Annotated in this window: 104 protein-coding genes (2 of these 104 only partly in view); 79 read left to right on the top strand and 25 right to left on the bottom strand. The window is 54.4% G+C overall.

The window, feature by feature from the left end; all coding sequences use genetic code 11:
• Positions 1 to 1,130, bottom strand: the 5' end (the start) of a protein-coding gene (locus tag BMX00_RS03775; protein ID WP_090827266.1) for a 3-keto-alpha-glucoside-1,2-lyase-like domain-containing protein. The gene continues 1,597 nt to the left of window position 1, outside the view; 1,130 of the gene's 2,727 nt are visible here — the first part of the coding sequence; it begins with the start codon at positions 1,128 to 1,130; its stop codon lies beyond the left edge, outside the window.
• A 641-nt stretch (positions 1,131 to 1,771) separates the two neighbouring features.
• Here BMX00_RS03775 and BMX00_RS03780 point away from each other — a divergent pair.
• The 9 genes from BMX00_RS03780 to BMX00_RS03820 all read left to right on the top strand — a co-directional run bounded on the left by BMX00_RS03780 (position 1,772) and on the right by BMX00_RS03820 (position 9,833).
• Positions 1,772 to 2,101 (top strand): BON domain-containing protein, encoded by a 330-nt coding sequence (locus BMX00_RS03780; protein ID WP_090827713.1) that lies wholly within the window; start codon positions 1,772 to 1,774, stop codon positions 2,099 to 2,101.
• A 43-nt stretch (positions 2,102 to 2,144) separates the two neighbouring features.
• Complete coding sequence (locus tag BMX00_RS03785; protein ID WP_245727664.1) at positions 2,145 to 2,885, top strand: NADPH-dependent FMN reductase; 741 nt, start codon at positions 2,145 to 2,147, stop codon at positions 2,883 to 2,885.
• Between the two features lie 140 nt (positions 2,886 to 3,025).
• Complete coding sequence (locus BMX00_RS03790; RefSeq protein WP_090827268.1) at positions 3,026 to 3,442, top strand: hypothetical protein; 417 nt, start codon at positions 3,026 to 3,028, stop codon at positions 3,440 to 3,442.
• Positions 3,443 to 3,486: 44 nt separating this feature from the next.
• Complete coding sequence (locus tag BMX00_RS03795) at positions 3,487 to 4,098, top strand: hypothetical protein (protein ID WP_090827270.1); 612 nt, start codon at positions 3,487 to 3,489, stop codon at positions 4,096 to 4,098.
• 783 nt (positions 4,099 to 4,881) lie between these two features.
• Positions 4,882 to 5,997 (top strand): Tat pathway signal protein, encoded by a 1,116-nt coding sequence (locus BMX00_RS03800; RefSeq protein WP_143053038.1) that lies wholly within the window; start codon positions 4,882 to 4,884, stop codon positions 5,995 to 5,997.
• A 98-nt stretch (positions 5,998 to 6,095) separates the two neighbouring features.
• Positions 6,096 to 6,833 carry a hypothetical protein gene (locus BMX00_RS03805; protein WP_090827274.1) on the top strand — a complete coding sequence of 246 codons (738 nt, stop codon included), beginning with the start codon at positions 6,096 to 6,098 and terminating at the stop codon, positions 6,831 to 6,833.
• 62 nt (positions 6,834 to 6,895) lie between these two features.
• Positions 6,896 to 7,825, top strand: a complete 930-nt coding sequence (locus BMX00_RS03810) for a hypothetical protein (protein ID WP_090827277.1) — start codon at positions 6,896 to 6,898, stop codon at positions 7,823 to 7,825.
• Positions 7,826 to 7,899: 74 nt separating this feature from the next.
• A complete protein-coding gene (locus BMX00_RS03815) occupies positions 7,900 to 9,225 on the top strand; it encodes a chymotrypsin family serine protease (protein ID WP_090827279.1) in 1,326 nt (441 codons plus the stop codon).
• 158 nt (positions 9,226 to 9,383) lie between these two features.
• Positions 9,384 to 9,833 (top strand): hypothetical protein, encoded by a 450-nt coding sequence (locus BMX00_RS03820; RefSeq protein WP_218141477.1) that lies wholly within the window; start codon positions 9,384 to 9,386, stop codon positions 9,831 to 9,833.
• Positions 9,834 to 9,909: 76 nt separating this feature from the next.
• On the opposite strand, the gene BMX00_RS03825 is transcribed toward BMX00_RS03820, so the two are convergent.
• Entirely contained in the window at positions 9,910 to 10,092 is a 183-nt protein-coding gene (locus BMX00_RS03825; RefSeq protein ID WP_143053039.1) for a hypothetical protein, read from the bottom strand.
• A 1,594-nt stretch (positions 10,093 to 11,686) separates the two neighbouring features.
• On the opposite strand from BMX00_RS03825, the gene BMX00_RS03840 reads away from it, so the two are divergent.
• The 29 genes from BMX00_RS03840 to BMX00_RS03970 all read left to right on the top strand — a co-directional run bounded on the left by BMX00_RS03840 (position 11,687) and on the right by BMX00_RS03970 (position 33,905).
• Positions 11,687 to 12,073: a hypothetical protein gene (locus BMX00_RS03840; RefSeq protein WP_090827287.1), complete on the top strand. Its 387-nt coding sequence runs from the start codon at positions 11,687 to 11,689 to the stop codon at positions 12,071 to 12,073.
• 16 nt (positions 12,074 to 12,089) lie between these two features.
• On the top strand, positions 12,090 to 12,356 hold the full coding sequence (locus BMX00_RS03845; protein ID WP_143053040.1) for a hypothetical protein: 267 nt from the start codon (positions 12,090 to 12,092) through the stop codon (positions 12,354 to 12,356).
• Positions 12,357 to 12,478: 122 nt separating this feature from the next.
• Entirely contained in the window at positions 12,479 to 12,970 is a 492-nt protein-coding gene (locus BMX00_RS03850; protein ID WP_090827291.1) for a terminase small subunit-like protein, read from the top strand.
• Between the two features lie 35 nt (positions 12,971 to 13,005).
• Complete coding sequence (locus tag BMX00_RS03855) at positions 13,006 to 14,259, top strand: PBSX family phage terminase large subunit (protein WP_090827294.1); 1,254 nt, start codon at positions 13,006 to 13,008, stop codon at positions 14,257 to 14,259.
• Positions 14,259 to 16,085 carry a portal protein gene (locus BMX00_RS03860; protein WP_245727666.1) on the top strand — a complete coding sequence of 609 codons (1,827 nt, stop codon included), beginning with the start codon at positions 14,259 to 14,261 and terminating at the stop codon, positions 16,083 to 16,085. Before BMX00_RS03855 ends, BMX00_RS03860 begins: the two co-directional genes overlap by 1 nt.
• Before the next feature lie 230 nt (positions 16,086 to 16,315).
• Positions 16,316 to 16,897 carry a hypothetical protein gene (locus BMX00_RS03865; protein ID WP_090827296.1) on the top strand — a complete coding sequence of 194 codons (582 nt, stop codon included), beginning with the start codon at positions 16,316 to 16,318 and terminating at the stop codon, positions 16,895 to 16,897.
• Entirely contained in the window at positions 16,894 to 18,111 is a 1,218-nt protein-coding gene (locus tag BMX00_RS03870) for a cellulase family glycosylhydrolase (protein ID WP_090827298.1), read from the top strand. Before BMX00_RS03865 ends, BMX00_RS03870 begins: the two co-directional genes overlap by 4 nt.
• Positions 18,112 to 18,259: 148 nt before the next feature.
• A complete protein-coding gene (locus BMX00_RS03875; protein ID WP_090827300.1) occupies positions 18,260 to 19,231 on the top strand; it encodes a hypothetical protein in 972 nt (323 codons plus the stop codon).
• A gap of 9 nt (positions 19,232 to 19,240) precedes the next feature.
• On the top strand, positions 19,241 to 20,512 hold the full coding sequence (locus BMX00_RS03880; RefSeq protein ID WP_090827302.1) for a N4-gp56 family major capsid protein: 1,272 nt from the start codon (positions 19,241 to 19,243) through the stop codon (positions 20,510 to 20,512).
• Between the two features lie 195 nt (positions 20,513 to 20,707).
• Positions 20,708 to 21,151, top strand: coding sequence for a hypothetical protein (locus BMX00_RS03885; protein WP_090827304.1), 444 nt, complete (start codon positions 20,708 to 20,710; stop codon positions 21,149 to 21,151).
• Positions 21,152 to 21,215: 64 nt separating this feature from the next.
• Positions 21,216 to 21,587 (top strand): hypothetical protein, encoded by a 372-nt coding sequence (locus BMX00_RS03890; RefSeq protein ID WP_090827306.1) that lies wholly within the window; start codon positions 21,216 to 21,218, stop codon positions 21,585 to 21,587.
• Entirely contained in the window at positions 21,587 to 21,919 is a 333-nt protein-coding gene (locus BMX00_RS03895; RefSeq protein ID WP_090827308.1) for a DUF6682 family protein, read from the top strand. Before BMX00_RS03890 ends, BMX00_RS03895 begins: the two co-directional genes overlap by 1 nt.
• Complete coding sequence (locus tag BMX00_RS03900; RefSeq protein ID WP_090827310.1) at positions 21,916 to 22,539, top strand: phage adaptor protein; 624 nt, start codon at positions 21,916 to 21,918, stop codon at positions 22,537 to 22,539. The genes BMX00_RS03895 and BMX00_RS03900 overlap by 4 nt, the downstream gene beginning before the upstream one ends.
• Positions 22,540 to 22,654: 115 nt before the next feature.
• Positions 22,655 to 23,554 carry a hypothetical protein gene (locus BMX00_RS03905; RefSeq protein ID WP_090827312.1) on the top strand — a complete coding sequence of 300 codons (900 nt, stop codon included), beginning with the start codon at positions 22,655 to 22,657 and terminating at the stop codon, positions 23,552 to 23,554.
• Positions 23,554 to 23,880, top strand: a complete 327-nt coding sequence (locus BMX00_RS03910) for a hypothetical protein (RefSeq protein WP_090827316.1) — start codon at positions 23,554 to 23,556, stop codon at positions 23,878 to 23,880. Before BMX00_RS03905 ends, BMX00_RS03910 begins: the two co-directional genes overlap by 1 nt.
• Entirely contained in the window at positions 23,871 to 24,458 is a 588-nt protein-coding gene (locus tag BMX00_RS14705) for a hypothetical protein (RefSeq protein WP_218141478.1), read from the top strand. The genes BMX00_RS03910 and BMX00_RS14705 overlap by 10 nt, the downstream gene beginning before the upstream one ends.
• A gap of 424 nt (positions 24,459 to 24,882) precedes the next feature.
• Entirely contained in the window at positions 24,883 to 25,098 is a 216-nt protein-coding gene (locus tag BMX00_RS03920; RefSeq protein WP_090827318.1) for a hypothetical protein, read from the top strand.
• A 2-nt stretch (positions 25,099 to 25,100) separates the two neighbouring features.
• Positions 25,101 to 25,397 carry a hypothetical protein gene (locus BMX00_RS03925; RefSeq protein ID WP_090827320.1) on the top strand — a complete coding sequence of 99 codons (297 nt, stop codon included), beginning with the start codon at positions 25,101 to 25,103 and terminating at the stop codon, positions 25,395 to 25,397.
• Positions 25,397 to 25,657 (top strand): hypothetical protein, encoded by a 261-nt coding sequence (locus BMX00_RS03930; RefSeq protein ID WP_090827324.1) that lies wholly within the window; start codon positions 25,397 to 25,399, stop codon positions 25,655 to 25,657. The genes BMX00_RS03925 and BMX00_RS03930 overlap by 1 nt, the downstream gene beginning before the upstream one ends.
• Positions 25,654 to 25,824: a hypothetical protein gene (locus BMX00_RS14535; RefSeq protein ID WP_177171752.1), complete on the top strand. Its 171-nt coding sequence runs from the start codon at positions 25,654 to 25,656 to the stop codon at positions 25,822 to 25,824. The genes BMX00_RS03930 and BMX00_RS14535 overlap by 4 nt, the downstream gene beginning before the upstream one ends.
• Entirely contained in the window at positions 25,821 to 25,976 is a 156-nt protein-coding gene (locus BMX00_RS14540; RefSeq protein ID WP_177171753.1) for a hypothetical protein, read from the top strand. Before BMX00_RS14535 ends, BMX00_RS14540 begins: the two co-directional genes overlap by 4 nt.
• Before the next feature lie 86 nt (positions 25,977 to 26,062).
• Positions 26,063 to 26,536 (top strand): lysozyme, encoded by a 474-nt coding sequence (locus BMX00_RS03935; protein ID WP_090827326.1) that lies wholly within the window; start codon positions 26,063 to 26,065, stop codon positions 26,534 to 26,536.
• Positions 26,537 to 26,710: 174 nt separating this feature from the next.
• Entirely contained in the window at positions 26,711 to 28,744 is a 2,034-nt protein-coding gene (locus BMX00_RS03940; RefSeq protein ID WP_090827328.1) for a hypothetical protein, read from the top strand.
• Between the two features lie 144 nt (positions 28,745 to 28,888).
• A complete protein-coding gene (locus tag BMX00_RS03945; RefSeq protein WP_090827329.1) occupies positions 28,889 to 29,272 on the top strand; it encodes a hypothetical protein in 384 nt (127 codons plus the stop codon).
• A gap of 34 nt (positions 29,273 to 29,306) precedes the next feature.
• Entirely contained in the window at positions 29,307 to 29,744 is a 438-nt protein-coding gene (locus tag BMX00_RS03950; RefSeq protein WP_090827331.1) for a hypothetical protein, read from the top strand.
• Entirely contained in the window at positions 29,745 to 31,274 is a 1,530-nt protein-coding gene (locus tag BMX00_RS03955; RefSeq protein ID WP_090827333.1) for a LamG-like jellyroll fold domain-containing protein, read from the top strand.
• On the top strand, positions 31,274 to 31,876 hold the full coding sequence (locus tag BMX00_RS03960; RefSeq protein ID WP_090827335.1) for a GNAT family N-acetyltransferase: 603 nt from the start codon (positions 31,274 to 31,276) through the stop codon (positions 31,874 to 31,876). The genes BMX00_RS03955 and BMX00_RS03960 overlap by 1 nt, the downstream gene beginning before the upstream one ends.
• A gap of 2 nt (positions 31,877 to 31,878) precedes the next feature.
• Complete coding sequence (locus BMX00_RS03965; RefSeq protein ID WP_090827338.1) at positions 31,879 to 33,081, top strand: hypothetical protein; 1,203 nt, start codon at positions 31,879 to 31,881, stop codon at positions 33,079 to 33,081.
• A gap of 5 nt (positions 33,082 to 33,086) precedes the next feature.
• Positions 33,087 to 33,905 carry a hypothetical protein gene (locus BMX00_RS03970; protein WP_090827340.1) on the top strand — a complete coding sequence of 273 codons (819 nt, stop codon included), beginning with the start codon at positions 33,087 to 33,089 and terminating at the stop codon, positions 33,903 to 33,905.
• A 185-nt stretch (positions 33,906 to 34,090) separates the two neighbouring features.
• On the opposite strand, the gene BMX00_RS03975 is transcribed toward BMX00_RS03970, so the two are convergent.
• Positions 34,091 to 35,215 carry a glycosyltransferase family 4 protein gene (locus tag BMX00_RS03975; protein ID WP_245727668.1) on the bottom strand — a complete coding sequence of 375 codons (1,125 nt, stop codon included), beginning with the start codon at positions 35,213 to 35,215 and terminating at the stop codon, positions 34,091 to 34,093.
• Between the two features lie 461 nt (positions 35,216 to 35,676).
• On the opposite strand from BMX00_RS03975, the gene BMX00_RS03985 reads away from it, so the two are divergent.
• The 6 genes from BMX00_RS03985 (at position 35,677) to BMX00_RS04010 (ending at position 43,839) form a co-directional block, all read left to right on the top strand.
• Positions 35,677 to 36,081 (top strand): hypothetical protein, encoded by a 405-nt coding sequence (locus BMX00_RS03985; protein ID WP_177171754.1) that lies wholly within the window; start codon positions 35,677 to 35,679, stop codon positions 36,079 to 36,081.
• Positions 36,082 to 36,484: 403 nt separating this feature from the next.
• Positions 36,485 to 38,662: a TonB-dependent receptor family protein gene (locus BMX00_RS03990; protein ID WP_090827346.1), complete on the top strand. Its 2,178-nt coding sequence runs from the start codon at positions 36,485 to 36,487 to the stop codon at positions 38,660 to 38,662.
• Positions 38,663 to 38,990: 328 nt separating this feature from the next.
• Positions 38,991 to 40,073: an alpha-pore-forming cytotoxin subunit MakB gene (gene makB / locus BMX00_RS03995; RefSeq protein WP_090827348.1), complete on the top strand. Its 1,083-nt coding sequence runs from the start codon at positions 38,991 to 38,993 to the stop codon at positions 40,071 to 40,073.
• Positions 40,070 to 41,167: an alpha-pore-forming cytotoxin MakA gene (makA, locus tag BMX00_RS04000; protein ID WP_090827350.1), complete on the top strand. Its 1,098-nt coding sequence runs from the start codon at positions 40,070 to 40,072 to the stop codon at positions 41,165 to 41,167. The genes makB and makA overlap by 4 nt, the downstream gene beginning before the upstream one ends.
• 128 nt (positions 41,168 to 41,295) lie before the next feature.
• Entirely contained in the window at positions 41,296 to 42,801 is a 1,506-nt protein-coding gene (makE, locus tag BMX00_RS04005; RefSeq protein WP_090827351.1) for an alpha-pore-forming cytotoxin subunit MakE, read from the top strand.
• Positions 42,802 to 42,975: 174 nt separating this feature from the next.
• Positions 42,976 to 43,839 (top strand): OBAP family protein, encoded by an 864-nt coding sequence (locus BMX00_RS04010; RefSeq protein ID WP_245727670.1) that lies wholly within the window; start codon positions 42,976 to 42,978, stop codon positions 43,837 to 43,839.
• Between the two features lie 57 nt (positions 43,840 to 43,896).
• Here BMX00_RS04010 and BMX00_RS04015 read toward each other — a convergent pair whose 3' ends face one another.
• Complete coding sequence (locus tag BMX00_RS04015) at positions 43,897 to 45,087, bottom strand: esterase-like activity of phytase family protein (protein ID WP_090827353.1); 1,191 nt, start codon at positions 45,085 to 45,087, stop codon at positions 43,897 to 43,899.
• A gap of 229 nt (positions 45,088 to 45,316) precedes the next feature.
• Between BMX00_RS04015 and BMX00_RS04020 the strand changes: the two genes are divergently transcribed.
• The 6 genes from BMX00_RS04020 (at position 45,317) to BMX00_RS04045 (ending at position 51,844) form a co-directional block, all read left to right on the top strand.
• The gene (locus tag BMX00_RS04020) at positions 45,317 to 46,171 is read left to right on the top strand and encodes a hypothetical protein (RefSeq protein WP_090827355.1); all 855 of its coding nucleotides are present in this window, start codon (positions 45,317 to 45,319) and stop codon (positions 46,169 to 46,171) included.
• A 26-nt stretch (positions 46,172 to 46,197) separates the two neighbouring features.
• The gene (locus BMX00_RS04025) at positions 46,198 to 46,620 is read left to right on the top strand and encodes a hypothetical protein (RefSeq protein WP_090827357.1); all 423 of its coding nucleotides are present in this window, start codon (positions 46,198 to 46,200) and stop codon (positions 46,618 to 46,620) included.
• Positions 46,621 to 46,731: 111 nt separating this feature from the next.
• Positions 46,732 to 47,760 (top strand): HlyD family secretion protein, encoded by a 1,029-nt coding sequence (locus tag BMX00_RS04030; RefSeq protein ID WP_090827359.1) that lies wholly within the window; start codon positions 46,732 to 46,734, stop codon positions 47,758 to 47,760.
• Positions 47,753 to 49,552 carry an ATP-binding cassette domain-containing protein gene (locus tag BMX00_RS04035; RefSeq protein WP_090827361.1) on the top strand — a complete coding sequence of 600 codons (1,800 nt, stop codon included), beginning with the start codon at positions 47,753 to 47,755 and terminating at the stop codon, positions 49,550 to 49,552. Before BMX00_RS04030 ends, BMX00_RS04035 begins: the two co-directional genes overlap by 8 nt.
• Entirely contained in the window at positions 49,549 to 50,721 is a 1,173-nt protein-coding gene (locus tag BMX00_RS04040; RefSeq protein WP_090827363.1) for an ABC transporter permease, read from the top strand. Before BMX00_RS04035 ends, BMX00_RS04040 begins: the two co-directional genes overlap by 4 nt.
• Before the next feature lie 13 nt (positions 50,722 to 50,734).
• Positions 50,735 to 51,844 carry an ABC transporter permease gene (locus BMX00_RS04045; protein WP_090827366.1) on the top strand — a complete coding sequence of 370 codons (1,110 nt, stop codon included), beginning with the start codon at positions 50,735 to 50,737 and terminating at the stop codon, positions 51,842 to 51,844.
• A 42-nt stretch (positions 51,845 to 51,886) separates the two neighbouring features.
• Here BMX00_RS04045 and BMX00_RS04050 read toward each other — a convergent pair whose 3' ends face one another.
• Entirely contained in the window at positions 51,887 to 54,919 is a 3,033-nt protein-coding gene (locus BMX00_RS04050) for a galactose oxidase-like domain-containing protein (protein ID WP_177171755.1), read from the bottom strand.
• Between the two features lie 133 nt (positions 54,920 to 55,052).
• Between BMX00_RS04050 and BMX00_RS04055 the strand changes: the two genes are divergently transcribed.
• Positions 55,053 to 55,256, top strand: coding sequence for an AMP-binding protein (locus tag BMX00_RS04055; protein WP_090827369.1), 204 nt, complete (start codon positions 55,053 to 55,055; stop codon positions 55,254 to 55,256).
• A 236-nt stretch (positions 55,257 to 55,492) separates the two neighbouring features.
• Positions 55,493 to 56,449 carry a hypothetical protein gene (locus tag BMX00_RS04060; protein ID WP_090827371.1) on the top strand — a complete coding sequence of 319 codons (957 nt, stop codon included), beginning with the start codon at positions 55,493 to 55,495 and terminating at the stop codon, positions 56,447 to 56,449.
• A gap of 21 nt (positions 56,450 to 56,470) precedes the next feature.
• Here the strand turns inward: BMX00_RS04060 and BMX00_RS04065 are convergent, their stop codons facing one another.
• On the bottom strand, positions 56,471 to 59,671 hold the full coding sequence (locus BMX00_RS04065; protein ID WP_090827373.1) for a tetratricopeptide repeat protein: 3,201 nt from the start codon (positions 59,669 to 59,671) through the stop codon (positions 56,471 to 56,473).
• Between the two features lie 221 nt (positions 59,672 to 59,892).
• Between BMX00_RS04065 and BMX00_RS04070 the strand changes: the two genes are divergently transcribed.
• The 4 genes from BMX00_RS04070 to BMX00_RS04085 all read left to right on the top strand — a co-directional run bounded on the left by BMX00_RS04070 (position 59,893) and on the right by BMX00_RS04085 (position 64,422).
• Positions 59,893 to 60,627, top strand: a complete 735-nt coding sequence (locus tag BMX00_RS04070; RefSeq protein WP_090827376.1) for a hypothetical protein — start codon at positions 59,893 to 59,895, stop codon at positions 60,625 to 60,627.
• 218 nt (positions 60,628 to 60,845) lie between these two features.
• Positions 60,846 to 62,777 (top strand): AMP-dependent synthetase/ligase, encoded by a 1,932-nt coding sequence (locus BMX00_RS04075; RefSeq protein WP_090827378.1) that lies wholly within the window; start codon positions 60,846 to 60,848, stop codon positions 62,775 to 62,777.
• 239 nt (positions 62,778 to 63,016) lie between these two features.
• The gene (locus BMX00_RS04080) at positions 63,017 to 64,066 is read left to right on the top strand and encodes a DUF2278 family protein (RefSeq protein ID WP_090827380.1); all 1,050 of its coding nucleotides are present in this window, start codon (positions 63,017 to 63,019) and stop codon (positions 64,064 to 64,066) included.
• Between the two features lie 122 nt (positions 64,067 to 64,188).
• Positions 64,189 to 64,422: a hypothetical protein gene (locus BMX00_RS04085; protein ID WP_090827382.1), complete on the top strand. Its 234-nt coding sequence runs from the start codon at positions 64,189 to 64,191 to the stop codon at positions 64,420 to 64,422.
• Between the two features lie 25 nt (positions 64,423 to 64,447).
• Here the strand turns inward: BMX00_RS04085 and yoaA are convergent, their stop codons facing one another.
• Positions 64,448 to 66,394, bottom strand: coding sequence for a DNA repair helicase YoaA (gene yoaA / locus BMX00_RS04090; protein WP_090827384.1), 1,947 nt, complete (start codon positions 66,392 to 66,394; stop codon positions 64,448 to 64,450).
• A gap of 850 nt (positions 66,395 to 67,244) precedes the next feature.
• Positions 67,245 to 67,673, bottom strand: coding sequence for a hypothetical protein (locus BMX00_RS04100; protein WP_090827387.1), 429 nt, complete (start codon positions 67,671 to 67,673; stop codon positions 67,245 to 67,247).
• A 512-nt stretch (positions 67,674 to 68,185) separates the two neighbouring features.
• Between BMX00_RS04100 and BMX00_RS04105 the strand changes: the two genes are divergently transcribed.
• Positions 68,186 to 68,656, top strand: coding sequence for an HNH endonuclease (locus tag BMX00_RS04105; RefSeq protein ID WP_090827389.1), 471 nt, complete (start codon positions 68,186 to 68,188; stop codon positions 68,654 to 68,656).
• An 80-nt stretch (positions 68,657 to 68,736) separates the two neighbouring features.
• Here BMX00_RS04105 and ppk2 read toward each other — a convergent pair whose 3' ends face one another.
• The 4 genes from ppk2 to BMX00_RS04125 form a co-directional block, all read right to left on the bottom strand.
• On the bottom strand, positions 68,737 to 69,543 hold the full coding sequence (gene ppk2, locus BMX00_RS04110; protein WP_090827391.1) for a polyphosphate kinase 2: 807 nt from the start codon (positions 69,541 to 69,543) through the stop codon (positions 68,737 to 68,739).
• Positions 69,544 to 69,736: 193 nt separating this feature from the next.
• Positions 69,737 to 70,360: a DUF3299 domain-containing protein gene (locus tag BMX00_RS04115; RefSeq protein ID WP_090827394.1), complete on the bottom strand. Its 624-nt coding sequence runs from the start codon at positions 70,358 to 70,360 to the stop codon at positions 69,737 to 69,739.
• A gap of 19 nt (positions 70,361 to 70,379) precedes the next feature.
• A complete protein-coding gene (locus BMX00_RS04120) occupies positions 70,380 to 71,579 on the bottom strand; it encodes an ABC transporter permease (protein ID WP_245727674.1) in 1,200 nt (399 codons plus the stop codon).
• 100 nt (positions 71,580 to 71,679) lie between these two features.
• Complete coding sequence (locus BMX00_RS04125) at positions 71,680 to 72,711, bottom strand: PstS family phosphate ABC transporter substrate-binding protein (RefSeq protein ID WP_090827398.1); 1,032 nt, start codon at positions 72,709 to 72,711, stop codon at positions 71,680 to 71,682.
• 570 nt (positions 72,712 to 73,281) lie between these two features.
• On the opposite strand from BMX00_RS04125, the gene BMX00_RS04130 reads away from it, so the two are divergent.
• The 4 genes from BMX00_RS04130 to BMX00_RS04145 all read left to right on the top strand — a co-directional run bounded on the left by BMX00_RS04130 (position 73,282) and on the right by BMX00_RS04145 (position 78,150).
• The gene (locus BMX00_RS04130; RefSeq protein WP_090827400.1) at positions 73,282 to 74,418 is read left to right on the top strand and encodes an ABC transporter permease; all 1,137 of its coding nucleotides are present in this window, start codon (positions 73,282 to 73,284) and stop codon (positions 74,416 to 74,418) included.
• Between the two features lie 176 nt (positions 74,419 to 74,594).
• A complete protein-coding gene (locus tag BMX00_RS04135; protein ID WP_090827725.1) occupies positions 74,595 to 75,290 on the top strand; it encodes an ABC transporter ATP-binding protein in 696 nt (231 codons plus the stop codon).
• An 11-nt stretch (positions 75,291 to 75,301) separates the two neighbouring features.
• Entirely contained in the window at positions 75,302 to 76,387 is a 1,086-nt protein-coding gene (locus tag BMX00_RS04140) for an HlyD family secretion protein (protein WP_218141479.1), read from the top strand.
• A 257-nt stretch (positions 76,388 to 76,644) separates the two neighbouring features.
• Entirely contained in the window at positions 76,645 to 78,150 is a 1,506-nt protein-coding gene (locus tag BMX00_RS04145; protein WP_090827404.1) for an efflux transporter outer membrane subunit, read from the top strand.
• 272 nt (positions 78,151 to 78,422) lie between these two features.
• Here BMX00_RS04145 and BMX00_RS04150 read toward each other — a convergent pair whose 3' ends face one another.
• From BMX00_RS04150 to dksA, 3 genes are all read right to left on the bottom strand, one after another.
• A complete protein-coding gene (locus BMX00_RS04150; RefSeq protein ID WP_245727714.1) occupies positions 78,423 to 79,157 on the bottom strand; it encodes an ATP-binding cassette domain-containing protein in 735 nt (244 codons plus the stop codon).
• A 34-nt stretch (positions 79,158 to 79,191) separates the two neighbouring features.
• Complete coding sequence (locus tag BMX00_RS04155; protein WP_090827408.1) at positions 79,192 to 79,956, bottom strand: DUF2796 domain-containing protein; 765 nt, start codon at positions 79,954 to 79,956, stop codon at positions 79,192 to 79,194.
• Between the two features lie 166 nt (positions 79,957 to 80,122).
• Positions 80,123 to 80,548 carry an RNA polymerase-binding protein DksA gene (gene dksA, locus BMX00_RS04160; RefSeq protein ID WP_090827410.1) on the bottom strand — a complete coding sequence of 142 codons (426 nt, stop codon included), beginning with the start codon at positions 80,546 to 80,548 and terminating at the stop codon, positions 80,123 to 80,125.
• 213 nt (positions 80,549 to 80,761) lie between these two features.
• Here dksA and BMX00_RS04165 point away from each other — a divergent pair, with 213 nt between their 5' ends.
• The 5 genes from BMX00_RS04165 to BMX00_RS04190 all read left to right on the top strand — a co-directional run bounded on the left by BMX00_RS04165 (position 80,762) and on the right by BMX00_RS04190 (position 88,447).
• A complete protein-coding gene (locus tag BMX00_RS04165; RefSeq protein WP_090827412.1) occupies positions 80,762 to 81,160 on the top strand; it encodes a hypothetical protein in 399 nt (132 codons plus the stop codon).
• Between the two features lie 219 nt (positions 81,161 to 81,379).
• Positions 81,380 to 82,777, top strand: coding sequence for a TolC family protein (locus BMX00_RS04175; RefSeq protein ID WP_245727677.1), 1,398 nt, complete (start codon positions 81,380 to 81,382; stop codon positions 82,775 to 82,777).
• Positions 82,774 to 84,393 (top strand): efflux RND transporter periplasmic adaptor subunit, encoded by a 1,620-nt coding sequence (locus BMX00_RS04180; RefSeq protein WP_090827418.1) that lies wholly within the window; start codon positions 82,774 to 82,776, stop codon positions 84,391 to 84,393. The genes BMX00_RS04175 and BMX00_RS04180 overlap by 4 nt, the downstream gene beginning before the upstream one ends.
• Positions 84,393 to 87,518 (top strand): efflux RND transporter permease subunit, encoded by a 3,126-nt coding sequence (locus BMX00_RS04185; protein WP_090827421.1) that lies wholly within the window; start codon positions 84,393 to 84,395, stop codon positions 87,516 to 87,518. Before BMX00_RS04180 ends, BMX00_RS04185 begins: the two co-directional genes overlap by 1 nt.
• A 602-nt stretch (positions 87,519 to 88,120) precedes the next feature.
• On the top strand, positions 88,121 to 88,447 hold the full coding sequence (locus BMX00_RS04190; RefSeq protein ID WP_090827729.1) for a copper-binding protein: 327 nt from the start codon (positions 88,121 to 88,123) through the stop codon (positions 88,445 to 88,447).
• Between the two features lie 408 nt (positions 88,448 to 88,855).
• Here BMX00_RS04190 and BMX00_RS14545 read toward each other — a convergent pair whose 3' ends face one another.
• A complete protein-coding gene (locus tag BMX00_RS14545; protein ID WP_177171756.1) occupies positions 88,856 to 88,996 on the bottom strand; it encodes a hypothetical protein in 141 nt (46 codons plus the stop codon).
• A gap of 210 nt (positions 88,997 to 89,206) precedes the next feature.
• On the opposite strand from BMX00_RS14545, the gene BMX00_RS04200 reads away from it, so the two are divergent.
• Positions 89,207 to 91,360: a copper-transporting P-type ATPase gene (locus tag BMX00_RS04200; RefSeq protein ID WP_090827426.1), complete on the top strand. Its 2,154-nt coding sequence runs from the start codon at positions 89,207 to 89,209 to the stop codon at positions 91,358 to 91,360.
• A 62-nt stretch (positions 91,361 to 91,422) separates the two neighbouring features.
• Positions 91,423 to 91,779 carry a hypothetical protein gene (locus BMX00_RS04205; protein ID WP_090827428.1) on the top strand — a complete coding sequence of 119 codons (357 nt, stop codon included), beginning with the start codon at positions 91,423 to 91,425 and terminating at the stop codon, positions 91,777 to 91,779.
• Positions 91,780 to 92,076: 297 nt separating this feature from the next.
• On the opposite strand, the gene BMX00_RS04210 is transcribed toward BMX00_RS04205, so the two are convergent.
• The 5 genes from BMX00_RS04210 to BMX00_RS04230 form a co-directional block, all read right to left on the bottom strand.
• Positions 92,077 to 93,117 carry a bile acid:sodium symporter family protein gene (locus tag BMX00_RS04210; protein ID WP_090827430.1) on the bottom strand — a complete coding sequence of 347 codons (1,041 nt, stop codon included), beginning with the start codon at positions 93,115 to 93,117 and terminating at the stop codon, positions 92,077 to 92,079.
• Between the two features lie 462 nt (positions 93,118 to 93,579).
• Entirely contained in the window at positions 93,580 to 93,951 is a 372-nt protein-coding gene (locus tag BMX00_RS04215; protein WP_090827432.1) for a VOC family protein, read from the bottom strand.
• Positions 93,952 to 94,191: 240 nt separating this feature from the next.
• The gene (locus BMX00_RS04220) at positions 94,192 to 94,536 is read right to left on the bottom strand and encodes a hypothetical protein (RefSeq protein ID WP_090827434.1); all 345 of its coding nucleotides are present in this window, start codon (positions 94,534 to 94,536) and stop codon (positions 94,192 to 94,194) included.
• A gap of 282 nt (positions 94,537 to 94,818) precedes the next feature.
• Entirely contained in the window at positions 94,819 to 95,520 is a 702-nt protein-coding gene (locus BMX00_RS04225) for a lamin tail domain-containing protein (protein ID WP_090827730.1), read from the bottom strand.
• A gap of 947 nt (positions 95,521 to 96,467) precedes the next feature.
• A complete protein-coding gene (locus BMX00_RS04230; protein ID WP_342707144.1) occupies positions 96,468 to 97,049 on the bottom strand; it encodes a hypothetical protein in 582 nt (193 codons plus the stop codon).
• A gap of 231 nt (positions 97,050 to 97,280) precedes the next feature.
• Between BMX00_RS04230 and BMX00_RS04235 the strand changes: the two genes are divergently transcribed.
• The 5 genes from BMX00_RS04235 to BMX00_RS04265 all read left to right on the top strand — a co-directional run bounded on the left by BMX00_RS04235 (position 97,281) and on the right by BMX00_RS04265 (position 103,143).
• Positions 97,281 to 97,709: a winged helix-turn-helix transcriptional regulator gene (locus BMX00_RS04235; protein ID WP_245727681.1), complete on the top strand. Its 429-nt coding sequence runs from the start codon at positions 97,281 to 97,283 to the stop codon at positions 97,707 to 97,709.
• 517 nt (positions 97,710 to 98,226) lie between these two features.
• Entirely contained in the window at positions 98,227 to 99,570 is a 1,344-nt protein-coding gene (locus BMX00_RS04240) for an NAD(P)/FAD-dependent oxidoreductase (RefSeq protein ID WP_090827437.1), read from the top strand.
• Positions 99,571 to 99,668: 98 nt separating this feature from the next.
• Complete coding sequence (locus tag BMX00_RS04245; RefSeq protein ID WP_090827439.1) at positions 99,669 to 100,106, top strand: DUF3293 domain-containing protein; 438 nt, start codon at positions 99,669 to 99,671, stop codon at positions 100,104 to 100,106.
• Between the two features lie 691 nt (positions 100,107 to 100,797).
• Positions 100,798 to 101,304, top strand: coding sequence for a hemerythrin domain-containing protein (locus BMX00_RS04255; protein ID WP_090827444.1), 507 nt, complete (start codon positions 100,798 to 100,800; stop codon positions 101,302 to 101,304).
• Between the two features lie 666 nt (positions 101,305 to 101,970).
• A complete protein-coding gene (locus BMX00_RS04265) occupies positions 101,971 to 103,143 on the top strand; it encodes an AI-2E family transporter (RefSeq protein ID WP_090827448.1) in 1,173 nt (390 codons plus the stop codon).
• 275 nt (positions 103,144 to 103,418) lie between these two features.
• Here BMX00_RS04265 and BMX00_RS04270 read toward each other — a convergent pair whose 3' ends face one another.
• On the bottom strand, positions 103,419 to 104,666 hold the full coding sequence (locus BMX00_RS04270; RefSeq protein WP_245727683.1) for an NRAMP family divalent metal transporter: 1,248 nt from the start codon (positions 104,664 to 104,666) through the stop codon (positions 103,419 to 103,421).
• A gap of 402 nt (positions 104,667 to 105,068) precedes the next feature.
• On the opposite strand from BMX00_RS04270, the gene BMX00_RS04275 reads away from it, so the two are divergent.
• A complete protein-coding gene (locus tag BMX00_RS04275) occupies positions 105,069 to 105,980 on the top strand; it encodes a D-hexose-6-phosphate mutarotase (RefSeq protein ID WP_090827452.1) in 912 nt (303 codons plus the stop codon).
• 96 nt (positions 105,981 to 106,076) lie between these two features.
• On the opposite strand, the gene hrpA is transcribed toward BMX00_RS04275, so the two are convergent.
• A complete protein-coding gene (gene hrpA / locus BMX00_RS04280) occupies positions 106,077 to 110,042 on the bottom strand; it encodes an ATP-dependent RNA helicase HrpA (protein WP_090827454.1) in 3,966 nt (1,321 codons plus the stop codon).
• Positions 110,043 to 110,253: 211 nt separating this feature from the next.
• On the opposite strand from hrpA, the gene BMX00_RS04285 reads away from it, so the two are divergent.
• Positions 110,254 to 110,439: a hypothetical protein gene (locus BMX00_RS04285; RefSeq protein ID WP_090827456.1), complete on the top strand. Its 186-nt coding sequence runs from the start codon at positions 110,254 to 110,256 to the stop codon at positions 110,437 to 110,439.
• A 241-nt stretch (positions 110,440 to 110,680) separates the two neighbouring features.
• On the opposite strand, the gene BMX00_RS04290 is transcribed toward BMX00_RS04285, so the two are convergent.
• A complete protein-coding gene (locus tag BMX00_RS04290; protein WP_090827458.1) occupies positions 110,681 to 111,838 on the bottom strand; it encodes a TIGR03118 family protein in 1,158 nt (385 codons plus the stop codon).
• 450 nt (positions 111,839 to 112,288) lie between these two features.
• On the opposite strand from BMX00_RS04290, the gene msrB reads away from it, so the two are divergent.
• Entirely contained in the window at positions 112,289 to 112,804 is a 516-nt protein-coding gene (gene msrB / locus BMX00_RS04295) for a peptide-methionine (R)-S-oxide reductase MsrB (protein WP_090827460.1), read from the top strand.
• Positions 112,738 to 113,544: a peptide-methionine (S)-S-oxide reductase MsrA gene (gene msrA, locus BMX00_RS04300; protein WP_245727691.1), complete on the top strand. Its 807-nt coding sequence runs from the start codon at positions 112,738 to 112,740 to the stop codon at positions 113,542 to 113,544. The genes msrB and msrA overlap by 67 nt, the downstream gene beginning before the upstream one ends.
• Positions 113,545 to 113,621: 77 nt before the next feature.
• On the opposite strand, the gene BMX00_RS04305 is transcribed toward msrA, so the two are convergent.
• Positions 113,622 to 114,383 (bottom strand): hypothetical protein, encoded by a 762-nt coding sequence (locus tag BMX00_RS04305; RefSeq protein ID WP_090827462.1) that lies wholly within the window; start codon positions 114,381 to 114,383, stop codon positions 113,622 to 113,624.
• A gap of 217 nt (positions 114,384 to 114,600) precedes the next feature.
• Between BMX00_RS04305 and tmk the strand changes: the two genes are divergently transcribed.
• Together tmk and holB are read left to right on the top strand one after the other, a co-directional pair.
• Entirely contained in the window at positions 114,601 to 115,236 is a 636-nt protein-coding gene (gene tmk, locus BMX00_RS04310) for a dTMP kinase (protein WP_245727693.1), read from the top strand.
• Positions 115,233 to 115,343, top strand: the 5' end (the start) of a protein-coding gene (gene holB, locus BMX00_RS04315) for a DNA polymerase III subunit delta' (protein WP_090827464.1). 1,041 nt of this gene lie beyond the right edge of the window; only the first 111 of its 1,152 coding nucleotides appear in the window; it begins with the start codon at positions 115,233 to 115,235; the stop codon falls past the right edge of the window. The genes tmk and holB overlap by 4 nt, the downstream gene beginning before the upstream one ends.

Raw genomic sequence — 115,343 nt, forward strand, 5'->3', positions numbered from 1 at the left:
GTACCCATGCGCTGCGCGGCGCGTCCCGCGAGCGACTGCTGGAAGGTGGTCAGCGCCATGCGGGTGGTTTCAACCGTTCCCAGCGCGATGATCGCCGCGCTCTGGCGGCCATTTTGCGGCGGTGCAAGCAGGATGTCCTGCGATACACCATTCTGCCAGACGCGCACGCCCGTCACGCGAACCCAATTATCAGGTTGTGTCTCGGTAATGAGTTCCTGTACATGGCAATCCGGCACGACCATGAGCCGCTTGCGCGCATCCGCTACCGGTCCCACTCCGTCCGCCTCTTTATTCGCAAGCCGTGCCGCGCTGATCAGGCCGGGAATCGCGCTGAATTTATTGGTTGGAAAGAATCCGGGCAAGGTGGTCGACTGTACCGCAAGGGGTGCTTCAAGTTTAAAAAGCTCATGCAGGACAGTTTCCGGCGTGGTATCAGTGTCAGGCAAGCCGAGCCAGTTACGAAGCAGGCTGACGGTAAGCGGTGGTTCACCGGGATCGGGATAGCGCACCGCCGGATGCTCAAGGAGCTGGGCGAAGGTAAATCCGGTTTCATTGCCGGGCATGTTGAGTCCAGCATGGAGCTGCTTGCGCAGCGCGATGTGGAGCGGTCCGTAGATGAAGTCGTTAGTCTCCTTCACACTGATCTGCCGGCTCGCCTGGGCGAAGTATCCCTCGCCAGCAGGAGGCCGAAGTGCCGTTTGTACGGATTGCGGCCATGCGGCCATTTCTTCATCCAGCATCTCGGGCGACCATCCACCCCATGTCAGCGAGCGTCCTCCGACGGCGAAGATCAGGCCCAGGTAGCTTAGCGCGGGATGGTTCACCCACGGCACGCGCAAATCGGGGGCGCCACCCATGAATGGCATGTTCTGCACGTGCTCGGGTAGCACGAATGGCCCGGCCTCGAGCACGAGAACGCGGCGGCTGCGGGTTATATCCGTAAGGAACAGGTGCTCCGCCATGACCGCCCCAAATGTGCCGCCGCCAATAATGATGGTATCAAAGTCGCGCTTGTGCCCGGCGACGGTCTGGGCGGCGCTGTCAAGCGCTTCCTGCAATGTATTGCAGAGAAACCGTCCCATATTGTCCAGGGTGAACGAGGTGGATTCCGAACCCAGCAATTGAGCCAATGCGTATTCTCCCGGTTGGTGGTTAGGTCGTTATCCCTCGGACAAACGCCCAAGTTCACTGTAGTACAAAGGCGTGAGGATTTCTTGGAATGAGAGTAAATGGGCAAGAACAAACAAACTGTCCGCGCGATTCAATTTGTCCCGCCCTGGGGCTCGGAATGCGTTTGGAATTTTTCATCAAAGAACAGGCAGGGGTATGGGCAGGGTATGGTTCACATTTACCTATATTGTTTTATCTTTCTTACCCATTCTTGCGCGACCACTACCTCGGCCTTGACCGCCTCCACCGTACTTCTTAATGAAAATCAGTAATTTATAGTCTGATGGCTGCGGCCTCTGCGACATTTCGTGACAATAGCGTGTCAAGCGCAGCTATCGGATATCAAAAGCAACCCTTCTGGGTAACTATAAGAAGTTACAGGTATTTCCTGGCCTGATATTCGAATTGATCTGGTAACAAACCGACGGGGTGGGCCCGTTCCAGACAGCCGCTCAGCCGGCATTACCTGCTTGATGAGCGGTTATCGAGAATCTCAGCTGTACAGAACCTTTTAATTGCCTGAGGTTGTGTATGGAACCGAACAGACGGGGTAGGAGTTGTGTTGCACTATTCGGTTTCCATCAATTCCAAGGATAAAATCATGAAAACAATTAAACTTGTGGCAAGCCTTTTTATGATCGGCACATTGCTGACTCCTGTCATGGGCTATTCCGCCGATAAGGATACAGACCGCTCGAGCGTCGGCGAGTTTGTCGAGGATTCGGTAATAACCAGCAAGATCAAGGCCAAGTTGGCTGCTGAAAAGGATGTCAGCGCGTTACACATTAAGGTCGATACGGACAAGAATGGTGTAGTTGTGCTCAGCGGTACAGCTAAAAGTCAGGCTGAAATAGATAAAGCCCATAAGATTGCCCACTCTGTGGATGGTGTTACCAAAGTGATTAACCATATCAAGATCAAAAAAGACTAAGCATAGACGGGATCGCGCATCCGCGATCTTTACACCTGTTCGAATGTTCGAACGCAGCGGCCGGGCAATAACCGGCCGTTTTTCGCTGTGCCGGCCCATCCCGCTGTCGGAGTTGATCGGCTCGGATTTTGGCTTTCCTCACACGCCTGGCAAGCGGGCCGTTGCTAGAACCGGGCTGAAATTGCCATCAATCGCGAAACTTATGGCTCCCAAACTTCATATCATCATTTGCAGCACACGCCCTGGTCGTATTGGTCCACCCATCGCAACATGGTTTCATGAACTTGCTGTGCAGCACGGAAAGTTCGAAGCAGCGCTGATCGATCTTGCCGACTTCAATCTCCCGGTATATGATGAGCCGGAGCATCCGGCTCGGCAGCACTATCAGCATGCGCACACCCGGAAATGGGCCGCCAGCATCAACGCAGCAGACGCTTATATATTCGTGACTCCCGAGTATAACTATGGGCCGCCGCCTCCGCTTTTGAATGCACTCGATTACGTGTATAAAGAGTGGAACTACAAGCCAGCCGGAATTGTCAGCTATGGAGGGGTCTCGGGTGGCATACGCGCGGCCCAGATGGAAAAGCTTACGTTGACCACATTGAAGATGATGCCGATGGTGGAGGCTGTGACGGTCCAGAACGCTTCCAGTCACTTTGACGACAATGAGAATTTCATGCCGAGCGATCACCACAGAAGCTCGGGTATATTGTTGCTGGACGAGCTGCATAAATGGGCGCAGGCGCTAAAAACCATGAGGCAATCGCAGAGCGTGGGATAAAGTATCTGGACTGCGTTCCTCTTCCCAGGTTCTCAGAGAAGACGATGTGCCTCGATGTGCCTGTCTGTTGCTGATCCTGCAAAGAATAAGACGATGCCCATTGTGATAATCCATCCTGAACAATCTCCCTTCGACTAACTATGCCTCGGATTGGTGTCCTGCTCCTGCTGTCGCGTGAGCATCATCATTCGCTGGTAATGGCCCGTGGCGCACGACGCGCAGCCGATCATAACGATGCGGCTATCGTGGCCGCTGCGATTGCACGTATGGAGAATCATTGGCATGGCCTGATGGCCGCACACGTCGAGCGGGAGGAGCGGTTAATACGGATGGCGGGGGATAAGCTGGAGCCTGAATCGGTGACCCGTATTTTGTCCGAACATTCGGAACTGCGGAGGCTTGCGAGCGGCCCCTGCGAGCTTGAGCCAGCAGCTCGCCTGCGCGCGTTTGCAGACCTCGCGAGCACTCACGTGCGCTACGAGGAACGTGTTTTTTTCCAACAATTGCAGGCGCATCCCTGCGTTGCCGAGGATAATGCCGAGGCCAATGTCAGGTAGCGGCAGCCCCGGCCACATCCCATTATTTCAGTAAGGAGAACGGCGTGAATTTTCCCGACTTTTACGAACATGCTCCGGTAGTTCGCACTCGCGACCCCTTCGCCGAAATGCTTGGCGCTGCGCACGACGGCATGCTCGAATATCGTTACCTCGATGCGGTGCGATTAGCTGGGCATTCCTGCCCTACTGTCGCTGGCGCATTCCTGATGGGGCGTGCGGCACTGGCTGCACTTTATCCTGACGAGCCTGCGGAGCGTGGCGGCATCGCCGTGCATATGCCCGCGCCTGAACACGAGGGCACCACCGGAGTTATGGCACAAGTGCTGACTTTGCTCACCGGGGCGGCCTCCGATAATGGTTTTCATGGCCTCCAGGGACGCTTTAAACGCAAGGGACTGCTCAGCTTTGCCGGCCACCGTGAAGGCGAGGCTATTACATTTACTCGCCTCGACACCGGCGCAACCGTTGCGGTGAGCCTCAATGTATCCCTCGTGCCCGGCGACCCGGCACAAGGGGCCCGTATGGCGGTCATCCTCCAGGATCGTGCCGATGAATCCCAGCGCGTAGCTTTTGCCAATGCTTGGCAAGACCGCGTGCGCCGATTGCTATTGGATTTTGCCGATGATCCGCGGGTGGTTCAACTTACTGTCGTATAGTAATCCGCTCGAAATACTCAACGGAGGATGAAGTCACAGACGCGACGCCAGACCAAGCTGATGTGAGGGATTTTTTGACAGATCTCTTACATGGAAGAATTTGCGCTTGGGGCTTTTTTGCCCAAATACTCCTGCGCGACTCGATAATATAACTGGCGTACGGTGTATTGCATCTTTTGATTACGTAAGATTGTACCGAGCCCAATTGATAAAGCCATTGATCGTGAGGCTTGCCTTCCGCATCATGCTCCAGCTCATCCTTGTTAGCCGCTGCACTATTAAACCCTGCGGGCGCGCACCACTAAACCTATATGTGGTTTGCTGAATACTGCTGGCCTGGAATTATCCCTGAGCTGAAAAGCCTGATTTACCGTACCTGCTAGTAATCAGGCCTGCCATCAATAACGGCTGCCGCCACCCCAACCTCTTAGTTGTTTCACTTCCCCATGCATACGCCTCATCTCAGGCACGGTCGGGCGCAATTTGCGGGTCAAGGTTAACCCGCTTCAGTATTTTTTTACCCACCACTTTAAGTAACTGGTCACGCTGGGTTAGTAACTATCGAGGCAGTTTTTATTGCCCTCGACCAGGAACGCCATGACCCACAAGCTCCGAAATTAGTTTTACCAGCTGTTCTATCAACTTATTGATATTTATAGGTTGACGAGATCCTTGGGAATGGCATGGGTATTGCTAACAAGAAGATAAGGCTGGGGAGAATGGCTGGGGCCATCCGATATTGATGATCAATGATGATACAAACCAGGACTGAGAGGACAGATAGTGAGTGCCGTTGACCCTGAGGCGTACTTGCGGCCAAAGCCGCGCCATGTTGCCGAAGCTGTTCCTGACGCGCAGTTGCACCATATGCCTTCCCCTCATGACCATCCGGACGAGGGTCATCAGCACATAGCGGAATGCCCTGCCTGTGCCGCCGGTCTGCATGATCATCCAATCCCCAGGGAAGTTGTCGAGATGATGGCAAAACGCGAGCACCGGATGCACCACTGGCTTTGGCACGAGGTTCGCAATAATTGGCACCAGTATCCGCGCGATATCCAGCAGAAAATCGACGAGCTTGGCTGGAAACCGCCCCGGCCCGTGCTGGATGAAAGCGGCAATCCAAACCTGGAAAATGATTCGGGCGAAGATTTTTTCTACATGCACCGCCAAATGATAGCGGATGTGAACACAATACTTACCCAAGTGGGTGATCCGAACTATTCCCGAGTCCAGGGTTGGCTGGTTCCACCACCGCCTAGTGATGCACGTTATCCGGTACCTCCGCCCTGGTTTAATCCGAGCGAACAGGCTCAGGCACCATTTGCCAATCTTGAACGGATCAAGTCAGACATCTTTTACCTGAAGCGCTTTTGTTTCTGGCAGAAAACTTTCACTGACACCACGTTTCTTCGCACAGTAACCCTCGGCCAGCTAGGCGTCATGATTGAAATGACGATTCACAACGCCATGCATATGAGATGGGCGGCATTTCCGGGTTCGGTTCGCCCTGAACCCACGGTTGCCACGGGGGACATTGACCCGACGAAGGGTAAGATGATTGAACCTAAGTGGGATGATCCTAAATATGATTATTTAGGAGATACCTACTCAAGTCATGTCAATCCCATATTCTGGAAGCTGCATGGCTGGATCGATGACCGGATAGAGGCCTGGAAAACAGCCAACGGGGTGTTCGGAAACGATTTTTGGAAGGGAAGGTGGACAGGGAAGATGCCAGGTCACGAAGAGGGCGTCACGGTACATGCCCTGCTCGAGGATCCTAACCACGCGGGGCCACATATGGCTGAGATGCATCAAGTTGTGAATCTCATTTCTCAGACTGGGGTCTTCCACAGCAATCCTTTTATGCCACGTTTCTCGATGGAGGCGACATAGGTCGAGAATTTCACCCCAGTATGACCATGCGGGCAAGACATAAAATCGCATCGAATGAAATTTTTGTTAACGGCAACTCATAGATAAAGGAGGTTCTCATGGACGGCATGCCACAGACGCAATACAACCCCCAGGCGCTGCGCGGTTACCCAGGCTACACATCCCTGGAAGCGTTGCGCGGTTACCCGGGCTACACATCTCTTGAGGCGTTGCGCGGTTACCCTGGGTACACCTCCCTGGAGGCGCTGCGCGGTTACCCCGGCTACACATCCTTGGAAGCATTGCGCGGTTACCCTGGGTACACATCTCTTGACGCACTGCGCGGTTACCCCGGCTACACCTCCCTGGAGGCGCTGCGCGGTTACCCCGGCTACACATCCCTGGAAGCGCTGCGCGGTTACCCCGGCTACACATCTCTCGACGCACTGCGTGGTTACCCTGGGTACACATCCCTGGACGCATTGCGCGGTTATCCTGGCTACACATCCCTGGAGGCATTACGTGGCTATCCGGGCTATACCTCGCTGGACGCACTGCGCGGTTACCCCGGTTACACATCCCTGGAGGCATTACGTGGCTATCCGGGCTATACCTCGCTGGAAGCACTGCGCGGTTACCCCGGTTACACATCCCTGGAGGCACTGCGGGGTTACCCTGGCTACACATCGCTGGAGGCACTGCGTGGATACCCGGGCTACACCTCGCTGGAGGCGTTGCGCGGCTATCCGGGCTACACATCGCTGGATGCGTTGCGTGGTTACCCAGGTTACACATCGCTAGAGGCGCAACGGGGTTACCCAGGTTATCCGCCTTTCGATCCAATGGGCTGTCACTAACCGTCGAATCAACCTTCGAATCATCTGTTCCTCATCTAAAACCAGAGATTTCTCAAGCGATAATGAGTGCAAAGAAATATAAGGAGAACGCTCCGGTTCCGGTGCAACTCGTCGATGCAATGGCTGCTCGAGCGCGGCGAATGCACAACTATCTCTGGCATGAGGTGAGGGATAACTGGTTGACCTACCCGAAAGACGTACAGGAGGAACTGCGGAAGGCTGGCTGGGAGCCGCCCCGGCCAGCCTGGGATGCAAGCGGTAATCCTCTGCTAGACAATGATTCGGGCGAAGATTTTCTCTATATGCACCGCCAGGCCATTCGGTATGCGAACAAAATCCTGGCTCAGGCTAATGACCCGGATTATCCGCGGGTTGAAGGATGGCTTGAAATACCGGCCCCTGACAATCCGGATTTTCCGGTGCCACCGCCCTGGTTTGACCCTGCTGAATTTCCGGTGATCATGCGTTTCACCACGCGATCGAAAACAGATCTTACGTTCGAGAAATACCTCAAGCCATGGGAGACCATGTTCACCGATCCCCCGTTTCTGAAAGGTATCAGTCTGGGAACGTTCGGTTCGCTTCTTCACGCAACTGTTCACGATACCGTGAGACACCGGTGGGCAGAGGTTCCGGGTGGAAAACGCCCGGAACCAGGCGCTGATGTGCCGTCAATACCGGTTGATTGGGACGATCCCCGGTATGACTATCTAGGCGATACTTATTCAATGCAGGTGAATCCAATCTATTGGAAATTTAGTGGATGGCTCGACGAAAGGACAGATAACTGGAAGGTGGTACACGGCGTATTCGGGAACAATTTCTGGAAGGGAACGTGGATGGGTAAGTTGCCAGTCGCGCCTGAGGGAGCGCCCGCTGGCCTCCACGAGCGGCTGGAAGATCCTGAGGTCGCCAGTCAACACGCAAAAGAGGCTGAACAACTGCTCGTGATTATCGCGAAGAGCATTGCGCCTGGGGAAGCATCTTCATGAAGCGGAGATTTGCCCATTACCGAAAAGACGTAGTCTGAATATTTAGTTAGCAGAACCGAACTGGAGAAATAGCTATGGCAGAGATTGATCCCAAGCTAAAGCAGGCTAAGGTAGCCGTGGAGAGAAGCCTATTGAACCGGCCGGGAGTCACGGGTGTGGATATAGGTTACAAGGAAGTTGGGGGTCGGCCTACCGATACCTTGGCAATTCGCGTCCTTGTTGAAAAAAAGCGGGACGTTCCTCCCTCGGAACGTGTTCCTCAGGCGATCGAAGGATTTCCTACCGACGTGATCGAGCGCAAATTTGAGTTGCATGCTCTGGCTGTGGATGCGCTTAAACTTGTACCCGCTGCTGACATGAAAGAGTATCCCGTGCTAAAAGGGGGAATCAGCATTGGACCCTGCCGCCTTGTCGAAAGAATGTCATATGGGGGTACGTTGGGAGCGATGGTTGCGGACAAGGCCACCGGGAAGCCCATGATCCTCAGTAATTATCACGTCTTGTGTGTCGATAAGGCATGGTCGGATGGAGATCCTATTGTGCAGCCTTCTCGAATTGATGGCGGCAATTGTCCCACATCTCAGGTCGCTGTTTTGAAGCGTGGGATGGTAGGGGAGCAGGTCGATTGCGCCGTGGCTGAACTCTCGGCTCGCCAGACAGACTGGGAGATCATGGATGTCGGAAAGTTATCGGGGGTTAACAAGGCACTCATCGGTGAAACTGTACGAAAGCGTGGGCGAACCACGGGACTCACCTATGGCGTCGTCGATACGGACGAGCTCAGTGTCAACCTCGATTTTGGCCATGGTATTGGCCAGATCCAGCTCACTAATCAGATAGGGATAAAACCTGACGCGACCCGCAACGCGAAGTTTGGTGACAATGGAGACTCCGGCTCTCTAATAGTCAATGCCGCTGGTGAAGCGGTCGGCCTTTATTTTGCCGGCGATCCGCGAGATCCTTACGGCTTGGCCAACCCCATAGCTGCTGTTCTTGCGGCGCTCGACGTGACGATGCTAGCCCAAACGCCTGGTCAGACACCGGGCCAGGCTCCGGGTCAAGCACCTGGGCAGGCGCCAGGACAACTCCCCGGACAGACGCCTGGGCAGATGCCAGGACAAATCCCCGGACAGACTCCAGGTCAGGCTCCAGGTCAAATACCTGGGCAGGCTCCGGGTCAGGCTCCAGGTCAAATACCTAGGCAGGCTCCGGGTCAAATACCTGGGCAGGCTCCGGGTCAAATTCCCGGGCAGACACCAGGGCAAACGCCAGGTCAGGCGCCGTGTCAACCGTGCCGGCCGGGAGAACCGTTTTTGATTCCTTATCCGCCTTTACCACCGTCGCCACCGTTTCTAATTCCGTATCCACCTGCGCCTCCGCCACCACCTGGCACTCCGTAGTAGGCGATGGAGATCGTTCCCGGATGCGTCCACACGCTCTACTTTGGGTTTCAAAGTGACGCAGAAAGACGCAGGCTCAACGGCGCGATACCTCGATTTCAACTGGACGGAACGAACACGCTCATGAATTTTATTCGTCAATATTAAGAGGTTAGATTATGATGACGCAAAACCCGCAAGGTCTGCAATCCCCTTTTCCTGCGTTTCCTGCTGTGCTGGGGAGCTGGACATACAGAAGCTTCGTCAACAATCCGGACATCTCCAAGGAATTCAATCAACTTGAGTTTGGTAGAGGTGAACTTATTATTGACCAACTTGCTCCAGGGATTTTTGGCGGACGTTTGTCCTTCGGCGACACTTATCAATTCCGGTTGTCGGGTTGGTCGGATTTCACACTTCCTTGTACTGTAAGGTTTCAAGGGGTTGGTGATACGAAGGATTCCTATGGCCAGATTTATGACTATGTGGGTTTTTTTGTGCCGATGTGGTCCAATGGCATCGATCAGCGACCAGCTCTGTTGGGGTCGGTTGTGCGTACGGTTCCCCACAGCGATGGTCAGGCCAAGGCGGGGGTTGTCAGTTCCTGGATTGCTGTAAAGAGAGATTGATGGTTTTCAGCATCTTTCTCTTAGAAGCAGATTTTAAGAGCTGACATTTGACGAGGTGCTGAATCAGTCGGAATTTTTACGGGCAGATGAGCCCAAGCCGGAAAGACGCTCTCAAAGGTTCACGCGTTTCAATCATGAGCCCATGCATGATGCCGGAGGAACCCAAGCTCACCAGTGCCGCACGGAACAGCGCATTGTCCGGTATCGATTGCTTCGCGCCCAGCCAGGCAACATGGGCGAATGCGATTTTCGCTCTCATAAACATGCATATCGGGTCCCGTTAAAAGGCGCAGGGCCGAACCTATTTCATTACCACATCGAGCCAACCTAACCTTATAGGCACTCCCCATCATTCTGGAAATCAGCATTTCCGATCGCTACTTCCATATTTTGTTGTGCAGTCATTGTGGCGAGTTTTGCGTCAACGCGGAGTTCTTGTAGTGTAACTGTTGCTCTTCTGGATCTCGCCGTTGATAGTATAGATAGGGCAGGGTTGTAGATAGCCGGGTGCAGCGAGGGATCGTGTGGTGGTGATCTTGACCAAACGTCGCGCAACCGGTGTTCCCGTTGACTCTGAACTTGCTCCCCCAGTGGCTCCATTAGGCGGGTTTGGAGGATCACAGACGACATATCCATTAAACCGGTGTAGCGGCGTGTCCCGAGGTAAATAACTGCCGGGGTACTGGAATCCATAGGGGTTTCCATAGGTATTGAGACTTCCGTTGGTATTATTTGATCCAGGGGTTCCCCCGGCGGGCAGTGGCATTGGGACCGGCAGCACGACGACCGGCCCGCCAAACGAATAACCACTATTATTCGGGGGGATTGCTGGTTGAGGAATAATCACGCCCTGACCCATCTCCGCTGGGAGAATCGAGATGTTATCCGCTCCCGCGGAGTTCAGTTCCTGGGCGACTGAGTGATCAGGAGAACCTGAACATATCATGCCGAGTACTACGAATAGTGCGAGTCTGCTCATGGAGCCTCATATCTGTATAACAAGACGTCAGAAATAGCCTACTTCAAGGCCGTATGCAGCAATAAAATATTACGGCAATTTGGCTGTGCTTATTGAATATCTCAGTTAAAAAAGCAATTTCCGTTGTGACTGAGGTTATTTAAATGAAGCTAACAGATCAGGCCGGCCGTTGCTCACCTTTTGACGCTGAACGGCATCGCTTCCCATGCCGAACCTGGTGCGTAGCCAGAGAGACGGCAGTAGCATAGCAGGAGATAGCGGCTCAATGTCCGGGCAGAGCGGACAAGCGAAAGCATGGCAGGACAACCTTTCTCAGATCAGGGGCGCAATGCGGCAGGGCAAGGAAGTCAACGAAAGGAGCAGGGCGGCTCTAGTTCAAGCAGCCTGGCTCCTCAGCCTCCGGGGGAGGTGTGCTGGAAGAAGAGAAACAGTGCGATGGGGGAACGCCCGTCGGGCAAGAGGGATGAACGCCCGGACAAAAGCGAGGCCGTTCAGGATATTAAGGGGTAAAACGGCGTTTCCAAATAAAGAAGTTAATTGTACTTGACAATCAACAGTAACGCTGTATAATACGAATTCATATTGTGAATTTTTGTGTCCGTTGTGTCCGTTGTGTCCGTTGTGTCCGTTCACCAAACGATTCACAAGAATGACTAAGCCCGCTTTAGCGGGTTATATATAATGCCCGCACACGCAGGTTTTTTATTGTCCACCCGCTTATGGCGGGTATTTTTTTGCCTGCCCGCTTTAGCCGCGTAGTGCCGTTTAATTTTTAACCAATCGCCCGCTTGCGTTTTGCCTGCCCGCCCCGTGCGGGTTTTTTATTGCCTGCCGTCCAACATTTACTTTACTAACAAGAACTTCAATAACTTTTATGATGATCAGCCCCATGATTTTAGCGGTAGTGATCGCTGTCTTTGCCGGTCTTGCGTTTACTGGCGGGTTCGCGGTGAGCGACTGGCGCTCGGCATTACAAATTCAGCGGCTCGGCTCTGATAACGCCATGCTGTCCGCGGCAAATGACAAATGCGCAACGGATATTCAATCCGTGCATAGTGCAATGGATGCGCTGACTGCGAACTCGGCCAGAAGGGAAAAGAACGCGGCCAAGGCCATGCGAGGCGCAGAGGCAGACGCAGCAAAACACACGAACCGTGCAACAAAAATGCGTTCCCTCCCGTCTGTGAAGCCTGAGCATGAGTACGAGATCCTTATCAAAGAGCAGATAGAGTATGTGCAGAATCGCCACAACAACCAGTAAGTTTGCATCTGTGCTGATGTCGGCGTTTTTTTTGGCCGGTTGTGCTAGCAAACCGGTGATCCAGACACAGGTGATCGAAAAACCTGTTGTGGTGCAGTGTCAAGTGGAGATACCGCACGAATGCAAGTCAGCCTATGCGGTTGACCGTGTTTCCGCTAAAGATGATGCGCTGACTATCAACCGCGCGTTCCGTGCCGAGATTGAGGAGAGATGGGCGTGCGAAATCAAACTACTCGCGGCGGTAAAGGGATGCAATGAGGGGATGCATGAGAGGATGCAATGAGAGGGTGTAATGAGAGAAAGGATGCAATGAGAGAACGCAAAAAGGAGATGCAGCAGGGGAATACGACACGCTGATGCTGAGATGGGATTATGAGTGAATGTGGGCCGCCTTCGAGGCGAAACATGGAAAAGATCCGAGTCGCCACAGCAGTACCGACCCGGAAAAGAGGGGCGCCAACAATAAAAACCCCTGAGTTGCTGGATGCAGTATTTGCCGGAATTTCGCTGGGCAAGTCGGCGCGGGCAATGTGCGTTGAGGTTGGCATCAGCCAGAGGGTTTTATGGAACTGGCTGGCGAGCGATGGAGAACTGATGAGGCAATATCTTCGCGCCAAAGAGCTCTGCGTGGACGCCTATGCCGAAGAGATTATCGAAATTTCGGATGACGGGTCGAGAGATACTTATATCGACGAAAAAGGGCGGGAAGTGACGAACCGAGAGGTCATCGCGCGCGCCCAGTTGCGAATTGATGCACGTAAATGGTACGCGGCAAGGCTCGCGCCAAAAAAATATGGCGACAAATTGCCGGTCACCCATGAGGCGCCCGATGCGAAAAAGTCGGTGGTGCATAGCGTCGAGGTGGCTTTTGTCACGACCGCTGATGACGGAAAATGATTTGCTCAGTGTGATTTTTAAAACCATGGGGTGTCATGACCGCACATAGGGCGGAATTTCCCGAAAGGCTACGTTTCCTCTTCGAACCGGCGCGTTATAAAGTGTTATACGGGGGTCGCGGCGGCGCGAAATCGTGGGGCGTTGCGCGCGCATTACTCATTCAAGCCGCATCTACGCCGCTGCGCATTCTGTGCGCCAGAGAATTCCAGAATTCCATTATTGAATCCGTGCATCACCTGCTGCATGCACAGATTGAAGCAACCGGCCTGCAAGCATTTTACGAGACCCAGAGCAGCTCGATTCGAGGCGCCAACGGCTCGGAATTCGTATTTGCCGGGTTGCGCAATAATGTCACCAGGATCAAGTCGTTCGAAGGCGTAGATCGGGTTTGGGTAGAAGAAGCCCAAACTGTAAGTAAATCGAGCTGGGAGGTCCTTATACCCACCATTCGGAAAGAGGGCTCGGAGATTTGGGTGACATTCAACCCGGAACTGGAAACCGATGAGACATACCGGCGGTTTGTGATCCATCCGCCTTCCGGCGCGAAGGTGGTAAAGATCAACTGGAATGACAACCCCTGGTTTCCGATGACGCTGAGGCGAGAGAAGGATGAGCTTAAGGTGCGCGATCCGGATGCCTATCAGAATGTCTGGGAGGGCAACTGCCGGGTAACGCTTGATGGTGCGATTTACGCCAGGGAACTGAGGCTGGCGCAAGAAGAGGGGCGCATACGGAGTGTCCCCTATGACGCGGCGAAGCCCGTACACACCTTCTTTGATCTGGGCTGGGCAGACAACACGAGTATATGGTTTGCCCAGACGGTGAGCGGAGAACTGAGATTGATCGACTATTACGGCAATAACCAAATGCCGATTCAGCATTATGTCGGCGTGCTGCAAAACAAAGGGTATCTCTACGGCACCGACTGGCTGCCGCACGATGCCAAGGCAAAGGAGCAAGGCAGCGGACGCAGCATCGAGGAAATCATGATTGCTGCGGGGCGCAATGTTCGCATTGTGCCCAAGCTATCCGTCCCGGATGGCATCAACGCTGCAAGAACGATTTTCAATCGCTGCTATTTCGATGAACAGAAATGCGCAGAAGGATTGCAGAGTTTGAGGCATTACCGTTATGACGTCGATCCGGATACCAAACAGTTCAGCAGCCGCCCTCTACATGACTGGTCGTCGCATGCGGCGGATGCGTTCCGGTATTTCGCGGTTGCGATAGAGGAAGACAGACCTACGGTAAGCGCCCGTGGGGTGCGCATGTCCGGATGGAGAGCATAATGAGCGTAGCGGGCATAATTGGCCTAACGGAAGCGAGGATCGCGGCCGATATTTCCGTTGAGGCGTACGACAAGATCTGCCGCGACATTCGCGAGCAGCCGAAATGGCGGCACGGCTCGGATACCGATTGTGATTATTATGATGGCGCTCAGACGAGCGCGGAGGTGATTCAGCGGCTCAAGGACGCTGGTATTCCTCCTCAGGATTCCAATCTGATCAAGCCAATCATCAATGCAGTGCTGGGGCTCGAAGCGCGCAGCCGCACAGATTACAGAATAACTTCGGATGACGAGAGCCAGGCCGAGATAGCGGAAGGGTTATCCGCGAGGATCAAGGAGGTCGAGACCGAGTCGCGCGCGGACCGGGCCATGTCCGACGCCTATTCAAGCATGATACGCGCGGGAATCGGCTGGGTAGAGATATCGCGCGAATTCGATCCGCTGAAATATCCCTACCGCGTGCGGGAAGTGCATCGTAACGATATTTATTGGGACTGGGCTTCCCGGGAGCCCGACTTGTCCGATGCGCGCTACTTGCGCAGGGATAAATGGGTGGATCGGATCCAGGCTGCGCAAATGTTTCCCGAAGATTCTGCCCTGATCGAGAACAGTTGGAGCGGCTGGAACAACGTGGATGTCCATGACGGCTCAAACACCGGCCTGGCGCGCGCCTACGAGGTGGAGCAGGCGTGGGGACACCACCAGGAGGAGTACCTGAACCGTAATTCAGGCATGGTGCGCCTCTCCGAGTTGTGGTACCGGCACTCTGAAGATGGGTATGTGTTGGCTCTTCCCAACGGCGAAGCGATCGAATACCGCGAAGACAATCCGTATCACCAGGCAGCGGTCGCGCAAGAGCTCGTGCAGGTACAGAAATCGCTGCTTTCCAGGATGCGCATTTCGATCTGGCTGGGGCCACACAAACTGATGGATATACCCAGCCCGCTGCCGCACACGGATTTTCCCTATGTTCCATTCTGGTGCTTCCGCAGAGACCGCAGCCGGACGCCTTACGGCCTGATTCGCGACATGCGCGGGCCACAGGATCAGATCATCGATCTCGATATTCTACTTTATGAAGTCCTGAACTCGGTCAAGGTAGAGGTCGATAATGACGCGCTCGATCTCAGCCAGAACACTTACCACGAAGTTGCGCGCAACATCAGCAGTTTGCGCTCAATGACGGTTTTGAATGCTCAGCGCAGGAATGCCAGCGGATTCCGGGTAACGCGCGAGCACCAGCTCGCCGCGCAGGTATTCCAGCTGGTGCAGGAGCGCAAGCGCAGAATCGAAGAGGTAGGCGGAATATACCGTGCGATGCTGGGCGCGGATACCTCGGCAACCAGCGGGGTGGCCATCAACAGTCTGGTAGAGCAGGGCTCAACGGTATTGGCAGAGCCTAACGATAATTTCCGTTATGCGCGTCGCATGGTCGGGCAGCAGCTTCTGGCATTCATAAAGCAGGATATGCTGGCAGGCGAGACGACGGTAGCAGTCAAGCAGGGACCTAGACGGAAAACCATTTATTTCAACCGTCATGTAATGACGGATGCGGGCGCCGTGGTTGAAAATGACATTGCCACGGCACAGGTCAAGGTCGTGCTCGAAGACATACCGGCCACACCCAGTTTCCGGGCGCAGCAATTGCAGGCTTTCACACAGCTTGTAAATGCAGCTCCACCGCAATACCAGGCGGTGCTCTATCCGGCGATGCTTGAGCTATCCGATGTCCCAAACCGCCATGAACTGGCGGATCAGTTGCGCAATGTGGCCGACGGGGATGCTCTGGCCAGCAAATTCAAGCCATACAACAGCAATTCGACGTGACAATGCAATAGCAGCAGCAAGTTATAGCTGGATTGCAAGAGCAATTAGCAAAAGCGCAACAAGGATTGCCTGATAAGTTGCAAGAACTGGACTTAAAGAGCGCTACTTGGAAATCAAGGCAGAGAAAATTGAGATCGATGCAAAACTGAAATCCCAAGAAATCATGTTGGATCAAATAGGTAAAGCACGTAATTCAAGATCATTCTAAGGAAAAAATCAAAGGGCATAATATGATTCAAATGCTGAATACCAAGACTATCGGCGGTCAGATCTATCCTGCCGGGTCCGTTGTCAGCCTCAATTCTGCTATTGAGGCGCAATTGATAGCCTCGGCAGATGCGGCTAGAACCGTGCTGCCGGCGCTGGTAGCGCAGGCATATGCCGGATGGAGCCGTGATTCTACCAATTCCGCGAGTGATACGTCGTGGGTGACGCTTGCAAATGTAACGGTGCCCGCCGGAACAATGGGGCTTAATAGTAAGCTGGTGATTATTTCAGATTATGACTATACGAGCAGTGCTGTTCAGAAATACCCGGGAGTTGATTGGGGTGGGCTTAACTTCGCCGGCCCTACAGTTTCGGCATCGGGGGGCGCAAAATATCTGTATGAGATCGCAAACGCCAACAGTCTAGCCATCCAAAAGATACTTAACAGCACTTCTTACGGGGGAACAAGCGGGGGGCACGATACTTATGCAGTAGATACCACTTATGATGCAGCGATAACTTTCAAGTGCAAGTGGGCCGCACCGGCGGCGTCAGAGAGAATAACTCTGCTCGGCTACTCGATCTGGCACTATCCAGGATCATGACAGATTTTGTTATCGATGGGGCCGGCAAGATTCCAGCCTACCCAACAAAACACTACGGTGCTCACTTTACCGGGTCGCGTGCAACATTTTGCCTGGATGCCGATTTTGCTTGCCTTGATGCCAATGTGCTGGCAATCCCGAATTTGCCTGTTACAGTGCTGTCGGCTTCGCCGGTAAAGGCCGAGGAAACATTTTTCGGGATGAGTGTCCAGAATCGCGCAAACGACTCATTGGTTGGGGTGATGGCGAAAACGACTCGTTCCCACGACCTGAAGAGTGGGACCGCGCAATGGAAATATATTGAAATAAGCAAAGATGTTTTCAATTGGTCAAACGTGGACAGTTGGGTGAATACGCATTACGGAGCCGGACGACATCTGATATTTACGCTGTTTGGCACCCCGACATGGGCATCGGCAAGACCAGCCGAAGTGGGCGCATTTGGCCCTACTTATCGAGGATTGCATGCGGAACCCGCTAACATGGGGGACTGGGACGCATTTTGCGCAGCCGTGGCAACCCGCTATCTTGGCAAGATCAAGTATTACGAGATCTGGAATGAGCCGAACTATGATAACAATGGCACGGTAACAACCGGACCAAACTTCTATTTTTCCGGGAGGTTCACAAAGCTCGCGGAAATGGTGCGTCGGGCGAACCAGGCGATCAAAGCGATTGATCCCACAGCCAAGATAATTTGTCCCGCGACAACTACCTGGTCCGCCACAGCAGGACAAAGTGCCGAGACATATTTTAGCGGCATGATGTCCGCCAGTGACGGCGCTGGTAAAACGATGAAGGATTGGGTGGATATCATCGGAGTTCACCTTTATCTTCCCGGGCGAAATAAAGTACAGGATCTCGCCGGAATAATCGACCGCCTTAATTCTGCAAAGGTAGCGGCCGGGGTATCCGAGATGGAGACATGGGATACTGAGAGTGCGCCAATCGGTGGAGATGTGATCAGCCTTACCGACATGCAAGCCCAACAGATTATCGGACGCATGTTGATCACCATGGCGGCAAAAGGCATAGCACGGACACTCTATTACCAGTATGACCATGGAACCATGGGGATAGCCGACCGACCGCAAATTGCGGCGTATCGGGAACAGATTATTTCATTGTTGAGAAGTGGAATCATTCTGACCGTATCAAGGTTTTCTGATGGTCGGGTTGCGTATTACACGAATTCAGGCCTGACTATCATATAAGTATTTATGAATCAAAAACCAAGCCGCCTCCGGGCGGCTTTTTTATTGGCTTTTTCGCTCGTGCGACGCGCTCACGGCGATACCGCAGTTTTATCAACCCTGCCTCGGCAGGCCCGCTCACTGGGTTAAGCAGTTGGAGAAACGAACAATGGAAGTAGATCAGCTTACGGATGAACAAATTGCAAACCTGACGCCCGAACAAATCGAGATGCTGGAGAACGATCCCGGCAAAATCGGTGAAATTCTGGATGCACAGGAAGCAGCAAACCAGGTGCCAGAAGAAACGACCAGTGACCAGTCCGACCAGAAAGGACACAGCGCAGCCGATTCAGCCCTTAATGATGAGAATGAAGATGAACCGGTTGTTCTGACCAAGAGTGGCAAAGGAATTATTCCTTACGAGAAGCATAAAGCGCTGCGCGTGGAAAATTCAGTACTGCGTGAGCAATTACAAACCGCGCAAAGCAAGCTCGACGGGTTGCTGAAGCACAAGGATAAAGCCGGAAGCAAAACAGACGTAGCCGAGGCGGACGATGCCATCGGCAGTCATCTGGAAACGCTCAGAGACGAGATGCCGGAACTCCACCAGGTGATCAGCGCCGTACTCGAAGGAAGCCGGAAGCAAGGCGAAAAACTGGAACAGACGCTTGAGGAGTTGAAGCGCGAAAAGGAAGAATCCGAACGCGCGAAGCAACTCAGCGTCGCGGAGCAGGTCGCCGAAGCGAAGGACAACAATCCCGATCTGGTGCACTGGGAGGGCAATGATCCAGAAGCCTGGGACGAGGCCTTAAGACAGGATGAAATTCTGAGAACCAATTCCAAATGGACCAACAAGCCGTACGCGGAAAGGTTCGATGAAGTTGTCCGGCGTGTCAGGGCCATCGTGCCCGAAGCGTCGTTACCACGAAGACAATCCGATCCGGGGACAATAAAGGCTGAAGCGAAAGCAAGGCTGGAAAGGGCTCCGGCGAGGAAACCCACAACCCTTTCGGATATTCAGGGAGGTGCGCCCGCCACGGTGAGCGATGAAATCAGCGCGATGAGCCCGCATGAGCTGACTCGGAAACTGATGAGCATGCCCGCCCACAAGGCCGCAGCTTTGAGAGCCGAACTTGATTAAGGATTTTAAATGGCTGAAACCAATGTAGGAAGCGGCAGTTCACTCGCCGTTAAATACTATAGCGCGGCACTCTTCGCCAATACGCTGAAGGGCGCGACCGCAATGGAAAATCTCGTCGGGCAGGTAGAGCCGACTGCCGCGATGGAAAAGATGGCGGGCCAGACCCAACCTGGCATGCCTATCGTGCGTATTGATAATCTGACGAAAAACGCGGGCGATACCGTATCGCTGGATCTGGTCGATACCATAAGCGGCGAGCCGCTCATGGGCGACGTGAACCGCGAAGGTCGCGGCAGCGCACTCTCGTTCTCCTCAATGGATGTCAGGGTCGATCTGTCCAGCAAAGTGGTTGACGCGGGCGGCAGCATGTCGCAGCAACGCACCAAGCATCAGTTGCGCGAGATTGCGCTGGCGCAGTTGTCCGGTTATTTCCCGCGCCTTGCCTCGCAGACTTCGCTGGTGCATCTGGCCGGTGCCCGTGGTTCCCAAACCGGCACGGACTGGACGATTCCGCTTCAAAGTGGCTCGAACTTCGCTTCCATCATGGTTAACCCGGTGAAGGCCCCGACCTACAACCGGCATTTCGTTGTGAATGGTGCGGGTTTGACCGCTGGCGGTCAGCAATTGGGTTCCATCGTATCGACCGATGCGTTGAAGCTCGTTCATCTTGATCTATTGCGGAAAAAGCTGGACGACATGGATCAACCCTTGCAGTCCGTGCAGCTTGCTGGCGACCGGGCGGCGCAGACTTCCAAGATGTGGGTGTTCCTTGCCACGCCGAATCAGTACTCGGTGCTGCTCACGGAAGGGTCGCTGCGCGCATTTCAGCAAAACGCCGTAAACCGCGCGGCCTATCTGGATGTCCGCCATCCGCTGTTTGCGGGCGAAGTGGGCATGTGGAACGGCATCCTCGTGATCAAGAATGAGCGTGCCATCCGCTTTTTGCCGGCCGAGACCACCAAGATAGTCACCGCGGCCAATGCTCCAACCGCTACCGAAACCGATCAGCAGATAAACACAGCGCTGACTGCCGGTTATGCCGTCGAGCGTGGCCTGTTGCTGGGCGCTCAAGCCCTTGGCGTCGCCTATGGCAGAACCAAGGTGAGCGGCATGCAGTATGGATGGAAAGAGCACTGGTACAACTTCGAGAGCAACCTTGAAGTCATGGGCGAAAAGGTTTGCGGCCACGCGAAGATACGGATGTCCATCGATGACGGTACAGGCTCGAAGATCCCCACGGACTTCGGCGTCATTGCCGTCGATTCCGCTGTGCCGCTGTAATTCCGGTAACGGGCAGGGCGGTGCGCAGGTATTAATCTTCAGAGAAAGCGTCCGGGTTTACGCTTTCGCGAGAAAAGATGACGCTACGCGAATAATCCGGTCTCTGCCCCTGTTTTGGCGGGAAAGGCCTTTCTGGACTTTCCGACCTCGCTTCTACAAATCCTGCCTTCAATTCACCCTCTTCAAGGAGTTTTTATGGCAATTTTTAATGCACCAGATTTGAACAGCAAAGCCCGGTACATGGGCGCGTATGGCAATGCGGCGGTTACATGGGGTTCGGTGGCGCCTGCGGCCGGAACGTCGGGCGACGTTTACCGGCCCTTGATTATCCCGGCGGGGGTGGAGGTTACCGATATCGACATCGTTAACGACGATCTCGATTCCAATGCTGCGCCGACCATTGCATGCAAGGTGGGCTATGCGCCGCTCAACCCCGCGGATGGTCCCGCGGTCGATGATTACTTTGCCTCGGCGGGCAAAACCTTCCTCAACGCCGCGGGCCGCAATTCTTTGGCATTCCAGCCTATCAAGTTCGAGAAGCCGGTATATCTGGTCGTCACGCTGACCGCATCGGCCGCGACCTTCACCCCCGGCAAAGTGACGGCAATAGTCAAAGGTGATGCCGCGGGTATCAAATAATTTACCAACGGCCTAGGGCGACGTCCGCCTGGAGGCGGGTCGCCCCTTTTATGGAGTGTTGTGTATGCCGCAAGTCAAATATATCGGCGCCACAGTCAAGACAGACAGCATCAACGGTATCGGATTAAGGTGGCATCCAGGACAGGTTCGTAACGTGACGGCCGAAGTCGCCGAGCGGCTGTTCATTTATACCGATACATGGCTAGGTATGCGGGATGAACAACCGGTTGAGGCCGAACCTATTGGATTGGCGCACATGCAAAAACCGGTTGAAGAACCACTTCCTGTATTCGATTTCCATGGCATGGGTAAAGACGCGCTGGTTACATTTGCCCAGCGCGAATACAACGAACGACTGGACAAGCGCCTGAGTGAAACCACACTGCGGCACAAGGTCATCGCGCTGTTCGGAAAACATCAGGCTGAGGCCGAATAATGGCCTTTACGTACCAATCGGTTATCGATGTGGCGCGCATGCCGCTTAACGACGAGGACAAGGCACGGTATTCGAATGCCGCGCTGCTCATTTACGCCAATCACGGCATGCTGCAAATTCTCAAGCGCAGACCGGACTTGTTCGTCGGGCGGTTTGGCAGCCTGCCGACCGGCGAGGCGGCGCCTGCCGATGCGTTTCCTCTGCCCGCCTGCTATGTCCAGACACTGGCCGATTATGTGACGGCCCGGGCGGAAATGGCCGACGATGAGCATGTGAACTCGGGACGTGCCGCAACGTTTGCGCAATTATTCGAAGCCGAGGCACAACCATGAAACTTTGGAGCGCTTTTTACGACCTGGCAGTGCCTGATACCCCAGGCTGCCCATTTGAAGCGATGGATGCCGCCTTGCGTCAGGCTGCCACTTCTTTCTGCGAACAGTCGTTGGCATGGAAATACGAGCATCCATCGATACCAGTAACGATTGGGATTGCCTCTTATGGCGTTGTCGCGCCTGCCGAGGCCATGATGCACGCCATCATCCATGCGGAATTCGATGGCAAGGAAATCAATTCCCGTATTCGGGAAGCGGATACATGGACGGCCGGTTGGAGCAGAAAGACGGGCATGCCGGAATATATTTTCGGTGCCGCCCCATCGGTAACGCTGGTCCCTGTTCCCGATGTTGCAGGAACGCTTAGCATGACCATCGCCCTCAAGCCATCCCCTACCGCTGCGGGGATTGATGATTTCATATTCAACGAATACCGCGAGGCAATCGTTCACGGCGCGCTGGCGCGGCTGATGCTGTCACCCAGGAAGCCTTATACGAATGCGCAACTGGCGCAGTACCACAGCCAGCAATTCCTGGTCAAGACGGCGGATGCCGGAATGAGAGTGGCGAGAAGCTACACCCGTGCACCATTAAGAACCCGGATTATGGGAAGGACATAAGGGCGTCGCAACGAAAAAGGTATGTAGGGTCGCCCTAAAATGACATTCGAATTTCCCGCCTTTGCGGAAATGGCGAAGCCTGGTTGCAATGGCTGGTTTAACTGAAGGGTAAGACATGGGACTCAAATTCTCCAATTTTGGCAAGGCCATTGTCAGTTCAGCCCCCATCGGGACGAGCGGCCTGAGCTTTACGGTGGAAGCGGGCAAAGGCATCCTTTTTCCATCGCTCGGCACGGGTGATTATTTCTATGGGATCTTCAAGGACGCGTCCGGAAACCGTGAAATCGTAAAGGTCGAGGCGCGCAGTACCGATGCGATGACCATCGCGCCGGGCGGGCGCGGCCTCGACGGGACCGTCCCAAGAACCTGGGCGGCTGGCGACTATTTCGTGGCCGGGTTGACTAATGCCGCCCTGCAGGAGTCTCTTTCCAATACGAACCTGGCGGCTTTCGGTGCGTTATCGAGCTCCGCCGACACCTTGCCCTACTTTACCGGACCGGGCGCTGCAGGGCTGACCGGATTATCCGCCTTCATCCGCGGATTGCTTGGCGCAGCGGATGCGCCAGCGGCGCGCGCAACGCTGGGTGCCGCGCCCTCCGCGCTCATCCCATCCGGGACGGTCATGTCATTCTTCCAGGCTGCCGCCCCTACGGGGTGGACCCAGGTAACCGCACACAACGATAAAGCGCTGAGAATTGTGAGCGGCACAGGCGGAGGCTCCGGCGGATCGGTAGCGTTTACCACCGCGTTCGCTTCACAGGCAGTTACAGGATCTAACAGTGCAACAACTCTAACAGAGGCCCAAATACCTTCTCACAGGCACGGGGTCGTCGTCGGGAATGGATCATCTGGAACCGTGTACCCTGATTACAATCCGACAGATGGAAATCTCGCAGCTGCTACTGCGTACTCAGATTATGTGGGAGGCGGCGGTTCACATACCCACTTTTTTGCCGGCACAGCCATTAACCTGGCGGTCCAGTATGTTGACATGATTCTGGCGAGCAAAGACTAATGGAAATCAAAATTGCCGAGTGCCCGCTCGGGGCGAAGTGCGAAGAAGTTAAAACAGAGGATGGAAAACAGGTGCTATATCGTTGTCCCTGGTATGTTCGGGTGCGCGGAACGGATGTCAATACCGGGAAAGAAGTGGATCAGTGGGGCTGCGCCATTGCCTGGATGCCGGCACTTACCATCAATACCGCCAGCGAGTCGCGCAGGGGCGCGGCTGCTACCGAGGCCTTCCGCAACGAAATGGTAAAACAGGGAGTACAGACGCAACAGGTTCTACTGGCAGCGGCACAGCAGACTCTGGAAGGAGGGAAAAGGACATGCGCATGACCATCATACGGGAAGACGGCATTGTGGGGGTTGACGGGATATTCAGGCGCATTGACCTTTCTGCGCTTCAAACAGATATTCGCGCCGTGCAATGGAATGGCGTCAGCGGGCATATCGAGTACGACACGGCAGCCAACACGCCCCTGGAAAGCATTGCGGACTTTCAGTCATTCATTGACGCCTGGATGGCCGCCGCTCCGCGATCTCCAGCTCCACCTCCGCCTGCGCCCAGTGAACTTAAAGCGGCCGCACTCAGCCGCATCAATGCCGCGTATCAGGCTGCCGCAAATGCGATGACGAACGAATATCCCGAGGAGGAAATCGGAAGCTGGGCAAAACAGGAAGCAGAAGCTCGGGCGTGGCTACGCGACCCCGGCACGGCGACCCCGTGGATGGATGCTGCGGCAGCAGGCCGAGGAATAACGAAGGCCCAATTGGCCGCCAAGATCATCGATAACATAAATCTGTATGCACCGGCGCATGGGGCGCTTACCGGAAAGAGGCAGAAGCTGAGGGACCAGATCGCCGCACTGGGCGATGATCCCACCCAAGCACAACTGGACGCGATCCAATGGTGACCGAATCCAGTTCACTTTTATAACCTTGCAAGTCAACGGGGCGGCATAGTGGGTACTGGTATTGCCCGTAGACAGTCGTTCTTCTGATTTTTTGTACTATTTGTTCGTCGGCTTCGGGTAAACCGATTCTGGTAAACGGACATACGGACGAGAATATCTTTAAGTGCGGAAACCGAGACATGCCGCCCACGGGCGGCTTTTTTATTTTGTAGAGGCGGTAAACAACCCCCCGCTCGAAGGCTCCATCAAACACAGGATGTGATTCGACGATAAAAATCTCGAGCGCAGGCATTGAACGGGCGATCCGGAGAAAGACGGTTGAGCTGTACAAAAACACCGGCAATACAGATACCTGCAACACAGGCAGTTGCGAGAGTTCGGGAGAGTTGAGGTTAATCGTTAACTACAACAAATGGAGATTTGAATGCCGAAATCAGTATGGGAAAAAGCAGGGGACGAAGCCAGAGCCAAAATCGGACAGGCTGCGGACTATGTGGTGGATACATCGAAAAATGTGGATGCCAGGATGGAAGGCGGGGCTGATTCGCTGCTGGACAAGCTGAAGTCATCCAGATGGACGAGCGCAATCTTGATCGCCGCTGCCGTGATTGTGATTGTGGTCTTGGCGAGCCTGTTCTGATCATGGCTGATGACGAGAGCCCCCAAAGGGTGGAAAGACGGCGAGGCCCGTCGACCTACACGCTATCGTTCGGTGGAATCATCGCGGTAGCCGGCCTCGTTGCGTCAGGGGTGGCGACGTACAACGACTTGCAAAACGATATCGCCACGCTGAAAAGGGGTGAACTGTACCAGGAGCAGACGAACCAGCGATTGGGTGACGAGGTAAAGGCCATACGAACCGAGCAGCGCGAAACGATGCGCGAGTTCAATGAAAAGTTGGACAGGATAATTGACCATTGGCCTCAAAGGAGACGGTGATGCGCTACCTTGCTATTTTCTCAGCTGCCGTTCTCGTGGCATGCACGGTAACTCCGGCCGTTATAAAGAATGAAGAATCTGAGTTACCCGCATCACCCCCCGTCGAAAGCCCTGAGCCGAAAGATCAGAAGGAACCGGTCCCCGGTAAAACCGGCGTGAAGGCCAAGCTGCCCAATCCGCCCCCCTGCGCGGATATTAATACGGGTGATTTGAAGGAAGACATCCGGGCAAAACTCGACTGTTTATCGAGGTATAAATGATCAAGCCACCTATGCCTCAGATCCCCTTCATGGTTCAGGACATGGTCTTTTCTCCATCTGTGCGGGCCGATATAGCTGTGCATGACGTCCTCAAGGACGAGGCGTACCTGCTCATCAGGGAAGATGTGCCGACTATCCGCTCCGGTATTGCGAGAGCAGGGAAATGAACTGGTTCAAGGGTTGGCCGATAACGTACCTGGGCATCTCATCACTTTCAGCCGGCTCATGGATAAATGGAGGAGCTGATGCCGGACTGGTGACGTGCGGATTGTGCCTGATCGTTTCAGGTCTGATACAGCTGGCGAAGTCGCGGGATTAAATGTATTTCTAACAATAGAGACGAACGGACCTGATAGGGCATTTGCTGCGGCAGCGCTGTGACGCCCCAACGGTCGAGGTGAAAAAATGATCAGGCAAACGACTAAGCGGTCTGCAATCGCGGCACTTGTTCTATCCGCCTCGGCATTTGTCGGGTTGGCCATGCATGAGAATTATCGCGAAATCGCTTATATGCCGACGCCGGATGATGTGCCGACCATAGGCTTCGGTACGACCGACGGCGTCAGGATGGGGGATACCATCACCCCGCCGAGAGCATTGGCCCGCGCCCTCGCGGATGCCTCAAAGTTTGAGGGAGCCATAAAACAGTGTGTAACCGTGCCACTGCATCAGCATGAGTACGACGCTTTGGTAAGTCTGGCCTACAACATAGGCGCGCAGGCGTTCTGTGGTTCTACCTTGGTGAAAAAGCTGAACGCTGGCGATTACGAGGGTGCCTGCATCGAGATCAAGCGCTGGAACCGGCAGGGCGGGAAAATATTGCAGGGCCTGGTAAAACGGCGGGAAACCGAATACAAGCAGTGCATGGGGACAGCCTGATGGGTTGTCCCCTTGCATTATCCCGTTGTATTATCCCGCGGGCATAACACTACACCCGCTTTGGTGGCAGATAAAACCGGCAATGGTGCGGCCGGGACGGGGAACGCGGTTTAACCGTTTGCCAACACCGATTTTGGACAAACATACACTGGCTTTCAGTCTCACATTTTTATTATGACAGCTTTTCGCATATCGGGTTTTTCCGGGCTTATTCCACGGCTGGCAAAGCAATTGCTCGCGCCGAATCAGGCGCAGACGGCTACCAACTGCAATTTGACGAGCGGCGATCTGCGCCCGCGAAACGGACTGAAGCTGGTATTCGCTCCCGTCGTTAGGGATGACATCGTTTCCATGTTTCGCATGGAGAAGGGCGGCAACGAAAAATGGCTGGCGTGGGATAAAGACGTGGACGTAGCGCGTTCGCCCGTTGCAGACAACGCTTCGGGGCGTTTTTACTATAGCGGAGACGGTGAGCCGCGCGTATCGGATTATGACACCGCGACCGCTGGCGCCGGCCCTTATCCTTCCGGCTGTTACGTGCTGGGGGTCGCGCCTCCTGTCAAAAAGGCAGGCGTGGCGCCTGCAGGAGGAGCAAGCGCGACCATGGTGTCGCGGGCGTATGCCTATACGTTCGTTACGCAATGGGGGGAAGAGTCCGCGCCTTCTCCTGCTTCAACCCTTACAACCGGAAAAGTCGATGCTACCTGGGCGCTTTCCGATATGGATGCCGCGCCACCGAACTTCGGAATCATAACAGCCGTGGTCAGGGATACCCCAGCTGCCGGACAGGTAACCGTTACGCTCGACAGTGTATTTGGGTTACGCGCGAGCGAAGAGCTTAGGTTCACTTCCATCGCCGGAATGACCGATCTGAACGGTAAATTCGCCTTGGTTGCCGTTGATTCATCCGCAAAGAAAGTGATCGTATCGCTGGCTACCGCACAGGCTTACATTGCGGGGGGAACGTGGAGCCGGGTTGCGCCTCACAACACCAGTGGCATGAACAAGCGCGTCTACCGCACGTTGACCACTTCAAACGGGACAGAGTACCAGTACGTAGCGACCATTACGGCAGCCGCCACCCTATACAACGATACCGTCGCGGATGCGAATCTGGGCGAGATGTTGCCATCCACGTCCTGGTCGATGCCTCCGGCTGATATGAAAGGCATCCTTGTCCTCGCGAACGGCATTGCATGCGGATTCCGCGGAAATGAGGTGTATTTCTCAGAGCCATTCAAGCCTTACGCATGGCCAACTGCTTACCGGCAGACGTACGACCAGGACATCATCGCCATCGGCGTAACGGGCACGACGCTCGTGGGCATGACAAAGGGCAACCCCTTCACCATTACCGGCGTTGAACCCGCCACGATGGGTGGGGGAATGGAGAAGCTCGGCGTGGCCTGGCCGTGCCTGGCCAAGCGCGGCGCTGCAAGTTTTGCCTTCGGCGTGGGTTATCCGGCACCTCAAGGCATGGTAATCATTGGGACAAACAGCGATGTCGTGACCAAGGATCTGTTCACGCAACGAGAATGGTCTGAACTCAACCCTGAAACGTTCATCGCCGCCTCCGCCGATAACCGCTATTACTGCGGTTACACAGCGAACGGAAGCTCGCTCATGTTCGTGATCGACAAAGCCGAACCGGCATCCTTTATCAAGGTGAACCAGAAAATCACGGGTATCTGGGCCGATCCGTGGACAGGCGAACTCTACGTTACGCTCGACAAGAAAATTTACCGGTGGGAAGGGGACGCGGGAACAAAGCTTTCGTACGAGTGGAAGAGCAAGAGATTCATAACGGCGTCGCCCATCAATTATGGGGCCGCCAAGATCGACGCTGACTTCGAAATGACGGAAGCGGAATCCGCCGGCGCACAGGCGGCTTACGCCGCGGCGATAGCCACGAATCAGGCATGGATCACAATCGCCGCAATGGACGATGGTTTGGCAGACCCCTCGCTGGGCGTCCGGGAGATAGGTGGAGATGAGATGCCGGAGATCCCGCCTCTCGCTATCGATTCGCTGCAATTCCAGCTTTGGTCGGATGGCGCGATGAAGTTTACCAAGCAGCTCAAAAATGCCCGTGCTTTCCGCTTGCCCGGCGGCTATAAGGCCGATAACGTGGAGGTTGTGCTATCCGGTAATGTAAAGGTTACAGGCGTAGTACTGGCTGAGACGATGGATGGGTTGAAGCAGGCGTGACGACCTGGCAGGCCTAACGACTCACTCATCGATCTGGCACCAAATATCTGAAAGAGACTTCTGTTTTCCGCGTTCCGGGGAGACGATGCAAATCACGAGCCGTTCGCGACCTGCGGGCGGCTTTTTTTTATGGAGGAGAACCGAATGGCGAAATACGCTCACGCCGACGTACTGGATGGCGGACTGAATGCGATCAAGAATAACGCAATTCGCATGCTGTTGCTGAAGGCCTATAGCACCGCGGACGGTTATGCAACCGTTACCGCCAACGCGATTTGCACCGTAGCAATGATTTCCGGCGACTATAGCCTCTCCGGAGCGGACGGCGCAGCGCGCGTCCTCACTGTTGCCGCCAAGAGTGCAACGGCGTCCGCCAGTTCCGGCGCGTCCCCCAACCTGCACATCGCGTTCACCGATAACGTCAGCAAAGTGCTGTGGGTAACGGATGAGACCTCGGATCAGGTGGTGACCAGCGGCAATACGGTCAATTTCCCCAGTTTGACTTATACCAGCAGCCAGCCGACCTGATCATGAATACTGAAGAGATTCGGAGAATGCAATAATGGCGGCCTTCACGCAAGCACAGGGCGCGCGCAGCGCGCCCGTACTCAGCCTTGGAACGCTGGCAAGCGCTACGTATGCAGCCTCGTCCGTTATAGATCTCGGGGCCGCTATTCCCCTGGATGTCACGCTCGAGGTCGAATGCGCTCCAAGCGCTGCCACGACCGGAAACCGACAACTCATCCTTTTTGCCAAGCTATCGCTGGACAATACCAATTTCGGCAGTGGCCCGGAAAGCGGCGCCTCGACCACCAATGAACTCGATCTTCACTGGATTGGTACCTTGCCCTGCAACGACAACACCACGCACAGGAAATTCTTCAGTCTGCAGGGTTTGCCGGTTACACGCTACCTCAAGCTGGTGGTTAAAAACGATATGGGCGTCGCGCTTGCTTTCGGGAATGTTTACAGGGCAGACATTACCGGGGCATCGGCGTAGGTGTCTGCCCTGCTCCTGCCGAACAGGTTCAAGCAGCAGCCGCAGTACGCTGCGGCGCTGAACGACGCGAACCTGCTTACGCGCCACATCGAGCAGGCCTATTTCGCGGCGGGGTGGCAACTAAACGATGCCGGAAATTCAAAACGCTCTTTCTCAAATACGGGCGCAAGCATATCCGTAGGCAGGGACGGCCCGGCATTCAAGACCAGCGGCAGTACCAGCAGCTATTTCACTGCTCCGTCCGCCGCGCTTATAAGGTTTAGTCTTGAGGCGCACTACATCCCGAATGCGGCTGCCAGCCAGTACATTTGTGGGATTCAGGAGGCGCCCAATGCCGTATCGCATGACCGCGAATTGCGAATTGACTCGGCTGGCAGGTTTTTATTCTATATTTATGCAGGTGCACCAAAACAGGCGATATCAATTTCATCCGCGGCGGTAAATATCCCGGTTCATCTGCTGGGTGTCAGTGATGGCACAAATATTTATCTATACGTCAACGGAGTTTTAGAAGCGACTACAGCCGCCGGCGACGCCTACGGTGGGTACGCCAGTCCAGAGTTCGTGATCGGAGCAGGGCAAACGGACGCGGGTGTTTCAATACCCGGCTCGGGCCTGCTGAACTATGCGGTCTACTTCAACAAGGCGCTGAACGCTTCGGAGGCAAGAAGCCGATACGACAATAAATTTTCGTTATTGCGGGCACCGGCCAGACGAATATTCAGCGCCAGCAGCAGCAATCTAATCGCGGCTGCCTGCATCCAGACAAACACTGTGGGTGTGGCTGCGATCGTTCAGGATCACATACTTGCCGGAACGGCTTCCAGCCAGGGGAACACAGGCGGTACCACAGCGGTTAGCGGAAATCATGGCCTGGCGGGGGCGGCAAGCGCGCAAGGCAACGCATCCGGGATAGGCGCTGTCGCGTATGCATTTACCCTTGCCGGGGGGGCAGCCTCCCAGAGCAATACCGCCGGTACCGGTGCGGCTGTCCAGGTTCATGTCCTGCTTATAGCAACGGCAGTGCAAGCGAATGATTCCCGTACGGCGGGGATAGCACAAGCTTATATTCTGCTGCCAAGCAGTTCGGCGCAGATCAATACCGCCAGCACCGGAACTATAACGCTCGGCAACGGCGGCCTGGCCCCCGCGCCATCGGCGCAGGGAAACATTACAGCCGCAGGAGCAATCATCCAGGCACATGTTCTCGCCGTTATGGCATCCGGGCAGGGAAACAGCACCAGCACTGGCGTTATCAGCGACGGCATTGTGGTTGAGTCGCTCCTGGCTACCGGCACGGTGGTTACGCCCCGTACCAAAAAGCCGGGCGTGCCCGCCGGAACACCCGAGTGGCTTAAAACCATGATTGAAATATTGACGGGGCGGCGCGCTAATAAGATCGCGGTCCCCGGATTTCAGCTGTTGACTTTTTCGGCAATACCCACAAAGGCGGAGTGCGAGGCGCTGTACGCCTACACCAACACTGTGCGCCATGCGCTCGAGCAACTTATTTCACGGATGGACGGTTAATGAATTCTGAATTGATTTCCCTGCTCAAGACCCATATCGGCGTTCCTTTATCTGCGGGGCTGGCCGCTGAAATTTGCGTGGCGGCCGGCCGGATTGAAACGCTCGTACCGACTTTGGAGATCTCGCGGGTGAGACCGGAAAGTTATAAAGGCTGTACGTTTTCCCTTGAACGCATCGAAGCGATTGTCAATGAAATAAGACCGCTGCATCAGGCGCATTGGAACGAAACGGAAGCGCACCGCCATGGGTTGCAGTTCAACCCGGACTACCCGGCATTCATCCGGTACGAGCGGGCAGGGCGTTATGTACTCCTGACCTTGAGAATTGACGGTAATTTATCAGGTAACTGCGCAATGTATCTGGACAAAAGCACGCATACACAAACACTCATCGCGACGGAAGACACGCTTTATCTGTCGCCGGAAGCGCGCAAAGGCAGGGTAGCAAGCCATTTCGTAGCCTACATGGAGAGCGTCATGCGTCAACTCGGCGCGCGAGAAATCCATATCACGGTTAAAACCGTCAATAAGGCCGGGCGATTCTTCCAGATGCTCGGTTACCGTCACGTCGAAAATGGATTAACCAAAATACTGGAGGTTTGACAATGTGCAGCCCAAAACCGCCGAAGCCTGATCCGCTCATCGGGCAGGCAGCAAAACAGAATGCAGACATCGCCCAGCAGCAGCTCGATGTTGCCAGGGAACAGCTCGCATGGGAGAAGGATCGCGCCCAAACGCAAGATCCCCTCATCCAGAAGATCGTCGGCCAGCAAATTGCGTCGCAAGACGCCAACGCCGCCAGAGCGGAATCGCAGTGGGAAACCTACCGCAAGCTTTTTGCGCCAGTCGAAGAGCGAATGGTACAGGACGCCAATACGTTCGATTCTCGGGAACGCCAGGACCGAATGGCGGCGGAAGCCGCGGCCGACGTTGCACGCGGCTACCGGGGAATGCTGGAATCCAACCAACGTGCAATGGAACGCATGGGTATCAATCCCAACTCCGGTAAATTCCAGTCAATAACAAAAGACCTTAACCTGGGGCTTGCCAGGGATTCGGCGGGAGCCATGAATAAAGCGCGGCGGGATATTGAATTGCAGGGCATGGCGATGAGGCAGGGCGCGGCCCAATTTGGGCGAAGCATGCCCACGACCGGCATTGCCACGGATGCAGCGGCGCTTAGCGCCGGCAACTCTGCAACCGACAACCTCGCCACCAAAGCTGGGCTTCATAACGCGGGTACGAATACGGCACAGAACTGGTTTGGCGGAGCCACGGGCGCAAACACGGCAGCAGGCAATTTGGCCCTCGGGCAATATCAGGGGCAGCTCAACGCATGGCAGCAGGCCGCCCAGAATTCCGCAACCGGTGCTGCCGGGCTGGGCAACCTGATTGGCCAGCTCGGCAGTGCGTATATCATGAAACCCATCGCGCTGCGCAAGGGCGGCATTATCAATGGCGGCGGCGCTCATGAATCGTCTCATGGCACAAACATCGGCCATGGCGAAGGCGGCTTATCACCCCTGGAGGGAAGCGCCGGTTCCGCTGGTTCTTTGGGTGGGCTGATACGAGGCCGTGGCAACGCTACCAGCGATTCCATTCCTGGCACGATAGAAGGCAGGCAGCCCATTCGGTTATCGAATGGCGAAGCAGTACTGAATGCCAAGGCCGTGAAACTTCTCGGGGAAGATTTCATCCATTGGGTCAACAATATTGCCTTTGCCACGAAAGGTCACCCTGCGCAGGACAGCCGAACAATGAGAAAAAACAATGGACCAGGTAGCGTATCGAATATTGTGGGGGCGTGAAATTCATGTTTAATTTTGGCGCATTTGCAGGCGGCCTCGCCCAAGGCATTCGTAGCGGTCAGGATATGCAAACCAGGCAGAATACGGCTGGCCGGTTGGCAAGGGCAGACGATCGCGAGGCTGAAATACACCAGGCGAAAATGGATAAGGCTGACATCGTTAAAGGCAAGCGAGAGCGGCTCAGCGCTGCGAATGAAGAAATCGTCGCAGGGTGGAGCCAGACCCGGCAACCAAGACCTGGCGCAGCTGTGGATTCGAACAAACCTGGGTTGACAAGATCCGTTGTGAGGCCAGCAAAAACAATGCCCCAGGCCATATCTGAAGCAGGTGGACCTGAGCCACAAGGTTTCACCACGTTGGAAAATACTACCGCTGTCGATGAAGCCACCCCGGGCTTGATGAGTCAATACGGGGTATCCCGGCTATCGAACACTCCAGCGGTGCAAGGGATAACAGCCGATGAAACAATCGGACGGCGCATGTTGACCGGCAATCTGCTGGACGATGCGGATGAGCTTACGCGGATGGCGACTATCTATAAAAAGCATGGACTCCTGGCTGAAATGATGCCTTGGCTGAATAAAGCCTATGATGCGAAGAAAAAGCGCATCCCGGATGCGCTGCATCTTTTGTTGACCGGGGACGCAAAGGGAGCCAGAGATGCTTTACGGAAAGGCGGAATAAACCTGGCGGAGGATCCGGTGCCCGTGGATCAGAGCGATCCGTTAAGCAATAATTGGAGATTTAGATTTGAGAACGGCACGGAAAAGACCATTAACCTGAAGGACTTGGCGGCACAGTTTCTACCGTCAACACTTCGCTAAGCAGAATGAGATTTCCTGAGCATATCGCTCCTGAGTAAAGCGGCCCGCTGCCCAGAGCCGGGCGGCGGCCCAGCTTTAATTTTTCTTCGGGATTCTCATTTGTGCGCTTTAATCAACTGTCTTATAGTTGGTAACTATAGCAACCACGACTCCATCTGGTGGATTAAGTTGAAATAACTAAAGAATTAGGAATAATATTTTCCTTTTTTGCTTTTTTCCATTATCAGTACTTCATTAAAAAGATCAAACACTTCCTTAGCATATCGCTCTTGAGTAAAACGACCGGCTGACCAGATTTGGGCGGCGGTACCTAAGTTTGATCTTTCGTCGGGGTTCTCATATAAATACTGTATCTTAGTCGCAAGCTCATCATAATTTCCAGACTCATACAGTAGGCCTATTTTTCCATCTTGAATCAACTCGGCAGTACCTCCACTATTTGAAGTAGCTATCACAGGCATTCCAGCAAGCATTGCTTCTACTGTTGCTCGACCGAATGCTTCCCATCGCGAACATACCAGCACAACATCTGCCTCTTGAAAGAATCGTGTAGGATTTTTAGCATATCCGACGAAATTTACTCGGTTTCCCAAACCCAAATTATATATTTGCTGCCCGAGTGCCTTGCAAAAACGCTTATTACCATCCCCGATAATAAGCAATTTAGCATCAATTCCTCGTCTCACCACTTCGGCTAGTGCGAGAACTGCTTCATCCTGACCTTTCGCAAAATTTATGGAACCTACAATGACACATGTGAAGACCCGTTTATCCAGATCTCGCTCCGCTTTCTCAATCTGACTTGGTACGGTGACGGCCTGATAGATCATGCGCAACTTTTGCTGGCTGATATATTTAGCGTAATCTATAGCGACCGCATATGAATTAGCGATAAAAGCTACGGAAAGCCGTTCCATCAAGCGAATTGTCCCGTGTATCCCGAGATCAAACATTAGATTGGGGTCGCGATCCGCAAACTCATGCAAATGCCAAACATGCGGGCAGCCCGCTAGCCGCGCCGCCAACGCTCCAATCCCAATAGCTACAGTATTAGAACATACGACGTCACACTGCCATTTTTTAATTGTCCGGGCCATCGGTATCGTCAGTAATAGTGCTTTTACTGTTCGCTGGATACGACCTGGCATCCACGCGTGACGACGACTAGCTATCCAACGAGAGTAGCCGATTATTTTCCACTCAACATTTAGGCGATCGAGCTGTTCCAGTAATGGTCCTCTCTTTGGAATAAGAACCTTGCAGTCTATCCCTTTTGCTATAAGACCCTCTAATAGTTCAAGCAAAGCCAATTCAGCTCCGCCTCTACCCGCTGTATGCGATACAAAACAAACGCGCATCAGGCATGCATGCGGCAATTTATGGCCGCTCCATAGGCTTCAAGTACATTGATACTCATTTGATCATTATTCACAATGACGGGATTAAGGGACAGAACAAAATCGACAGAACAAGAAAGTCTGCCGTTTCATTGCAAAAAATGAAAATCCTCTTCAATAGGGATATCTCAGGCTGGTGTTGTACTCTTCTTGCCAGGAAAGTTCAATATCCCACGGCAGAGTACCATTTTGACAGGCCATCGCCTAACTAGAGGCGGGCACGAACGGCCGATTTACAGATTCCGGTTGTTGAAAACGCGACTGAGAAGGCGGGCCCCGCGACTTGATTGTGGCCTCCAATAACACCGCAAGGGCTTATGTGGGCTGGGCCTAATGGATTAGAATTGCAGTCCGGCATTATGGAGGCCATCACTATGAAAGGGATCAGTTTCGCCGCTATTTTGGGCGCATTCGCCGCATTCACCGCAAATGCGGGTATTTTAAACAATGGGAACTGGTCGCCCAGTGGCTGCGGCGCCCGGCCCGAAGCTCCGGTTATCGACTCGACGAGTGTTGATGCGTTTAACCGGAGCATCAACATGATCAATACCTGGCAGAAACAGATACAGACATATCATGACTGTATGGTGAGGGAAGCAAATGCCGATGCCGCTGCAATTAACCAGGCTGCGGCTGCGGAGCAGGCTAAAATAAACGCAGCGTCTGAAAAACTGAATTCAGACGCGAATATCGCGCGAAATAAATTGGATTCTTCGCCTGCTCGCGGCCCGGTAAACGGGCCCCCGCTGGGGTCGGGGATGGAGCGCCAGGGTTACTGAGGGCGCCACCAATTGCCCGCTATTTAGAGGTTGAGCGGGACAATCGCTCGGCGAAAACCCCGGTTCCGCTGTGTAAAACGAATGAACATCCCTCATTTTTTCGCTCGAGCGATTCCCTGGATGAGCAATGGACCCCCACGGCGCTGTCGCATGGGAGAACGACTCATTCCGGAGCACTTCTGAAGTTTTATAAAGCAGAGGCGGGTATGGCGCCTGACGTCCCGTTGAGCCCCGCTGGGTTTCCGCTTTTCTGGGGGAGTTAGCTTGTTTATCCCACTGCATATGTCTGCTTATCAATAAGCCTTTCCGGGGCAAATTGGAATAGCTGGTTCTGCCTTTCTGCCCTTACCATGTTGTGACATATCGGCATAAAAAAGAACCGTTCCTCCGACGGCCGCATCTGATGCCGGTTGCGGCGCTGTTAACTATTGCAGCCAGCCCTTCCTTCGCCGAAGCGGCCGATCCAGCGGCCAGCATTCTTTCAAAACTCAACCCTGTCGTCATCACTGGCACGCGCATCGAGCAATCGAGCTTTTCTCTGCCGATGTCTGCCGATGTGGTGGAAGCGGGCGTCATTCGGGACGGGCGTCCGCTCGTCAATCTTTCTGAAGCGCTCGCGCGCGTCCCCGGCCTGGTTATTCAGAACCGCCAGAATTATGCGCAGGATCTGCAAATATCCAGCCGGGGTTTTGGCGCGCGCTCTCCTTTCGGCATACGCGGGATACGGATGGTCGTCGATGGCATTCCCGTCAATAATCCCGACGGGCAAGGCCAGGCAGCAAATATCAATCTCGGTTCGGTCAAGCGCATCGAAGTATTACGCGGCCCTTTCTCGGCCATCTACGGCAATGCCGCTGGCGGCGTTATTCAGGCGTTCACGGAAGATGGCCCGGCGGGTACGGTATTGTCAGGCATGCTGCTGGGTGGCAGCTACGGCACGTCGCGTGGGGAAATCAAGCTGGGCGGCACGCTCGGGGGAACAGCCGAGGTAAATGGGGCAACCAATGGGACAAATAAGGCGATAGACGGGACGCCGGGACCGTTCAATTACATGATCGATATTTCCCGCTTCCAGACCCAGGGTTATCGAGAACACAGTGCCGCGACACGCTACCAGTCGAGCGCAAAGCTTGTCTATAAATTTAGTTACGATTCAACGCTCACTCTGGTTGCCAATAATCTGTATCAGGGCGCTACCCAGGATCCGCTCGGGCTGTCTCGCGCTCAGGTCATTGCCGATCCGCGCCAAGCGGATGCGAGCGCGACCACATTCAATACGCGCAAGAGTATCGATAACACGCAGGGTGGGCTGGTCTATGAACATAAGTTTTCCGCGGCACACACCATCAAGCTGATCGGATATGCGGGTACGCGGCAAATTCTGCAATTTCTTGCTGTGCCGGTGGGCGCGCAACTTCCGGCTACCAGCCCCGGGGGAGTGGTGGATCTGGACCGCGAATTCGGCGGACTTGGGTTGCGATGGACATATCGCGGTTCAGGACAGCGTCCGCTGAACCTGACCGCGGGCATTGAGTACGACGGCTCCAGGGAAAGACGCAAGGGGTTCGATAATTTTGCCGGGCTGGTGCTGGGAGTGCGCGGCAATCTGCGCCGCAACGAGAACAATATTGTGACCAGCTTTGCCCAATATATTCAAGGTGAGTGGCAGTTTGCGCGTGCCTGGTCGCTTTCTGCCGGGGTGCGCCATACCGAAGTGAGATTCAAGTCCGAGGATTTTTTTATCCGCGATGGCAACCCCGACGATAGCGGGGGAATTACCTACCGCAGCGTGAATCCCGTGGTGGGGCTGTTATATAAGGCCACCCCCCTGCTCAATCTGTACGCCAGCACGGGCACGGGATTCGAAACGCCAACGTTCGCCGAGCTGGTTTACAGGCCTGACGGGGGGTCGGGTCTCAATTTTGCGCTTCGACCCAGCAGGAGCATCAATGTCGAAGCAGGGTTCAAGTGGCTGCTCACCGATACGACGCGCATCAACCTGGCAATTTTTGAGACCCATGTAACCGGGGAAATTCTGCCCGCCACCAACTCCGGTGGCCGAGCTACGTTTCAGAACGCGGCCGATACCCGCCGGCGGGGCGTGGAACTCTCGGCCGATTCCCGCTTTGGCCCAGACTTGGCCGTCTACGCGTCTTATACTTATCTCGACGCCACATTCCAGGATTCGTACACCTATCGACCCACCGCGTCGCCGCGCATAGTAACCGTGGGCGCGGGCAATTTCCTGCCGGGCGTGCCGCGCAATATCGCTTATGGGGAATTAACCTGGCGGCGGGGCCTGCCGGGATTTTCGGCGGCCCTGGAAGCGATCTATCGCGACCATATCTTTGCCAACGATACCAATACCGAGGCAGCGAAGCAGTATGCCCTGGCGAATATCCGGTTCGCCTATTCGCACCAGATCGGCGGCTGGAAGCTCAGCGAATTCGTTCGGGCGGACAATATCACCAATACCGGATATGTCGGTTCGGTAATTATCAACGAAAGCAACGGCCGGTTTTACGAACCCGCACCGGGGCGGAACTACATGGTGGGGGTGAACGCGAGCTACGCTTTTTAATTTTTGATAACTGCTCACAGATGGGCTCTTGCTCTCCGTATTGCTCTCACGCCCCACGTTGCTCTCACACCCCCGCATTGCTCTCACTCGCCTGCCCGACGCTTTCAGCTTTCCCGTGGCACGCCTGATCTCCTGCAAATCCTTCTCTCAAAGTTGAACAGCGAGGGAAAAGCCTTTTTTTTCCTTCAATTGCCCCTGTCCAGCGGGCATACACTGGCTCAGCCGTTCAACAATTTCTGAACAAATCCTGCGCCCGTCCTTCGTCAAACTCAAAAATTATCCGGAGATTTTTCAACCGGATTTCGGTAATCAAAGGAAAAGGAAGAACATGTTAAATCCCAATGTGAACACCACTACAGACCAGTTAGCCCAGGCGTATTCCACCATCCGCCAGGTTGATGCCTTTGCTTTTGCCAGTATGAACACTTTAGTTGGCAAGCTGAATCCGGACTCGGACTGGTTGCCCACTGTCCGCCAGAGAATCGAACTGCTCAGTGAAGCGGGAGAGCAGTGGCAGCTAAAGAAATCAGACATTTGGGCGCCAATATTAACCCAGTTTAACAACTATGCAACCTTGTTTTCAGGGTTCGCACAGGTTTCATCCAGCGTTGGCAACGATAAAGAGGCCTGGATGGAAATCCTGAATACGATGAACGGGTCACTCGCGACCGGGAAGAACATCACTCGCGCAGCCCAGGGCCAGTTTACCCTGCAAATCAACAATCTCAACAATATACGGCAGGTGCTCGACAGCAGTATCGCCACCGCGTGGAGCAGCCTGGCGAGCGAGGAGCAGGCCATGATCGATCTGGCGGCTCAAATTACGTCGCTGCAAGATCAGCTCAACGGTCTTGAGGGTTCCCTGTCCAGCGCTGAGATCTCGGCTGGCAAGAGCTTCATTCAGTCATCCGTCACCATAAGCTATACCCTGGTCTCGACCGCAGGCGTGGAAGTTCCGTACCTGGCGATTGCCGGTTTGCTGTATACCGTCGGCAAGATGGCTTTCGACCTGATTGTGACTGATAAAGAGATCGATCAGACCATCGGCAAAATCGTGCAATTGCGTATCAATATGTCGCAAGACGCGCAAGCCGCCGCCATGAGCAAAGCCATCATTCAGCTGATCGATAATTTCGATAAGAGCCTGTTGGCGGTGAACAATCAATTGCCGCCCATTGCCGCGATGTGGGAGAACGAGCAAACGAAGGTTCAGCAGATCATCAACGCAATCAACGCAGGGGCCGCACCGAAACAAATCATCGACCTGGTGTCGATGCCATCCGCCGCGGCCAGCTGGACACAATTATCAGATTTTTGCGGCAAGCTCTCACAATTGACCACCGGCGGCAAACCCGTAACCGTCACCACCAGCCAACCCACCACCGCAACCTTAAGGAGATCCCACGGATGATAACGTCTGTATCCACCAATGCCCCTGTGGCAACCGATACCAATTCCAACACCGCATCGGGTTTTGCTTCACTGCAAATCGTGACGGCGGCATGCCATGGCGTGCTCAATACCCAGTTCATCGCCCCTAGCCCGAAGCCCAGCTGGTTTGACGATCTCAATGCCAAGCTCGATGCAGCCAAGGTGCTGGCAAACCAGTGGATCGACGATATGGCGCCGAAATTGACGGCCAGCGTACCCAGCCACGTAATCGACTACGGCACCACGTATGAGGCCCTGACCGACCAGATCATCGATTTGCTGAACAAGAATCCGAATGCACGGGGTAAAGACGACCCGGTGGTGCAACAGGTGTTTGCCCTGATCAGCGCGTTGCACGATGAGGTGGAGACAATCATCACCGATGTGATCGGCACGCAGGAGCAGCTGAAGACCTGGGGCGATGCGATGCAGAAATCCCACGATGATTTGTTCGCGGGCGCGGCCAATATTCAGTCGCTGCAAATCGATCTGCAAGCCGATATCGGCAAGATGAACAGCGCCATTCAGGGGCTCCAGGCCCAGATCGACGCTGAAAACAAGGCGATCGTTGCCGGTGCGCTCGCCATCGGTGTTGGCTTGTTCGCGCTGGTGGTCGGTATTGCGCTGGCGCCGGTTACCGGGGGCGCTTCACTGATCGTATCCGGAATCGGCGGTGCGGCAATTATTGGCGGTGCGGTTACCTGGGGCGTGATGCAAGCCAAGATCAACAGTCAGTTTTCTGAAATTGCGGGCGATCAGAAAAAGATCAGCGACGACAAGCGTCAATTGGTGGCGCTTCAAGGGTTGTCGCTTGCGGCCAATTCGGCCATCAGCTCCATCGCCACCGCGACCAGCGCGCTCTCCGACGTGAAAGTCATGTGGACCATGTTCCAGAACGATCTGCAAGGCACAATGGACAAGCTCGAGAAGACCGATGAGAACCTGTCGGCCATCGTCAATAAGGCCTACGTCATCGCAGCGCAAAAAGAGTGGAACCTGGCGGTTCAGTTCGCCCAGCAACTCTCGGGCATGTCGGTGCCGGTGCAGGAAAAAACCCTGCCCATGGCAGCCTGATATTCGTGAGTTTGAGTTTGAGAGCCTGAGTTTGGGGCCCCAGAGTTCAGGGCCCTGAGTTCAGCCATGTGAGGAAGCAGATTGGGACCTATCCGGAGGTGTTCCAACGCGAACACCTTCTTTTATTGATGAATAGCGATCATGTGGGGAGCCCTCCCGTTTTCGCGGCGAAAGCGGAAATCCAGGGTCTTCTCAAACCGAATGCCAGATATGAGACCAAAGTTACCATGACCCTGAATGCCCAGCAAATTACTCAGCAATTTGGTTCAAGCGCAACTGCCGCCGCCAATCTTTCGGTTTCGTGCCAGGGAATACTCGAGACCCGTATACAGGCGGTCGCGTCTCCCTGGTATGCGAGCCTGAACGGGGAACTGCAGCAAGCACAGGCACTGGCCACCGAGTGGCGCGATCGTTTCGCCAGCGAGTTGCAAACCGACGTACTCACCTGCGTGATCCATTGCGGACAAGCCTTCGCAACCCAGCGCAATATAATTACGAACCTGTTTAACTCTACCGGCGGCGACTTTCCGAGCGTCAAAGCCCAGCTTATCGCGGCATTGTCCGGTTTGCAGGGCAGTACGCGGATGATCGTCGGTACCACCGCCAACTACGAGGCGCAGTTGCGCGACTGGGGCCAGCGGTTGCGCGGTGTGCAGACCAGCATGAGCCAGACGGTGGGACAGATTCAAGCCCAAGCTGGCGACTTGCAGGCACAAATTACCGCGACCAATATTGCCATCGCTTCGATGACGGCCGAAGTTATCCGGGACCGGCAGGCTATCGCAGAAGCGCAGTCCCGAAATACGAGCGGTATTGTCGAAACGATATTTGGAGTGCTCTTCGCGCCATTCACCGGGGGGCTGTCGCTGATTCTGGCAGGTATCGGGGTCGCATCGATTGTTGAGGCGCAAAGCAAAGTCAACGCGCTCGAAAGCACAATCAAAAGCTACCAGGACCGTATCGTCGCCTCGCAACAGGCTCTAAACCAGGATCAGGCCCAGTTGGTAACGCTGAACGGTTTGCTGGTATCCGGCAGCATTGCCTTGAGCGACGTGGATGTTTCCAGCCGAATGCTCGATCAGGTCCGCACAAGCTGGGACGCATTCTTCCAGGAAATGAGCGGCGTCGTCAGCAAGATTTCAAGTGCCCAAAATGCCAGCGTCTGGGTGTTGGAAAAGGCGTGGTTCATCGCGGCCTGCAATGAATGGGACACCATTGTAACCGGGACCCAGGGCATAATCGGCGCGCCGATTACCACGAATACGGTCATGTGTGCCTATTGCGATGTGCCGGTTGTGCAGTCGGTCGCTGCGGCCAGCCATCTACCAGTGCCAGGCGATATGAAGCTTGATGCCTTCTTTTCCGGTTCGAACTTGCAACAAGCACCCAACACTTCTGTATTGCATTGGGGAACCCACACCTACTGGGTTGCCGATTATATGGATAACCGCATGGCCATGTGCATGCTGTGCTACGACCAGAACAACCGTCTGGTAAAACAGGTATCCAAAAGTGGAGCGCGCTACATGTGGCGAATGGTTTACGACACGCAAAACCAAAAGATCGTATGTACCGGGCAATCGGATTTGATGCTCAGTTTTGGCCTGTCCGAGCTTAGGGTCGCGTCAGCTTAACATCGGACTCCCATCCTTCCCGCCCGAGATTTACACAGGGGCGGGTTCAACACAGGGGCGGGTCAACACAGGGCTGGGTTCAAGAGCCCTTTCGGTTGGCTGGCATTCAAACGCAGCACCCTCATTCATGCAGTCCGCTTTCAAAACATGAAGTGGCATCCTGCCAGGCAGTGATTGGAAATCATTGCGTACGCTGCCGCACTGACAAGTACGGCGATTCATTCAATACTGTTCGGCATGACCAAGCTGGGCAAAAACCTTGTCTCCTATGCTGCGGCATTTGTTGTTGGGCTGGTGCTGCCCGCCTTAGCGCTGGAGACACCATCCCAAGTGGTGGAAAAAACGCTGCCTGCAGGTGAAGCAAAAACTCCGCAAACACGGGCGCTGGAAGCGGGCGCAAAACTTCTGCAGAGCCGTACCCCCTTAAAGCCTTTTGATATTTATCTGGTTGGTTTCCACCCGATGAAAGAGTCTCCGGAAGACCAAATGGAGGCTCATCATTATTGTCGCCAGGTTAACGAGGATTTTGCGCAGTGCATGTTATTTGATGGCAATACCAAGGATGCCAATCTTAACGGTATCGAATATATCATTTCGGAAAAGCTCTTTAATGCCTTGCCGGAAGGGGAGAAAAAGTATTGGCATCCCCATAATGGAGAAATCCTTTCCGGCCAGCTTGTTGCACCCCATATCCCGGACGTAGCAGAAAAAACGCTGATGAAAGGAAAAATGAACAGCTACGGCAAGACATGGCACCTGTGGAACACCGGTTATGAAGGAAAACCTGGCGATGAATTGCCTTTGGGCGAACCGATGCTTGGCTGGTCGTTCAACCGCGATGGTGAAGCTATACCTGGACTGATAGAAAAGCGTGACAAAAAACTGAAAATCAACAGTGCCGAGAAGCGCAGGCAACGTACGGATCTCAGGCAATTCGCAAAACCGCAATCCGGCGTGGATGATCTAAAAGATGAATTTGGCCGGCCGGTACAGGCAATCCCCGGCGTGGTCGACCAGAAGCACACCAGTCACGATTGATTACGTGGTTCCAGCATCGGCAAATTGCTGAGACAGAAACGGGTCGTCATCGATTTCTTAAGGGCTGATGAGCCGGCTGATAGGGTCCAGCTCCAGCGCGATGAATTGGGTCAACTGAGTTCTGGCAAAGTTATTGTCGGCCACCAGAATGAGGGTACGTTTACCGTCGAAATCCGGACCGAAGGTGATGCCTTCTATGTTACCCAGGTCCAGCAAAGAACCATCCGTATTTTTCAGTTCCGTCATATCCAGCAGCAAAGTTTTTCTTACCGGTTCTATGCGCCTGCCCGCAATGGATTCAAGGCCGGAAACATCAGTGGCTTTTCGTGCATCGGCATAATACAGGCGGACCGTATAGCCGGTACCATTGCCGGGAATGACCGCATCGGGAGTATAAGAGCGCTCAATCGTTATGAACTGGCGATCGCCGATGGCCAGGAAATCCGTCAAACCATTGGTTGCAAATGGCCCAAACAAGGCTGGAGCGGTGGCCACCGGGTCGACCTCGTATATATATTCCGCACCTGGTCGTCCGCTGGCAATATCAAAGGCGAGAATACGCGCGCGCGAACCGGTATAGGCGTTGGCCGGTGGAGAGTCCTGTATCAAACCGTTTTCGGTGGCAGTGTACAATATTCTGCGGTCATCGGAGATTGCCAGGCTCTCGAATGCCAGATTGTCGTAAATGCCTTTGCTGCCGGGAACTATTCCAATAGAGGCTCCGCGCGGCGAATAGTAGGAGGGCACGGCGAAATCGCGGCTATGGCTGCCGTCGGGATTCATTTCGCTCACGGTAGGATGCTGTAAACCGAAGAAACCTCGCTGGCCTTCGTTGCTCCAATAGATTTTGTTGCGTGCGGCATCAAATCGCATCCCTTCCGGGTCCACCGAATTCTTTTTGAAAGGACCGCCGCTTGGCTGCTGAATCACAGTGACCGCATGAATCACCACGCCGGCCATCCCTGGCATATTGGAACGCTGAAATTTTGAGAGATCCAGAGATAACTCATAAAAGCGCGCGGAATTTTTGCTGCTCCGGTCGTCGCTGACCGCCAGGTATCGGCCGGTGCGTGGATTGTAATCCAGTGACGATAAGCCCCCGACAGCGGTGCCGTTGAAGCGCGTTTCGTTGGGCAGGATTTGCTGGCCAATATAGCTGAGTGCCAAGCCGTGCGGGTCGGCCGCATGTATGGAAGTAACGGACCCTATGTGCAGCGCGGCGAGGGCGGTAATAATTGCTATTCTCATGAGTAAGGCATTTTTGGCGTCACATTCCGGTTTCGTCGCTACCAGTCCTACTGCATCCTTCTGTAGGCCTGAAGAGTTAATACCCTTTTCATGCTTGCTGTTTTCCGTGCTTGTCTTTGGGTATCGGATTGAGCTTCAAAATAGCTAAGCAAAATACGGCAAAGCTGTCATTTCCAGATAAGATTAAAATTATCAGACTTAGCTCAGGTGTTTTCCCAGGAGATGACATATGCTTCGCCATGCAAGCGGACGTTTCTGGCTGACGTTAACCGTGGCCTTGGTGGCGACTGGCCTGCCGGGTTGCGCCAGTTTCAAGGAGATAGCCACTTATGCGTCGCTTTCGGCAAAGGCCGCTGGTTATGATGAGGTGACCAAAGACTATATCGGAGCGATTGACCGGCGCAAGCAATATCAGCCGCAGAAGTTCCAGGGCGAGCTGGAGGCGATCAAAATGCGCAGGGAAGCGCAGAGTACCAGTCTGGATGTGCTCCAGCAAACGATAACGGATTACATGCTGGGGCTCGGCGGTCTCGCTTCCGGCAATATGAGAACCTACGATAAGTCGCTCAAGAATCTTAGCGACAACCTCAGCAAGGCCACGCTGCTCAATAACATAGAAAGGGATTCGGTAGGCGCCCTGTCCACATTGCTTGTACGGAGCGTCACCGTTGTATACCTCCAGCATGAGATCCGGAAATTGATCCAGGATGGCAACCAACCGCTTCAGGAGGTGATCATCGCTACTCGAAAGATTATAAGGAACGGTATTATCGCGGATTTGCAGGCTGAATCCGTGGTGGTTAAACGATATTACGATAATTTCATGCTCGCGCCGGACAATCCCGCCGAACCCGTCGCCATGGCGCTTGCAGAAGAGGCCAAGGTAGAGGCGCTGGGCCGTGTCGATAAGAGGATACAAAGCGCGCAACGCTATAACGCTGTGCTGGAGAACATCGCTCAAGGCCACCAGTACCTCTATGACCATCAGGATACGATAGGCAATGATAAGCTCGGCAGGCAATTCGAGCCTTATATCGAGGCGCTGCGGCTCACATATAGGGATTTACTCGATGTTGCGCGATAAAAATACGGTAAAAACCGGGGGAGAGCGTGAGCAAACTGACGGCTGACGAAACGTTCGAGTTGGGTAATCTGGTTCGCGACGCGGCAATAGCGATGGGGAATTGGCGCGTCGAGAACCGGTCCAGGCTGAGCCGAATCCAATGGGATGAACTCGATGATAAGGAAATTACGCTTCTGAATTTCGCATCCGGCATCTATACCTGCGCCATAGGAATGGTTGTGGATGATAGCCACGCGCCTATTACCCGCCTGCAGTCGGGCGTCAAGCACGCCAAGTCCGCGATGCAGCACATCCAGGGGTTCAAACAGGCGGTTGATCTTGCAGCGGCGCTGATTTTTTTTGCGGGCGCTATTCGATCCGGGAATGTGGCGGCGGTTCCTGCGGCAATCGTCGCCCTGGAAGATGCCGCCAATGCTATTGTCAACCCCAGCAGCCACGATGACAAGTGACTAAGGAAATCGCTCCATTGAGCAGCGCTCCGCTTGTTTCGACTCAAAGGCTATCTAGGTTACCTACACTACCCAGGCCGGCGCCGGCTCAAACTGGCCACCGGCTCATGAATGAATAGGAAACGTGTATTGGCTGCTGCTGGGGTCGTCATCACCGTTGGGGTGGTGGCAGGGTGGTATCTCACCAGGCAACAGAGCGTAGCGGATACGCTGGTGCTGTTTGGCAATGTGGACATCCGCCAGGTTTCGCTGGCTTTCAATGGCAGCGAGCGGGTAGCGGAAATGCGCGTACAGGAAGGGGAGCATGTCAAGGCCGGGCAATTGCTCGCCAAACTGGATACTCGCACGCTGACGCTGCAAATCGCCCAGGCGGAAGCACAGATTGCTGTACAGGAACAGGCATTGTTGCGCCTGAAGCATGGAACTCGTCCTGAAGAAGTAGCACAGGCGAGGGCAGAGGTTGCTTCCGCTCAGGCGGACGCCGATTTTGCCGTGCAACAGTTCCAGCGCCTGCAAAACATTGAGCACGCGTCCGGCCAGGCAATAAGCCAACAGGATCTGGATAACGCGCGCGCACGCCAGAGGGTCGCCCTGGCACAGCTGGAAAACCGGAAAAAAGCGCTGCAACTTGCTTTAATCGGTCCACGAAAAGAAGACATCGCCCAAGCCGAGGCACAGTTGGAAGTTTCCCAGGCTGAACTGGCTTTACTCAAGCACCAGCTCAGCCTGGCAGAGCTTACGTCTCCCATCGATGCCGTCGTTCGCTCGCGCTTGCTGGAACCGGGCGATATGGCATCGCCACAGCGGCCGGTTTACGCGCTGGCAATTACCGACCCGAAATGGGTGCGCGCTTATGTGACGGAGGTCGATCTGGGGCGGATCAAGCCCGGCATGGGCGCGCGAGTAACTATCGACAGTCACCCCGATCAGCCCATCGAGGGCCGCGTCGGCTATATATCGTCGGTGGCGGAGTTCACCCCGAAAACCGTGCAGACCGAAGAATTACGGACCAGCCTGGTTTATGAACTACGGATCTATGTGGATGACCCCGGCGACCACTTGCGTCTGGGCATGCCGGCTACGGTGCATATTCCCCTGCAAGATGGCAAGAGCCCAGCCGGGGCAGTACCTCATGAATGAACCGGCGGCGGCGCTGATCGCGAGAGGAGTTCATAAGCGCTTCCTGGCCAAGGAAACAGGAAAGATCGCTCATGCCGTCGTCGATGTCTCGCTGGCAGTGCAGGCGGGGGCACTGACGGCCTTGGTCGGCCCCGATGGAGCGGGCAAGACGACCCTGCTGCGGATGGCGGCCGGACTCATGAAGGCCGACGAAGGAAAGCTCGAAGTATTGGGAATTGATGTTGCAGCTCATCCGCAGGCGGTTCAAGACCGCATCAGCTATATGCCGCAGCGCTTTGGCCTTTATGAAGACCTCAGTGTTCAGGAAAATCTCAATCTTTATGCGGACTTGCACGGTGTACCGCAAGCATTACGCGAAAAGCGCTTCGCGCAGCTTTTGCGCATGACCGATCTTGCCCGCTTCACCGCCCGCCCCGCTGGCAAATTGTCCGGGGGCATGAAGCAGAAACTCGGCCTGGCCTGTACTTTGGTTCATCCGCCCGAGCTGCTGCTGCTGGACGAGCCGACGGCGGGCGTCGACCCGCTGTCGCGTCGGGAACTATGGGAAATCGTCCGGCAAATGATCCAGGACGAGCAACTGACCGTGCTCGTCACCACGGCTTACCTTGACGAAGCCGAGCACAGCGCCCGGATTTTTGTGCTGCATGAAGGCAAGCTATTGGCTCAGGGCACCCCGGAGGAAATACGCCGCCATGCCCGCAATCTCTGCTTTGTCGCCCTGCCGCCGCAGGGCCAGCCTCCGCGTATTTTACAGGCGCGCCTGCTGGACGACGCGGAGAGCGTTATCGATGCTGTTCCACAGGGCGGCGCCGTGCGTTTCGTCCGTCGTGCCGAGGTAAAATCCAAAAACCTCGATGCCTTACTGGACGGTATTTCTCTTAAGCCGGTCGAGCCGCGTCTGGAAGATGGATTTATGGTACTGCTTCGCAAACGGCGCGATGTGCCTCCGCTCGATACCAAGGCGCTTGACACCGCGGCTTCTGGCGACAACCAAAACCCGCCGGAGAATCTCGATGAAATCGTCATTGAGGTACGCGATCTGGTGCGAAGGTTTGGCGATTTCACGGCTGTAGACCATATTTCCTTCTCAGTACGGCGTGGGGAGATTTTCGGCGTGTTGGGTCCAAATGGCGCGGGCAAGACCACGACTTTCCGCATGCTATGCGGGCTTCTGCCTCCCACCAGCGGTTTTCTTCAGGTAGCAGGCGTCGATCTGCGGCACGCGCGCGCGGCTGCGCGCCGCAAGATAGGTTATATGTCACAAAAATTCGCGCTTTATGGCGACCTGACTGTGATGGAAAACCTCGAATTTTTCGGCAGCGCCTATGGTTTGTACGGCACGCGCTTGCGCGAGCGAATCAGTATTGTCATCCAGCAATTCGATCTCGCAGGCAGCACGGACTCAGCGAGCGGACAGTTGCCAGGCGGGTTCAAGCAGCGCCTGGCAATGGCTGTAGGTTTATTGCATGAGCCCGAGATCCTGTTTCTCGATGAGCCTACCAGCGGCACCGATCCACTGAAACGCCGCGAATTCTGGCGGCGTATTACCGCGCTATCGGAGGTGGGCACAACCATTATTATCACCACCCATTTCATGGAAGAGGCTGAATATTGCGACCGGATCGTGATTCAGGACGCCGGCAGGCTATTGGCGCTCGGCACGCCAAAGGAGGTGCGCGAGCAGGCCGGCGAGAAAGATGCCATCCTGAGTATGGAAGAGGCTTTCATTGGCATTGTTGAGCGGGGCAGGCAAAGGAACGGCATTGCTGCGGTAAAGGAAGCCAGGCCATGAGTAGAGCAAGCGATGCAGGAGACCAGGATGACCAAGCTGGTTTTAGGGCATTCTGGTTCCGTGTAATTTCATTGACCCGCAAAGAGATCCGGCAATTGCTGCGCGATCCGGGAAGTCTTGCCCTCGGTATCGGCCTGCCCATCGCGCTGATCCTTATCTTTGGCTTCGGTTTGTCGCTCGATGTGCGGAACGCCCCGGTGGCCGTGGTGCTGGAAGACCCTTCGCCCATGGCGGCCGATGTGGTCGCGGGACTGGAGCTTTCTGCATACATTTCTCCGGTAATGATGACCTCGATGCATGATGCCCAGCGCCTGATGTTGACGCGCGAGGTGGATGCCATCGTGCGTGTCCCCAGCGATTTTTCCCGCCGCCTCGCTGCCGGCGACGCGAAGGTGCAATTGTTGGTGCATGGGTCTGAAGCCAGCCGTGCCACCATCATCCGCAGCTATGTCAGCAGTGCGCTGACCGAATGGGTGCAACGCCAGGCCGACCGTGGCGAGCCGACAGCCGCCTCTGGTCAAGGCACGATTATGCTAGTAGAACGCATGTGGTTCAATTCCGCCAATACGAGCACCTGGTACCTGGTGCCGGGGCTGATCGTTTTAATCATGACCCTGGTAGGCGCCTTCCTCACGGCTATGGTCATGGCGCGCGAGTGGGAACGCGGTACTCTGGAAGCTCTGTTCGTCACGCCGGTTCGGCCCGGCGAAATTCTGATTGCCAAAATCATCCCCTATTTCATGGTTGGCATGCTTGGGCTGGGCATGTGCGTCCTTGCCGCGCGCTTTCTGTTTGAGGTCCCGATGTTTGGATCGTTGCTGATAATACTCGGCAGCTCGATGCTCTATATGCTCGTCGCGCTGGGTATTGGGCTGGTCATTTCCTCGGTAACCAAAAACCAGTTTCTAGCCAGTCAACTCGCGATTATCAGCAGCTTCATGCCGGCCTTGATGCTTTCGGGATTCCTGTTCGATTTGCGAAATGTGCCAGCCGTCATCCGTCTGGTCGGGCACCTGCTCCCGGCTACATACTTCATGGAATTGATCAGGACGCTTTTTCTGGCAGGAAACGTGTGGCCGCTCATCTTCAAGAATTGCGCCATCCTGGCCGGCTACGCCGTGCTGCTGCTGGGACTGGCGCGATTTGTCACGCGCAAGAAGCTGGATTAGAGGGGTATCCATCATGCGCGATCTTTTCCGCCGCATCGTCAGCCTGTGCCGTAAGGAATTGTTGGCGATTCTGAAAGATCCTGCCAACCGGGTCATTCTCGTGGTTCCATCTCTGGTAGAGAGTGTCCTGTTCGGATACGCGGCTACCTATGACCTCAACAATGTGCCCTATGCGGTGCTCGACCAGAGCCGCGGAGCTGTTTCAACTCAACTGATTGCCCGTCTGGACGGGACCGGCGTGTTTCACCGGGTGGCGACATTGCAAACTGAATCTGATATTCCTCATGTAATAGACTTGGAGCAGGCTCTGATCGTGATTCACTTTGGGCCTCGGTTCGAGAAGCAACTGAATGCAGGCGAGTTCGCCCCGGTGCAATTGATACTTGATGCGCGCAACTCCAACACCGCCGGCTCCGCCGCGGGTTATATCGGAGCGATCATCGAGTCCTTTAATGTGGCCCAGCGCGGTGGCGCCGGGCCACCGCTCACGGTGGAGTCGCGCGCCTGGTATAACCCGAATCTTGAGACGCGCTGGAATCTCTTGCCCGGCCTCATTGCTTCGCTCAGCATGATACAGACATTGATGTTATCCGCGCTGTCGGTCGCACGCGAACGGGAAAACGGTACGTTTGATCAGTTGCTGGTGACACCCTTCACCCCGATGGAAATCCTGATCGGAAAAGCCATACCGACCATCACGATAGGCCTGATGCAATCCACCATCGTACTGCTGGTCGCCCTATTTTGGTTCGAAATACCGATGGCTGGTTCGCTGGGGACGCTATATGCCGGACTGGCCTTCTTTACCGTCGCCAGCGTCGGCTTGGGGTTATCGATCTCGGCGGTTTCGGTAAACATGCAGCAAGCCATGCTATACACCTTCATGCTGATAATGCCGTTAATTCTTCTGTCGGGGTTGGCGACGCCGGTGCGCAACATGCCGCAATTTCTTCAGATCGCCACGCTGGTCAACCCGCTGCGCTTCGCCATCGATCTGGTACAGCGCGTCTATCTTGAGGGGGTTGGATTGTTGACAGTCATACACGATCTGATCCCTCTCCTGATTATCTCGGCCATTACGCTGCCGCTGGCGGCCTGGCTGTTCCGTAATCGGCTTTTATAGACGGTGAGAAATAGGACAGGCGCACTGCGAGCGCATTGTCAGTCACGAAATTGCTATAAGCCTCCCCTCGGAGGGCACCCCTTGATTATTCACTATAAAGAGCATGTAAAACCCGGGAGGCGCGATGTTTCCATTTGCCGGTGCCGTGGTTTGGATGGTGGTGGTCGTATGTGAGTCAATCGGCAATTTAATATAACGTTGTCCGGCGTCTGTATGGTGGGTCACTGAAATCGGAGCAATCAGTACTACCGTACCAATGTTGACCGCTTGAGGCGTATCGATGGCAAAAGCATTGGCGTATGCCACGCTTGCCGGCGCTGTCGAAATGACAGGACGCGCTCCAAGGCTGAGATATCCTGGCGAATAAAGCTCCAGCGAGTGTAGGTCATGATCCGCAGTGCCGGGCGCGACCCCGCCAGAGGCCAGGACTCTGCCATCCAAAAGAAGAACGCACTCAGAATGATATTGGCGCGGGAAATTCAATGGTGCGCCCAAAGTCCATTTATCGGTGGCGGGATCGTAGGTTTCTGTCTGTAACACGGGCGTGGGCGACCATTTCTGCCCATTGCTGTGGCCGCCAATGATCAGTATTTTGCCGTTCGGCAATACAACCGCATTGACATTCGTTCGGCCGAAATTCATATCGGCAACGCGTCTCCACGAGGAGCCCGCGATACCACCGCTGAATTCGATTACTTCGGCGGTTGCGTTATTGCGGGCAGTTGGAGTCCCCGATACGCCCCCGCCGAAGACATACAGGCTCGTGTGCACCGGGGTTACGGTCGTGTCGATCATGAGGAGGCTCATGCCCTCCTGGCGATCGTAAAACTGCTGCTGACCATAATCCGTCCAACTGCCATTGTTTAGCCCGGTCATTGTCAAATAGGCAGTCTGGGTTCCTGATGCAGCAGCCCACCCGGTGCGCGTATAAAAAATCTCACCGGAAGGAAGAAGATGCATTCCAGGATATAGTTCACCAAATGCGCGATCTGCCCCAGACACAGGTGCCCACACTCCGCCGTCGAATACTTCAACCTCCGCCGCGAGCGGGTTGTTACCGGAGAAGGCGAGCACGCGCCCGTCATTCAACCTTAATGCGGTGGGATACCAGCGCGCATGCGCCATGCTGCCGGTGGCAGCAAACGTTCCACTATCGGGGTTCGCTGTGTTCGGCGTAAAGATATAGCAGCGATTGTTGCTATGTCCTTGCCCAGTGGGGGTTGTGTCGCCCCCAATCACAAGCAAGCGACCATCACTCAAAAGAGCATGTCCGCTACAGAAAAGGTCTTCAGGTAAAGGGATGACTCCCGGCATGATCTGTTTGCTCGCGGGGTCCCAGACGCGGGCTTCGAGCGGATACGCGACCCGATCGGGGCTTTCTGTCGCGCCTGAAAAGAGCAGTACGTGACCCGTATTCAGCAGTGCGGCATGAACGGAGAAAATGGGTGACGGCTGCAGGAGTTCCCAATTATCTTCACCATCCCCGCCGCAGGGAAGATGTCCGACCTCCGGGCACTCATGCACCCGCACCTTTGGCAATTGGTAACAGATCCGATCAACCTCTTCTTTAGATAGCTCCACTTCCTGGATAGCACGAAGCACCGCCGCCATGCCTTCCATCATGTGCATCTCTACATGGCAATGGATCAGGAAATCGCCTTGCAGTTTATATTTCTTCCGTCTTTTATTTGGATGACCTGGGTAGGTATCGTCGCTATCTTTTGACAATCGCTCATGTTCATGCTGCGGCATACGCTGCGCTTCGGCCTGTACGGGGCGGGCAGGGCGAACTGGGTGAGCTTCATGCTGAGCGTGTGGCGAGCCGTGCCCGGCTTCATCCGCGTTCCGGGGCATTTGCTCATGACCTTCTTCATCATGTCCGCCGCCATCGCGGGGCTTGCAACCGCAATCCAGTCCCAAGGGCTCCAGAATTACCGGCGGCACGATCGTGTCAGCTACAAAGGATTCGGCCGGCCCCAGCGAGCGCGTGTCAATCCATTCAGCGCCCCACCGCCAGCGCTGCCCATGCAAATGAAAATTGTGCCATATCATACTCAAATCGAGATTGAAGACGTACCAGCGCACGCGGGTTCCGCTCTCGGCCACAATTGTCGGAGTATTTCCCACGAACGTGCGTCCATTGATGGCATAGGATTCCAGACCGGCGCCGCTGCGCTCGGTTATGGTATGGGGCTGATTACCCGCATGGTTCCACGTAACTGTTGCGCCTACTCCGACTGTTATATCATTGACTTCAAAGCGGGGCGGTGTGTCGAGGATAGTGATGCTTGCCGTGGCCGCCCCTGTCGTGGTGACGCGCACGCGCCCTTGCATGGGATGAAAGAGGCAGTAATACTCGAAGGTGCCTTCCTGGGTAAAGGTGTACGAAAAAGTATCACCCGGATTGAGCGATCCACTGTCGAAAAGCGCCGCACCGACATTCGCCGTCAGACGGTGAAAAAAGATGGGCACTTCGAGGTCCGCTTTTTCGCAATGAGGGTCGCGCACTACGATTCCACCAAAGAGTCCTCGCTTTACCACGTCCTCAATGTGCATATGGTGATCGTGGAAGGGCCATGCGCCAATGGTATCCTCTCTGGCATCAAAGATGTAACACCATTGATCTCCGGGACAAATGGCGTCGCTGCGATTCGGTCCATCGTATTCCTGCACCCCAAACGGCCATGATCCATCCGAATCGATGCCGTAGTGCAGGCCGTGCGTATGAAAGCTGTGCGGTTCATTGTCGCCGTTCAGCACATGGATATAAAGTCTCTCGCCTGGTTGGGTATAAATGATCGTGCCAGGAATGCGACGCTCAGCACGAGGTTCGTTGATGTCTGCGACAATAAGGGGATCATCCTTTATTACAGTGTAGGAAGCGTCGAGGTATTCGCGGTAGACCAGGGCATTCAGCATGCGGCGATCCACCTCTGACTGGGGAATGCTCGCATCCATGTGATCCATGTTTCTCATGCAATCAAGGCGGTATTTATTATGCTCGGCGTCGTCGGGCGCTACCGGACTGTAGTTCGGCACTCCCTCGATTTTTAGATAAATATGTCTTGTTTGCATGATCCTGGTCTCCCGTTTAATGAACATTTAACCGTGGCCGTATTAAGGTTAAAAATAGTAGATGCCACGGTAAATGCAAGAGGAAGAGGATGACGACGGGCAATATTATTAAGTATCTGGCAGGAAGCGGGCACTGCTTCAGGAGCATCTTGCTGGCGAGAGGGTCGCAGTACTGTTGCGCAACTCGGTGGCATGGGTCTGTTTCGATCGGGCCGCGCTGGCTGTGCGGCTTGTGGTGGTACCGTTATACCCGTCAGACGCGCCGGACAATATTGCCTATATCCTGGCGGACTCCGGGGTGCGTCTGGTTTTGGTCGAAACACAAGGCCGATGGTAGACACTGGCTCCGCTGTGGTGAAACCGCCCGATTTTTCATCGGCCTGGGGTTGCCGCTAGTGCAGGGCTACGGGCTGACCGAGGCCTCGCCGGTATTAACCGCCAATCGCTTGTTTGAAGGCGATTGCCTAATTCTCCGCAAGCAGGCTGAAAGGGCAAGCCAGGCATATTGAATCGGAGACTCCGGCAGGACAATCACAGATATAATTATAATCCGAGCTGAGCAGGGGAGAATGTATGGCCGAGATTGTTCTTGTGCATGGCATTGACCAGCAGCAGAAGTCCGCAGATAAACTGGAAAGCGCCTGGTTGCCCGCACTCGCTGGGGGTATACGCGGGGCGGGATTTGCGGACGTCGCCGATCGCATCTGGCGTAACGCCGGAAAGCCCGGGAGCATTGACGCACGGATGGCCTTCTATGGCAATCTCTTTTTGGCCCCTGGTCAGCAGGGCGATGAGCCTGGGGCATTTACTTCCAGCGAGGCGCAGTTTGCACAGATTCTGGCGGTCGAATGGCTGAAGCACGTCGCCGAGCGCGCGACGAAGCCTAAAACGCAGGAGATCGGCGAGCATGAGCTAGCGTATGTCAACAGACAGATGGGTATGGAGCAGGGCGCGGGAAGTATTGTCCGAAGTGCCATCGGGGGCCTCTCCAGGGTCTCGTGGTTTGCACCATTCGGCATGGGTTTCGCCGAACGTTTTGTTAACCGCTCTCTTGCTCAGGTTACGCGGTATCTCACCAGCGACACCATCCGTTCCGCAGCCCTGGAATCGGTATTTAAACTGATTGGCCCGGAAACCCAAGTGCTGATCGGGCATTCGCTAGGCTCCGTGATCGCTTATGAGGCAGCTCATCTCATGAAACAGCCGCTTCCTTTACTGTTGACGCTGGGTTCGCCTTTGGGACTCCAGACCATCGTTTATCAGCGATTGCGGCCGCAGCCGCCCGGATTTCCACCAGTTGCACAGCGCTGGGTGAATATTGCCGACCGCGATGATTTCATCGCAGCCGAGCCAAATCTCGAAGGTTTGTTCAACGCAGGGATACCGGCTGGCGCATCGTTTGAGGGCGGCTATACGGTAGATAACGGTGCGGAACCTCACAATTCAGATTTTTATCTTGGCAAATCGCGAGTCGGCGCGGAGATCGGAAAGGTCTTCAGCAAGGTGTGCGGGACTGTGAACGATTGTTGAAAATCCGATTTTTGGAAACCCCTATTGATAACCCTTGAGATGGTTAATGCTGTCGGCAGCCAGGAGGGTGTTTGGATGACGAGGCCCGAGCACGCGCTTCAGGTCGGGCAGCAGAAGCTTAAAAAGCCGCAGGGCTTCGGACGCGTTTCCGCATTCGCCAGTCAGGTAAGCAATATTGTTGCGGATGGTCAGAGTAGTGGGATGAGTAGGTCCGAGCATGCGCTCCTCATCTGAAAGCAGAGCCTGAAATAAACGCAATGCCTCACGGGGATCTCCGCTTTTGCTTGTCCAGGTAGCCAGGTTGTTGAGAGTCGTCATAACGTCCGGGTGATCGGGGCCGAGCACGCGTTTCTGGTCGGCGAGTAGCGCTTCGAATAACCGCAGTGCTTTCTGAACATTTCCGCATTCACCGGTCCAACTCGCGATATTGTTACGAATTGTAAGCGTATTGGGATGATCCGCTCCGAGCACGCGCTCCTGGTTCCTAAGCAGCGTTTCGGACAGATTTAATGCTTCGCGCGGATTGCCGCCGTTACCTGTCCATAAAGCGATATTGCCACGGGTTCTGAATGTGTCCACATGATCCTGCCCGAGCACGCGCTCCTGGTCGGGGAGTAGCGCTTTGAACAGTCGCAGCGCTTCTTGGGCATTGCCGCATTCACCGGTGAAGTGAGCAATATTATTACGAATGGTAAGCGTTACGGGGTGATCATGCCCCAGTACGCGCTCCTGGTCGGGAAGCAACGCCTGGAACAATCGTAATGCCTCGTGGGGGTCCCCGCTTCCGCCTGCCCACAGAGCGATATTGTTGCGGGTTCTAAGGACGTCGGGATGATCAACGCCCAGCACGCGTTCCTGGTCGGGAAGCAGCGTTTTGAGCAGTTGCAGCGCCTCGCGCGCGTGCCCGCACTCGCCTGTCCATTGGGCGATATTGTTGCGAACTGTAAGCGTAAGCGGGTGATAAGATCCAAGTACTGATTCCTGGCGGGGGAGCAACGTCTTGGCAAGCGTGAGTGCCTCATGGATGTTACCGCCTATGCCAATAGCATAAGAAATGTTATTGCGGGTCTTAAAGGTATCCGGATGGTCGGGCCCCAACAGGCGCTCCTGATCAGGGAGCAGTTTTTCAAAAAGTCGCAGCGCTTTGCTGGTATCCCCACACTCGGCGGTTAAATGCGCAATATTGTTGCGGATGGTGAAGGTAATTGCGTGGTCAGAACCGAACTGGGCCTCTACCCGAAGTAACCATAATTGCCAGCGGCGTAAATTATCGCGAGGAACCGGGGAGGTTCTGGCGGAAAGACTGGCCAGCGCCCTGTCAACGTCCCCCAGTGTCCATAAGTGCTCCGCCTCGCGCTCGAAGGCATAGCGCTGGACAGCGTCGGTTAAATCCACAGGGCTGGAACCAGGCGATCCGATGGGTACAAGCGCCTCAATGCTGGTCGCGAGTGCCCGGTGGGCGGCCAGGTTTTCTTCAGGTAGGCGGCCGGCGACGTGATCGGCAAGTGTTTGGTGGAAAAGACCGGCATGCTCTTCTTCAGTACCCGCTGCAGCTCTCACCGCCAGGCCGCGCAGGCGCACCAGCTGATCACGGACCAGGGGCGGTGATTCGGGACCGCCGAGCATTCCGTTGGCTTTGCACAGCAGCACAAGCGGCAGCAGGGGGCCTGCTCCGGCGGCGGCCAGAATCCCAAGCACGCGCCGGAGATTCTTATCATCATCTGTACTGCCGCGCGCAAGCATTTCTTCATAGATATCAGCCAGGACGAGCTGACCCGCGCCGATGGGCGCTTCGGGTCGTTCGCAGAGCAGATCGGCGAGCATCCGGACTACCAGCCAGCTACCCCCAGCAGCTTCCATGACTTCTGTCTGGCGCGCTCGTGGAATTTTCCGTTGTTCCAGATACTGTTGCACTTTTTCGTCTGGAGCAGGGCCAAGCACATATGAAGAAGCCTGTGATGGGAGGTCGGTATCCGGCCGTGCGGTGACAAGCAGGTGCACAAAATTCAAATTCCCCAGCTCGTTCAGCATCTCCATGACCGAGCCTCGAGCGCCGGTCGCAAGCCGATCGAGCGCATCCACTGCGACACGGACATCGTCAACCTGACCCGGCTGCCGGGCCAGCCATGTGAGCGGTCCGAGCAATTGCCGTTCCAGCGTATCCAGCTTCTGCTGTTCCTCATAAGGCGTATCGCGCACGAACGATTGCTGCGCGTTCTTAAATCCTTTCACGGATCGGGCAAGCTGCTCGGTCAATGTCTTTGCGAGTTCACGAGGCGTGGTCGCTTCAGTAAGCAAAGCGATCGCATGCACAAAGCCAGCGGGCACCTGGCCTTTTGCGGCGTTCGGCCAAGCCAGCGCCGCCGCCAATGCGGATTTTCCCGTACCCGCGTCTCCAATCACCGCCACGCAGCGCTGCTCCAGCGAAAGCGCCACGACATCGCTCAGGGCAGGAGTGAACTGATATGCTCGTGTCAACCGCTGGATTTCATCTGCCAGAGGTGTCTGCGCCCATGGCTCCCGGATGGCTCCGGCGTTTTTCGCCAGCCATAGCGTTTCATCAGGATTGTATGCGGGATTCTGAGGTTCCTGGTTGGGGCACTGTTTTTTGATAAGGGGGCGCAGGTTAACGCAGTGAAGATGCTCTGAAGGAACTGCTGAGATCCCGTCACGTAATAGTGACGTCAGACTCCGGCTAAAGCACCCATTCGCAGCGGGGCGATCGGCGGACGCAGTGAGAACTTCAAACCGCAGCATACCACCCAGACCACGTACCCAGGACTGGGCTGCGCCAAACCCAGCCTGACCCGAGTAGCATGCGTCTACAAGTACTGCCAGGCCATCCACCTGCCCTACAGCCTTTTTATGGGCCTCTTTAATCAGATTGGTGAGATGGACTGCCGTGTCGGAATCAGGAGGATTTTCCGCGTCTCGCGGGAGCAGGTAGAAATCTTCGTCCGCCTTCTCGCCGTGGCCTATGTAGGCGATAAAAAGCGTCGCCTCATCTTTTGCGGCTCGCCAGTAAGCTTTCCTGATGGCGTCCTTGGTTTCTTTGACCGACGGATCAATAAGCAATCCGCCGGTATCGAGCGCTGGCATACATGCCCCCCGCTCGGGATCAATCATGACTTTATGAAGCTCTTCTGCCACCTGCGGGAGAAAACCCAGTTGACCGAGCGCTTCGCACTGGGAGGCGATGACGAGGACCCGGCGTTCGCTCATGACAGGTATGTTATTAATTTACAAGAATGTTTTTCAGATTGTGTACTGATTGCAATACCATGTCAATCAGGCGGAATTAAAGAAAAAAAGATCACACGATGGTGCCAATACTGTGGAAAACCAGATTTGTATTTCCCGGAGTTGTATTTCAAGGAGTTGTATTTCCGTTATCCTGACCTATAAAGAAGGTAATCAGTTCAGAAGGACGCTTTGGGGCATTTGTGGAAAAAATTCTAAAGGTAAAGGAAGTTGGACTTGCGGTTCCGGAAAGCTTCCCGCCCCAATTGCACATCAGCGCTTCGGGCACCGTGCCGACAGCAGGCTGGTCCAATCCTCAGTTGATGCCTCATGTCCATATCCAGGCGCCTCCCGACGGGATTTACGGTTTTGATTTCGTTGCCGTTCCGCCTGAAGGCGCTACGGCCCAGGTCATCTCCTCCATAGAAGTGGCTGATGTCTGGGAAAATTTACCGGAAGGCATAAAAGGCGTGCGTATTCATGCCTCGCAAAATTCAAAAACGATCCTACTAGACTTAAGCAAGCCCGATCGCCAACCCAACCGCTATATCTTTACCAATGCAGAGGGTGTCAAACGTGTTGTTTTTTTTCCTGAGGTGCTCGGCCCTTTAGATGAGGGAGAATCTCTGGCGGGCCCACAACTTGAATACCACGGTGCTGAAGGCCAGCTTACGTTTCACGGAGACGACATCAGTCAGGAGCAAACTGTTCTGGGCACACTCATCTCGGTGGCCTTGAAGCTAAATATGGACGCGGGCGGGCTGGATTTCGCACTGGTTTTGCCGCCCGTCAATCTAGGCGGCAGGGCGCACCAGGCGTTCGAAACTGTGAGCTTCAAGATACACAGCAAGGGGCGTATGGCAAGGCCGGCTGGCCCGGAATTGACCTATGAAGTAGTGCATCTCAACGGAATTGCCGAAGATATTCCTGTGCTCTAGACGCGGCATAGTCGGGCCGATCGACGCAGTTCCCGAGCCGCCACCTACGCAATGCACTGACCGGTCTGGGGTTGATTGGCTGGATGGCAAACCACACAAGCAAACGTAATCGGGGTAGGCGCTGCCAACAGTATAAGCGTTCGCTCAAACATTGGCTGCGATGCGCATGCGGGGCTAAGTATTTAAGATGGAGTTGAAAAGCAGTTTCATATCCGAACATGCAATCAAACTTACAGCTGGATCTCATCTCATGCGAGGCAGCTCGGACGTTGCCTGGCCTTTTCAGAAGTCGTCTGGAACGGGCACCGCAGTCCCCGGCTTATATGCAGTTCGATTCCGCTCGCGGTAAGTGGCGGAGTTATACCTGGGGTGAAACGGGCAGGCTGGTGGCGCGGTGGCAACTGGCTCTCACAAAGGAACAATTCGCCCCGGGCGAGAGAGTGGCCGTATTGCTGCGCAACTCGGTCGAGTGGGTGTGTTTCGATCAGGCCGCGCAGTCTCTGGGTCTTGTCGTGGTTCCACTTTATCCGGCGGACGCATCGGATAACATCGCATACATCCTGGCGGACTCCGGGGCTCGTCTGCTTCTGGTGGGAACACCAGGGCGATGGGAGACACTGGCTCCGCTCTGCGCGAGCTCGACCCAACTCAAGAAGGTTTTATTCGTACAGCATTTGAACGGGCCTAATAAAACAACCGGGCCGAGCGAAACAGTGATTCTGGAGGGCGTGGACGACTGGCTGGCAAGAGCCGTCCCGTCGGGCATAGACGAAGCCGATCGCCATCCTGAAGACCCTGAGAATGAAGACCATGAGAAGCAGTACGCAGATGAGCAGGCAGAACCCGACAAGCCTGCCGAGCCCGATCCCCAGGCACTGGCAACCCTGGTTTACACTTCTGGAACCACCGGGCGGCCAAAAGGCGTCATGCTCTCGCACTACAATATATTGTGGAATGCGGAAGCGGTGCTCAAGGCAATACCCGGCTACCGGGAGGACGTCTATCTTTCACTGCTGCCACTGTCACACATGTTCGAGCGTACCGTCGGCTATTACGTGCCCATCATGGCAGGAAGCACTGTGGGCTTTGCGCGCTCGCTCAAGGATCTGTCGACCGATATGGGTAGCATACGCCCGACATTGCTGATCGCGGTGCCGCAGATTTACGAAGGCATTCGAACGAAAATGCGTCAGCAGTTGGAAGGGGAGGGGAGGCTTGCCCGCTCGCTGTTTGACTGGACGCTCGCAGTTGGTTGGGAGCGCTTTTCTGTAACGCAAAAGCGGCAAGGGCAGGGACAGCCTCGCTGGCGGCATACCTTCGCCTGGCCGTTGCTGCGACGCCTGGTTGCGGATAAGGTTCTGGCACGGCTCGGCGGCCGGCTCCGGATTGCGGTAAGTGGTGGCGGACCGCTTTACGGTGAAACCGCCCGATTTTTCATCGGCCTGGGGTTGCCGCTGGTGCAGGGCTACGGGCTGACCGAGGCGTCGCCGGTATTGGCTGCCAATCGCCCGGAGGACAATATTCCGGATTCGGTCGGCCCGGCTCTGCCAGGGGTTGAAATCCGCATCGGTGACGACGATGAACTGCTGGTGCGTAGCCACGGAATCATGCTCGGCTATTGGAACAAACCGGAGGAAACCCATGCGGCAATTGACGCTGACGGCTGGCTCCATACCGGCGATAAGACGCGCATCTCCGACGATCATATATTCATTTCCGGGCGGATCAAGGAAATTCTGGTTACGTCAACAGGTGAAAAAGTCCCGCCCGGAGACCTGGAGATGGCGATCACCCAGGATTCTTTATTCGACCAGGCGATGGTAGCGGGAGAGAATCAACCTTATCTCATCGCGCTTCTGGTGCTCAATCAGCATGAATGGGAGGGACTTGCAAAAAGCCTCAACCTGAAGGCTGACGATTCGGAATCATTGTCTAATCCAGCTGCAAAAAATGCTGCCATGCAAAGGATCAAATCTGCTTTGCGAGGTTTTTCAAAATACGCCCGGGTTCGCGCCGTATACATGACACTGGAGCCCTGGCGCGTGGAAAATGGTTTACTTACGCCAACCATGAAGCTGAAGCGCTCCGAATTGCAGAAGCGATTTGCGGATAAGATTGCCGACCTGTACAGGCAGCGTGCATCCCCATAATTCTGGTGGTGTGTTCGACTCAGGAATCCTATGGTGAGGCTGGCCTCGGTCTATATGCTGTTCGATTGTGTTGGCCTACTTGGCTCCTGTTTACAATTGCATTCCCCGTACGTTCGATAGCGAAACGAACAACTGAGGAATAGTACTTGTTACGAGTGACCGAAGGTAGTATTGTCAGTTTCACCAATAGATCAAAGCAACAGGGCCTGCTTGGTTTGCATATCTGAGGAGAGAGAGAAATGCCACTGAATGCTTACGGAGTACTGAAGGGTCGTCCTATAAACCGCCAGCTAGCCTCAGGCGCTAATCCGCACTACCAGATCCACATCGTCGACGATACGACACATTACCGGATCGCGGTGAACGTCACCTCTCAGCTCGCGCCATCCGAGCTTCAGTTTCTTGTTGATTCGAGGTTCGATCATCCCGTGCTCGCCGAACTGATCGACAAGCCCCTCGGTTGGCTACCTCTTCAATCGCGGCCAGGCGGGATGGCGCTGGATTTTATTCGTGGTAATCTGTTCGATCCGCGTGACATGCGCATCCTGCCGCTCAGCGCGCCCGGCCCGGATAACGACTTGAACGAAAAAATCGATCAGTTTGTACAGCGGGCAATGGCCGACGAAGACGCGCTCGTTTATGCCTTCGGCCAGCGCTGGGGACCCGAGAATAAGACCGATAAGATATTCGGTTTTATGCCGGGCAACGGCGTTCATGATATCCACATGAATCAGGGTAATGCGGGCCGATTCAGGGGTGACGACGGGGTTTATCAGGATGGTGCTCTCCTGTTCAATTTCCCGCGGACCAGCCAATGGGTCGCCGTCTTTCTCAAATTCCAGTCTCAGACCTGGCACACCGACGACAAGACCGGGCATCAAATCCTAACCGAAACCAGCGGCCCTCCATCGGATGCCAATGTTGTGCCGAATCCTTTTATTCCCGGCGGACAACCCACGCCCGAGATGCCGGATGGGGCGGTCCGGATTGTTTCAGCACTCGTCAACAGCATTGAGTCTCCAGAGGTCGAATTCGTTTCACTGCTCAATACAACCCACGCCACGATCTCACTTGAGGGCTGGCGAATCGCCGATCGTGACAAGAATAAAATGCCGCTAAGTGGATCTATTGCAGCTGGGGAAACGTTGCGCATACAGCTTGTTCCACCTGTTTTTCTGCCCAATAAGGGGGGGATCATCACTCTATTGAATGACCGCGGTCTGCGCGTGGACGGCGTGGCCTATACCAAGGAGGAGGCGCGTAATCCCGGTTGGACCATAAAGTTCTGAATCAGGCATTTGTTCCAACCCAACTCCGGAACCGGAGGGAGGGTCGAGCCCTCTGCATTGATCGATGTTATGTTCGGGTTACTTTCTCTGGCTGGTCTTATCAATATACCAAGGGGGCATTTATGCCAAAATGCGACGCATGCGGAAACGATTATGACAAATCCTTTCAGATCCTTGTTTCAAATAAAACATATACTTTCGATAGCTTTGAATGTGCGCTCCACACGCTGGCGCCCACCTGCACGCACTGTGGCGTACGCATAGTAGGACATGGCCTGGAGAAAGAGGGCGTGATGTTCTGTTGTAACCACTGCGCGGAGCAGGAAGGTGTGACAGAGCTACGCGACCGCTCGTGATGCCTGCTCGTTAAAGAGCGCAATCTCACCTTACTGCAAAGAACGCTTCAACTTCAGCCAGCTCACGCGTGCGCTTCATCGGCGGCAGGCTTTGCCAGATTTTTTTGCCGTAGGATTTCGTGATGAGGCGCGGGTCGCATATCATCAGCACCCCACGGTCAGCCTCATCACGGATTAATCTGCCGGCTCCCTGCTTCAGATTGATGACTGCGCGCGGCAATTGATATTCCATGAAAGCGTTACGCCCCTCCTTGTTGATCTTATCGATACGCGCGGCAAGAACCGGGTCATCAGGCGGGGAGAAAGGCAGCTTGTCTATCACCACAAGGGATAGCGCCTCGCCGCGAACATCCACACCTTCCCAGAAGGATTGGCTGCCGATCAGCACGGCATTACCCAGCCTGCGAAAACGCTCCAGCATGTGTGACCGCGAACTCTGGCCTTGCAGTAATAAAGGATAATCCAGCTTTTCCTGTTCGAATGCCGCTCGGAGCAATTCATGCGCCCGCTGCATTGACCGCAGGCTGGTGCATAGAAAAAATGCACGGCCACGGCTGGCTTTCAAAACCGGCAGCGCGGCGGCCACCACTTCCTCGGTATAGTTTGAGCTGTTGGGGTCGGGTATCCGCGTGGGCACATACAGCAGGGCTTGGTTCGCGAAATCGAACGGACTTTCCCAACAGGCCGATTGCGCTGATTTAGTAGCCATGTTGAGGCCCATCTCGCTGTTATAGTGGGAGAAATCGCCCTTCACCGAGAGTGTCGCCGAAGTGAAAATCCATGCGCGAGGGGTACCACTCAACTGCTTGTTGAATATTTCCGAAATGGAAAGGGGCGTGGCATTGAGCTGCAATGCATGACTGAATACCTCCAACCACCGCACATACCCTTCGGCTTCCGCCTGATCCCGCCAGCGTTTTATGCTTCCGGAGATTTCGCGCGCGCGTTGCCAGCAATTTTCCAGCCCGTCCGAACGCTCAGCCTGGCTTTCCAGGTTCTCTGCCAGCACCTCGAGTTTATCCAGTAATTCATCCAGCGCACCGCCGAACTTCGCGTTTCTTGTAATCGTCGCCATTGGCACGCGCATGTTCTCGCCTTCGATGGTCAGGCGGAAATCGCGTGTGGCCTTCTCCATCGCCACAGCCGCCGTGGGCAGGGCGGCAAAATCCTTTGCGCCGCGTAGTGCTTCAGCCTCTGTGTCGCGTGCTAGTTCCAGCAACTGGCTGGTGCTCACCGATTCTCCGAAAAACAGGCTGGCGGTTTCCGGCAATTGGTGCGCTTCATCGAATATTACTGTATTACAGGCGGGAAGCAGCTCAGACAGTCCTTCGTCACGCAGCATGACATCGGCAAAAAACAAATGATGGTTGACGACCACCATATCCGCTGAAAGCGCCTGTTTGCGCGCCTCCATGACGAAACAATTCTTGTAATGAGCACATTCCGAACCAAGGCAATTATCGCGAGTGGAAGTTACCTGCTGCCAGACCGAGGCATTTTCCGGCACCTCGCTCAGGCCGCTCTTGTCACCGGTTTTGCTCACGCTTGCATAGCGCTCGATCAGCTTCAGATATTTCACCTCTTCGCGGCTGGCAAAGGTGGCGCGTCCATCCTGTACCGTACGTTCCAAGTGATAATGGCAAACATAATTGGCGCGGCCTTTTAGCAATGCCACGGTCACCGGCGCTTTGAGCGCTGCCCGCACGGTGGGGATATCACGATTGAAAAGCTGATCTTGAAGTGTTTTAGTCCCGGTGGAAATGATGACCTTGCCACCCGAAAGCAAAGCTGGAACTAAGTAAGCGAAAGTCTTGCCCGTGCCGGTGCCGGCCTCGGCAACGAGAATAGAGTTTGTGGCGATGGTAGTGGCTATGGCCTGTGCCATTTCCTGCTGCTGCGCTCGTACCGCAAAACCGGGCACAGTGCGCGCCAGCGCTCCGCCTGCAGAGAAAAAAGAATCGATATCCGGCATTTAGGAAATTGAGCGAATCCGGCCATGATACCGTAACGGCACCCCGAAGTGCGATCGGGCAGCGTAGGGGCCGCGATGTGGGGCTGGGCTAATTAACTTTTAGCTTGCTCGACCCGTTCTTCTAATCCGCAAAGGAGATGGATCATGTCCGGCCTGATGTGTTTTTTTCCAGACCATCTTGCATAAAGGGTCGCCGAAAACGGTTCTTTTCTGGGCGATATTCCTTGCCATTCCGCTTAACGCAAAAATACCAATCATTGTAAAAATGGCAAGAAGTGTTAACGGGAGCCATCTCCGTATCATTTTCATCTCCGCCGCCATGATGGCCGGGTTTAAAATAAATAATGCCACACTCCACAAGCCCTCTGCGGAGCCGTAGCTATCAAATAGGCTCACCTGAGCTGGCCTAACCAGAAACCGATTCAGAGGTTTTGGCTTGGTGGGTTTGCTAGATAGGTCCGGAGGACTCGTTGTTTTCAGGGATTTCCTCAAAGTCAGGCCAAAGCTGTGGCCGCTTGGCTGAAAAGTGTTCGAACATTTTTTGCCGAAACGTTTCCGATCTGTGATCGAACAAAACGAAAGCGCTATCGAACAAATCATCACCGGGCTTCTTCATCCTATAATCACCTTAGAGGAATAGAAAAAATGAATAAGACTGTCTTTCGTTTTAAGAGGCCGGCACTCTGCCTTTGATTATCCTAAGGCTTCCAAGGGCAAGCGTGAAGGGGGACTTAATTTCATCTTGCCGTGAAGGCAGCATCTACGAGACCGGACGGCAGGCTATGGTTATGTTGCTCAATAGGCCGGTGCGTCTCCGTTTCTTCTCCTTATGTTCAGTTATTCCTTATTTTCAGTTATTCTGGGCCGCCGGTTTATGAATGATTTCAGCCATCCGGCGGCTAGAACCGTAGCTGTTTCGTTCAAGTTCCGCTGCAATTTTTCGGTGTGAAGCTGCGTTGATCCGGCTTGTCTTTGCGGCTTTCTCATACTTGAGCATTAAAGCCCACGTATGGGAGCGCCGGTCCTGCGCCTGCCGGCCATAGAGATAACCCTTTTCCTCGTAGTGCTGAAGCAGTTTCCGTTGCTCCTCCGCCTTTTTGCGCATTTCTTCGGCTAACGTTTCGAAATGCTTTGTCAAAGCCTGGTGGTCGTCGCGGGTCCTGGCGTTCTCAACAGTTTTACGTAGAACAGGGCTATCGACTATTTCATAGGGACTCATCGGGACGCATGAAGTCAATAAACCGAGCATGAATAAAATCGCAGGAAATTTTTCTTTCATACGGAACCTGCTTGAATCGATGAGCTATTGGCTGAGCCAGTCAACTGAACTGTTGAAGTACTTGGGGAATAGATTACTCTCGCGGAGATACTTTGTCAACTTTAATATGTTTAAAGTATCTCAAGATAACGTGGGTATCAGGCCCTTCATCACCTCAAGCTAGCCAGTTTCCGGAAGAGGTAACTGCGGAAAATGACTAAGGATTAATATGTAAGGGGCATAGATGAGGCGATTATAACGAGGCTGCTCTGTCGATGCTTATTGCCCTGTATCTAATGGCCCGCGTGTTCTTCCAAGCTTTGTGCTTGCAAGCTTCGAGTTCGCGGGCAACGTCTTGAGAACCTGAGCCTTGAGAACCTGAGCCTTGAAAACTGGACCGGGAGCTATAAGGAATCTATATATGGTGATTGTGCCTGACGCAATCAAACGATACGATGAGGTGAACTTCTCATAACAGCGGCCAAGGCCAGCTCATGAGTGGTCATGCAGCTCAATAACCTCAAGGAATTAACATGAGATATGTCTGGGTATTTCTCATAAGCGTGCTCACCGGTGTGGCATGGGCTGACGATGTTCCTAATCTGGAAATAACACCCGGAGCGGTGCGCGCAGGTTTAACCGGTGAAAAAATATGCGAGATAAAGTGGGGAAGGGATGAGCGGCACGTTACCGCCAAAATGAAGCAGCAGGTCTTCGATCTTTACGGATATTCTGGCTATGATGATCCGCGATGTGTGCCGGCAGGCAAGAGGCGCTGCGAAATCGATCACCTTATCAGCCGCGAGCTTGGGGGAGCCGATGAGATCAAAAATCTATGGCCGCAGGCTTATGGCACGAGTCCATGGAATGCGGTACTAAAAGACAAGCTGGAAAACCGTTTGAATAAGGAAATGTGTGCCGGAAAGATTACCCTGCCAGAAGCGCGCGATATGCTTGTCAATGATTGGCGTAAGGCATATATCAAGTATTACGGCGAACCCTGAGAACGGCTGGCGGAGAGCACACTATTGCTCAATCTGATTTTCGCATCCTCTTTAGCTCAGTGCGCATTGCCCAGTGCCCCCTATGACGCCAGCAGGCCTTTCTCTATAAAAGCAGCTTCAAATGCCGCCACAATATTCGGATCCGGCAAAATCAGGCGCTCGTCCTTGTCCGTATAATCCAGCCGGCTGAGCATGTCCTTGATGATATTGATCCGCGCCAGTGGCTTATCGTCCGCATGGACGATCAACCACGGCGTTATAAGATTATGGGTGTGAACCAGCATCTTGTCCCGGGCCAGACTGTACTCATCCCACTTCTTCAGCGCATACTCGTCAAGGGCGCTGAGCTTCCACTGCGCCAGGGGATCCTTCTTGCGATCGTTCAGCCGCTTTGCCTGCTCGGCCTTGCTGATGTCGAGGTAATACTTGAGTAGCTTCATCCCTGAACGGATCAGCATATGCTCGAATTCGAGCACCGAACCCATGAATTCCTCATACTCGGACTCGGTGCAAAAGCCCATCACGTGCTCCACGCCCGCGCGGTTGTACCAGCTGCGATTGAACAGGACGAGTTCCTGGGCCGCCGGCAGGAATGGTACAAAACGCTGAAAATACCACGAGCTGCGGTCCCGGTCCGAGGGCTTGCCCAAGGCAACCACGCGGGTTTCCCGCGGGCTCAGATGTTGGGTGATGCGCTTGATCGTGCCATCCTTCCCGGCCGCATCCCTGCCCTCGAAGATGATCAGAATTTTGTCACCGCATTTGATAAGGTGACGTTGCAGCTTGACGAGCTCAATCTGAAGCTTATAGAGCGTATCTTCATAAGCCTTTTTGGAGGGGTCAGCTGTACACTCGCTCACCTTCTTTTTATCGTCTTTCTTGCCCATGGCTATCTATCTTATTTAAGGAACTGACTGGATGGATTTTTGTTGATCGGCATGCGGCCGGCAGAAACATCATATTGGCGGGAGGCAGTCTCCGGTGGCGTGCAAAGCATACCTATCCATTTTTGGTTGGGTTATGGGGTGCGGGTCAAGCCCGGAATAATGAATTTAGCTATGATCCCGCTGGATATATGTGCTATTTATAGGGCTCAACCCGTTCGGCCTTCAACTGATAACCCGCCTGACCCATTTCAGTTTCGCTTCCCCGAGTCTGCATGATCCCGCTGACCCACATGGTATCCATCGTACGCATATTCGCTATGGGTTTGGATGTCTTTACGTGGATGATCTGGTTGGGAGGAGGCGGAGGTGTGTGGATGCAAGCCCCGAAATAGGGGACGAGCAAAAATTCTCTGACTTTATTGCCCGTTTTCTCCAGGGGAATGACGAATCCCGGAATACGGATGCGCTCGCCATTCAGTGCCGGTTCGATGGGCGCGTTGTTCCACGCTTCACGTATTTTTTCCAATGCTTCGATAGCGCGAGGGTCGCTGTCTTTCAGATTGTCCAGTTTCAATCCTTTCAAGGAAGCCATTGGATCCCAGCTCTTGGGCATCAGGTCGTCCCAGTTTTTTTCCTTGAAGGTAGAGGGGCTGCCCGCCGAAGGTGGGGGATTATTTTTGTCTTTACCCTGCGGCGCCGATAATTTGTCCCCCACTTTGTAATCGGCCGCGGCAGGCGCTTGTGTCATAAAGCCCAGCCAGCCAATCAATAATAAAACGAAAAAGCTGGAAGATTTAAAGTGTGTAGTGATCATCATAAGCCTGATTTATACACCGTTATAGTCTTGGCGTTAAGCCATCAGCAAGGGATATGCGGTAGGCGCGGTAGCCCGGAACAAGGCTGACCAGAAAACCGGTTGCCATGACGAGCAAGAGTAATTGCCATGCTTCGGCTGATATCAGCCCTGCCGTTAATGAAATGCCCAGGTGTGCCTGCAGAAAAGGTGCAGCAAAATGGCTGAGCGCAATTAATCCCAGCAAGCCAAGCAGGGAACCCACCACCACAATTATCAGGCCCTCTATGGCGAGAAGCATGAACACCACGCGCGGGCCCGCCCCAACCGAGCGCAGGATCGCCAGCTCGCGCCGGCGTTCGCCCAGGCCGGCCAACACAACGGCTACCAAACCGCTGAGGCCCACCGCAACCACCAGTGCGGAAATAATCAGCAGCGAGTTTTCGACAATGCCCACAACGGACCAAAGCTCGTCCAGCGCCACGCCAGGAAGCACAGCGAGCAGCGGTTCTCCTCTATATTGATTGATGAATCGCTGCATCTGGAAAACGCCGACACGGCTTTTCAAACCGATGAGGACGGCGGTGAGTTCCTTCGGGTTGAGATCGAATTTGCGCACATACTCAGCCGGGATAGACAACCCGGCGATCGGTGCGCCACCCTGCCAGTCCAGATGAATCGCCTCGATTGCCTCAAGACCCACATGAACGCTGCGATCCACCGGCAGACCGGTCCGCTTCAATATGCCGACAACCTGGAAGGGCTTGTCGGCGTGCTGAGCCAGCCCGATATCCTTAGCCCCGTGATTGAGAATGATATGATCACCTAGATGATAACCCAATTGCTCGGCAACGTCCGCGCCAATCACCGCGTCAAAAATATCCCCAAAAGGGCCGCCCGCTGAAAAGGCCAGCGAACGCCCATCGGCATAGCGGAAGTATTTGAAATAAGCGGGAGTGGTTCCGACCACCGCAAAACCGCGGTGCGAATCCCCAAGCGATATGGGTATTGCCCATGCTACTGCCGGATGTTGCGCTATTGCCTGGAAGCTTGCCCAGCGAATGCTATGGGTGGCATCCCCCAGGCGAAACACGGCATACAGCATGAGCTGTATCGGGCTGGTGCGAGCGCCGACGACGAGATCGGTGCCCGATATGGATTGTGAAAAATTCTCTCGTGCCTGCGTACGTAATTGCTCAACGCCCAGCAGCAATATGACCGAAAGCGCAATACTGATCGCCATCAAGCCAAGTGTAGCTCGCCGGTTCCAGGCGCTCGCAAAAGCAAGGGATACCAGCGATCTCAGGTATTTCCTCCGGTTTCGCTATACTGCATTCATGCTGTCAGTTTTCGTAAAGACGGGCTTCCCGCTTGAGTAAATCATCAATAGTGAGACCCACCGGTATAAAGCCGTCGAAGACCGTTCCCAACCGCTTGGTCCTGAAAAATTCCATGTCTGCGGTATAGGCCCTGGGCGGTAAGGTGAAATAATGGACTCTCTTCACTATGGAAGGGGCGTTTTTGATATAGAACGTGACGAACTCCTTGACTTCAGGTTTTTCTGCAGCCTTCATGTTGACATAGATGAAGATGGGTCGCGACAACGGCTGATAGGTTCCATCCTCAATAGCTTCAGCAGAGGGATAGACCCCATTGCCTGTCCCATTATCTATGGCAACAGCCCGGACTTTTTCCTGATTCTCCGCATAGTAGCTGAACCCGACGAATCCCAAGGCGTTTTTATCAGCAGCCACATGCTGCACCACTGCATTATGATCTTCAAACTCTGTAAAGTCGCTCCGGCTCGATTTTGCCTCGCCGATGATGGCTTGCGTAAAATAATCGAAACTGCCGGACGCCGGGCCGGGCCCGTAGAGCTTGAAGGGCTCGTCAGGCCATTTCCGGTTGACCTGGCTCCACTTGGTAATTTTCCCTTGAGCCGCAGGCTCCCACATTTTCTTCAATTCTGCCACGGTCATGGTTTTGCTCCAGTCATTCTTCGGATTCACCACCACCGTTAACGCATCGAACGCCACCGGCAATTCCACATACTGTATACCGGCTTTATTGCAGGCCTTCATCTCGTTTTTCTGAATGGGTCGCGAAGCGTTGGCGATGTCTATTTCACCACGGCAGAATTTCGTGAAGCCGCCAACGGTACCGGACACGCCAAGCGTTACTTTAATTGCGCCTTTCTTGCTGGCCTGGAAATCTTCCGCTACCGCTTCGGTGATCGGGTACATGGTGCTGGAGCCATCAATTTTAATCGTTGTGCCGGCGACCGCAACGGAGGCAATACCTACAAAACCAATTAACACGCTCAATATGGCGAAAGCGACGCCTTCCATTAGGCTAAATCTATACGATTTCAACATTCTTCCCCCCTTTCCATTAGTCAAACGGCTCCCCATATCAATACTCAGCAATGTTAAGCATAGCAGATGGGGCTGATATCATACGATTATGCATTTATCGTGTTACGGTTTTGTTAACAGAGCCGTTCCGCAGTTTGGCGGAGACTCCAGGGTTCCGGCTTCAGGCTTCCTCCTCTCAGGGTTATATGGCCTACTTTATTAAGGGACTTAAGGGACTTAAGGGACTTAAGGGACTTAAGGGACTCAGGGGGCTGGGGCTCGGTCGACTCAGGATTCGACATTTCTCATCCTTGGCAGCAAATCACATCGCATCGCGGCTGCCGAAGGTTCACCTGATATTCGTCTGTACGCACACGAATCTGACGGGCTGCTAGGCAATACTATAATAAAGTCACGGTGGAACTCACTCGCATAAGGAGAGCACCCGCCAAATGATCAATGAGCCGGAAATTTGCCCTCTGATCGGGCAGTTCGAATGGTTGAGTGGATAGCTTAAGACTGGTTCTCGGCTGATTGCCGTGCAAGTCAGGCCGACAGCACATGTACTTCAAACAAGGCAATTAAATAGAAATGAAAGGAATTCTGCGAATCGCCTTTAAGCTTCTCGTAAATGACAAAGGCAAATATGCCGCTCTGCTGGTCGGTATAACCTTTGCAGTGTTTCTCATGGTTCAGATGACATCCATCTTTTCCGGGATACTGATGAAATCCTCATCGACCGTCATTAACCTAGGAGCGCAGGTCTGGGTAATGGATCCGGCCGTGAATAACGTTGCCAGTAGTATTCCGATGCCAGATTACGTCCTTGACACCGTCAGAAGCATCGATGGCGTCAAATATGCCGTGCCACTGTACTCGGGGGCCGCACTGGTCAAGCTTAGAAACGGAATCTTTCAATCCGTTACTGTTGTGGGGCTGGACGATAACAGCCTGTTCGGTCACCCGGAACTTGTCGAAGGCAAGATTGAGGATATCTATGCCGAGAATGCCTTTATCGTCGTTGAGGACGCAGAAATCCGTAAGTTGGGGTACCCCACTGTAGGTACAGATTTCGAGCTCAACGATCATCGCGGCGTCATTGTGGGAATTGCCAGAGTGGCTGCCAGCGGATTATTCGGGATCCCCACTCTTTATACAACGTACAGCAAAGCGATTCAGTATATCCCGTCAACGCGGTTCACGATTTCCTACATTCTCGTCGAACCCAAAAGTAGCGATGCAATTCCACATATCCAGCAACAGGTCAAGCGTTTGGGTTATGAAGCGCTGACCAAAGATGAATTCATGCAGAAAATCGCCAATTACTATAAATATCAAACCGGGTTGGGAACCAATATTCTCATCATGACAGTCGTGAGCTTCCTGGTTGGCTTTTCAGTTTCGGGGCAAACATTTTACACATTCATACTTGAGAATCTTGAAAAGTTCGGCGCATTGAAGGCGATTGGCGCCAAGGGAAGCGAGCTGGTCTATATGATCCTGTTCCAAGCGATGTTTACGGCAATGATCGGATACGGGCTAGGGGTTGGCCTTTGCACACTCATTATCACCATCGCCAAGCTGAGAATTCCCGACTATTCCGCCAATATAACCTACACAACCCTGGGTTTTGCATTTTTCATGGTTCTGATTATCGCGGGAATTTCAAGCTATATTGGCATAAGGAAGGTTCTGAAAATCGAACCGTTCGACATCTTTAGAGGCTAGCAGCCTGCCGGACTTGGCTGGCCCTCTAATTGAAAGTAATGGTCCCCATGGCTCTGAAACCCGAAAACCGATGAGAACGACCAAAAAACCGATCAAAACAGGATTTCGGACGGCAAATCACTCCCTTCGCCCGAATCTTGCCTTACGCCGGTTCAAGTCCGTCAGGCCGCCAGGATGTGAATCCCGCAATTTCGGCTAACGAGCTGGCCAAGTGGTTTGGCGAGGGCGATCTCAAAACGTATGCGGTAAATGACGTGACGTTTGAAGCCTATTTTGGCGAGATACTTTTTATCGTGGGCCCATCCGGGAGCGGAAAAACGACATTACTGAGCATTGTTTCAGGCATCCTTCGCCCAAATTCGGGGACAGTAGTCATCGACAATGTGGATATCTGGAAGCTGGAGCCCGATCAGATCGCCCAATTCCGCTTGAATAAAGTAGGTTTCGTATTCCAGGATTATCATCTTTTTCCGCGCCTGACCACTGCTGAAAATGTTGCCATACCACTGATTTTAATGAAGAAGGATTGGGATGAATCCATCCGGGAAGCGACACGTTACCTGGAGATTGTCGGGCTTGGGAATAAGGTCCAGCTTCCCCCGGTAAAGTTGAGCGGTGGCGAGCAACAACGGGTCGCCATTGCGAGAGCCCTGGTCAGTCAACCTGATATCCTGATCTTTGACGAACCTACCGCGTCGCTGGATGGTGATACGGGGCGGCGCGTCATGGAGTTTGTGAAAACCAACGTACTCAATGACAAACGGTGTATTTTGATTGTTACCCACGATAGCCGCATCTTCGAGTACGCCGACAGGATCATGAAAATGGAGGATGGCAGGGTCGTCGGTATCGAAAAAGGGGCGAGCCATTGAGAAATCAGATCATGATGGCGATTGCCATAGGCGGCATTATTGCCGGTTTGGTAAGTGCCTATCTTTCTGGCAGGCAACATCAGCCACAGCCGCCGGTTTTTAACCCGGCTCCGAACCCTTATGCAAAGGGTATTTATTCAAATGGCGTCATAGAAAGCTACCAGGCCACGGGAGAGAACATCAATCTCTACCCGGAAGTTGCGGGAGTGGTTACAGAGATTCTGGTAACAGAAGGGCAGGCTGTCAAGCAGTGGGAATCCCTGCTCAAAATGGACGATTCAGTTCAGCGGGCAACCGTGGAGCAGCAGCTTTCACAATCCAAAGCGGCACATGCGCTACTGGAAGAACTGAAGGCTCAACCGAGGAAGGAAGTTCTCGAAGTTTCCAAGGCGCAGATGGAGTATGCGAAGGCTAACCTTAAAACTGCCGAGACTCAACTCGAAAAGCTGCAAAAATCCTATGATATGAATCCCAAGTCGGTAAGCAAGGATAGCCTGGACAATGCGATCAATGCGGCCGATGCAGCCAGAGCTAACCTCGAGGTTGCCTTCAGGAATTACAACCTTACGAAAGCGGGTGCCTGGAGCTATGATATTCGAAACCAGGAGAGGCAGTACATCGCGCTATCCAACGCTCATGAGGCGGCAAGCGCCTTGCTCGCTAAATATGTCATTAAGGCTCCCACCGATGGGGTCATACTGTCCATAAGAGCTGCCGTGGGCAGCTACATTTCGCCCCAGGGCGTCTATGGTACCTATACAGAAGGCTTTAACCCGATTATTTCGATGGGTAATCCTGAAAAAGATCTTGCCGTGAGGTGTTATGTTGATGAGATCCTGGTTCATCGGCTTCCGGATGCCTCAAAAATGCGTGCACAAATGTTCATTCGCGGCACGAACATACGTATCCCGCTGGAATATGTTCGCGTGCAACCCTATATCTCGCCCAAGATCCAGTTATCGAACCAGCGGACCGAACGGGTGGATGTAAGGGTGCTGCCGGTACTTTTCCGGTTTGAAAAGCCGAAGGAGGTACAGGTGTATCCTGGTCAACTGGTAGATGTTTATATCGGTGAGAAGGAAGAAACCTCTGAATAAGTCCCCGGGTTTGCAGACAGCACATTCACGGGATTTATGTGACTTGGCCGGATTAGTTTTCCAGGGGTTCCCGGACGCCGACGGTGAACGTATTGCCGAGTCATTTCCGATGCACATAGAAATGGTGAAGATCAACCGCAGTTAGCGATGGAATCTGGAAAAACGCATATGAGGAAGGAAGGCACATGTTGTTTCATCGTCAAAGAGGACCGGATGCTAAGAATATGCGACAGCGAACTCCTTGCTGGGGAAAGAGCATGTTGGGCGGACTCTGCGCAACCTCTGTGCTGGTATCGGCCGGTTGCATGGTTGGGCCTGACTTTGTCCGTCCGCAACCGCCAGGGACCAATCGTTATCTGCCTGGCACGCAGCTGAAGGAAACCGTTTCTGCAGATAAGCAGGTCCAGCATTTTGAGGAAGGTGCAAAAATTGCGGCGGATTGGTGGCAGCTATTCAAATCCCCCAAACTGAGTGCACTCATAACAGAAGCAATCGTCAACAATCAGAACCTGAAAGCGGCCCAGGCCAGTTTGCGGCAAAGCCAGCATAATTTGCGAGCTGGATACGGTATTTTCTATCCGCAGGCGGATTTTGGCGGGTCAGTCGCCCGTCAGAGATTCTCGGCAGCCCGCTTCGGCGCTCCGACCAGTGCCGTATTTAATCTCTTCACGCTATCGGTCTCGGTAAGTTATGCACTCGATGTATTTGGGGGTCAGCGGCGCGCGGTGGAAAGTCTTGCCGCCCAGCGAGATTTTCAACGTTATACGGTTCTGGCCACATATCTGACCCTATCCGGCAACATTGTGAATGCCGTAATTGCCAGGGCAGCTTACGATGCTCAGATTCAGGCTACGCAGGAACTGATCGTTTTACTGCAGGAACAGATCAGTATAGCCGAGACGCAAACGCGGGCGGGCACGGTTCCATATATAAATCTGGTCAGCCTTAAAACTCAGCTTGCGGCACTCGAAGCCACGCTTCCGCCTCTTGCGCAGAAGCGCAGCCAGACGGAGCATTTGCTTGCCACACTGATGGGGCACGCTCCAGGGGAGGGGATATCGTTACAAATCGATTTGGCGGACCTTTCGCTGCCTGCGGATCTTCCCGTCACCTTGCCTTCCGAACTGGTGCGTGAACGCCCTGATATTCTGGCAGCCGAGGCGCAGGTCCATCAATACAGCGCCAATATCGGCGTGGCGACAGCGGAAATGCTTCCCAGTTTCACGCTGAGCGGCACCTATGGTCAGAATAACCGGAATCTTCTGGATATTTTCATGAGGAGCGGCAATTTCTGGAGTGTCGGCGCTGCCTTCGTTGCGCCGATATTTCATGGCGGGCAGTTGTGGTTCCAGCGGAAGGCCGCGATCGATGCTTATCAGCAGTCCCTGTCACAGTATCGCCAGACTGCCCTTGATGCCTTAGGTCAGGTGGCTGATCTCCTGCTGGCGCTGGACCATGATGCCGAAACATTGCAGAGTCAATCGCAAGAACTTGATTTGACGCAAGAAACAATGCAGCTGGTGCAGACCAATTATAAGGCGGGCCTCGTTAATTATCTGCAAGTTCTGACTGCAAATAGTCAATATTTTCAGGCAAAGATTGGCTACATCCAGACACTGGCTCAGCGTTTTCAGGATACCTCAGCCCTCTTCGTCGCTCTGGGCGGCGGTTGGTGGAATGCCGAAGGAAAGGGACAATTGTCGCGACGCGGTGAGGTTTTATTCAATCCGGGAGTGCCGCAGAAATCCGGTAACCCTAATTGAATTTTAAAAATCCATTTGGCGAGCTTCGGGTCTAATTCAGTCGCCAGCTTTAAGCTCTCCCACAAGTTATTATTCACTGCGCTTCCTCCATGCTTTCGGGCTACTGGACTCCCTTGCCTTGCCATTAGGGTTGTTGCTGATTGAATAGATAACTCATCCGCCACCCATGTTCCTGCCGAACTATGAAAAGGCAAGCGTTCTCAAGTGGTTGCGGCTGTGGTAGCCACGCCAGTCGCTTACATAACTGGCGGCCGCTGGGATGTTTCCACAGTTTACCCGCGCAGCTCGTTCAGGTGAATGCTGCGCGTGAAATGCTGCGCTAGTCGTTCGTCGTGACTGACAAAGATCAGGGTGACATTCTCGTTCTCGCATCGCTCCAGCAACAGGTCGAGAAATTCCGCCTGCCGGTCTGAGTCAAGCGCCGAAGTAGGTTCATCGGCTATGATCAGTTCGGGATGGCCTATCAGGGCGCGAGCGGCTGCCACGCGCTGCTGTTGTCCGACCGAAAGCGCTGTGGCCGGTTGCCGGGCCAGCGCAGCATCCAGCCCTAATTGAGCGAGCAACCGGTCCGCCGATTGCTCAAGCGCATTAGCGGCATTCGTACCCGCGGCCTCAAGGGACCGTTGTCGCCGGCGCGGTGAGAAGCGGCACGGCAAAAGTACGTTTTCGCGCACCGACAGGTACGGCACAAGGTTGAACTGCTGGAAGAGAAAGCCCACGTGATCCACGCGGAATCGGTCGCGCGCACTGGACGTCAGTGCCGTCATGTCGGTATCCAGCACCCTTAGCCGGCATGGCTGTGGCAGCAGTACGCCACCCAGCAGGCCCAGCAGGGTGCTCTTGCCACTGCCGCTTGCACCTTGCAAAAAGATGCGTTCCCCTGGTTTTACCTTGAATTGCGGGATCGACAGCCGAAAACCGTTCCTGCCGGGCCATTGAAAAACCAGGTTTTCAATATCGATTACAAACTCACTTACACCCGAGCGACCCATGCCCGAACGATTCATATCCACATGATTCTTTCCGAGACTTCCACTTGAGCTACCATTTCAATCGAGTGGACGCAGGCGTAAGTTTTACGCTCGATTGCCCTTTGGGCCCGACTATTGCCGTATCGATGCGCCGCAGGCCGGGGAATAACTGAAACAGCCGCACATCAAGGCCCTGCAAGTTCTGTGGCGTGGCGCACCGGAAATCCCAGGTGGCTTCCAGCTCGGCATGGTCATCAGCATGTCCATGGGAAGGAACAATTTGTGTGGAAGGAGAGGGGGCGGGAGTCGGGCGGGAAGAGGTTGCCGCTGAAGGAGCGGGCGATAGACCCGGAGACTTATCACCCGTGGGCTTATCAACGCTAGGCTTGTCGACTTTAAGCTTGTTATCGTTGTTGAGGACACTGTGGTCGCTCCCCATACTGGAACCGGAGCGCGACAGCAGCAATTCTGAAGGAAGCTGGGGAGATACCAGGCGGCTCGACTCCAACCGGCACTGAGCTGTGGGGGTAAAAATGAAGAGGCTGTCGGGCTGGTGCAGCTTCGACGCCATGGTTCTGATGGCTTGGCGTTCCTTCTCATTCCGGGGCGCGTGCTCGAACCCCAGCAGGTTATCCACCGGGCTGTTCAGATTAATCTGTACTGCTGGGCCGTCTACCGCGATTTCGAGGGTTGCCTGTCCATGAACATGGGGGCCCGCTCCATAAGCACAGGTGGGCAACATCAACTCAGTGGCCACCACCAGTGCCGCTATGGTAATGATTGCGGCTCGTCCCGAAAAACCCGGCCAACGCGAGGCCCGCTTCATCTCTGCCATTTGATCGACTTCGGATCTGCCCGTAAGAAGGATGATGGGATCAAGTAGAAATCATAAGTCCGATTGTAGACCTGGCTCTACCTACATTGTCTAATCGACGGATAAAGCGATCTACAAGGGAAGAGCCATCTACAAGGGAAGAGCCACCCTCATCTCTGAAGATAAGCTAGCTCCCGTTCGTCCGCTCATGGCGCTCATGCCGTTCCTGTGCCTCGATGCACATCGTGGCGACGGGTCTTGCCAGCAGACGCGGAATGCCAATGGGTTCCCCAGTCTCCTCACACCAGCCATATGTGCCATTCTCGATACGCGAGAGGGCTTCCGCAATTTTTCGAAGCAATTTACGTTCACGATCCCGCACTCGAAACTCCAGCGTGAATTCCTCTTCCATACTTGCCCGGTCGTTGGAATCAGATTCGCTGACGATGCCTTGCATATGCACAAGCGTGCCCTGTGCGTTTTCGAGCAGTTGGCGCCGTTCGTCCTCCAATCTGAGGCGGAAAAATTCCAGTTGTGCGGCGCACATATACTCGCCCGGTGGCACTGCGCCAATAGTCGTCTCAGCTGAAGAATTCGATTGCTTTTTTTTCATCACATTTCACCATTAATGCAGGTCTATCCCGGTCAACTGTGCCGTCAATCCCTATGTGCCACAAACCTGCCATGCTATACCACCATCCGCTTAAAGTCTCCGAAATTTACGGCCTTCCGCTTTCCATTCATCGATGCTGCACCTCGCCTGTGCCTTCCCTTTCGTGTTAACGACCTCTTGCCCTGTATGGGCAAAATGCGCATACTAGTCAATATGAGTTCATTTTTCCGCAAGCTTGTACTCGTTCTGACCATGGTGGGGCTACCCTTGCAAGCCGTACAGGCCGCGATCATGCCGCTGTGCGCACAAGCCAAAAAGATATCTGCCGGGCTTGAAGCTCAAACTTCTTCTGCAGATTTGACCCCCATCTCTTCTTCCGCTTGTAGCCAGCATAGCGAGAGCGATGAGCAACATGTTAACGGTCACGGCACAGCTGATGATATAGCCTTCGTTTTATCCTGCGATGGCGTCGTGTGCCACATAAGCGGGGGCGCATTGCCTCCCGCGGCCGCGGCCCTGAATCTCGCCGATGGTTTTTCTTACGCCGCATCTTTCAACTCCAGCTTTACTTCCTCCATCCTTCCGCAACCGCAGCGTCCTCCGCTTATCTAGCGCTCGATAGAAGAAATCCGCCTGTTGCACCGGTTTCTGTTTCTCGCCCGGTGCCACGGGATGGCCATTTAGTCTAACTCGCACCCAGGATTTATTTCGTCCCCAGGATTTCTGACGGTACTCAGCTTTACGGCAACTTGCTGGCCGCTGCGTTTTTGCGGCTGAATCAGTTTGTCTGTGCGGCCAGCGAGATCGTCAGCGAGATTTAAGGAGATCAGCATGAACATCGCGATGTTCCAGAGCTCAAGGATTCGAAGGGCGGCTATTGTCCCCTTCTTTGCAATCGTCATGTTTTCGGGAAATGTGAAGTCAGAGGTTCCAGCCAGCGGATATGCATTAACGGCTACGCCAAAAGCCTCTGAAATATTCTCCGGAGCGCCTGCAACACATACCAACTCTACGCAACTGAATATGCTCATCGCGGAAGCGGTAGCAAACAATCCCGAAATCCGGGCTGCGTTAAAGGCACGCGAAGCCGCCAGCCAGAGGATATCGCCGGCGGAGGCACTCGACGATCCTGTCCTCGAAGCCGGGGTGATCAACGCACCGTTGGCCTCATCGCCCTTCAATCGCGAGGACATGACCATGAAAATGATCGGTCTGTCCCAACGCCTGCCTTTTCCGGGGAAACGCGGGTTGCGCAAGGATGTCGCCGCCAAGGATGCGGAGAGCATCGGCTACGGTTACCAGGAAACCGTGAACCGTGTCGTACGCGATATCAAGATCGCTTATTTCGATCTGGGACTCACGCTCGAAAGGACGCGGATAGTCGAGAAAAACAAACTGATACTGGAGGATTTGCTACACATCGCTGAGCAACACTACGGGGTAGGCCTGGGAAGCCAGGCCGATGCACTGAAGGCACAGACGCAGATATCAAAAATAGTGGATGAACTGCTCAGGCTTGCACGCGAACGGCCGACCGTTGAAGCCGAGCTCATTCGCGCGCTTGGCCGCAGCGCAAATATCCCCTTGCCGGCAACGGAGCCGCCGCAGTTGCAGGAAGAGACCTTGAGCCTGGAATCATTGCGCGAAACCGCCGTGGCGCAGCGTCCGCAGTTGTTAGCACTGCAAAGTATCGTTTCGCGAGAAGAAAAGGCGTTCGATCTGGCACGTAAAAATTATTACCCCGATTTTGACGTACGGCTGGCCTACGGCCAGCGCGACAACATGCTGGACGGTGTCAGGCGCCCCGACATGGTGACCCTGACGGTGGCCGTAAACCTGCCGGTGTGGCGTGAGAACAAGCTCGCGCCGCGCGTAGCCGAGGCCCTGGCAAGGCGCGATCAGGCCCTGAGCCTATACGAGGCGCAGCGCAACGACATAGCGGCCAGCCTGCGTCAGCAGGTTGCGATGGTCGAGCAAAACCTGAAATCAGCGCGGCTCTATCAGACCGCCATCCTGCCGCAGGCTCGGCTTACAGTTGAATCGGCATTGGCCGCGTACCGCGTCAATCGCGTCGATTTCCTGACGCTGCTCGATAGCCAGATGACCGTATTCAACTATGAAATCAGCTTGGCCACAACTATGGCGAGTCACAACAAGGCGCTTGCGGAAATCGACCTGCTGATCGGCAAGCCCGCGATTAGCCTGGTCAATCCAGCGGAGCTGCAATGAAAGCCACCGCCGGATTTATAGCCATAATCGCCATGGCCGCAGCCTTTCTCGCCGCGGGATATTGGTGGGGCAGCGCTCAATCGGTAACACCTGCGGGTGAATCTCCCGGCCTGCCGGAGGCCTCGAAATCCGAGGGCAAGAAGGGCAAGATTCTCTACTACCGTAATCCGATGGGGCACCCCGACACGTCGCCGGTGCCGAAGAAAGATTCGATGGGCATGGACTATTTTCCTGTGTACGAGGGGGAAGCGCCGCCATCTGACAGTTCGGTAGTGAAGATCAGTACCGAAAAAATACAAAAGCTGGGGGTGAGAACAGAGATCGCCGCGCTGCGCGAACTCACCCGCACGGTAAGGGCAGTCGCAACGGTCCAGGCAGACGAGCGGAGGCTGTATACCGTCGCCCCCAAGTTCGAAGGTTGGATACAGCGACTCTATGTGAACTCCACCGGCCAGGCAGTGAGAAAGGGCGATGCGCTCATGGATGTATACAGTCCCGAACTGATCACAGCGCAGCATGAATATCTTATCGCCAAGAGAGGGATTCAGTCGGTCGAGGGTAGCGGCCTTGAGGTTCGGGCGGGGATGCAGCGGCTAGCCGAGAATGCCTTGCAGAGGCTGCACAACTGGGACATATCGGAAACCGATCTGCAGACGCTGCAGCAAGAGGGCAAGATCAAACGGTATCTCACGTTGCGTTCAGCAGCCAGTGGTGTGGTGTTGGAAAAACACGCCATTCAGGGGCAGCGCTTCACGCCGGGAGAAATACTGTATCAGATCGCCGATCTGTCCAGCGTATGGATGCTGGCAGACGTGTTCGAACAGGATCTGAGCGTTTTGCGCCGGGGCCAATCCGCCACCATAAGGGTCGATGCATACCCGGACAAAGTATTCAACGGCAAGGTGACGTTTATCTACCCCACGGTGATGCCGGAAACCCGTACCGCCAAAGTGCGCATCGAGCTGCCCAATAATGAGGGTCTGCTCAAGCCCGCCATGTACGGAAGAGTGGAGTTCGCCTCAATCCCCAGCAAAGACAAGGTGCTTACGGTGCCCGACTCGGCGGTGCTCGATACCGGCACCCGCCGCTTGGTGCTGGTGGATCTGGGCGAGGGCCGATTTGAGCCGCGTACGGTGAAACTCGGCATACACGCTGACGGGTACGCTGAAGTGCTGGGAGGATTGCAGGCTGGGGAGGCGGTTGTAGTCAGCGCAAACTTTCTCATCGACGCCGAGAGTAACCTCAAGGCAGCGCTGGGCGGCTTCGGCCATCCTCCATCAGGTTCGCCTGCCGAGAACGAGCAGGGCAAGCCCGCTGCATTGCTGCCGGCGAGTCATCACGGCGAGGGCAGCATTGAAGCAATGGATTGGGCGCACGGGACGATAACCATCATGCACAGTCCGATCGCCAGCCTCCGGTGGCCAGCGATGACCATGGACTTTCGTGCCAAAGATCCGGCATTGCTGCGGCCGTTCAAACCCGGCCAGAAGATTGATTTCGATATAGTCGAGGAGTCGGCCGGTGAGTATGTGATCATTCGCATCCAACCGGCCGGCGGCAACCTCCTGGTCAGCCCTCCTGCCAACCCCGCCTCCAGCGATCAGGGGAAGCACTGATGCTCGGCCGAGTTATTGAATGGTCTGCGCGCAACGTGTTCCTGGTGTTGCTGGCGACAGCATTTATCATTGGCCTCGGCATTTACTCCGTGATGCGTACGCCGCTGGACGCGATTCCGGATCTCTCGGATGTGCAGGTGATCATCTACACCGAGTACCCGGGCCAGGCGCCGCAGGTAGTGGAAGACCAGGTCACCTATCCCTTGAGCACGGCCATGCTGGCCGTGCCGAAATCCAAGGTCGTGCGCGGGCTCTCGGTGTTCGGCGCATCCTTTATCTATGTCATTTTCGAAGATGGCACCGATATCTACTGGGCACGAACCCGGGTGCTCGAATATCTTAATTTTGCAGCGGGACGCATGCCTCGGGGGGTCACTCCGACCTTGGGGCCGGACGCCACAGGCGTTGGTTGGGTGTATCAATATGTCATTGTCGCCGCCCAGCATACGCTAGCGGAACTGCGCACTATACAGGACTGGTTCGTGCGTTATCAGCTTACCAAGGCCCACGGCGTGGCCGAGGTGGCGAGCGTAGGCGGCTTTGTCAAAACCTACCAGGTTACTGTGGAGCCGCGCAAGTTGCAGGCTTATGGAATTCCTCTCAACCAGGTCGCGGCGGTAATTCGTGCCAGTAACCGCGACGTAGGCGGGCGGGTGATCGAGATGGCGGAGACCGAATACGTGGTGCGAGGCCGCGGCTACCTGCGTGGCATAGCCGACATTGAGAATCTGGTGCTCAAGGCGGAACAAGGCACGCCCGTACTGATCCGCGACGTGGCGCGGGTCGAACTGGCGCCGGATGAACGGCGCGGAATCGCGGAGCTGAACGGCGAAGGTGAGGTCGTTTCCGGTATCGTCGTAGCACGTTATGGCCAGAATGCGCTCGACGTCATTGACAACCTGAAAAGCAAGATTGCGGAAATCGCCAGCGGTTTGCCGGAGGGGGTGTCGTTGCAGGCGGTCTATGACCGTTCAGGCCTGATCCATCGCGCCATTGACAACCTGAAGCGGGTCCTGATCGAGGAGAGTATCGTCGTGGCCGTGGTTTGCATGGTGTTTCTCATGCATGCAAGGAGCGCGCTGGTGGCGATCGTCATGCTTCCCATCGGCGTGCTCATCGCGTTGAGCGCCATGCATATGATGGGGCTCAATTCCAATATCATGAGCCTGGGCGGTATTGCCATTGCCATCGGTGCCATGGTGGATGCCGCAATCGTCATGATCGAGAACGCCCACAAGCACCTCGAGCGCGCTCCGCCGGGGGCGCCCCCCCTGCAAATCATAATCGATGCCTGCCGCGAGGTGGGGCCTGCGCTGTTCTTCAGCCTGCTCATCATCACGGTTTCGTTCCTGCCGGTATTCACGCTCGAAGCGCAGGAAGGGCGTATGTTCGCACCGCTCGCCTACACAAAAACGTTCGCCATGGCGGGTGCGGCGCTACTGTCCATCACCCTGGTGCCGGTGCTGATGTTTCTGTTTATCCGCGGCAAGATAATGCCTGAGCAGAAAAATCCTATTAACCGCTTTCTGATATGGACTTACCGTCCCGTCATTGCCTGGGTCATGCGCTGGAAGAAGCTCACCATTGCGGCCGCCGTGATCGCGCTTGCGGTTTCGGTATTTCCGGCGATGAAACTGGGCAGTGAGTTCATGCCAACATTGAACGAGGGAAGCCTGCTGTACATGCCCATCACCTTGCCAGCGGTTTCGGTCACCAAATCCGCCGAGCTGTTGCAGACCCAAGACAAAATCATCAAGACTTTTCCTGAGGTGGAGTCGGTGTTCGGCAAGGCCGGGCGTGCCAACACCGCCACCGACCCGGCCCCGCTGGAGATGGCCGAGACCGTCATCAACCTGAAACCGGAAAATGAGTGGCGCCCCGGCATGACCATCGACAAGCTGATCACGGAACTGGATCATGCGCTTCAGATTCCCGGGGTCAGCAATGCCTGGACCATGCCGATCAAGAACAGGATCGACATGCTCGCCACCGGCATTCGCACGCCCATCGGCATCAAGGTATTCGGCAAAGACTTGGGCGAAATGGAAGAGCTCGCCACGGAGATCGAAGCCGTCGTGAAAACGGTGTCCGGGACCACCAGCGCCTACGCGGAACGGACCACCGGCGGTTACTACCTCGATATCGAGCCCGACCGCATTGCGCTCGCCCGTTATGGGCTGGTGGTGGGTGATTTGCTGGAAGTGATCTCAGTGGCGCTGGGCAGCGAGATGCTCACGACCACGGTAGAGGGCCGTGAGCGTTTTGCTGTTACCGTGCGCTATCCGCGCGAATTGCGGCAGGATCCTTTAACCATTGCCACTCAGGTCTTAATACCCATCATGAACGGCGCCATGATTCCGTTGGGGCAGCTTGCAAGCGTAAAAACGGTTAAGGCTCCTCCGAGTATTCGTACCGAGAACGCGCTGCTGTCAGCGTATATCTTTATTGATATTCGCAACCGCGACATCGGGAGCTATGTAGCCGACGCGCAAAAAGCGGTGGCAGAGCGGGTGAAATTCCCGCCCGGATACTACGCGACCTGGAGCGGCCAGTTCGAATATATGGAACGGGCCAAGCAGAAGCTGAAGGTAGTCGTGCCGCTCACCCTGACGATCATTTTTCTGCTTCTGTACCTCAATTTCCGGCGGTTTACCGAAACTCTCATCGTCATGCTGTCGGTACCCTTTTCGCTGGTCGGGGGTGTCTGGCTGATATGGCTGCTCGGCTACAATCTCAGCGTCGCGGTAGCGGTGGGGTTCATCGCGCTCGCCGGTGTCGCTGCAGAGACTGGAATCGTGATGCTGATCTATCTCGACCATGCCTGGGAAGCCGCCAAGGCGAAACGCGCGGCCACAGGTGCTAAACCATCGATTACCGACCTGTATGCGGCAATCATGGAGGGCGCGGTTGAACGGGTTCGGCCAAAGTTGATGACGGTAATGGCGATTATGGCGGGTCTTTTGCCCATCATGTGGGGTAGCGGTACCGGTTCGGAAGTGATGCGACGCATTGCCGCGCCCATGGTCGGGGGAATGGTGTCGTCCACCATACTTACCTTGATCGTTATCCCCGCCATTTATGCAATCGTCAAAGAATGGAATTTGCGTAAACGGACGGATATATGACAAATGTTTTACAGTGCTTTCACTAGGCATAAATTGGTACATTTATCGCGGCGTTTCACTCGCAGGTAATTTCTTAACAGTACGATATAACACATTAATTATAATAAAACTTACAATTTTTTTAAATTGCTGAGTAAAGACAGCCCATCAAAGCTAGCTCAGAAGGGCGGGTTGAGCGAAGTGGTGCCACTGGCGACACTGCGAGAAGGTACATCTGGTCGATTCATCTGCTTCATTAGCGTTATCTCTTTCTTCGAATCATCTTAAACAGGGATATTTCATGAAAACGAGAGATTTTTCGGTTTTAGTTATCACTACGCGAGTGCCATCTTCCCTAGTCTCATTGATTGTTGGAAACACCAGTACGGGTCGTGTGAGATAATATCGATACGGTTGAGATCCAGCATTACCCGGTCTGGCCGGGGCGTTATGGGGAAGGCCGTACAACAAACTTCACCCCCCTGGTACACGCTTCGCAGGAGCGTACCCATAAGGTATAGATGAAGAGGAGTATGTTCGGCACATCGAGCCGACGGGCAACCGCCAAAATCGCACGACATATCAAATCATTCAAACCCAATCCCTATAAAAGGAACAACGCAATGAAATTCATCCCAACTCTTGCCTTAATTCTCGCTTTCTCCGCCTCTGGCCTCGCCACTGCGCAAACCGCCGGCATGAGCGACGAACCTGGCGCCGGTTCAAAAGCAACCACCCATAAAACTATCGCCGTAGTCAAAGGCGTGGATACGGCCAACGGCAAGGTCAAGCTCGCGCATGAGCCCGTTAAAAGCCTGAACTGGCCCGCGATGACCATGAATTTTTCGGTCAAGGACCCGGCGCTGTTCGACAAGCTTGTGGTAGGCAAAAAGGTTGAAGTCGAGTTCGTGCAGCAGGGCTCCACCTCCGTCATTACCGCTGTGAGGTAAGGCCAAGTAGATGCGACGACCCGAGATTGGTCACGCCTTCGGTATTGCGCCTTAGTCGTTGGCGATTTTCAGGAATTCTGACAAGCGCCGGGCATGCACCCGCAGTTCAGGAACCGCGATTGCTTCCCACAAGCGGGCCTTCAGCATGGTCCTATATAGAAAAAATTTTCTGCTGGACGCCTTGGCAATTGATCACTCGGTAATCATCGTTCACCTCGAATCCAATCCTGGTCGGGTCCTGTTGCAGGTAGCCCTCATCCCTCAACCGGTCTTTTAATCCCTTCCGGCATATTTTCAGACCTTGCGGGCAGACCGGCGCGCCAGAACGCCGAATCAGGCTCCGAGCATAAAAAATAAAAACGCCCGCTGAGCGGATCAATCAAGAGCTCTCCTACTGCTGATCCTGATTTACGTAATACGATCCTGCGGGCTTCCCTGGCTCGACGCTTCCCGCGCTACATAACCTATAACGCTACCGCGATAAGGCAGAAGCTTTCCAGGTTCAACCACTACGGCTTCATTGACAGTATGCGCATGAGCTTCAACCATTCGCTAAATTGCCATATCAGTGCATCCACGGCAGCGCCAACGATGGCAGGTTATGGTACGGCATGGGGATTATTAATACCCGGCGATTAGAAATACCGCGATGGATCGGTTATACATATATATAAGACGGTAACTTCAGGGACTCGGAAAGTGCCAGCAGACCGTAATCACATACCGTCGCACGCGGCTCACCCTCATGGGCATGAAGATATGATGGCCCACGTCCCACATCAACCGGTGACAAGTGCCCAATGGACCTGCCCGATGCATCCGGAGATCGTACGGGACGCACCGGGCGATTGCCCCATCTGCGGCATGGCGCTGATACCCATTGCCGGCACAGGCATGGGCGCAGGGGAGGCCGGCGATACCGAATTGAATGATCTCGCGCGGCGGTTACGGGTAGGGATCGCTTTGACCGTCCCGCTGCTAGTAATCGCGATGGCGCCCATGCTGGGCATCGGGGAGCTGTTTGGGTTACAGCCGCGCGAACGCGGCTGGGCCGAATTTTTGCTTGGGACGCCTGTTGTGCTGTGGGTGGGCTGGCCCATCCTGCGCAAATTCTGGCTATCGCTCGCGCACCGGGCGCTCAACATGTACACCCTGATTGGACTGGGGGTAGGGTGCGCCTACCTGTTCAGTCTTGCGGGCATATTCATGCCCGGCTGGTTTCCACCAGAGTTTCGCGAACACGATAGCTCGGTGGGAACCTATTTTGAAGCGGCCGCGGTCATCGTGACGCTGGTAATACTTGGCGACTACCTGCAATTGAAGGCCATGGGACAGACCAGCCTAGCCATTCAGCAACTGCTGAAACTCGCTCCCAATCAGGCTTGGCGCTTGCGCGACGATGGGATGGAGGAGCAGGTGTCGCTTGAGGCTGTCGCTGTTGGTAATCGGCTGCGGGTGAAGCCGGGCGAGAAAATACCTGTCGACGGCATAGTGCTTGAGGGCATGAGTAGGGTGGATGAATCGATGATTACCGGCGAGCCGATACCAGTGGCCAAGGGCCCGGGCGACAAGGTGATCGGCTCAACGGTGAACGGCAACGGCTCACTGGTCGTTCGTGCCGAGCGGGTAGGTGCGAACACGCTGCTGGCGCGCATTGTTCACATGGTTGGCGAAGCACAGCGCACGCGCGCACCCATTCAGCGGCTCGCCGATGTCATTGCCGCTTATTTTGTCCAGTTCGTGATCGCCATCGCGATCATAACGGCACTCGCATGGTCGTTTTTCGGTCCCGAGCCGAAATTCACGTATGCACTGGTCAATGCGATCGCGGTCCTTATCGTTGCCTGCCCCTGTGCAGTCGGCCTTGCAACGCCCATTTCGATGACCGTGGCAATGGGGCAGGGCGCACGCGCGGGCATCCTGTTCCGCAATGCCGGGGCCATCGAGCGCATGCGGAATATCGACACAATTGTCGTGGACAAGACGGGCACGCTGACGCTGGGGCACCCGGCCCTGACCGATTTTGCCACTGAAGGTATCGCCCAGGACGAGGCGCTCGCGCTCGTGGCTGGCGTAGAGCAGCTTTCCGAACATCCGATCGCGCGGGCAATTGTTGCGAGCGCCAGGGCTCGCGGTCTGAAACTTCCGCAAGCGGAGGATTTCGAGGCACTCAGTGGTCTGGGAGTGCAGGCCAATATCGACGGCAAACGGGTGCTCGTTGGCAGTCGGAATTTTCTCTCACAGCACAATATCGACACGCAGCGTTGGGACGAGCAAGGGGAAGCTTGGCGGGCGGAAGCAAAAATGGTGGTATTTTTCGCGGTGGATGGCGTAGCGGCCGGAATCGCCGCGGTCGCCGATCCCGTCAAGGAGAGCACGCCCGAAGCCATCACGACGCTTCGGAGCCTGGGTATACACATTGTGATGCTCACCGGCGATTCGCGGCGCACTGCCGAAGCGGTTGCCCGGCAGCTCGGCATCCGCGAAACCCTGGCTGAAGTGCTTCCCGAGCACAAGGCCAGGCATGTCAAGCGATTACAATCCGAGGGGCACAAGGTGGCAATGGCGGGCGATGGCATTAATGATGCGCCCGCGCTGGCGCAAGCAGACGTGGGCATTGCAATGGGGACGGGGACCGACATAGCGATGGAGAGCGCGGATATCACGCTCGTCAAAGGCGACCTGCGGGGCATTGCGCGCGCTGTGGTGCTGTCGCGCGCTACCATGCGCAATATCCGGCAGAACCTCACCTTTGCATTTGGGTATAACGCGCTTGGCATCCCGCTTGCCGCAGGGGTGCTTTACCCCGCTTTCGGGCTGCTGTTGTCGCCCATGTTCGCGGGCGTCGCCATGGCGATGAGTTCGGTCTCTGTGGTCACCAATGCACTGCGGCTCAATCGCATCAAGCTATAAATAACACTACAGGGTTTAATGTTATTATTATTTTTTGTAACAACTCAACAGGGAGACAATTCATGACATCCCGTATTTTTCTAATCCTTCTTGCTACCGTGGGTTTATTGGCCTCCTGCGCGCATATCGAGCCTCATCCCATGGATATGACAAGCGCGATTCGGAATGCCAAAAGCGGCGCGGATCATTACGCGTTGGCCAGGCACTACGAGGATGCGGCAAAAAGCATGCAGGCAAAGGCGGACCAACAAAAGAAGATGCTCACGGAATATCAGGATCACGGCTATTACTATGGCAGGCAAACCGAAGATCTGATAGAGCATTCCCAGGCTTTGGCGCGCGTCTATGAGGAGGCCGCGAATGCAAACATGAATTTGGCTCACTATCACCGCCGGTTGGCGGACGATGTGAAACAATGATTTGGTGAGCATGCCGGCGATCACCAAGCGGCGGAGTTCAAGCGGTGACCCAACAAGGCGCCAACTCCAGCTGTGCCATTTCCTTTCGAGGCCCGGCAGTTAACCAGGAGGCCCAGTTAACCCCGAAGTCCTTGGGTACCGACATTCATTCATTAAATAGCAGAGGGCTGTCATGCGACCTATCCTGGTAATTCTTATAATTCTTTTTAACCACCGGTCCGGTTGATCGATTTTCACCTGTCCAGATTGCTCGCCCTTCCACTCGTCCCTTCTACTCATTCCTTCTACTCATTCCTTCTACTCATTCCTTCTACTCATTACTTCGTGTATCGTCCCGGCTACGATGTGCTGCACCAGGTTATAGAATATGATCGGCACCATTATGTTGGGGTAGGCCGATAAAGCTAACGATGCCAGGACCAACCCGGTCCCGTTATTGTTCATTCCCAGTCCGTACATCAGCGAAACCTGCTCCGCGCGGTTCAACCTGAACAATCGGCTCAAGCCGTATCCCGCAGCAAACAGGGCCAAGCATAGCCCTGTGGTAATTGCCAGCGTCATGCCCAGGAAATCATAGTCACGTTCAGCCATAGCTTGTGGCAGGGATACTGAAGCATTGGAGTAATTCAATAACAGCAAAACAATACTATTGATGAGCTTTAGGTAGGGCATACCCCGTGTTTGCCAGTCTTTGTTAATGACCAGGCGCACCGCAATGCCCATCAATGACGGCATCACCACCCAAAGACCGAGGAAGCCCCCGGAGCCGTATGCGGCCAGGCCCTGCAATACTTTTTCGTACTCGTCCGAAGCCATTTCGCCAAAAATGTGAAATGTTGCTGGAGTGAGGATGGGGCTTAGAATCGTCGAGCAAAAGACCAGTCCCAGGCTTAAGGCCAGATTTCCGTTGGAGTTCTGCGCCCATGCGGTTGACGATCCAGCGATCGGCATGGCTGCGACCAGCGCCAGCCCCACCAGAATATGTTGGACTTCGATCGGTTCATACCAGAGCAGCCGCATGGCTATGGTCATGCCATAAATATAAACGATGGGGATGATCAAATTGGCCGCCAACCCGGCCAGCAAAAGATACTTTTTCTGCATGAGGTCTTTCAGATCGGAAAATTTCAACCCCAATCCAGCGTTGAACATGAGCATGGCGAGCATGATCATCAGCAGCGATATGCTTGTTTTTGCTTGGAAGATATTTATCTCCCCCAACGAAACATTTCTGATCCATAAGCCGGGACTCGGCATGACCATGGCAATAAGATACGCGCCGATCAAAAACCAGAGTAGATGCCGATGGATCAAATGGGAGATCGAGAGCAAACTCAATGTGGAGTAGCTGCCAATTGTTTTTGAACGTTCGGAACGGCCTATGGACTGTATGCTGTGGGTCGTATGCTCTATATCCAGTTTAGCAACGGTATGTATAGTTTGCGCGGGTGGCAGCCATACCCCGGAACCACGCTCCCAGCGGTGTAGCGGGCAGCGTCAAACATTTCGAACAGGTCGGCGGCCATGCTGATGGGGAGTGTTGGGGGAGTGTTGGGGGAGTGAGTATTGGGGCAGTGATTCGCATCAACTCATAGCGTTGCAGCGATGAGGTCATTGCCGCGTCGTTTCGGAGCTCGACACGGCACGGCGCTCCCATCGGGGACGCATGGAAAGTCTGGTGCAGATTCAGGACCGGCAGATTCCTGGCAGGACAGCCGCCCACAGCCGCATAAAAAGGACTTGATTAACGGCGCCCAGATAACGCCCGGCTGGACCGGCATACCATTTCATAAAACTACCCTAGTGCATGGAATGCAATCCAATCATATTGCCCTCGGTGTCGAACACCAGCGCGATGAAGCCATATTTACCAATGGCCATTTTTTCCTTGAAAACGCGTCCGCCGTGTTCGGCGGCACGGGCAGCCTCCACCGCGCAGTCTTCACACATGAAGTAAACCAGCGTGCCGCCTCCACCGGAAGAACAACCTTCCATTTTCGCCAGCGCACCTGCTGCACCATAACCTTCTTCCGACATCGGAAAGGTCCACATTTCCAAGTCAGGGCTTTCTATAGGCTCGAGCTTACCTTGAAAGACGGCCTCGTAAAATGCTTTGGCGCGCTCCATGTCTTGCACATAAATTTCAAACCAGCCGACTGGGTTTTTTTTCATGACGTTGCTCCTTTGGTGGTAGTTGTGATTTTTCCGCATAGCGGGCGTATCCCACGTTTCGAACAAATCCATCCACGTACTGTTGTGCCGCTAGTCGCACGTTGCCAACTGGTCGCCCGGAAGGCTGAGGCTTTGCTTCCCCTGTTCCCCCTGCCGCCTTGTGCGCGTCCTCAGCATCATGTGATACGCGCCTGTTTCTGCAAAATAGAGCTCGGTTGCGTCACTTACTTGCGTTACATACTACTGAGCCGTTGCACAGATCGCGATAGCCGTCGCCTGCCGAGCGGTAGCTCCCTCATTTCGCACCATCACCCGCCAGCCATTATTGACAATGTTCCCCTGGCCGTCGCTCGGATCTGAGGCATAAACCTTTACATCCTCGGGTATCTCGATGTTGAACCCGCCTCCCAGGACCTTCTTACCGCTCGGGCATACTACCTTGACCTTTGCAACTGCACCCGCCGGAACCACGACGCGGTTCTGCATGATTTCGTGACCGGTGACGCAGCCCGAAACCGCAATGCTGAGCGCCAAGGCGAGCACCACGCTGGTGGATCTTGGACGTATTGTCTGCTGTTCGCACATAAATCCTCTTCGTAGTCAGGTTATTTCATGCTGTAGAGAATTACCCCGTCAGTATCTCCCCAATGGGCCTAGTTGCCCATCCTTATAACATTAGTTCAGGAGAATTTCACGTCAAGTAGTATCTATGTAGAAAGCCAGATAACGCGCCATCTTGCGAGGGTGCGACCTGGTTGCGCTGCGGATGCTGGATGTCACACGGTCGTGCGCACATCGCTGCACATTGCTTGAGATAAAACGACAACCCCGCCGAAGCGGGGAGTGTTTAGTTGCGACTGAATACCACTAGGCAACTTCTTTCTTTTTTCTGAGACGCGCCATAAAACCCGTCAAGCCAAGGCCAGCCAGGAACAGGGCATAGGTTTCAGGCTCAGGCACTGCTGAGATAGCTCCGGGCGAACCAATCTCGGCGCTGTCATTTGTGGCTACGAAAGCCCCATTGACGCCGGCGACGCTTAACGACGAGATCATTGTGTTGTTCAGCCCGGCTGCGTTGTCGAAAGTTTGGAAAGGGGAGGTGGTATCTGACGCACCGAAGGTCACTGCAGCCTGCAGAGCACCGCTGGCGTTGTAGATATTGACCGCGTCGCCGGCAGTGCTCAGTCCAACACCCGAACCCGAGTAGTTGCCTATATGCAGGGCGGAGGGGGAGGAGCTACCAAACCAGGTGCTGAGGAAGCTCGCGTTGACCGAATTTTCGATGAAAATCGCAGACTCGCCGGCTGCTATGCTGGTTATGCCCGTCAAGGCCACCGCCGAGCTGAAGGAATTTGAGTTGTCGTCCATCTTCCAGCCGGTAATGTTCACTGCGGAGGTACCGGTGTTTGTGAGTTCGAACCAGTCCGAGGCGTAGGGTGAGTTGCTGCTAGCCCACGGCGCCACTTCGGTGATTCTGACCTGAGCGTCGGCGATAACGGCGCCGGCAGAGACGCCGGTAGAGAGAAGGGCGGCAACAGCGCCGAGCAGCAATTTCGTTTTTGTCTTCATAGCTTGCTCCAAATGAATTAACAGGACAATAGATTCCAGAACTTGAAACACCGGCGCGCGGAACATCCGGAGAACGAAGTCGCGCTTGCCGCGACCTTGTTTGCTTATAAATCACTTGGGATAATAGCGGCCGGGTGTGTCGGCATAGTGACGAGGCCGGCTCAAATACTGATCCAATGGAACTCTAGCCTAACTTTACGTGTTTCCGCCTATTCGCCGCATTGGTTGCCCGAGTTGCCATCGAATTGCTACGGGGAGGCTAGCAATATAAACTCACCCTAATATGCTCGCCCATCAGGCTACCAGTACTCTAAAAAACCCGGCTCATAGGGTTTGCCTAAGGCCGGGGCGGGTGCTACCTCTGCAGGGTGGTCGAGACACCCGCACCAGCATCTTACTGAATTACCGGAACGTTACCATTGGACTGAGGTACACCCCGAGGAGTACCACAAAGAATCCCACGAATGTGGAACTACTTATTAAAATAAATCAGCGGGATATCCATATTATCTGATATATCACTTTAAATGAGTAGCGACACGCATGCGAGGCGTTTTAGCTTGTGGGGATCAGGAAGGAAGCATCGATTGTGCTCTGCTTTTTTTTGTTTTCATGGGCATCGCTTTCACCAGGAGCAGGTGACTGAGCGCCACTTGGCGTTTTGCCCCATCGATCGAGTTCGCAGATGGTTGGAGACGCAGGCAGTTGAAGATTTTCTGGCGCTTGGCCTGTTTGAGTTAAGCTGATCCGGGCGCGGACACACACTTTTGCGTAATTGCCCACGAGGCGGATATCGGCGTGGCCCCAGTGGCTCCACGTGGCATCTGCATGCCGGGGGAGCCAGAGAGCACTGGCGATGGCTTCAAATCAGCCCTCTCGCCTTAATCAGCTTACCTCATACCCTTTCGAAAGGGTATGAATGGTTACTTGGGATTTGCTAGGGAGCGCTACGGACGGCGCGACGATCTCCATTGCCGCACCCGCTTCGATTGCATGATCCTGTACCCGAGGAAGGTCAGCAAAAGCATTCCGATCAGCGGCCATACCGCGGCGCGGAAGGTTTTCGCGTAATTGATCATCTGTACTCGCAATGGATACTGGTAATGCACCGGAGGCACCGATTCACCCGTGATAAATACGGTGTATTGTCCCTTATCGAGGGTGGTCTCTCCCCGCATCACTCCATCAGGGTGGTGACTCGGACGAACATAGCTCACGGTCTCATCTTCCTGCTCGCTGGTTCCTCTTACTATTCGCATTCCTACCGGGATATCGCGTAATGCTGGATCGACGAGATCCACCACCAGGAATGTATTTCCTTCTTTCGGTATATCAGTACAGTACTGGTCGCTCGGCTCGTGTTGTGGCTGATAAGCGCTCAAATGCACCATGCTGTTGTCGCCGAGCCGGCGCATGCATGTATCTTCTTCCATAGCCACCCTTCCATGCGCCGCCGCGGTGCCGCTGTACAACCCCGCGGCAAAAACAAGCGCCAACGCGCCCGCTTGAATCGCTTGCTTGATCATCATCCATTACCTCCTTCTGATTTGTTCGGTTGCCTCTGCATTCATGCTTGATCGATATATCGCTGGATGAGGTGCGTGGTTTCGGCACGGCGCCGTTTCAGCACACCAGCCGCGCCTCTGCCATAAGACAAAGGCGTCTTAAGATGTAAATTATGACTTGCCAACGATGAGTTAGCGCTTAATTATCGTCGTTCATGGTTGCACAATGAAAGTATAATGAGAGTTAATACCCCAATGCAACTAAAAATAATCCTGTCCCGCCCAATGGCTAACAGAATCAATAAACAAGATCAAATCAAACGCTCCTCCTGCCCGATGAGTTGCGCGCTCGATATGATCGGCGATAAGTGGACCCTGCTCGTCATCCGCGACATCATGTTCCTGGAGAAGCGCTACTTCCGGGATTTCCTTTCTTCTCCCGAAAAAATCGCTTCCAATATACTTGCCGACCGCCTGAGAAAACTGGAAGAATCCCATATTGTTCTGCGGCAGGGTGACCCCGACAATGCGCGCAGGTTTATTTATTCGCTCACCGAAAAAGGTCTGGATCTGCTGCCTACCATGATGGAACTGCTGCGCTGGGGCGAAAAATATGACCCGGCGAGCGAGGGACACGAATGTTCAATCCGGCAGTTCGCGCACCATCCTCACGGTAGCGGCTGAGACGCGCTCGTCTTATTTCCCTTCTGTGGGTCAGCCTCGATCATGGAGCCCGGGACATGGGTAACAGGGACATGGATAAAGGGGAACGGTCATTAAGGTGAGGGTCAAGCTGAAAAGAAAAAAACGCCCGCCCGCCATTATACCGCGCCAACGACCACCCGTTGCGTAATGAACGAGAAAACGCCGGATAGTTCCTCAAGGTAAAACGATACTCTCGGCACTCACTTGAAAGGCGGACCGCTATCCTGGCAAAACTGTTGAGAGCGGCGGATCGATCTTTATATAAGCCCGGGATTATTTCGTGGTACGTACTCACCCCGGATTTCGTCGAGTCCTGGCCGATCGGTTGCAAGCGCAGGCCACCGGCTGTTGCTGTGGTTTTTGACAAGCTCGTCCCCATAACCTATGTTGAATCTGCCACAGGATCGGGCGCTATATCTATTTGAGAAGGGAACCGCGCGATGCAATGGCTGAAGAAAACCATGACGCACCATGAACGCGAGGCCAGGTAAAACCAATGAACGACCGTTCAGGGAGCAAACCGGGGTACGGCCAGAATCAAGCGTCGCAATTACCGCGCATTGTGATTCTCGGTGCCGGGTTTGGCGGATTGACCTGCGCTCGGGCGCTACAGGCCGCGCCAGCCGAAGTTACGCTGGTTGATCAGCGCAACTTCCACCTGTTCCAGCCCTTGCTGTACCAGGTCGCTACCGCCGCCTTGTCCCCAGCTGATATCGCCACGCCGATCCGCCGGATATTGCGGAACCAGATCAATGCCAAAGTTGTGCTGGGTCACGTTGAGGCAATCGACCGGCAGGAAAGGACGGTGCGTTTGCGCGAAAACGGCCGCCTTGTCGCCTACGACATACTGGTGATTGCCACGGGCGCGCGGCATTCATACTTTGGCCATGAAGATTGGGAAGCATTTGCGCCCGGTCTCAAGCAAATCGAAGACGCGCTTGATATCCGTAATCGCGTGCTCGATGCGCTCGAGCGCGCCGAAGCAACAGAAGATGCGGATGAGCGACAGCGCCTGCTCAGCTTCGCCGTCATCGGAGGAGGCCCGACAGGCGTGGAGTTAGCCGGAGCTATCGCGGAATTGGCAAAAATCGAGCTGGCGCAGGAATCCCGAACTATGCACGGACTCGCGGCGCATATTGTCCTGATCGAAGCGGGTCCACAGATACTGCCGGTTTTTGTCCCGTCGCTGGCGGATAAGGCCCGGCGCTCACTAGAGCAACTGGGCGTCGAAGTACTGACCAACTCCATGGTCGAGCACTGCGATTCAGAAGGAGTAATAGCCGCCGGCAAGAGAATCGAAGCACGAACCCTTATCTGGGCTGCGGGCGTTGCGGCTTCCCCCGCCGCTCAATGGCTGGACGTTGAGCCAGATCGCGCCGGGCGTGTGCGTGTCCTGGGCGATCTGTCACTGCCGGGAGACCCAACGGTATTCGTGATTGGTGATACCGCGGCGGTCTATAGGCCCGACGGAAGGCCTGTGCCCGGCATTGCACCCGCTGCGAAACAGGAAGGCAACTATGTTGCCGAGCTGCTGCTGCGAAGGTTAAATGGCTCAGTCAGCATTGACGGTAGGGGCGGTGCTGCCGGGATGCAGGCACAGCCTGAGTTTCACTACCACCATGCGGGCGATCTGGCCACTATCGGCCACAAATCAGCGGTACTGGATTTCGGCTGGATCCGTCTCAGCGGGCTCCTAGCATGGCTGCTCTGGGGCTGTGTGCATATTTTTTTCCTGATCAGCTTCCGTAATCGCATGGTCGTGATGCTGGGCTGGTTATGGTCCTATTTCGCTTCTGATCGCGGTGCGAGGCTTATTACAGGCAGCGGACGCGAACTTTGAAAAGTTGGCTAAAAAGGTGGCTACTAAGTAACGGGCGCCAGAGCTCTGCCTCTCGGGTCCTGCCGAATATAAGCCCCAGGCAAGAATAAGAGGTTCAATTGCCGCGGTCTCACATTCCCGCCGAGGTCATTGCCGCCTACCGCTCGGCTCGCTACCAGGCTGGATCCGGGCCTGACGCGATGATACTGCGTGTGGATCAGTATTCCGAGCCATTGTCGCAACTTTTTGCCACTTCAGGTCATCGGTGCGCCGCCTTTATTACTGCTTGCAATCCGTTCGGCGTACGTCAAAGCCCCGAGGCAAACCGGGCAGCATGCGTGCGGCTACGGAAACGGTTAGCTCAATATGTGCCCCAGCTGGCACGCATTATCGAAGGGGTGGGCTTGGATTCCGCCGGAGATTGGCCGGGGGAAGAAAGTTTTCTTATCCTGGGACTCGATCTTGAAACGTCGCGCGCGCTTGGCAGGGACTTTCATCAAAACGCCATAGTATGGGTTGATAAGGATGCTATTCCGCGGCTGATCCTGCTGCGTTAATAGGAACCAAGGCCCATAACTCAAGCATATCGGAGCATTCAGTAGTGTTAACACGCCTGCATTTCATCCGGCATATCGTTGACCATAAACTTCGGAAATAGTATATCCGCTTCGAGAGGGAGATATTTATCATTGTTACCGGATGGCCGCCTGCCACCAAGCCGCGCTGCCTGAGGTTCTCTTCGAGAGCCTCCAGAGAGGCTTTGTGGCAATGACGATACCTTTGTCGCCCAAGGCAAGCGCCGAGCCTATAAGTCGGTCACTCCTCTATCAGGAAGGTGTAATTCTCATAAAACTGCATGAAATGTTCACTGGCTTCACTGTGCTCATGTATCCGATGGCTTAAAATAAAAAGGTGCGACCAAGCCAACATCCTCACCTAATCGTTTGCTACCGCACTGAAGCTCCTCCCAACATATGGGACTATTGCGTCCAATAAAGCATTGACGAGCTGTTTTTTTGCGCCGCATAAAAAAGAGCCGGCAGAATAAAAAGCTTAATTGTAATTGTATTAACGGATGGCTTTCCTGCTCCCAGCATTCGCGCACCGGGCAGTGGCCGAAAAAGAAGGATGGCTCAATGGCAAAGTCGCTAATAATAAAGCCTGCGCAAAAATATACCAGAGTGCTAAAAATCAGCTTTCTATCAGAAACTTAAGCAATTCATAACTTAATATCATAAGGAAACAGTCATGGCCACTACAGGAAGCACCACAGGAAAAACCACAACGCGTAGCACAACAACACGCAAGGCAAAAAAAGATGCGATCAAACTTCTGACCGACGATCACAACAAGGTCAAAAAGTTATTCAAGGAATTCGAAAAGCTTAGCAAAAAAGATGATGAGACTGGAAAAGAAGAACTTGCGATACAGATTTGCAAAGAACTTAGTGTGCATGCTCAGCTGGAAGAGGAAATTTTCTATCCTGCGGTGCGTGCCGCTATTGATGACGACGATTTAATGAACGAAGCAATGGTGGAGCATGCATCGGCTAAGGACTTGATTGCACAAATCCAGTCAATGGCAGTTACGGATCCGATGTATGACGCAGTTGTCACTGTACTGGGCGAATATGTTAACCATCATATAGAAGAAGAACAGAATGAAATGTTTCCCAAGGTGCAAAAGTCGGATATGAATCTTGAGGAACTGGGCCTTGAAATCGCCGAGCGCAAGGAGGCATTAGTAGAGGATTAATCCCACACTGCTAAACAGGTGCCAGGGCTTATTCAGCCATTGGTACTGAGGAATTGGCGCGTCTTTTAAATGTTTGACCCGCCTCATGCATTAACCGCCTGAATACTGCTTTTGCAAGAGGTGCATCGTGTTCTGGAGCGTACGCTGCTATTACCGTCGCTCGATACGAAGATTTTATTCCCCCCAGAACTGATGCAGAGCAGCATTATTTCACCCCGGTTGGACATTTGTATCTCAACTGCCAGCAACTTTATCCCTCCCTGACGAAATGTTACGAGACATTTTTCTTCGAGGAGCCAAAGTAACGGAGGAGCAGTGTGTACTTAAAACCGCTTATTTGCCCGCTGGGAGCATGAGGTAAAACGAATATGGACTACTTTTCTTTCCTGCAGTGGCCTGCAATGGTGGTCACTATACTCTCGGTATGGCTGCTGACCTTCCCATCAAAACCTGCGCGTCATGGGGGGTTTTTTCTTTCTCTCATCGGCAATATGCTATGGATTATTTGGGGCTGGCACGCGGAGGCATTTGGGCTTCTTAGTCTGCAGTTTGCCTTGGCTGGGCTTAACGTCCGCGGAATCAGCAAGACAGAGTAGAGAGAATAGTATTTACGTACGGAAATGTTCGCGCATGGAACTGACGCTAGTCAATTAGATCGAGAACCCCATGAATTCACCAATTGATGAATTGGAGACCGAATTAACGCCTGTGGCGTCAAAAGCTGTTGTGCAGCTCGTTACCGAGGAAATACCGCCGCCGGGAGCTGCGCCTACTGGAACGAGCGTAACGGCGGTCTGGATACTTGCATTGATCGCTCTGGTTGCTGCGCTGTATCTGGCACGCGCTTTCATTGTCCCGTTATTGTTTGGCATTCTTGTAAGTTACACATTATGGCCGCTGGTGGACTGGTTGGAGCGATATCGTGTTCCGCGAGCATTGGGCGCGGCATGTGTGCTGACAGCGCTTGTCGGAGGGGCCTCATGGATGACATTCACTTTAAGTGATGATACTGCGCAAATGGTCGAGAAACTTCCAGATGCGGCGCGTAAGATGCGGCAGAATTTGAGCATTTTTCATACCGGTGGCTTGAGCGCATTACAGCAAGCTGCCGATGAGCTCCAGGGGGCTGCGGTTAACGCAGGAATGAAATCACAGGATCCCCCGGTAGTGACCCGGGAATCAGGAACCGCCGCATGGTTGCGCGATTTCATGCTCACGCAATCCGCTTTGTTGGTCACGTTTACCGCACAAGCGCCAGTCGTGTTGTTGCTTACTTATTTTCTGTTGGCCTCAGGAACACATTTCCGGCGCAAACTGGTGCAGTTCGTCGGACCTTCTCTCACTCAAAAGAAAGATGCTGTTCGGATACTTGAAGAGGTGGATGAACAAATTCAACGCTATCTGCTTGTCATGCTCATATCAAATGCCCTGGTTGCGATGCTTACCTGGCTTGCCTTTGAAGCAGTCGGGCTCGAACATGCGGGTGTATGGGGGGTTGCTGCCGGGATACTGCATTTTATTCCTTATCTGGGCACCGTGGGGATTGCGCTTGGCAGCGGCGTTGCGGCATTGCTCCAATTCGGATCGCTTCCTCAGGCGTTCTTTGTAGTAGCGGTCTTTCTGCTTATTTCAGGGGCGGTGGGGATGGGGTTTACCACGTGGTTACAGGGTAGATTTGCAGGCGTGAATGCAGCGGTTCTATTTATCGTCCTGTTGTTTTTCGGCTGGTTGTGGGGAATAGCAGGTTTGCTGCTGGGCGCGCCGTTGTTGGCTATCACTAAAGTAGTCTGTGATCATGTCGAGCTCCTTAAACCCGTCGGAGAACTCTTGGGGCGGTAATACTTTGCTCCTGGCGGACAATTGGGAGGTAATGCCGAGTAACTTTTCCGCAATCTTTGATAGGCAAAGACTGGGCCGATAGATTCGATGCAGGCTAAATTGATTGACTGAATCCATCGTGGTGTGGCCCATTACAAAGCATATGGACGAAGCAGATCGAAAATCAAATCGTTGCCTCATCACCAGTGCAATACTCAGCCAGATGCGTATCCTCCTAACAAAAATGGCTTGGCGGGCAGGCGCCTTCACCATATTCTGGCGATGCTGCCCAGATACTACACCCCCCCGGCGTTCCAGGTTGCTGCCATCACCAGCACCGCAAGCGCCATCACAATTGTTCCCAGCCAACCGAGAATTCGAAGTCGAGTGGTAACGACGAATGGTCCCATTACCTCGGGTTTCGCAGCCATTAACATCATCACTGCCATGATAGGCACTGCTATAACCCCATTTATAACGGCGCTCCAGAATAGTGCGTCAATAGGGTCGATCGACGTGAAATTAAGCGCCACTCCTAAAAGGGTTGCGATCGTCAGGATGGCATAAAAACCTCTTGCCTGCAGGAGGGTACGTCCCAGGCCGATGCGCCAGTCGAACGATTCCGCTACCGCATAAGCAGCCGAGCCTGCGAGGACCGGCACGGAGAGCAACCCCGTCCCGATAATACCTGCCGAGAACAGCAGGAACGCAAATTCGCCAGCTACAGGCCGTAATGCTTCTGCAGCCTGCGCGGTGGTCTCGATCTCCGTAATACCATGGAGATTTAACGTTACCGCTGCCGTTAGCATAATGAAGAAAGCGATGAGGTTGGAAAATCCCATGCCGACGTAGGTGTCAATCTTGATTCGGCGCAAGTGAGCTTCAGCCTGTTCAGGTGCTTGTTTCAGAGGCTCTTCGCCGTCCGCCGCTCTCTGCTCTTCCACTTCCTGCGAGGCTTGCCAGAAGAACAGGTAAGGGCTGATGGTAGTGCCGAAGACAGCGACCACAGCAACCGCGTAATCAGCCCTGAATGATATGGAGGGCATGACCGTATTGTAGATTACCTCTCCCCAGGGAACCTCGACGGCGAAGACCGTGGCGACATATGCAAACAACGATAACGTGAGTAATTTCAGGATAGGTGAATAGCGTGGAAAAGGTATGAAGATTTGCAGTACGAGCGATATTAGCGCGAACACGACAGCATACAGATGGGCTGGGCCACCAATGAGAAGCTTAAGCGCCATACCCATCGCGCCAATATTCGCGCCAATGTTGATCGTGTTGGCAATCAGAAGCAAGCAGATAAGGCTATATAGAAGCCATGAAGGGTAGCGCTGCCGAATGTTCGCGGCGAGACCATGGCCTGTCACACGACCAATGCGGGCACTCACGATCTGGATCCCCACCATAAGGGGAAAGGTTAGAAATGTTGTCCACAGCAATGAATAGCCGAACCCGGCACCGACTTGTGAATAAGTCGCAATGCCGCTCGGATCATCATCTGCGGCGCCGGTTATGAGTCCGGGGCCGAGTTTTTTCAAGAGTGATTTATTTTGTAAAGCAAAGGGCGTCTGATTATTCAAAAAAGCTCCACGCGTCAATTACTATATCTTTGCTGCGTTACAGGCAGAGCTTATCCCGGTCACCGCCAGAGATCCTCAAACGGAGCCGCAACAGGCCATGGAACGGCGCTGGGCCCTCCCTTTTATATTTCGGTTGTTTTTCAGGTAATTCATGGGTTCAGAACCCCTTAGGTTCAGAGCTCATCGGGTTCAGAACTCATGGGTTCAGAACTCATGGGTTCAGAACTCATGGGTTCAGCAACCATTGTTCAGCCGGGACGTCGGCATGCTATTATAATGTCATTACTTACCCAATAATCAAGAACCGCTCAATTACAGCTCGCTTGATGCAGCAAGCCTGGAGCAGATAGGACCGAGACAATGAATATCGAACAGCTGAACAACAATCATGGCATCGTTGATCACATCAAGTTTATCGAAGGGGCGGGCGGATTCCCCTATATACGGGTCGATAATGCCAAAGGCAGCGCCATTATTTCGATTTACGCCGGACAGGTGCTTTCTTTTCACCCCGCCAATGAACCGCACAACCTGATGTTTGTCAGCGAGCGTGCATATTATCAACCTGGAAAGTCAATCAAGGGCGGTACCCCGGTTTGCTGGCCCTGGTTCGGGCCTGATCCGGAGGGGAAGGGCCGCCCGGCGCACGGCTTCGTACGCAACCGCTTCTGGGAAGTCATGCGGACGGAAGCAAGCGGAAATGAGGAAGGCAAAGTTACGCTGGGGCTGAGGGATTCCGCCGAAACAAAAGCGATCTGGCCGCATTCATTTGAGCTTTTGCTGGAGATCACCGTCAGCGATTCACTGAATATGGAGCTGATCACCCGCAGCTTGAATGGCGATACGTTTCCCGTAACCCAGGCGCTGCATACTTACTTCAAGGTCGGGGATATTGCTCAGGTGGTGATATTAGGGCTGGAAGGAACCGAGTACGTGGATAAAACTGATAAAGGTCATGTGAAATCCCAGGCTGGAGCAGTGGTCATCGATAAGGAAGTCGATCGTATCTATCGAAACGTGCAGGGCGAGATAGTCATTGAGGATGCCGAGCTCGACCGTCGCATCAGAATTAAATCGAAGGGCAGCAAGACCGCGGTGGTATGGAATCCATGGGCTAAAATCTCGGCGGAAATGGGCGACCTGAAAGACGACGATTATAAATGCTTTGTTTGCGTCGAGACTGCTAATGCCGACCAGGATGTGGTGCAGGTCGGGCCGGACAGCGAATCGAGACTGGTGGCAAACTATCGTATCGAGCGGAATGTATCATAATTCTTTTAGATCAATTTTTATCCGAACGATTGGAGCGAAGCGGAACCTATGGTGTTTGACATGAGGTAGGCTTGCTGACTCCGTATCCGATGTACTTCACGCGCCCACTTCCTCCCATAACTTCTCAAGCCGCTTAACAGAAACAGGGTAGGGCGTTTTCAATTCCTGGGCAAATAGAGAGATGCGCAGTTCCTCGATCTGCCAACGGAACTCCGCAAGTGAGGGATCGCTGAGTCCGGCCTTCCGGTGCTTCTCCAGGCGTTGTTCGTACTGTTGCCATAACCCGGCAATAACAGCTCCGTGACGAATGTCGCGCTCCGGGTTGACAGGGTATTTATCCAGGCGCAGGGCCATGCCCTTCAGATAACGCGGCAGATGTTGCAGCCGCTCCCAAGGCGTCTCGCACAGGAAACCCGGATAAACCAGGTGCCGTAGTTGCCCGTTGAGTTCATCCTTCAGTTTTCCGGCATCTTTTCCCATGGATGGGGACGATGCCGGCTTGCCAGTCCCGCCCCCTCTACCGGTTGCGGAAAGCCTGCTTAGTAATGCCTGACATTCGTTCGCGATAGCTTGTACCGCTCGGACAACCCCCTCGGTTACGGCGGGCAGCCGCGTTCTCGCCCGCTGCCTCTGGGCGGCGAATTCGTTTTCGGTACGCGGCAATGTGTCTGTGCCGATAAAGGCGCGGTCGGCGATGGCGCTCAGCACGTCCTCCCTGAGCGCATCCGCACTGATGAGAATGTGTAATTGCAAAGCAGCCTGGCCCAGGTAACGGCTCTGCCCTGACAGATCCTTTTCCAGTTGCTTCATTTGCTCCTTGATCTCGAAACGCAACAACTGCCGCACTCCGCCGCGCATGCTCTCCTGCGCCGCTTCGCGAGTATCGAACAGGCGAATCGCCACTTTTCCCCCACGATTGACCAGCGCGGGATGGCCGGTAAGCTTTTTGCCTGCGCGCGTAAAGACGATTTCTTCGGGGAGATCGCCAAAATCCCAGCGCGTCACCTCATCCCGCTCGATCGGAATACGTTCGTCTGGTCCCGACCCCGAGGGCCCCGAGAACGTCAACCGTGCCGCCTGGCCAAGCTGCGCCTTGAGTTCCTCAAGATCCCGGCTCATCGCAAGTTCGCGCCCGGCATCATCTACAATTTGGTAATTCATCAGCAGATGCTGAGGCAGCTTTTCGTCTTGCCATGTATCCGGCGAAACAGTGATGCCCGTCTTGAGCAATACAAACCCGGCCAGCGCCTTGGTGAGCAGCATTCGAAGCGGTGCGGGCGTGGACTGGTCTGCTGCGGGTCCCGAATCACAACTTTCCAGAAACCCCGTGACAAACTCCGGTATGGGCACCACATGACGGCGTATCTGTTTGGGAAGCGCCTTCAGATACCACGTCACCTTCTCGCGGATCAATCCCGGAACGAGCCAATCGAATTGCGCGGAGTCCAATTTATTGAGCAGCGGTAATGCCGCGGTAATCGTGACGCCATCCAGGACGCTCCCGGGATCGAAGCGGTAACTCAACGGCAGCCGGGCATTATCCACGGTCACGCTGTCGGGAAACCGCTCCTCGGTGACGCTGCTCGCCGCATGGCGCATCAGGTAATCCCTGCTGAGATAGAGAAGTTTCGGGTTTTCCCGCTCGGCCTGCTTGCGCCATTTCTCGAATGCCGCGCCGTTGGAGATGTCGCCGGGGATGACGCGATCGTAAAAAGCAAAAATTGCCATATCGTCCACCAGCACGTCCGGTCGCCGCGCCTTATGCTCCAGCGCGGCAACACTTTCGATAAGTTTGCGGTTATGCTCGAAAAATGGAGCCCGGGTTGCATATTCGCCCGCGACCAGCGCTGCACGGATAAAAATTTCGCGCGCTTCGCGAGGATTGATGGCGCCGTAATAAACCCGGCGTTTCGGCACCACGGTAAGGCCGTACAGCGTCACGCGCTCGTATGCCGAAACCTGTGCCGGAGTTTTCTCCCAGTGGGGATCGAAGTAGTGCTTTTTGCACAGCCCGCCCGCGATTTTCTCTATCCAGACGGGATCTATTTTCGCCGCGCAGCGCGCGTAGAGCCTGGTTGTTTCGGTCAGTTCCGCTGCCATTAGCCATTTAGGTTTGGCTTTCTTCAGCACCGAGCCGGGAAATATCGAGAATTTGATTCCCCGCGCTCCCAAGTATTCGCCATCCTCATCGGATTTAAAACCGATATTGCCCAGCAGCCCCGCCAACAGTGCACGGTGGATTTCCTCATACGAGGCGGGAATTTCGTTGGGTCGGAGTCCCGTTTCCAGAACCAGTACATGCAGTTGGCCATGGATTTCACGCCATTCGCGCATCCTGCGGTGAGATAAAAAATGTGCCTGGCAATCCGCCAGCAACTTTCGATTGGATTTTTTGTGCTTCAGCAAATCATCGAAAAAATCCCATAACTTCAGATAGCCAAGAAAATCGGAGCGCTCGTCCTGAAACCGCTGATGCGCCCTGTCCGCTGCTTCTTGCCGCTCAAATGGACGCTCACGCGGGTCTTGCACACTCAGGGCGGAAGCGATGATGAGCACTTCACTCAAGCAATTCTCGTCTTTGGCTGCGAGAATCATGCGCGCAATTTTGGGATCGATGGGAAACTTCGCCAGGCGCCAGCCCACCTTGGTAAGCGCATTGCCGTCATCCACAGCGCCGAGCTCGGCCAGCAGCTGGTATCCGTCTGCAATCATTCGTGGCAAGGGCGGATCAAGAAAAGGAAAGTCTTCCACGGATCCAATTTTGAGCGACTTCATGCGCAAAATCACGGATGACAGCGATGAGCGCAGGATTTCCGGATCGGTGAATTCCGGACGCGCAAGATAATCTTCTTCAGAGTAGAGCCGAATGCAGACACCGCTCATCACACGGCCACAGCGCCCCGCCCGCTGGTTGGCGGACGCACGCGAAATTTTTTCTACCTGCAACTGCTCCACCTTGTTGCGGTAGCTGTAGCGATTGAGGCGTGCCAGTCCCGTGTCGATCACATAGCGGATGCCGGGAACAGTGAGAGAAGTCTCCGCCACATTGGTCGCAAGCACGATACGTCTCATGCTGCTGCCTCCGGGCTTGAATACCCGTTCCTGATCGGCATAGGACTGGCGCGCGAACAACGGCAGGATTTCAGCGCTGGAAACGGCGGCGCCACGGTTACCCCCCACACCGGCGCCCGGTCCACCTAAAGCATGTTTGCGCAGAGCCTCGGCAGTCTCGCGGATTTCCCGTTCTCCCGGAAGGAAGATCAATACATCACCTGCGCCCTCGCGTGCAACCTCATCCACCTCATCAAGAATGGCCTGTTCAAAATCGACTTCTTCCTCTTCATTCTCTTTCTCCCCGGTTCGATTCTGGGCTGCATCACGGCTCCGGCTACCATCCTGAGACTGGCCAAAACGGGCGGCCCGGCGAATGAAATCGATAGGACGGTAGCGCACCTCCACGGGGTACATTCTGCCCGAGACCTCGATCACCGGCGCATTGTGGAAATGTGCCGAAAAGCGTTCCGCATTGATAGTGGCGGAGGTCACGATAAGCTTGAGATCCGGTCGCCGAGGCAGCAATTGCCTTAGATAGCCGAGCAGGAAATCGATATTGAGACTGCGTTCATGCGCCTCGTCGATAATGAGGGTGTCGTACCCAAGTAGCAACGGATCGCTCTGGGTTTCAGCCAGCAGGATGCCGTCGGTCATGAGCTTGACATAAGTCTGTCCGCTCACCTGGTCGGAGAACCGCACCTTATACCCGACCGCGTGGCCCAGCGTGCTATTCAGTTCCGAGGCAATCCGCGCCGCAACGGTGCGCGCCGCAATGCGCCGCGGTTGTGTATGCCCGATCATTCCTCCCACTCCACGCCCGAGTTCGAGGCAGATTTTGGGCAACTGCGTAGTCTTGCCCGAGCCCGTCTCTCCGCACACGACGACAACCTGGTGTTCCCCAACCGCGCGCGCGATCTCGTCACGACACGCGACGACCGGCAAGCCTTCGGAGTAAACCGGTTTAGGAAGATTGGTCAGACGCCAGGCAGCGTCGAAGGGCTTTTTCATAAGTCAGTACGGGAGCTGCAATACTTTCGGAGAGTGTGCTTAAGGATTTCCGGTGACGGATAATATCTTATGGCGAGGGGGCTGGCTCTCTCCTACTACCGGGTACGGGAGGGGTAGTACTCAGCACTGCCTCACTGCCTTGTTCCGCTCGCATTCTCGTGGATGAGGGCTATATTGATATTATCCCGTCTGCGAAGCATTTCATTGAGTCATGATCAGAAATCCTCGCACCAAACGATTATTATCCGTCCCGCTGCTTATTCTGGGTGGTTTATTGATGTTTCTCGCCCCGGAAAATATCTGGATCGGAGCAATATTATTCGTCCTCGGTATCGGGGTGGAAATAGTAGGCCTTGTGCTGGCGCATCGTGCCAAGACGTCGCAAAGCCGAGAATAACGCGAGATGGGGCCAAATCACGTCAGATGCCACGTGATCTCTCACATCCAGCTGAGGTGAATAGAGAGCCCGAGAACCTGTTGAGCCATCTAAATTTCGGACGTAAAATAAACCCGAAGGCGAACCACCGGCTTCGGGTTTATTAGTTGTTCTACTTCATTCGCCTGAAGCGATTATTTCGTAATTGCTGTGCCAAAGGCAGTAGTCAGCATCTAGCATTTAAGTCCCTGTCCAGTAAAAGTCAAGCCGCGACGCTACCTCTCCCTTCGTTTTCTCCATTTACGGCACGGCGCCGGATCATAAACACTATGACCCCGAGACCAGCCAGCATCATCGCGTATTCCGAAGGCTCCGGAACGGGCGCCAGGACACCGAACAACCCATGAGCTTCATTGTTGGGCCCCGCGGTGAAATACAACAAGTGGCTGCTTCCGCCGGATCCGTCATTCCCGGGCGATATAGCCCACAGGCCGTCGATCGCAAGTGGCTTATTGCTGGCATCGAGTACTTGCCCGAGGAACGCATGAGTAGTCGGATCGTAAATATTGATGTGACCGTCGCCAAAATTGCCCACTAGCAAGTCGCCCGCCATGGAGCCGAACGAGGAGGGCGCAATCGCCATTCCCCATGGCGCGTTCAATGTTCCCTCAGACGCGACTCGACCAATAAAGTCGCCGCTCAGGCTGAATTGGTCGACAAATCCCTTTCCAAGCCCCGGAACGTCATCGTGCTTTGCGTCATCCTGTTGAGCATAAGAGACATAAAGCGAGCCGTTGAGATTCTGAACATTGAAAGGTGCGTAACCGCTGGGAAGGGTCGCGTCGGTAAACGATCCGGACAAGGATGGAGCTGCGCCGTCTCCTTTATAGACGTCGATTGCGCCTGTCTTGAAGTTCGCCGCATAGAGATAATCATGGCCCGAGGTATTGCCAATGGCTGCGCCCTTGTAAATGTTTGCCGTGGACGCCGGAGCAATTGTTTCAGCTGCTGTGCCCAGTGCCGGACGCCACCCGGAGACTGTCCCATCCTCGCTCACGAACAGGAAGCGATTGCCATTGAATGATGTGGTACTGTTGTTGAAAACTTGGCCAGTTACGCTCCCAGCGCCGGGGATCGAAACCATCAGCGACTGTTTGGTCGTAGCCTGGGTTCCAGGATCCACGGAGTATAAATTCGCCGTTCCCGTACCATTTGCGGAAACCCAGAATGGAGTCGCCGGACCGAACGACATTCCCCAGGCATTCTTGAGATTAGGATCGGTGATTTGCGCGGCATTGGCAGTCTGATCATCGGTCACCAGATTGGTTTGAACAAAGGGAACAGCCCAGACAGGAATCGATAAAGAAGACATCAGTGCTGCCGCGGCAATTGGAGATAAGCACGATCGGATTTGTCGCATGATATTTCTCCTCAATGAGTTATAAGAATTTCAGTTCAAGTTGCCAGGTTCGGTCCCTTCCATGAAGTTCCTTTTACTGTTTTCCGGTTTGCTTCGTCTTTCTGTCTCTCCCCTTCCGTTATGGAGCCTGTTGACCGAAGCCAGCAATGCTACAACCTGCCAGCCAAATTGCTAAAGCTGGAGTGCTACGGCAGGCCCTCTGAATCTGGCTTGATGGCTTGCGCGGCATCAATTTTTAGAATGGGATGACCCTGGCTCATTCAGCATAGCTCATATAATGGATTTATTTTCTTGTACGTGGGGTCTCAGACCGATTCTCCTGGCAAGAAGGCTTACAATGGTTTATAGGTGGCTAAGTGAGTGGCTGTGAGTGGCTGAGTCAACTGCCGAAGAACCATCCCGAGGCGTTGACGGTCAAAAATGGGATAACATGTAAGGAGGGCTCCTCTTATGAACCGACGAGTCGTACTTCAAACTCTTGCTGCGCTGGCTACATTACCCGTAGTTTCGGCATGCTCTCCCGGTAAAACGGCCACAGCCGGCCCCACGGTCAAACCTTTGAATAAGCCGCATGAAGAATGGCGGGGTCTGGTTTCGCCCGCAGCTTATAAGGTATTGTTTGAGGAAGATACTGAACGGCCGGGTAGTAGCCCGCTTAATCATGAAGACCGCGAAGGCACTTACGTTTGTGCCGCTTGTCACTTGACGCTGTTTGATAGTGCGGATAAATACGAAAGCGGTACCGGGTGGCCTAGCTTTACACAGCCCATCAAGGGACATATGGAAACAAAGCGTGATTTCAGGATGATTCTGCCGCGCACAGAGTATCACTGCGCGCGGTGCGGGGGTCACCAGGGTCACGTGTTCAATGATGGTCCGCTTCCGCGCAAAGAGCGCTGGTGCAACAATGGCGTCGCGCTTCAATTCATATTAAAAGGCGAGCAGCTGCCGGCGCTCAGGAGCTGATTGGCTATCTCGCCTATTTCGAGTTGTTGGCGCGTCCGGCATGGTTTGCCTATTCCATGAATGTTTTCGATCATATCCACCGTAAACAAGCCGGCGTTGCCTTGCTGGCAGCATTCTCGTTATTGATGCTCTCTGCCTGCGACCAGTCAAATGCGCGTAACAAGTCCGGGAGCGGCAGCCTGCCCGAGCATGGAGCCGTTGCGCTTTCCTCAGCAGCGGGGATCGCCACCTTTGCCGGGGGCTGCTTCTGGTGCACGGAAGCGGATTTCGATAAAGTGCCAGGGGTTCTATCCACAACCTCCGGTTATCTGGGCGGCACGGTGGCTAACCCTACTTATAAGCAGGTTTCCTCAGGCAAAACGGGGCATGTTGAAGCGGTGCAGGTGCGCTTCGATCCCGCAAAAACCACTTATGCCAAGTTGCTCGCCGCTTTTTGGCCGACGATCGATCCCCTTACTTCCGACGGCCAATTTTGTGATCACGGCGGACAATACCGCAGCGTGATCTTTTATCACGATGCCGAGCAGAAGCGCGAAGCCGAGGCATCGAAGGCTGAACTCGAAGCCTCGGGACGTTTCAAGCAACCGATCGTAACTGAAATTTTGCCCGCTACCGAGTTCTACCCTGCTGAGGAATACCACCAGGACTATTACCTTAAAAACCCGATCCGTTACAAATACTACCGCAGCAGTTGTGGCCGGGATGCGCGTCTGGCCGAAGTTTGGGGTATTTCAAGATAAGCAGTGTTACTGCTTCAGAAATCTTTCTCGGAAATCTTTCCTTCCGCCTGCGTACCATGGTTATTAGCGGAGGGCATTCAACGCTGGACCTGGGGGGCTGATCCCGAAGCTGCTGCTGACGCTGGATTTTCGGTCCCGTCGCGTCTGGCCCTGACTTCGTTGGGATCCAGGTTTATGACCCGGGGGTCTTTCGCTGAAGGTGAGGAGAGAAGTCTTGCCTGCATATCTTCGGTCCTGGCGTCTTTCGCCTTTATATTTTTGGCTTCACCCTTGGTTTTTATCTCCTTTGGCTCCCTTGCCCCTTTTGCTTCTTTCACCTTTGGCTCTTTGTTTTTTGAGGGATTTGCTTTCGGACCGGCGTCTTTGGCCGTGATTTCCCCACTCTTTAAATCTTTGGCTGTATCGTATCGGCCCTTAAGCTCGTTGCTCAAGGCAATATAGTTGCGGTATTCATTCTGCATTTGGGATTGAAGCAGCGAATATTGATGGCCATAGGTCGTGCTGGCATTTTCCAATTGGCGTAATTTGACATCCAGTTGACGCCGGTTTTGGGAATTATCCTTGGCTGCGACGGTTTTAGCGGCTAGCGATACTTCCTGAATTTTCTGGTTCAATTGCTTGAATAACTGGGCCATACTATTGGCAGCGGCGCTATAGCGCCGGTGGTGCAACTCCATCCTTTCAAAATCTGTCAGCGGCTGACCTATCGGGAGAGAAGGTTGCTCAGGCACGTCACTTGCCGGAGCCTGTTCCGCAAACGCGCTGACCGAGATGAATGCGAGTATCAGAACCATCAATGCGGCGTAACCGACCAATTTATTTTGAGCACCGTAAGTCATGAATGAACTCCGAATTGTTGGATCCCCCACCCTGATGGTATACCTGTTCAGCCCGGTTTCCAATTTCTAACCTCTGATAAGATGCTTTTTCGGCTCATTAAATTCAAGGTAGCGGGCAAAACTATTGTCGTTTACCAGTATAAGCTAAACTGCGCGATGGGCAATCATGCGACAAATACGCTTTCTTTACTGTGTACGCCTTTGGACCATTTCCATAATGATGATTTCCGAAACTTCTAAAGGCAAATTTATCACAATGGAGGGTATAGACGGTGCGGGCAAGAGCACGCACCTCAACTGGCTTGCTGATTTTTTTCGTAGCAGGGGAAAGACCGTAGTGGTGACACGTGAACCAGGCGGTACGCGCCTGGGGGAAAGACTGCGGGAACTCCTGCTCGACAATTATCAGACCATGCATGGAGAAACCGAGGCATTGCTGATGTTTGCGGCGCGGCGCGAACATCTGGACAAGGTCATCGTGCCGGCGCTGGATCAGGGGAACTGGGTTATTTCCGATCGATTTACCGACGCCAGCTTTGCTTATCAGGGTGGAGGCCGGGGCTTGCCCATCCAGAAACTCGAGGTACTCGAACACTGGGTACAAGGACTATTTCAGCCGGACCTGACACTTTATCTCGATGTGACAGTCGAATTGGGCAGGCAGCGAACCAGTGCAATCAAGACGGCTGACCGGTTCGAAAAAGAACGGGATGAGTTTTTTCAGAGAGTCAGAGAATGTTATCTTGAACGGGCACGGAAATTCCCTCAGCGAATAAGGGTGATAAACGCAAATCTACCTTTGGAACAAGTTAACAAATCGATTGAAGAGACCATTATATCTTTCTGTAAATGAGCATTTATTCTTGGCAGACAGAAGTATGGCAGAGATTGGTTACCCGCAATCAAGCGAGCGTTGAACGGGACCACCGCGAAGGCGCCACGTTCCTGAATCACGCCTTG

Source organism: Nitrosovibrio tenuis, from assembly GCF_900109785.1.
GTDB lineage: Bacteria > Pseudomonadota > Gammaproteobacteria > Burkholderiales > Nitrosomonadaceae > Nitrosospira > Nitrosospira tenuis_A.

Bases quoted from the DNA above. Each gene is read 5' to 3' on its own strand.
- BMX00_RS03780 (WP_090827713.1), top strand. From the start codon at position 1,772: ATGAAAACAATTAAACTTGTGGCAAGCCTTTTTATGATCGGCACATTG.
- BMX00_RS03785 (WP_245727664.1), top strand. From the start codon at position 2,145: ATGTTCGAACGCAGCGGCCGGGCAATAACCGGCCGTTTTTCGCTGTGC.
- BMX00_RS03790 (WP_090827268.1), top strand. From the start codon at position 3,026: ATGCCTCGGATTGGTGTCCTGCTCCTGCTGTCGCGTGAGCATCATCAT.
- BMX00_RS03805 (WP_090827274.1), top strand. From the start codon at position 6,096: ATGGACGGCATGCCACAGACGCAATACAACCCCCAGGCGCTGCGCGGT.
- BMX00_RS03810 (WP_090827277.1), top strand. From the start codon at position 6,896: ATGAGTGCAAAGAAATATAAGGAGAACGCTCCGGTTCCGGTGCAACTC.
- BMX00_RS03815 (WP_090827279.1), top strand. From the start codon at position 7,900: ATGGCAGAGATTGATCCCAAGCTAAAGCAGGCTAAGGTAGCCGTGGAG.
- BMX00_RS03820 (WP_218141477.1), top strand. From the start codon at position 9,384: ATGATGACGCAAAACCCGCAAGGTCTGCAATCCCCTTTTCCTGCGTTT.
- BMX00_RS03825 (WP_143053039.1), bottom strand. From the start codon at position 10,092: ATGAGAGCGAAAATCGCATTCGCCCATGTTGCCTGGCTGGGCGCGAAG.
- BMX00_RS03840 (WP_090827287.1), top strand. From the start codon at position 11,687: ATGATGATCAGCCCCATGATTTTAGCGGTAGTGATCGCTGTCTTTGCC.
- BMX00_RS03845 (WP_143053040.1), top strand. From the start codon at position 12,090: ATGTCGGCGTTTTTTTTGGCCGGTTGTGCTAGCAAACCGGTGATCCAG.
- BMX00_RS03850 (WP_090827291.1), top strand. From the start codon at position 12,479: ATGGAAAAGATCCGAGTCGCCACAGCAGTACCGACCCGGAAAAGAGGG.
- BMX00_RS03855 (WP_090827294.1), top strand. From the start codon at position 13,006: ATGACCGCACATAGGGCGGAATTTCCCGAAAGGCTACGTTTCCTCTTC.
- BMX00_RS03860 (WP_245727666.1), top strand. From the start codon at position 14,259: ATGAGCGTAGCGGGCATAATTGGCCTAACGGAAGCGAGGATCGCGGCC.
- BMX00_RS03865 (WP_090827296.1), top strand. From the start codon at position 16,316: ATGATTCAAATGCTGAATACCAAGACTATCGGCGGTCAGATCTATCCT.
- BMX00_RS03870 (WP_090827298.1), top strand. From the start codon at position 16,894: ATGACAGATTTTGTTATCGATGGGGCCGGCAAGATTCCAGCCTACCCA.
- BMX00_RS03875 (WP_090827300.1), top strand. From the start codon at position 18,260: ATGGAAGTAGATCAGCTTACGGATGAACAAATTGCAAACCTGACGCCC.
- BMX00_RS03880 (WP_090827302.1), top strand. From the start codon at position 19,241: ATGGCTGAAACCAATGTAGGAAGCGGCAGTTCACTCGCCGTTAAATAC.
- BMX00_RS03885 (WP_090827304.1), top strand. From the start codon at position 20,708: ATGGCAATTTTTAATGCACCAGATTTGAACAGCAAAGCCCGGTACATG.
- BMX00_RS03890 (WP_090827306.1), top strand. From the start codon at position 21,216: ATGCCGCAAGTCAAATATATCGGCGCCACAGTCAAGACAGACAGCATC.
- BMX00_RS03895 (WP_090827308.1), top strand. From the start codon at position 21,587: ATGGCCTTTACGTACCAATCGGTTATCGATGTGGCGCGCATGCCGCTT.
- BMX00_RS03900 (WP_090827310.1), top strand. From the start codon at position 21,916: ATGAAACTTTGGAGCGCTTTTTACGACCTGGCAGTGCCTGATACCCCA.
- BMX00_RS03905 (WP_090827312.1), top strand. From the start codon at position 22,655: ATGGGACTCAAATTCTCCAATTTTGGCAAGGCCATTGTCAGTTCAGCC.
- BMX00_RS03910 (WP_090827316.1), top strand. From the start codon at position 23,554: ATGGAAATCAAAATTGCCGAGTGCCCGCTCGGGGCGAAGTGCGAAGAA.
- BMX00_RS14705 (WP_218141478.1), top strand. From the start codon at position 23,871: ATGCGCATGACCATCATACGGGAAGACGGCATTGTGGGGGTTGACGGG.
- BMX00_RS03920 (WP_090827318.1), top strand. From the start codon at position 24,883: ATGCCGAAATCAGTATGGGAAAAAGCAGGGGACGAAGCCAGAGCCAAA.
- BMX00_RS03925 (WP_090827320.1), top strand. From the start codon at position 25,101: ATGGCTGATGACGAGAGCCCCCAAAGGGTGGAAAGACGGCGAGGCCCG.
- BMX00_RS03930 (WP_090827324.1), top strand. From the start codon at position 25,397: ATGCGCTACCTTGCTATTTTCTCAGCTGCCGTTCTCGTGGCATGCACG.
- BMX00_RS14535 (WP_177171752.1), top strand. From the start codon at position 25,654: ATGATCAAGCCACCTATGCCTCAGATCCCCTTCATGGTTCAGGACATG.
- BMX00_RS14540 (WP_177171753.1), top strand. From the start codon at position 25,821: ATGAACTGGTTCAAGGGTTGGCCGATAACGTACCTGGGCATCTCATCA.
- BMX00_RS03935 (WP_090827326.1), top strand. From the start codon at position 26,063: ATGATCAGGCAAACGACTAAGCGGTCTGCAATCGCGGCACTTGTTCTA.
- BMX00_RS03940 (WP_090827328.1), top strand. From the start codon at position 26,711: ATGACAGCTTTTCGCATATCGGGTTTTTCCGGGCTTATTCCACGGCTG.
- BMX00_RS03945 (WP_090827329.1), top strand. From the start codon at position 28,889: ATGGCGAAATACGCTCACGCCGACGTACTGGATGGCGGACTGAATGCG.
- BMX00_RS03950 (WP_090827331.1), top strand. From the start codon at position 29,307: ATGGCGGCCTTCACGCAAGCACAGGGCGCGCGCAGCGCGCCCGTACTC.
- BMX00_RS03960 (WP_090827335.1), top strand. From the start codon at position 31,274: ATGAATTCTGAATTGATTTCCCTGCTCAAGACCCATATCGGCGTTCCT.
- BMX00_RS03965 (WP_090827338.1), top strand. From the start codon at position 31,879: ATGTGCAGCCCAAAACCGCCGAAGCCTGATCCGCTCATCGGGCAGGCA.
- BMX00_RS03970 (WP_090827340.1), top strand. From the start codon at position 33,087: ATGTTTAATTTTGGCGCATTTGCAGGCGGCCTCGCCCAAGGCATTCGT.
- BMX00_RS03985 (WP_177171754.1), top strand. From the start codon at position 35,677: ATGAAAGGGATCAGTTTCGCCGCTATTTTGGGCGCATTCGCCGCATTC.
- BMX00_RS03990 (WP_090827346.1), top strand. From the start codon at position 36,485: ATGCCGGTTGCGGCGCTGTTAACTATTGCAGCCAGCCCTTCCTTCGCC.
- makB (WP_090827348.1), top strand. From the start codon at position 38,991: ATGTTAAATCCCAATGTGAACACCACTACAGACCAGTTAGCCCAGGCG.
- makA (WP_090827350.1), top strand. From the start codon at position 40,070: ATGATAACGTCTGTATCCACCAATGCCCCTGTGGCAACCGATACCAAT.
- makE (WP_090827351.1), top strand. From the start codon at position 41,296: ATGAATAGCGATCATGTGGGGAGCCCTCCCGTTTTCGCGGCGAAAGCG.
- BMX00_RS04015 (WP_090827353.1), bottom strand. From the start codon at position 45,087: ATGAGAATAGCAATTATTACCGCCCTCGCCGCGCTGCACATAGGGTCC.
- BMX00_RS04020 (WP_090827355.1), top strand. From the start codon at position 45,317: ATGCTTCGCCATGCAAGCGGACGTTTCTGGCTGACGTTAACCGTGGCC.
- BMX00_RS04030 (WP_090827359.1), top strand. From the start codon at position 46,732: ATGAATAGGAAACGTGTATTGGCTGCTGCTGGGGTCGTCATCACCGTT.
- BMX00_RS04035 (WP_090827361.1), top strand. From the start codon at position 47,753: ATGAATGAACCGGCGGCGGCGCTGATCGCGAGAGGAGTTCATAAGCGC.
- BMX00_RS04040 (WP_090827363.1), top strand. From the start codon at position 49,549: ATGAGTAGAGCAAGCGATGCAGGAGACCAGGATGACCAAGCTGGTTTT.
- BMX00_RS04045 (WP_090827366.1), top strand. From the start codon at position 50,735: ATGCGCGATCTTTTCCGCCGCATCGTCAGCCTGTGCCGTAAGGAATTG.
- BMX00_RS04050 (WP_177171755.1), bottom strand. From the start codon at position 54,919: ATGCAAACAAGACATATTTATCTAAAAATCGAGGGAGTGCCGAACTAC.
- BMX00_RS04060 (WP_090827371.1), top strand. From the start codon at position 55,493: ATGGCCGAGATTGTTCTTGTGCATGGCATTGACCAGCAGCAGAAGTCC.
- BMX00_RS04065 (WP_090827373.1), bottom strand. From the start codon at position 59,671: ATGAGCGAACGCCGGGTCCTCGTCATCGCCTCCCAGTGCGAAGCGCTC.
- BMX00_RS04075 (WP_090827378.1), top strand. From the start codon at position 60,846: ATGCAATCAAACTTACAGCTGGATCTCATCTCATGCGAGGCAGCTCGG.
- BMX00_RS04080 (WP_090827380.1), top strand. From the start codon at position 63,017: ATGCCACTGAATGCTTACGGAGTACTGAAGGGTCGTCCTATAAACCGC.
- BMX00_RS04085 (WP_090827382.1), top strand. From the start codon at position 64,189: ATGCCAAAATGCGACGCATGCGGAAACGATTATGACAAATCCTTTCAG.
- yoaA (WP_090827384.1), bottom strand. From the start codon at position 66,394: ATGCCGGATATCGATTCTTTTTTCTCTGCAGGCGGAGCGCTGGCGCGC.
- BMX00_RS04100 (WP_090827387.1), bottom strand. From the start codon at position 67,673: ATGAAAGAAAAATTTCCTGCGATTTTATTCATGCTCGGTTTATTGACT.
- BMX00_RS04105 (WP_090827389.1), top strand. From the start codon at position 68,186: ATGAGATATGTCTGGGTATTTCTCATAAGCGTGCTCACCGGTGTGGCA.
- ppk2 (WP_090827391.1), bottom strand. From the start codon at position 69,543: ATGGGCAAGAAAGACGATAAAAAGAAGGTGAGCGAGTGTACAGCTGAC.
- BMX00_RS04115 (WP_090827394.1), bottom strand. From the start codon at position 70,360: ATGATGATCACTACACACTTTAAATCTTCCAGCTTTTTCGTTTTATTA.
- BMX00_RS04120 (WP_245727674.1), bottom strand. From the start codon at position 71,579: ATGGCGATCAGTATTGCGCTTTCGGTCATATTGCTGCTGGGCGTTGAG.
- BMX00_RS04125 (WP_090827398.1), bottom strand. From the start codon at position 72,711: ATGTTGAAATCGTATAGATTTAGCCTAATGGAAGGCGTCGCTTTCGCC.
- BMX00_RS04130 (WP_090827400.1), top strand. From the start codon at position 73,282: ATGAAAGGAATTCTGCGAATCGCCTTTAAGCTTCTCGTAAATGACAAA.
- BMX00_RS04140 (WP_218141479.1), top strand. From the start codon at position 75,302: ATGATGGCGATTGCCATAGGCGGCATTATTGCCGGTTTGGTAAGTGCC.
- BMX00_RS04145 (WP_090827404.1), top strand. From the start codon at position 76,645: ATGTTGGGCGGACTCTGCGCAACCTCTGTGCTGGTATCGGCCGGTTGC.
- BMX00_RS04150 (WP_245727714.1), bottom strand. From the start codon at position 79,157: ATGAATCGTTCGGGCATGGGTCGCTCGGGTGTAAGTGAGTTTGTAATC.
- BMX00_RS04155 (WP_090827408.1), bottom strand. From the start codon at position 79,956: ATGGCAGAGATGAAGCGGGCCTCGCGTTGGCCGGGTTTTTCGGGACGA.
- dksA (WP_090827410.1), bottom strand. From the start codon at position 80,548: ATGAAAAAAAAGCAATCGAATTCTTCAGCTGAGACGACTATTGGCGCA.
- BMX00_RS04165 (WP_090827412.1), top strand. From the start codon at position 80,762: ATGAGTTCATTTTTCCGCAAGCTTGTACTCGTTCTGACCATGGTGGGG.
- BMX00_RS04175 (WP_245727677.1), top strand. From the start codon at position 81,380: ATGAACATCGCGATGTTCCAGAGCTCAAGGATTCGAAGGGCGGCTATT.
- BMX00_RS04180 (WP_090827418.1), top strand. From the start codon at position 82,774: ATGAAAGCCACCGCCGGATTTATAGCCATAATCGCCATGGCCGCAGCC.
- BMX00_RS04185 (WP_090827421.1), top strand. From the start codon at position 84,393: ATGCTCGGCCGAGTTATTGAATGGTCTGCGCGCAACGTGTTCCTGGTG.
- BMX00_RS04190 (WP_090827729.1), top strand. From the start codon at position 88,121: ATGAAATTCATCCCAACTCTTGCCTTAATTCTCGCTTTCTCCGCCTCT.
- BMX00_RS14545 (WP_177171756.1), bottom strand. From the start codon at position 88,996: ATGGTTGAAGCTCATGCGCATACTGTCAATGAAGCCGTAGTGGTTGAA.
- BMX00_RS04200 (WP_090827426.1), top strand. From the start codon at position 89,207: ATGATGGCCCACGTCCCACATCAACCGGTGACAAGTGCCCAATGGACC.
- BMX00_RS04205 (WP_090827428.1), top strand. From the start codon at position 91,423: ATGACATCCCGTATTTTTCTAATCCTTCTTGCTACCGTGGGTTTATTG.
- BMX00_RS04215 (WP_090827432.1), bottom strand. From the start codon at position 93,951: ATGAAAAAAAACCCAGTCGGCTGGTTTGAAATTTATGTGCAAGACATG.
- BMX00_RS04220 (WP_090827434.1), bottom strand. From the start codon at position 94,536: ATGTGCGAACAGCAGACAATACGTCCAAGATCCACCAGCGTGGTGCTC.
- BMX00_RS04225 (WP_090827730.1), bottom strand. From the start codon at position 95,520: ATGAAGACAAAAACGAAATTGCTGCTCGGCGCTGTTGCCGCCCTTCTC.
- BMX00_RS04230 (WP_342707144.1), bottom strand. From the start codon at position 97,049: ATGATGATCAAGCAAGCGATTCAAGCGGGCGCGTTGGCGCTTGTTTTT.
- BMX00_RS04235 (WP_245727681.1), top strand. From the start codon at position 97,281: ATGCAACTAAAAATAATCCTGTCCCGCCCAATGGCTAACAGAATCAAT.
- BMX00_RS04240 (WP_090827437.1), top strand. From the start codon at position 98,227: ATGAACGACCGTTCAGGGAGCAAACCGGGGTACGGCCAGAATCAAGCG.
- BMX00_RS04255 (WP_090827444.1), top strand. From the start codon at position 100,798: ATGGCCACTACAGGAAGCACCACAGGAAAAACCACAACGCGTAGCACA.
- BMX00_RS04265 (WP_090827448.1), top strand. From the start codon at position 101,971: ATGAATTCACCAATTGATGAATTGGAGACCGAATTAACGCCTGTGGCG.
- BMX00_RS04275 (WP_090827452.1), top strand. From the start codon at position 105,069: ATGAATATCGAACAGCTGAACAACAATCATGGCATCGTTGATCACATC.
- hrpA (WP_090827454.1), bottom strand. From the start codon at position 110,042: ATGAAAAAGCCCTTCGACGCTGCCTGGCGTCTGACCAATCTTCCTAAA.
- BMX00_RS04285 (WP_090827456.1), top strand. From the start codon at position 110,254: ATGATCAGAAATCCTCGCACCAAACGATTATTATCCGTCCCGCTGCTT.
- BMX00_RS04290 (WP_090827458.1), bottom strand. From the start codon at position 111,838: ATGCGACAAATCCGATCGTGCTTATCTCCAATTGCCGCGGCAGCACTG.
- msrB (WP_090827460.1), top strand. From the start codon at position 112,289: ATGAACCGACGAGTCGTACTTCAAACTCTTGCTGCGCTGGCTACATTA.
- BMX00_RS04305 (WP_090827462.1), bottom strand. From the start codon at position 114,383: ATGACTTACGGTGCTCAAAATAAATTGGTCGGTTACGCCGCATTGATG.
- tmk (WP_245727693.1), top strand. From the start codon at position 114,601: ATGATGATTTCCGAAACTTCTAAAGGCAAATTTATCACAATGGAGGGT.